This is a genomic window from Arthrobacter jiangjiafuii, assembly GCF_018622995.1.
GTDB classification, from domain to species: domain Bacteria; phylum Actinomycetota; class Actinomycetes; order Actinomycetales; family Micrococcaceae; genus Arthrobacter_B; species Arthrobacter_B jiangjiafuii.
In genome coordinates this window covers 2,953,913-3,067,374 of record NZ_CP076022.1, presented here as the reverse complement: position 1 = coordinate 3,067,374, position 113,462 = coordinate 2,953,913, and the positions used below count along the sequence as shown (strand labels likewise).

Sequence of the window (113,462 nt, the reverse complement as noted above, 5' to 3'; positions counted from 1 at the left end):
TGCGCAAGGAAACCGATCCGCTGCGCGTGGCCCGCGAGGACGCCGCCGATCTGATCGTGGTCAAGGTGGCGCCGCTGGGCGGGGTGCGCCGGGCACTGGAGATTGTGGCGGCGGCCGGGCTGCCCGCCGTCGTGAGTTCCGCGCTGGACACATCGGTGGGGATCCGCGCCGGTGTCGCCCTGGCTGCATCCCTGCCCGAACTGCCCTACGCCTGCGGGCTGGGCACGCTGTCGCTGATGAGCGGGGATGTCTCCGGGGAACTGATGCTGCCCGACGGCGGTGCCTTGGCGGTGCGCGACGTGCCGGTGTCCGGGGAGTTGCTGGAACGCTGGGCTGCCAGCCCGGAGGTCACCCAGTGGTGGCTGGACCGGCTGGGGCGGGTCTACGGGCAGCTGGCTGAGCGATAAGGGGCGATAGAGGTAGGCGCCGGGGCACTCGGTGACTCTTGCCCGCCATATCTGCACCCTCGAGACTTTCCGCCCTCCTTGTGACGACCGAGGGTGCAGCTCTGGTGGCTCCCGCGCTGTTGATCACACCGAGGGTGCAGCTCTGGTGGCTCCCGCGGCGGTTTGCTCAGCGTATGTGCGCACTCGATGACTCCTGCCCGCCATATCTGCACCCTCGGGACTTTCCACCGTCCTTGTGACCACCGAGGGTCCAGCTGTGGTGGCTTCTGCTGCCGGTTTTCCTAAACCGGCTCCCAACCGGCCCCAGCCGGTCGAGTGCGGAAAGCCCACCGTCTTTTCAGCCTCAAATACGATGAATCCAATGTGGGTGGGACAAGAAATGGACGATTTGGTGGTCAAAACCTGGTGGTTCCATTTGGTAAAAACCGATGGGTATTTCGGCTGGGTGAACGACGTCTTCGATCTAATTACACGCCCAAGGAATAAAGGAGAATGGCCCATCAGGCATGAGCGGTTTCCCCGGCGGTGGCCTCTGCCTTGGCTGAAATAGTCTATGCTTCCGACACAGAAGGTGCACCCGAGAGACCAGAGCCACATGGAAGTGCTTCAAGACGTGTTAGGAGAGGTAATGAAATGATTTCAGTACGATATGTTGCCGCAGTTTTGGTGCTGCTTCTAGGCCTCGCCGGGTGTGCGCGCGATTCCTCAGCGGTACCGGCACATACGAGTTCAACGGAAGGGGAGACGCCCGGGGCAAAAGAGTTGATGTGGCAGGAAGCCAAGGCGCGAACACAAGCTATGGAATTGGAAATCGTCAATTCGATTCCCGAAGGCAAAGTAGTCAAGGTCGATCTGAAGGCGACCGGCACTTTGCTCAATTGTGGCGGTCCTTTAGTTAACTGGAACGGGGGGACCATCGTTACTTTGAGTGCTGGGACAGAGCTAGAGCCTCTTGTCAGGGCGCTTGAAGCGAAGTACCAGGACAGTCGGTTCACCATTAAAACGCGTGACCCCTCTCCGGCGGGAAGCTATGAAGTCCAGTTGCGCTCTCCGGACACCGCGGAAATCTACATCATTGGCGCGGGATGGGATCCCGATACGATCCTTATTACCTCAAGTTCTGAATGCTTCACGTGGCCTGAGGGTGAGTATAAAGGCGGAAAGTTCTAGACATTTGCTTGACGTCGCACTCCGAGAGGTATTGGAATGATTCGGGCACGATACACGGCTGCGGTTTTGGTGCTGCTGCTCAGCCTCGCCGGGTGCGCACGCGATTCGTAAGGGTGGGGACTTCCAAGATCCCCTAGGTGGTGAGTGCTGGCTGGAGGCAGCCACATATTTGGGCTCGCCGTCGGCCGGTCCGGTGCAGGCGGGCGCCTGCGCTGCTAGTCCTGGGGTGCGTGGACCACGAGCACCGGGCAGGTGGCCTGGGCGATGAGGGAGGAACTGACCGAGCCCAGGAGCAGTCCGCCGAACCCGCCGCGTCCGCGCCGGCCGACAACGAGCATGTCGGCCGTTTTGCCGGCCTCGATCAGTGAGGACTTCGGCTCTCCCTTGATGAGCCGGGTCCGGACGTTATCCGGCGTCTGGGGTCCGAAGGCGCGTGAAACTGCCTCGTCGAGAGTCTTGCGGGCGTTCTCTTCAAAACCGTCGATTCCCATGATCACGTAGCCGTCGTACATCTGCGGAAATTCCCAGCAGGCAATCGCCTCAACTTCAGCATTCATCGGCCCTGCCAGCACTTGGGCCTGCCGCAGCGCTTCGACCGAGGCTTCAGAGCCGTCGACGCCAACAATGATTTTTGTGAATCCGTATTCGGCGGCCATGAAATCTCCAATAGTTAGGGGCTTCCTAACCTACGCGGAGTTCCGGGGAACCAGAATCCGGTGTCTTCGGGCATATCGAACATGACGAACAGCCAGCGGGCCTGTGCGGGTTCGCCGCGTCGGCGTAGCGTTAGGGTCCGTGAACGATGTGTCACTGCCGCAGCGCCTGACCCGGGCCGTGGGCGAAAGCCCCGTCTCCGAACGGGACGCTGCCGCACAGGAATTCCTTTACCGGCCGGTGCTCGACTGGGTTCGGCGGAGCCCCTTTTCACACAGCCGTCCTGGGACACTCGATCCATCCGCCGCTCACCGACCTGACACTCGGGCGCTGGGTCAGCGTCCATTCTGGACCTGGCCGGAGGAGCTCAGACGCGGCACGGTGCAACGCTCCTTCTCGGGACAGGGCGGGCGGCACCTGTACCCACCGCGTTCGCCGGTGCCAGTGACTGGGCGGGCATCTGGCGCTCAACCGTGGAACCGCCCGCCGGGCCACCGCTGCGGCCTGACGACGTCGGCAGCTACGCTGGGCAAACTTCAGACATCCAGCCCAGCTCCGAGGAGTCCCCATGCCCGACTATGGCCGCGACCTTTTGTTCGGCGCCTTCCTCACCCCGGATGCATCCCCGCCTCACCGGGCAGTCGAACTGGTGGTCGCAGCCGAGGCTGCGGGGCTGGACCTTGCCACGTTCCAGGACCATCCGTACCAGCCGCGGTTCCTGGACACCTGGACGCTGCTGTCCTATGCGGCGGCCTGCACGCAGCGGATCACGCTGGCCACCAATGTGCTGAACCTGCCCCTGCGGCAGCCGGTGGTCGTGGCGCGCAGCGCCGCCAGCCTGGATCTGCTCAGCGGCGGAAGATTCGAGCTCGGGCTCGGCGCCGGAGCGTTCTGGGATGCAATCGTGGCGATGGGCGGGCAGCGGCTTGATCCGGGAAAAGCGGTCACCGGCCTGGCCGAAGCCATCCGGATCATCCGCGGCGTCTGGGACGTGTCCGAACGGACCCCGCTGGTCGCGGACGGAACGATTCACTCCGTTCACGGGGCCAAGCGCGGCCCGGCGCCGGCGCACGACGTCGGCATCTGGCTTGGCGCCTACAAGCCCCGCATGCTCCGGCTCACCGGTGAAACCGCGGACGGCTGGGTGCCCACGCTGGGTTATCTGCCCGGCGGGCCGGGGGATTTGGCGGCTCTGAACGCCAGGATCGACGACGCTGCCGGCGCCGCGGGCCGCGATCCCGCCGTCGTGCGCCGGCTTTTGAACATCAGCGGAACCTTCACGGACGCAGGCGGCGGGCTGCTGCACGGACCGGCCGCCCAGTGGGCCGGGGAGCTGGCGGAGGTCGCCCTGGAGTACGGAACCTCCGGGTTCATCCTCGCCACCGACAGCGCGGCGGACCTGGCCCGCTTCGGCCAGGAGGTGGCCCCGGAAGTCAGGGCGCTGGTCGCTGCCGCCCGTCCGGGCGGCGTATAAACACAGACCCGAAACAATCCACAACATGATGGAAACAATGAACTGCGATTCTGATCCGCATGGAGGCGAACCAATGCCCTAAAGCCTCGCTGGACGGGAATCCGCCGAGCGGCCTCCGCAATCTTTCCGTTGTAGCGGAAATGAGCGTTCAGAACGGAGGAGTCGGTCCATGACGTTAGATCATGTGGATATTGCGATCATCAATGGGTACGTCTTGCCTATGAATAATAAGGCGCCGATAAGCCATGGCGTGGTGACCATCAGGAACGGGATGATCGCCGGGGTTGGCGAGGCGGGATCCGTTGATGTAAGCGGCGCCAAGCGGGTCATTGATGCCAAGGGCGGGGCCATTATGCCCGGCCTCATCAATTCCCACACGCACAATGCATCGAACATGCTCCTGCGCAGCTTGGACGAAGATGCTGAGCTGTGGTCCTGGCTGGAATCCATGTGGAAGCTTAAGCGGAATTTCGACCCTGAAACGCTTTACTGGGCGAGCCTTTGCGGGCTGATCGAAATGGTGCGATCCGGAATCACGTGCTTTAACGAGCACTTTGATGCGTATGCCGTGGAACCGGAGGCCGAAGCGCTGAAGGTGATTCCACTGCGCGCGACCCTCGGCTATGGATTTGCCGACCGCGGCATCTATGAGCCCATATCGCAGTGGTCATGGAATGCCCTGGAACATTTCGAGGAAAAGGTGGCCCGCCATCATCTCTCGGCCGAGGGGCGGATCCATGTGGCTCTGTCACCCCACGCACCGTATTCCGTGGGGGAGGAAATGTGGAAGCTGACACGGACCGTCGCCGATGACCACAGCGTCTCCATACACACCCACCTGGCTGAGGGCATGAACGAAGTCCGATACATGGAGCAGACCTACGGCACCACCAGTGTGCAGTGGCTGGAGTCCCTGGGCTTCCTGGGACCGGATGTCACCGCCGCACACTGCACCCGGCTGAATGACGTGGACCGCAGCATCATGGCGGAACGGGGCGTGAAGATCGCGCACTGTCCGGTCAGCAACGCGAAGCTGGTCTCCGGCACCCTGGACCTGGGGGCGGTAGTGGACGCCGGAATTACCGTGGGGCTGGCGACAGACGGCCCGGCCAGCCACAACACCATGGACATGTTCCAGGAAATGAAATTCGCCGGGCTGATCCACAAGGACCGGACGCAGGATCCGCTGTTCCTGCCCACGCGACAGCTCCTGAACCTGGCCACCACGGGTTCGGCCGCGGCGATGCACCGCCCGGACCTCGGACAGCTGGCAACGGGACACCCGGCCGATGTCATCGTCGTCGACTTCGACACGGCCCATACGCTCCCGGTGTACGACCCGGAATCGACCCTGGTCTATTCCAGCCGGGCTGACGATGTCCGGTTCACCATTGTGGGCGGCAATGTACTGCTTGATGACAAGCAGATCCCCGGCGTGGACGAGGGCGAGGTGCGGCGCCGCTTTGCTGAAAGCGCGCATGCCCTGAGAGCCCGCAGCCTGGCCTGACAGCGCCACCCCACTTCCCATCCTCCGTTTGAAAGGGGCCGGCATGGCTTCGGTATCCATCACCAAAACACCCTCGGCAGTGGATGAAAAACTCCCTCCGGTGAAGCTGGTCCTCGCCGGCGCCCAACACCTGCTGGCCATGTACGCGAGCATCGCGGCAGCCCCGCTCGTGCTGGCCGTCGCGCTGGGCCTGCCCCAGGAGCAGGTGATCTACCTTCTCGCCGTCACAGCGCTGACCAGTGGCGCGGCCACCATCCTGCAGTCCGTTGGCGTCTGGAACATCGGTGCGAGACTGCCCATCGTCCAAGGCACCACCTTCACGGCGGTGGCTCCGATGATCCTGATCGGCGGCCAGTGGGGTTTACCTGCCATCTTCGGCTCGGTGATGGCCGCGGGGCTGTTCACCTTCCTGGCTGCCAGGCACTTCAGCAAGGTCCTGTTCCTCTTTCCGCCCGTCGTCACGGGGACAACCATTACGGCCATCGGCATATCCCTCGTGCCTATTGCCGTGAACTGGATGAATGGCGGAGATCAGTCAGTTACGGCGATTTCTGTTCCGAACCTCCTGCTCTCGGTGGCAACGCTGGCGATCATCCTCGTGGTTGCCCGGGTCTTTGCGGGCTTCCTGGGGCGCATCGCGGTGTTGCTGGGCCTTGTCTTGGGGACGCTCCTGGCCCTGCCGTTTGGAATGGTGGACTTCTCCGGAGTCAGGGATGCTTCCGTCTTCGAGTTGCCCGCCCCGTTTGCCTTCGGCCTCCCGACATTTCACATTTCCGCGATCCTGGCCATGGTGCTGGTAATGCTCATCACCATGGTTGAAACCACCAGCGACGTCTTGGCGATCGGCGATATTACCGGTGAAAAGGTTGATGAAAAGCGTGTCGCTGCAACGCTTCGGGCAGACGGGCTCTCAACCCTGGTGGGAGGGATCTTCAACTCCTTCCCGTATACCGCCTATGCGCAGAACGTCGGCCTGATCCGGCTCTCGGGAGTGAAAAGCCGCTGGGCCATCGCTGCGGCGGGCGGACTGCTGATCCTCATGGGGTTGTTCCCCAAAATCTCGGCGGTAGTCGCGGCCATTCCCATGCCGGTTCTTGGCGGCGCCGCGATGGTGCTCTTCGGCGGGGTGGCCGCGGTGGGAATCGGGATCCTCGGCAAGGCAGACCTGAACAATCCCGGCAACCTGCTGATTGTCAGCGTGAGTCTCGGCCTGGCCATGATTCCGGTCAGCAAGCCCGGGATCTTCGGCAACTTTCCCGCTTCGCTGCAGATTGTCATGGATAACAGCATCGTGCTCGCCTGCCTGGGAGCGATCATCCTGAACCTCATCTTCAACGTCGTGGGCAAGAAGGGAACGGCTCCCGAAGCCCCGGTGCCTGAACGGATCCACTCAGGGGATCCGGTGAGGAGCTGAGCGGATCCGTTCAGGCCTGCCCCGGGCTGTCAGGGGTTCGGGGCGGGAACTGGAGTGGAGGCCAGCACCCGGCGCACCGGGCAGGCGGGAACGAGGAACCAGCAGATAACTGCAGCCACGGCGAGCACGACAGCGGTTATGCCGACGATGGTATTGGCGGGTGAGGGCAGTTCCTGCACCAGCACGAACACGCCCATGAGCAGCACGAAGATGCCGAAGCCCTTCCGCAGGGCAGCTTCCGGAATCCGGCCGGCCAGCCGGGCCCCGAGGAAGGAGCCGGCGACGGCGGCAGCGGTGACTCCGCCGACCAGAGCCCAGTCGAGGCTGACGCTGGTGAGGTAACCGCCGAGCCCGGCGAAGGACTTCATGGCGATGACGACCAGTGAGGTGCCCACTGCCACGGGCATGGACAGCCCGCCGAGCAGCGCCAGCGCGGGGACCACGAGGAACCCGCCGCCGGCGCCGACCAGCCCGGTGACCAGGCCGACGACGAGGCCTTCAACGACGACCTTGCCCACCGGCAGATCATTGTTGTGGGTTGCCGCAGAGACGTCCTTGCGGCCCCGGATCATCGCCATGGAGGTGGCCACCATCATGAGGGCGAAGGCGATCATGAGAATGGTTCCGGGGATATGCCCTCCCACGAGCCCGCCGCCGAAGGCCCCGGCCATGCCGGCGGCACCGAAGATCAGTCCGGTGCGCCACTTCACGCGCCCCTTGCGGGCGTGGGTGACAGCGCTGACGGCGGAGGTCACGCCGACGACGAAGAGTGACGCGGCGATGGCCTCCTTGGGGTTCATGCCCGCAACATAGGTCAGGATCGGTACGGTGAGGATCGACCCGCCCCCGCCGAGCAGGCCGAGAGACAGGCCGATCAGCACCGACAGCAGGAGGGTCGCGACGAGGGTGACGGTCATGGCGGGCGTTAGGCCTTCACAGCGGGCAGTGCAGCGATAACCGATTCACGCGTCGGCTCGTTGGCCGTCTTGTTCCACGGCATTGCGGACAGGGCCTTGCCCATGGCGCAGGTGTTGGTGGCCGCGGAGAAAGTGAGGCCGGCACCGACAACTCCGGCGACAGTGCGGATCCGGGGGGACAGGAACTTTCCGCCCGCCAGCCCCGCAATCACCAGTGAACCGGCCGCCATGCGCACCTGGCGTTCCAGGTCCCAGCGCTTGGCGCCTTCAACGGTCTCACCGCCGGCCTGCTGGAAGGCCGGAACGCCGCCGGCCAGGACATGGGCGTTGCCGAAGCCGACGCCGGCAAGGTTCTTCTTGGCTTCAGTGGCACGGACACCGGACTGGCAGACAAGCACAACCTTGGTATCGAGTTTGGCAGCGAGCTCGCGGGTGTGTTCTGCCAGCAACGGCAGCGGCACGTTGTAGGAGCCCAGGATGTGCAGGTTTTCGAATTCGGCGGCGGAGCGCACGTCGAGCACAACGACCTCCTCGCCGGAGGACATCCAGCCCTTGAGGTCTTCGGGGGTAACGGTCTGGGGAGTGTTGCTCATGGGGTTCTTTTCTCTCGAAGGTTTGGCGGGTTAGGCGTTTTGCGTCTGGCGCCAGGCGTTCCAGCCTGCGTAGCTGCCTTCGAGCTCGACGACGTCGAACCCGGCGCGGCGCAGGGCGGAGGCAGCCACCGAATTGCGGACACCGGACTGGCAGTAGGTCACGATGGTGCCCTCGGCCGGCAGCTGGTCGGTGTTCCAGAGCACGCGCCCGGCGCTGAGCTGGCCGGAGCCGGGCACATGGCCGGCAGCGTGCTCGGTCTTGTTGCGGACGTCCAGCACCAGTGCGGCGTTGAAGTCCTCCAGTTCCGCCGGGGAAATGGTCCGGGGTGTAGAGACCGGGAGCCCGTCCAGCGAGGTGATGTATCCGGCGACGGCATCGATGCCCACCCGGACCAAGTGGTCCCACATGTCCATGGCTGTTTCCTGGTTCCCGGCCAGCAGGAGAACCGGGCGGTCGTCACTTTCCGGGTCCAGGGCCCAGGCTCCGAAGCTGGCGAACTTCGTTCCGGCGGGGATATTCACTGCCCCCTGCACCGTGCCCTCATGGACCAGGCTGTGGGAACGGGTATCCACCAGTGAGATTTCGTCGGCAGCCAGACGGGCGGCAACCGTTTCCACCGGGATTTCAGTCAGTGCCGGGCGTTCGCCCATCACGGCCGGGCCCTGGCGGTTCTGGCGCTTCATCCGGCCAAAGTAGGCGTGCGCATCGGGCTGTCCGTCGAGCAGTGCGGCAACGAATCCTGCCTCGTCGTCGGCTTCCAGGAACGGGCCCCACCAAGCGAAGCTGCGCTCGTAGCCCACGGTGGAGGACGGGATGGCGCCGAGGGCCTTGCCGCAGGCGCTGCCCGAACCGTGGCCGGGGTAGACCTGGACGTAGTCAGGCAGGGTAAGGAATTTTTCCTTTAGGGAGACAAACAGGTCGTGCGCCCCGGCAAAGCGGGTGTCGACGCCGCCGGCGGCCTCGTCCAGCAGATCAGGGCGGCCCAGGTCGCCGGAGAACACGAAGTCTCCGGACAGCAGGAAGCCGGGGCTGTCGCTGAAGGCGCCGTCGGTGATCAGGAAGGACAGGTGCTCGGGGGTGTGACCGGGGGTATGCAGGGCCTTGACGGTGATGTTGCCCAGTTTGATGGCCGACTGGTCGAAGAGCCGCTCGCCCTCGAAGCCGTACTGCCAGTCTTGTCCGCCTTCGCCTGAAACGTAGATCTGTGCGCCGGTGGCGGCGGCGAGTTCGCGGGTGCCGGAGAGGTAGTCGGCGTGGATGTGGGTTTCGGTGACGGCAACGATCTTCATGCCGTTGGCGGCAGCAAGCCGGCGGTATACCTCGATGTCGCGGCGGGCGTCCACCACAATGGCTTCGCCCTTGGCCTGGCAGCCGATCAGGTAGCTGGCCTGGGCCAGGTCTTCATCATAAATACGTTCGAGAAGCATTTTTTCTCCTTGGATTCTTCCAGCAATTGATACCCGAGGGGTATCCGGGTCCAGGGGTGGTCCCGGTTGCGCCCCGGATCAGCGGGGCTGCAGCGGCCTAGCGGCTGAAGAGCCGGGCCAGCCAGCCCTTGGGGGCAGCTGAATTCCCGGCGGGCGGGTTTGCGGCGCAGGAACAGCGCTCGGCGCGGGGAATATGGGCCATGACCTGCTGGACATGCTGGCCGCATCCGGCCCAGGTCATTTTCCGGCAGTTGCGGCACGTAACGGCACGGCACATGGGTTTCTCCTTTGAGGCAGGTGGGTTGGGGGAAGAACCCCGTCTGCTTCGAGTCTGGCATATACCCCCAGGGGTATCCAAATCCCGCTTTTTCACCGATGACTAAAACCCCAGGGGGTATAAGCTGGTGGGACACGGACACGGAAAGGGGCAACCCATGCAGCTTGAGTCAGACGACATGAAACCAGCCATCAACAGGCTCAAGAGGGCCAGTGGGCAACTCAACGCTGTCATCCGCATGCTGGAAGAAGGCACCGACTGCAAAGCAGTGGTGACGCAGCTTGCCGCAGCTTCCAAGGCGATCGACCGGGCGGGGTTCTCCATCATCGCCACCGGCCTGGAACAGTGCCTGGCCAACGAGGATTCCACCGCCGACCGCGCCGATATGGAAAAACTCTTCCTCACACTGGCCTAGAACGGACAGAAAAAACCGGCGGCGTCGCAGGTGCGACGCCGCCGGTTGGATGTCTGGGCGGGAGTTGGGCCGGGCCTTGACGCTAGCTCGGCAGGGTGAGGATCTCGGCGCCGTCGTCGGTAATGGCGATCGTGTGCTCGCTGTGCGCGGTGCGGCAGCCGGTGGCGCTGCGGAGCGTCCATCCGTCGTCGTCGGTCACCAGCGTGGCGGTATCCGCCATGACCCACGGCTCCAGTGCCAGCAGCAGCCCTGGGCGCAGTTTGTAGCCGCGGCCGGGACGTCCGGTGTTTGTGATGTGCGGGTCCTGGTGCATGGTGGAGCCGACGCCGTGCCCGCCGAACTCGGTGTTCACCGGATAGCCGGCCGCGGTGAGGACGGAGCCGATGGCGTGCGAGATATCGCCGATCCGGGCGCCGGGGCCGGCGGCGGCGATGCCTGCGGCCAGCGCGCGTTCGGTGGCGCTGATCATGGCGGTATCCGCCGCTGAGACCGACTCACCCACGACAAAGCTGATGGCGGAGTCGGCAACCACTCCGGCCTTCGAGACCGCGAGGTCCAGGGAGACCAGATCGCCGTCGGCCAGCGTGTAGTTGTGCGGCAGGCCGTGGAGCACTGCGTCGTTGACGGAGGTGCAGATGTAGTGTCCAAACGGCCCGCGCCCGAAGGACGGGGCGTAGTCGACGTAGCAGGAGACGGCACCGGCTTCGAGGATCATGGCCTTGGCCCAGCGGTCGATGTCCAGGAGGTTGGTTCCGACGGTGCTGCGGGCCTTCATCGCCTGCAGGATGTCTGCGACCAGGGCACCCGTTACCTTTCCCCGCTCTATTTCGGCGGGGGTCATCAGCTCAATCATGTGGCGCCCTTCTCTTCTCCAATAACTATCCCGGCAATCGTATCGGCGCTTGGCGCAGGCGTCTCGCCTACCCCGTACGAATAGGCTGGGCGTCATGACAGCTTTGATCTCGCACACGTCCTTTGACAGCCTCAATGCCTTCGCCCAGTCGGTGTTCTGGAGCGGGGTGCTCGGATTCCGCGAGGACCCCGATGACCCGAACGGTCCGCAGGACGAGGAGTGCATGATCTTTTCCCCGGACGGCACCCAGCGGCTGCTGTTCATTGAAGTGCCGGACGCCAAGCAGGTCAAGAACCGCGTCCACCTGGACCTCCAGCCGGCCGAGGGCACCCGGGACCAGGAACTCGAGCGGCTGCTGGGACTGGGCGCCCGTGAAGTTGACGACCGGCGCCTGCCGGACGGAACCGGATGGGTGGTGCTTGCCGATCCGGAGGGCAACGAATTCTGCATCCTGCGCAGCGATGCCGAGCGGCGTGCTGCCGCGGGCAATCCCTAATGAAGGGTGTGGCCTGCCGCGTGCAGCAGGCCGCGGGCCGTTTCGTACTGCGCTGACGGAACCATGAGGATGTCGCCGTCAAAGGTCGAGACCACAAACACCGGACATCCGGCTGCGGAAAGCGGTGCGACCAGCGACGTCACCACGCCGGTCAGGCCGAAGGGAATGGGGCCGGAGGCATAAAGGGCAGCCCAGGTTCCGTCGATTTCGGCGGCGTCCGGGGCCAGCGCGGCGGGGCAGACAATCGAAAGTTCCTGCGGGGTACGGGTGACTGACACAAATCCGGCTGTTAGCCGAGCCGCCAAGAGGGCAGCGGGAGCCGCTGCCTCTGGCGGAAGCCGGGCGATCACGTAGTCCCCGGCAAGGACGTGCAGGTCTACGGAAGGAGTGGCCGGAAGGGGCATGGGTAGAGCTTACGGGTTGCTGGCCCGCGGCGCCCCGATGCCCGGGTCGATCTGGAACGGCCCGGACGCTGAGGGCCGCACATCGAAGTCGAAGATGGACGTCGGGATGTAGACCGTTGAGCACGAGTTGGGAATATCCACCACGCCCGAAAGCCGGCCCTCGATCGGCGCGGCCCCGAGCAGCAGATAGGCCTGCTCCGGGCTGTAGCCGAACTTGGTGAGGTAATCGATCGCGTGCAGGCAGGCCCGCTGATAGGACAGATGCGAGTCGAGGTAACGCTGCTCGCCGTCGAGCGTCACCGAGGTCCCGGAGAAGGCAATCCACTCGGTGAACTGCGGATCCACGTTCCCTGGCATGAAGATCGCGTTTTCGTGCACCCCGTAGGTGTCCATGCCGCCCTTGATGATGTCCACCCGCAGGTCGATGAAGCCGCCCATCTCGATCGCGCCGCAGAAGGTGATTTCGCCGTCGCCCTGGGAAAAGTGCAGGTCACCGACGGAGAGGTTCGCGCCGTCCACGAACACCGGATAGAAAATCCTGCTGCCCTTGGACAGGTTCTTGATGTCCTGGTTGCCGCCGTTCTCCCGCGGCGGCGCGGTGCGTGCGGCTTCGGCACCCACCCGCCCCCACTGATCCCGGGGCAGGCTGCCCAGCACGGCGTGTTCGGCCTCGGGCGGGAGGGCCAGCGGCGGCACCCGGTGCGGGTCGGTGGCGATCAGGTCGCCCTCGCGCTGGTTCCACTTCGCGAGCAGGGCCGCCGACGGCGCGGTGCCCATCAGCCCGGGATGGATCAGTCCGGTGAAGGAAACACCGGGTACGTGCCGGGAGGTTGCTCTCTGTCCGGTGAAATCCCAGATGGCTTTGTACGCGTCGGGGAACTGCTCGGTGAGGAACCCGCCGCCGTTCTCCCGCGCGAAGATCCCGGTGTAGCCCCAGCCCTGGCCGGCCAGCGGACCGCTGTCCTCCTGCGGAATGGGCCCGACGTCGAGGATATCCACCACCAGCAGGTCCCCCGGCTGCGCGCCCTCCACGGCAAACGGACCGCTGAGCTTGTGCACGGTCAGCAGCGGAGCGTTCAGGATGTCCTCGGCCGAGTCATCATTGACAATCGCGCCGTCGAACCATTCCCGGCAATCCACCCGGAAGGAATCGCCGGGCTTCAGTACGGCAACGGGCGGAATCTCCGGATGCCACCGGTTATGGCCCACCTTTTCCTGGTTTTCGAATTTCCTGGACGAATCAAGGGGAAAGACATTCTGGGGCATAACGGACTCCTTAGCTGGGTGCGGGCTTGTCTGTCCGGTTTAGTCGGGGCGGGGCAGCTTCCGGTGGAGCGGATTGGTGGTGATGTTTTGCGCGCCGGTTCGCGGGCCGGGTGCGGGGGAGCGGACGACGTCGGGCTCCGCCGCCGAACGCTGCGTCCTCTCGATCAGTTGATAAGCACTGGACGACGTGCGGGAAAGATTGGGGGCGGTGAAGCGCCGCGGCGAGGGTGCACCGCAGGCCGGGCAGGGGAGGGAACCGGGCGCGGAGCCCATGGGGCAGGAGAACTCGAAGTCTGAGCACTCCGGGCAGTGGTAGGCATAGAGCGGCATGGCCATCCCTTCAAGCAGCTGCGGGCGGCGATGGAGGAAAACGCGTGCCGCTCCGGCTTGCCCGCCAGCCTAGGGAGGGGGTTGTGGCGAGTCAACGCAGCGGCTGCAAGGGAACCGGGGCAGCCATCCAAGTAGTTTGCTCCTTAAACCACGGCTGGAATTGCAGCAATTGTCTCCGCTGGCATTTCGGGCGCATACCTTTTCACAAATCCGGGGATTGCTGCAGTCATATGACGGAGTTTGACGGCGGGTGATTCTGCTACGGTTCATCCGGTTGTCTCCAAAGAATCGGAGTTGTCATAACTCTTGAGATAATGTCATTGCTTATGAATTCCGACTCTTCACCTCCAGAGCACGTCTCAGGCAGTAATGACGGGTCAACCGTCACCGTTTCAGCAGCGGGCCATGCCGCCCCCGGCCGACCCGTTGGTCGGGTCAAGAAAGCCCTCCGACGCGTTGGCCATGTTGCCTCGCAGCCATCCTTCGGCATCCACCCCGGACTCGTTCCGGGCATCAGCGTCGAAGATACCGGTGCCAGCTTCCCGACCCGGCGCAGCGTGTTCATCTTCGCCATGGCCATTTCGCTCGCCGTGCTGGCCTGGGCAGCTGTTGCGCCGGAGAATCTCAATCTGGTGGGCACCACCATGCAGGGGTGGGTGGTCACTCGTTTCGGCTGGTTGTTCAACGCCACCGTGGTGGCCATCGTGGTGTTCATGCTGGTGGTGGGCTTCGGACCCACCGGCAAGATCCGCCTCGGTGCCGACGACAGCACACCTGAGTACTCCACCGCTTCCTGGATCTCCATGCTGTTTGCCGCGGGCCTCGGCATCGGACTGATTTTTTATGGACCGATGGAACCGCTCAGCCACTTCCTGAGCCCGCCGCCCTCTACGGATGCCGAGGCGGGCACCTCCGACGCCATCCTTCCGGCCATGACGGATGCCTTCCTGCACCAGGCCAGCATCGCCTGGTGCATCTACGCGCTGGTGGGCGGCGCCCTGGCCTACGCCTCATACCGGCGCGGGCGGCTGCCGCTGATTTCCTCCTTGTTTGAGCCGGTCTTCCCTGGCGGCAACAACCGCGTTCTGGGCAAGATCATTGATATTTTTGCCGTCCTGGTTACCCTCTTCGGAACTGCGACGTCGCTGGGCATTGGGGCGCTTCAGATCCGCACCGGAGTCTCAATCATTACCGGGGAGGAGTTGGGGAACGGGTTTGTCGTCGTCGCGATCACCATCCTGACCATTGTCTTCACGGTTTCCGCCGTGGCGGGCATCAAAAAGGGCATCCGGCTGATGTCCAATGCCAACATGGCCCTGGTTATCCTGCTTGCCGTTTTCGTCCTGCTGGCCGGGCCGACGTTCTTCGTGCTTGATCTGCTGCCCGTCGCACTGATCGCGTTTTTCGGGAACCTGCCGGACATGCTCACCGTCTTTGCCGGCCAAGGCGCCGGCGAAGAGGAATATCTGACTGCGTGGACCACTCTGTACTGGGCCTGGTGGATCTCCTGGTCCCCGTTTGTTGGGATGTTTATTGCGAAGATTTCCAAGGGCCGCACATTGCGCCAGTTCGTCACCGTTGTGGTCTTCGTTCCCTCTGCCATCTCCATTGGCTGGTTCACGGTCTTTGGCGGCAGCGCCATCTGGATGAACCAGAACGGAATGGACATGACGGTGAAGGGCGCGGGGGAGAACGTTATGTTCGACCTGCTCGGCAACCTTCCCTTCAGCTCCGTAATGTCGATTGTCTGCCTGCTTGCCATCCTGATCTTCTTCGTCACCGCTGCGGACTCCGCAGCCAATGTCATGGGTTCCATGTCCCAGTCCGGACGGCCCGTGCCCTCAAAGGCGGTCACAATTGTGTGGGCGGCTGCACTTGGGCTGATCTCCATGGCCCTGTTGCTGGCTGGCGGCCGCAACGCCCTCTCGGGACTGCAGTCCATCATGGTGACCTGCGCGCTGCCGTTCACGATCATTCTGATCGGGGTGATGGTTTCGTGGGCCAAGGAGCTCCGCAGCGATCCCTACATGATCCGGCGCCGGTATGCACTGGAGGCCATCAGCGGCGGCGTGCGCCGCGGCATTGACGAGCATGGCGATGACTTCGTGTTCGGCGCTGCGCACGTGCCGGAGGCCGAAGGCGCCGGCGCCGACTTCGAGAGCGGCGATCCCGCCCTCACGGACTGGTACACGGACAACGTGCAGGAGCCGGACGTCGTTGAGGGTCCTGAGGAGGAGCACTCGGAGGAGGATCAGCCGGACAAAGCGAAGGTTGGCGCCATCGACTAAGGCTCTGTCCGGGTAGAAACGGGAGCGGGAACCGTGTGGTTCCCGCTCCCGGTCTTTAATGAGCGGTGGGCTGGTCAGGCAATAACTTTCCGAGGTCTGGATTGCGCGGGATGGGTGCATGGGGACACGGAATCTTTGCCAACGATACGGCTGTTGATATTGCGCCTAAGAATGATTGGAATGATTAATGCAGGGAATTTCAATTGTTGGGACTTTGCGTATATCTGCCGGCTGTGCTGCCGGCAACTTCGATGCACTCTTCCGGGAGTCGGACCCGGGCGTGGAGCACGGTTCCGGCGGTTTGGAGTGGCCGCACTGTGACCAACCGGACCTTGGGTCCGTCGGTGAGATTCGTGCTGCCGCGGTATGATATGAGAGTGCTTGCCGCGCTTGCCTGGTGAATTGGAAGGTGCGGAGCAATTCACATGAATTAGAGTAATTTACGTCCTTGCACTAATGTTTAGCGTTATGAATTTCGACTCTTCACCCCCAGAGCATGTCTCCGGCAGTACCGACGGATCGAGCGTGTCCGGGTCTCCGGTGCGCAAGCCCGCCGGGCGTCCGGTTGAGCGTGTGAAAAAAGCGCTGCGTACTGCTGCTTCCGCCCCAGCGCTCAGCCTCCATCCCGGGCTGATCCCGGGCATCAGCGTTGAGGACACCGGGGTCAGCTATCCGACCCGGCGCAGCGTGTTCATTTTTGCCATGGCCATCTCTCTCACCGTTCTGGCGTGGTCGATCTTTGCGCCGGACAACCTCAGTTCCGTGGGCACCGGCATACAGGGCTGGGTGGTTGTGCATTTCGGCTGGCTGTTTAACGCCACCATGGTTGCCGCCGCGATCTTTATGCTGGTGGTCGGCTTCGGGCCGACCGGCAAGATCCGGCTGGGGGCCGACGACAGCACGCCGGAGTACTCCACGACGTCCTGGATCTCCATGCTGTTCGCAGCTGGTCTGGGCATCGCGTTGATCTTCTACGGGCCGATGGAGCCGCTCAGCCATTTCCTCTCCCCGCCGCCCTCGACTGATGCCGAGGCCGGCACCTCCGCCGCCATCCTGCCGGCCATGTCGATCACCTTCCTGCACCAGGCCAGTCTCGCCTGGGTCATCTACGCCTTGGTGGGTGGCGCCCTGGCCTACGCCTCGTTCCGGCGCGGCCGGCTGCCGCTGATTTCGTCGCTGTTCGAACCGGTCTTCCCCGACGGCAACAACCGGGTGCTCGGAAAGATCATCGACGTTTCCGCCGTGCTGGTGACACTGTTCGGCACCGCGACCTCGCTGGGCATCGGCGCGATCCAGATCCGCACCGGAGTCTCGATCATTACGGGCCAGGAGTTGGGCAACGGCTTCGTCGTCGTCGCCATCAGCCTCCTGACGGTTGTCTTCACCATCTCCGCGGTCGCCGGCATCAAGAGGGGCATCCGGCTGCTCTCCAACCTCAACATGACCCTGGTCATTCTGCTGATTCTCTTTGTCCTGCTGACCGGGCCGACGTTCTTCCTGCTCGATCTGCTGCCGGCCTCGCTCATCGCGTTTGCCGGCAACCTGCCGGACATGCTGACCGTCTTCGCCGGGCAGGGCGCCGAGCAGGAGGAGTTCCTGACCGGCTGGACCACCCTGTACTGGGCCTGGTGGATCTCCTGGTCGCCGTTCGTCGGCATGTTCATCGCCAAGATTTCCAAGGGCCGCACCCTGCGCCAGTTCGTCACCGTCGTCGTCTTCGTTCCCTTGACCATCTCCGTCTGCTGGTACACGGTCTTCGGCGGCACCGCCATCTGGATGAACCGGAACGGGCTGGACCTGACGGTGGAGGGCACCGGAGAGAACGTCATGTTCGATCTGCTGGCCAACCTGCCGCTCAGCTCCGTGACGCCCATCGTGTGCCTGCTCGCGATTCTGGTCTTCTTCGTCACCGCCGCGGACTCGGCCGCCAACGTCATGGGCTCGATGTCCCAGTCGGGCCGGCCCGTGCCCTCTAAATCGGTGACCATCATCTGGTCGGTGGCACTCGGGCTGATCGCCATGTTCCTGCTGCTGGCAGGCGGCCGCAACGCCCTCTCGGGACTGCAGTCCATCATGGTGACCTGCGCGCTGCCGTTCACCATCATCCTGGTCGGCGTGATGGTCTCCTGGGCCAAGGACCTGCGCAACGACCCGCTGATGATCCGGCGCCGGTACGCGCTGGAGGCCATCAGCGGCGGGGTGCGCCGCGGCATTGACGAGCACGGTGACGACTTCGTCTTCGGCACCGCGCACGTGCCGGAGGCCGAAGGCGCCGGCGCCGACTTCAAGAGCAACGATCCCGCCCTCACCGACTGGTACACGGACAACGTGCAGGATCAGGACGTCTTAGAGGGTCCGGAGGAGGAGCAGCCGGACAAAGCGAAAACCGGCGCCATCGACTAAGGCTCTGTCCGGGTAGAACAGGGAGCGGGAACCGTGTGGTTCCCGCTCCCGGTCTTTAACGAGCGGTGGGGCTGGTCAGGCAATAACCCTCCGGCGTCTCCGGGGTACCTTGCGGGTTCCCGGCAGACTAGGCTGTGGGCCGTGGACGGGAGCCAGCCATGACGCAAAGGACCTATCCGGCGGGCGTGCCGAGCTGGATCGACACCGAGCAGCCCGACGTCGACGCGGCCGCTGAGTTCTACGGCGGGCTCTTTGGTTGGACCTTCGAAGACGCCACGCCGCCGGGCGTCCCGGGCCGCTATCTGATAGCAAGGCTCGATGGCGGGGACATCGGCGGGCTGGCCGGCACCTCCGGGGCTGCCGCGTCATGGAACACCTATATAGCCGTAGACGACGCCGATGCCGCCGCCCGCCGGCTGGAATCCCTGGGCGCCTCCGTGACGTCCGCCCCTGTCGATGCGGGCGAGGGCGGCCGCGCCGCGGCGCTGGCCGATCCGGACGGCGCCGGGTTCCGCCTCTGGCAGGCCCGACGGCGGCCGGGGACGCAGGTGGTCAATTCACCGGGGGCGTGGAACTTCAGTGATCTCCATACGCCCGACGTCGGCGCGGCCACGGCGTTCTACCGTGAGGCGTTCAACTGGGAGGTCGACGACCTTGGCTACGGCTGGCTGGTCCGCAGGCCGGGCTACGGCGACCACCTGGCGGCGACGGTGGACCCCGACATCCGCGAGCGGCAGGCGGCAGTTTTTACGCCTTCCGGCTTCGAGGATGCCGTCGCCTGGATTGCGGCAGCCACCCCGAGAGAACGCCCGCACTGGCATGTGACGTTTGCCGTGGCCGACCGTGACCAGACGGCCGCGTTGGCCGGGCGGCTTGGCGCCACCATCCTGGACCAGGACGATGAGCAGTGGTCCCGCACAGCGCTGATCCGCGACCCGCAGGGCGCGGCATTCACGGCCAGCCAGTTCACGCCGCCGTCGGGCTGAACCGCCTGTATCCAGGGAACCTGGGCGGGAACGGTTAGGCATCCGTGGGGGCGGGCCGCCGGTCGCGGGATCTGTGTGCCCACCAGCAGCCGGCGGCGATGCAGGCGGTGAGGGCAACGGTGGACAGCAGCTGCGTCCGGGCGGCGCCGTCGAAGCAGCTCAGGATGAGGATGGTTGCCAGCAACCCGATTCCGGCCAGCGTCAGGTAAGGGAAGGCCCGCATCCGCAGCATGAGGTCCTGGCCGGTGCGGTCAGCCTTGCGGCGGAGCACAAACTGGGACAGCAGCACCGACGCCCACACCAGGAGAATGGTCGACCCCACAAGATTCAGCAGCGCCGGGAGGACGCGGTCCGGGAAGAAGAGTTCCAGCACGGTGGAGACGATGCCGACGGCTACCGACAGCAGCACGGCGAGAACGGGAGCCTTTGCCTTGTTCAGCTTCAGCACCGCCTTGGGGGCGTCCCCGCGCTCGGCCAGCGAGTAGAGCATCCGGGAGGCGCCGTACAGGTTGGCGTTCAGTGCCGACAGCAGGGCGACGGCGGCCACGAGGACGATGGCGGTCTCCGCTCCCGGAATCTGCGCGGTAGCCAGGACCGCGGCGAAGGGGGAGCTGAGCGCTTCGGATTCCCACGGAACGACCAGGACGATCACGGTCAGCGAGCCGATGTAGAAGACCAGGATCCGCCAGACAACCGTCCGGATGGCCTTGCCCACGCTCCGGACCGGATCGGCCGTTTCAGCCGCGGCGACGCTGACGATCTCCGTGCCGCCAAAGGCAAAGACCACCACGAGCAGGGCGGCCGCGATGCCGGGCCAGCCGGCCGGAGCAAAACCGCCGTGGTCAAAGAGGTTGCCCAGCCCGGGGGAGGCGACGTTGGGCAGCCAGCCGAAAACCAGAGCCGCGCCGATCGCCAGGAACACGATGATGGCGGCGACCTTGAGGATGGCGAACCAGAACTCGAACTCACCGTAGTTCTTCACTCCCGTCGCATTGATGAGGGTGAACACGGCGATGAAGGACAGGGCCATCAGCCAGACCGGGACAGTCGGCAGAACGGAGGAGAGAAGACCGGCAGCACCGATGGCTTCGGCGGCGATCACCACCACAAGCTGGAACCACCAAAGCCAGCCGACGGCGGAACCGGCAGTCTTGCCGAAGGCCTTTTGCGTGTAGACGGAAAACGCCCCGCTGCTGGGATTCGCTGCTGCCAGTTCACCCAGGGCCTGCATCACGATGATGACCAGGGCGCCGGCAACCAGATAGGAAATCAGGACGGCCGGTCCGGCTGCCTGCACGCCCACACCCGAGCCGAGAAAGAGTCCGGCACCGATGGCACTGCCCAGGCCCATCATGGTCAGTTGCCGGGAATTCATCGATCGTCCCAGTCCGGGCCGCGTCGCGCGCAGCGCACCGGTTGTTGTCGTATCAGCAGTCATGCAGATGCCTCACAAGCGTAGGGAGGCGGAGAAAACCCGCCTCGGAAAAACAAGGGGCTGCCCGCGGCACAACCGGTGAGTGGAAGAGGATCCGTCCGTGCCTGGCACCCGACGTGACGCTAGTCACAAAATATGGGGTGGGCAAATTGGCCGCTGAAAACTGTGCAATTTGTACATAAAAAGAGGCACTGCGGGTCGTTTTATGATGCACTCTGTCCGGCGATCGCTGTGCAGCTTGTTTATGTGAGCGAAATTACCCTAGCCTCGTCGGGAAGCGCTCCGGCGCTGCGACTATCTTTCACCTCCGGCTCACCAGGAGAACCCCCATGAACATTCCGCACCGTGCCGGACTCGAAAACTTTCCGCCCTACCGCCAGGGAAAAACACCCGGCGGCACCAACGGGCTCAAGGCATTCAAGCTTTCCTCCAATGAGAATCCGTACCCGCCGCTGCCCTCCGTGATCGAGGCCGTGACCGGAGCGGTTTCGAGCATCAACCTGTATCCGGAAATAGCGGCCGGGGAACTCACCGCTGCCATCGCCGGCCGGTGGGGCGTCTCCGCGGAGAACATTGCACTCGGCGCCGGGTCCGTTGAGGTCGCCAGCCAGATCATCCTCGCCGTCACGAACCCGGGCGACCAGGTGATGTTTGCCTGGCGGTCCTTCGAGGCCTACCCGCTGCTGGCCACCTCCGCGGGCGCCACACCGCAGCCCATTCCGCTGACGGCCGACGGCGGGCATGACCTCGCCGCGATGGCTGCCGCGGTCACCCCGAGGACGCGGCTGATTTTTGTCTGCAACCCGAACAACCCCACCGGCGCAGTGCTCAGCGCCGCGGCGGTGGAGGCGTTCATCCAGTCGGTGCCCGCTGACACGCTCGTCGTCCTCGATGAGGCCTACGTCCACTTCAACCGCGACGCGGACACCGCCGTCGGCATCGACATGTTCCGCAAGTACCCCAACGTTGCAGTGCTGCACACGTTCTCGAAGGCCTACGGCCTGGCCGGGCTGCGGCTGGGCTACGCCATCGCGGCACCGGAACTGGTCACCAACCTGCGCAAGGTCGCCGTTCCGTTTGGCGTGACGTCGCTGGCCCAGACCGCCGGCGTGGCCTCCCTGCAGGCCGAGAACGAACTGCAGGAGCGGATCGACATCCTTGTTCAGGAGCGCCGCCGCCTGCACGAAGGCCTGCTGGAGGCCGGCCTGCCCGTCCAGCCCTCGGAGGCGAACTTCCTCTGGCTCGACAGCGGAGACCACACCGCGGCACTGGCCGCACTGTTCGAGGAGAAAGCCCTCTCCGTGCGCGTCTTCGCCGACGAAGGCATCCGCATCACCGTTGGTTCTCCCGAGGCCAACGACCGGATCCTGGACGTGGCCCGGCACGCCGCCGCCCTGCTGGCACCCCTGCACTAACCTCAAGGAATACAGACATGACAGAGCACCCGAACGTTTCCGACGTCGTCGCCGAGGTATGCGCGCGGCACACCGAGGTTGTTTTTGGCCTGATGGGCAACGGCAACGCGTTTTTCACCTCCAACCTCACCGCCCGGGGCCTGCCGTATATCAGCGCCCGGCATGAGGCCGGAACAGTCGCCATGGCCGACGCCTATTACCGGGCCTCGGGCAAAGTTGCGGTGGCAACGGTGACCTACGGGGCAGGGTTCACCAACTCCCTGACCGCCCTCACCGAAGCGGCCAAGGCACGCACGCCCATGGTGGTTGTCGTGGGCGAAGCGCCGACCACCGGTCCCCGGCCGTGGGACATCGACCAGTTGATGGTCGCCCGGGGCCTGGGCGTCCTGACCCTCAGCGTCGGCACCGGAAACGCCGAGCGTCTCGCGGAAGAAGCCTGGTCCACCGCCCGCCGCGAACGGTGCCCCGTTGTCCTGTCCATTCCCTACGACCTCTCCAACGAACCCGCCGGGCCTCAGGAAACTTCAGCACAGCCGCTGCCGGTCGTTCGGACGGCACCGGAACCCGCCGTCGTCGAACACCTGGCTACCCTGCTGAACCGGGCCAAGCGCCCGCTTTTCCTGGCCGGCAACGGCGCCGTGATCTCCGGCGCGGGGACGGCCCTGGTGGAGCTGGGCGATAAGCTCGGCGCCCTGTTCGCCACCTCCGTCATGGCCCGCAACAGCCTCGATACCCCCTGGGACCTGGGCATCGCCGGCGGGTTCGCACGGATGGCGCCGCTGCAGCTGATGCGCTCCGCTGACCTGGTCCTCGTGGCCGGCGCCAGCCTCAATGCCTTCCAGACCAGGTACGGCTCGCTGTTCGCCGAGGATGCCGAGGTCATCCAGATCGATGAACTTGCCGCCCCGACCAACCCCCGGGTCTCCACCTTTGTGCAGGCCGATGTCCGGGAAACGGCCCTTGCGCTGACCGCCGCGGTCTCCGCCGTCGACGGCTGGCGGACCGAACACCCTGAGGTGACCACTTCCGCGTTCGCCCAGGACCAGCCGGCAGAGGAATTTGCGGCCGACGGCCGGCTGAACCCGCGCGCCGTCGCCCAGGCCCTCGATACCCTCCTGCCGACCGAGCGCACCATCGTCCAGGACGGCGGGCACTTCTGCGGCTGGATCCCGATGTACTGCGAGGCGCCCGATCCGCAGGGCCTCATGATGGTGGGCACCGCGTTCCAGTCCATCGGCCTGGGAATCCCTGCAGCGGTGGGTGCGGCGGTGGCCCGCCCGGACCGCACCACCGTGCTGATCGCCGGCGACGGCGGGGCCCTGATGGCCCTGGCCGACCTCGAATCAGCTGTCCGTGCCATTCCGAGCGGTGTGATGGTGGTCTTCAACGACGCCGCTTACGGCGCCGAAGTCCATCAGTACGCAGCCCGCGGCCTGGACGATACCGCCATGCAGATCCCGGAAGTCGACTTCAGCGCCCTCGGCATTGCCATGGGTGCGCAGGGCGTGAAAGTGCGTTCCCTGTCCGACCTTCAGATGCTCAAGGAATGGCTCTGCGCCGGTGCCGAGGGCCTCTTCGTGCTTGATGTGGCCGTCACCCAAACCGAGGTTGCCGATTACATGCGCGAAAGCATGGCGCCCATTCTCGCTGCGGATGCCGCCCGGCGCTGATCGGGCTGAGCGGGGCTGGGCACCACTGCCTGACCCGGGCTCGAGGCGCTGTGGCGCAGAGTTCGGCCTTCGTCACACTTCACCGGATTAGAACCCCGTGCGGTTACGATAATCCCACCTCAGAGCCGAGATGGGTGGCCCGCTGGGGGATTTCGAACGTCGTTGACAGTCTGGCGGCGCCTTTGATTCGAGCAACGAAAGTGACGAGATGACAACGATGTCAGAGCTGCCTCAGGCATGCACCTTTTCCGACGCCCCCGCCACCAAGTCGGCAGGCCATGTGATTGTTGATTCGCTGGCTGCCCACGGGGTGGAACGCACGTACGTGGTGCCCGGTGAGAGCTTCTTGGATGTGCTGGACGGGCTGCACCACTCACCGATCGAGACGATCGTGTGCCGGCACGAAGGCGGGGCCGCGTATATGGCCGAGGCTGCCGGCAAGATGCAGCAGCTGCCCGGGATCGCCATGGTCACGCGCGGGCCGGGCGCCGCCAACGCGCACGTTGGCCTGCACACTGCCTGGCAGGATTCCACGCCGATGGTGCTCTTTGTGGGCCTGATTCCGTTTGAGCACCGGGACCGTGAAGCTTTCCAGGAGTTCGATATCAAAGCCTGGTTCGACACGGGAGCCAAACGCGTCATGGTCCTGGACCACCCGGAGCGGGCCTCCGAGATTGTGGCCGAGGCGATCTTTGCCGCCATGAGCGGCCGTCCCGGCCCCGTCGTCGTCGGCCTTCCCGAAGACATCATCCGCAAGGAAATCAGCGCCGTCCTGCATCCGCCGATTCCTGTTGCTCCCGGCGGCATGACCGTGACGGATTGGAAAGCGCTGCAGGCTGCGCTGAAGGAAGCGGACAAGCCGCTGTTTGTCACCGGTGGCAATGACTGGACGCAGGAAGGCGCGGATGCCCTCACCCGGTGGCTGGAGGAACACCACCTCCCCGCCGCCGCCGAATGGCGCTGCGAAGGAACCGTACCCTTTGACTCACCCTCCTACGTCGGACCGATCGGGTACGGCCGGCCGAAGCCCACCTACGACCTGCTCGAAGAGACGGACCTGCTGGTCTTTGTCGGCACCGTGCCCGGTGACGTGCTCACCGATGGCTTTGTCGCCCGGCAGGACTGGGGCAAGAAGAACTTCCTCGTCACAATCGATCCCTCGCTGCGCGGCCGCTCCGGTCCGGTCTCCTACCAGATCGTCGCCAAGCCGGACGTCTTTGTCCGTGACCTGGTGCTGATGGATCTGCCGGTCAAGGACGAATGGAAAGCCTGGACCTCCCGCATGCGCGGTGAACAGGAATCATTCGCCGCCCTGCCGACGGCCGCCCCCGGCCAGGGGCCGGCGAAGATGGACACGCTGATGGCACATCTGGTGCCCACGCTGCCCGACGACGCCATGGTCACCCTGGGCGCGGGCGAGCACACCAACTGGGCCCACCGGTACTTCCCCACGAAGCGGTACGCCTCGATGGTCAGCGCCCGCAACGGTTCCATGGGGTACTCCGTGCCGTCGGCGGTCGCTGCGTCACTGACCTACCCGGGCCGGCGCGTGGTGACGATTGCCGGTGACGGCGAGTTCCTGATGAACGGCCAGGAGCTGGCCACGGCCGCCCAATACGGGGCCACTCCGCTGGTGATCGTGATGGACAACCAGGAGTACGGCACGATCCGCACCCACCAGGAGCGCCACTATCCGGACCGGGTCTCCGGAACCCAGCTGAAAAACCCCGAGTTTGCGGTGATGGCCCAGGCCTTTGGCGGTTTCGGCATCAAGGTGGAGCGCGACCCCGATGTGCCCGCCGCTGTCGAGGCAGCCCTTCGGGCCATTGATGTGGACAAGACCTTTGCGCTCATCCACCTGGTCGTGGAACAGCGGGTTCGGGCCTACTGATGAAGGGCCGCAGAGGGGAGGACGGCGGCTCTCAAGGTCATAACCCGCACCCGGAACCCTAGGATGGAGGGGTGACCGGAACCTCGAAGTCCCCCAGCCCGTCCTCCGCCGCAGACTCCGCTGACCCGGCGTCGGCCAGCAACCTCAGTTCCCTGCAGGCAGCCCGCTCAGCGGTGTCGGCACTGACTGCGGCAGGGGTGCGCGACGTCGTCATCGCCCCGGGCTCGCGCAGCGCCCCGCTGGCCTATGCCCTGGCGGAAGCCGAAGTGCAGGGCCGGGTGACGGTCCACGTGCGGATCGACGAACGGGTCGCGGGCTTCACCGCCCTGGGCCTGGCGCGCGGCGGACACCGGCCGGCCGCCGTCGTCACCACCTCGGGCACCGCGGTGGGCGAATTGATGCCGGCCGTGATGGAAGCCCATCACGCCGGTGTGCCGCTGGTGGTGCTCTCGGCCGACCGCCCCGCGGAACTGCACGGCACCGGGGCCAACCAGACGACCGTCCAGCCCGGCATCTTCGCCCAGTTCCCCGCCTCCACCGCAAACGTCCGTGCCGGCGATGACCCGGCAGGGGCGATCAGCGCGGCCTTCGACGAGGTCAGTGCCGGCAACCCGGTGGGACCGATCCACATCAACCTGCAGTTCCGCGACCCGCTGATCCCGCAGGACGGTGACACCGGCGAACTGGCAGCAGCCTACGCCGAACTCCCGGACGCGGATCTGCCCGCCGACCCCGTCGCCACCGGACGGGAAGCCGCAGTGCTGGCGAACCACGACGGCACGCACCGTGCCGTGGTCATTGCCGGCGACGGCGCAGGGGAGATCGCCGCCCTGTTTGCCCGCCGTGCCGGTCTGCCGCTGCTGGCAGAACCGTCCTCCAATGCGCGCTTCGGCCCCAACGCAATCAACGCGTACCGGCTGCTGCTCGAGGAGCTGGGCCCGGAGATCGAGCGGGTGGTGGTCTTCGGCCGTCCCACACTGTCCCGTCCGGTGGCCGGCCTGCTGGCCCGCCGCGATGTGGAAAAGGCGATCTACGTGCCGCGGCCGGTCAACTGGTTCACCCCCGGCCGCCGGCCCGAAACCATCATCACCGACCTGTCCGGCCTCTTCGACTTCGCCGGCCGAGGCACTCCCGGCTGGCTCGGGCGCTGGCAGAAAGCCTCCGCTGCAGCGACTGCAGCAATCGCCTCCCTGCTGGACGGGCAGAGTGAACTCAACGGCCTGCACGTCGCCGACCTGGTCTGGGACCACACCGACGGCAACCTGGTGCTCGGCTCCTCCAACCCGATCCGCGACCTGGACCTGATGGCCGCCCCGGACTGGCACCCGCTGGACGTCTACGCCAACCGCGGACTGGCCGGCATCGACGGCACCATCGCCACGGCGTCGGGCATCGCGCTGGCCAACGGCATCCCCACCCGCCTGCTGCTCGGCGACCTGACCTTCCTGCACGACGCCGGCGCCCTCCTGCTCGGCACCGGCGAACCCGAGCCCGACCTGCAGATCGTGGTGCTGAACGACGGCGGCGGCGGCATCTTCTCCACCCTGGAGCACGGCGCGCTGGGGGAGGAGCAGGCGGAATACACCGCCGTCGTCGAGCGCTTCTTCGGTACGCCGCACACCGCTGACCTGGCGGCGCTGGCCGCTGCCTACGGGGTGCAGTACCAAGTGGTCCGCAGCATTGAGGAGCTCGACGCCGCCCTGGACGCCCCTATTTCCGGCCGGTCCATCCTGGAGGTTCCGGTGCAGCGGGCCTCGCTGCGCGGGCTGCATGCGAAGGTCAAGGGCGCGGTCCAGGCGGTGCTGGCACCCCGCGCCAGGTAGCCCGGCATAACGGCCCGGAAACGGGAACAGCCCTCCCGCACGCAATGTGCGGAAGGGCTGTTGCCGTGCAAGCTGCAGCGGCTAGAGGACCTTGGAGAGGAACTCGCGGGTGCGCGGGTGCTGCGGGTTGTCCAGCACGTCCGTGGGGCGGCCCTGCTCGACGACGACGCCGCCGTCCATGAAGACCACGCGGTCGCCGACCTCGCGGGCGAAGCCGATCTCGTGGGTCACCACCATCATGGTCATGCCCTCTTCGGCCAGCTTGCGCATGACGGCGAGCACGTCGCCCACCAGTTCCGGGTCCAGGGCGGACGTGGGCTCGTCGAAGAGCATCATGTCCGGATCCATGGACAGCGCCCGGGCAATGGCCACACGCTGCTGCTGCCCGCCGGAGAGCTGGGCGGGGAAGGCTGCGCCGCGGTCGCCCAGGCCCACCTTGTCCAGGTTCTTGCGGGCGATCAGCTCGGCCTCGGCCTTGCCGCGCTTCTTGGCCCGGCGCTGGGCCAGGGTCAGGTTCTTCAGCACGTTCAGGTGCGGGAAGAGGTTGAACTGCTGGAACACAATGCCGATCCGGGTGCGGACCTTGTCCAGGTCCGTCTCGGGATCGGTGATGTCCACGCCCTCCACCATGATGGTGCCGCTGGTGGGCTCCTCCAGGCGGTTGACGCAGCGCAGCAGAGTGGACTTGCCGGACCCGGACGGGCCGATCACGCAGACCACTTCGCCCTGGGCCACATGGAAGTCGATGCCCTTGAGGACCTCGTTGGAGCCGAAGCTCTTGTGCAGGTTCCGCACTTCAATGGCGGGGACCGCGGTGTTGGCGGCGGCGGGGGAGCTGAATGCTGCAGTGCTCATGGCAGTCACCGGCCTCTCTGGTTGTGGCGTTCAAGCCTGGCCACCAGCTGCGTCAGCGGCAGCGTGATGATCAGGTACATCAGGGCTGCCAGCACCAGCGGAGTGGCGTTGGCGTTCTGCGAGACGGCGTCGCGGGCAAACGTGGTGAGCTCGCGGTCCGCCAGCGCCATGCCGGCAATGAACAGCAGCGAGGTGTCCTTGATCAGGATCACCAGCTCATTGGTCAGCGGCGGGGTAATGATGCGGAAAGCCTGCGGCAGGGTCACGGAGATCATGGTCCAGGCCGGACCCATGCCCAGGGAACGGGCGGCTTCGGTCTGCCCGGAAGGAACAGCCTGGATTCCGGCACGGATGGTCTCGGCGATGTACGCGGCGGACACCACGATCAGGGCCATCAGGCCGGCACCGGCGTTGCCGCCCGGTGGGCGCCACTGGAATGCGATCGGTACGGCGAAGGCAAAGGCGAAGATCACCAGAAGGGCCGGCAGGCCGCGGAAGATTTCGATGTAGGCGGTGGCGGCCCAGCGATAGGGCGCCACGGGGGAGAGCTTCATCAGTGCCAGGATCAGGCCCAGGAGCAGGCCGCCGGCAAAGGCGATGGCGGTGTAGATAACGGTGTTCTTCGCGGCCACCGTGATGATGGTGGGGAAGGCCTCCCGGGCAACCTCAGGGTCAAAGAAGTTCACCCCGATGGCTTTCCAGTCCGCGAGCAGGACTACGGCCACGACGACCAGGATAAAGATGGCATACAGGACGCCTCGGAAGAGGCGTCTGCGGGTGGACGGTTTCAAAATGGAGCCTTCCGCGGAAGATGTGTGGCGCCGTCCCGGATTGGATCACAACCCGGGACGGCGGAACGTTCAGTGCTGGTCAGTGCTTATTCGGCGAAGTACGCGTCGTAGATTTCCTGGTACTTGCCGTTGTCCCGCAGCTCGGTCAGCTGGGCGTTGATGTCTTCGATCAGGGCGGTGTTGCCCTTCTTTGCCGCGAAACCGTAGGACTCGCCGGTCTCGTACTCCTCGACAATCTCGAAGTCGCCCTCCTTCGTGTGATCGGTGTTGACGGCGATGTCCTGCAGGATGGCGTCGATGTTGCCGGCCTGGATGGCCTGGAACAGTTCGCCGTCACTGGGGAATTCGATGATCTCGGCATCCTTGACGTTTTCCTGCGCATAGGCGGCACCCGTGGTGGACTGCTGCACGCCAACGCTCTTGCCGGCCAGGTCGGCAATTGACTTGATGTCCGATCCGGCGGGTACCAGAAGGGTCTGCAGCGATTCATAGTACGGATCGCTGAATTCCAGGTTTGCCTGGCGTTCCGGCGTGATGGTGATGGCGCTGGCATTCAGGTCGCACATTCCGGCGCTTACCGCAGTACCGCCCTGGATGGCTTCGAAGCCCTGCTTCTGCACATCCAGTTCCAGGCCCATGCCGGTGGCAATCTCGCGGATCAGATCGATATCGAAACCGGTGTATTCCCCGTTTTCCTCGAATTCAAAGGGCGGGTACGGAATGTCGGAGCAGACCGTCAGGCTGCCTTCCGAGACCAGGCCAAGCCCGGAATCGGATGCCTCGGTGTCACCGCCGCCGCAGGCCGTCAGGGCCAGGGCGCTCAGGGCCATGGCGGCCAGGGCGGTCTTGCGTGCTTTGTTCAGCATGGATCTACAACCTTTTCGTGGACGGAGCCAGTGGCGATTGCCCCTTGGTAAACAATGGAGAGCAATCTAGATTCTACGCACCTCATATTTCGTAGAGGTATCGGGAATCGCGCAGATACGGCTCCGTGCCCGGCGGCAGGACCTTATTCGGCGAAGTACTTGTCGTAAATCTCGGTGTACTTTCCATTTTCCCGCATGGTCGACAGCTGGCTGTTAACCTCCTTGACCAGGTCCTCGCTGCCGGCCTTCCGCATGGCCAGTCCATAGGACTCGCCTGTGGCGTACTTGGCCGCAATGGTGAAGGCGTCGCCATCGGTGTGTGCCAGGTTGACCGGCAGGTCCTGCAGGACGGCGTCGATGTTGCCTGCCTGCAGTGCCTGGAAGAGTTCTGCGTCGGTCTGGTAGGCGATGACCTCGGCGTCGGCGGGCGCATTGTCGCGGGCATACGTTTCACCCGTGGTGCCCTGCTGGATGCCGATCTTCTTGCCGGCCATGTCCTCCAGGGATTTGGCCGCGGAATCGGCCGGAACCAGCAGCGACTGCAGCGAGTCATAGTACGGATCGGAGAACGCCATGTTCTTCTCGCGCTCCGGAGTGATGGTGACAGCTGCGGCGATCATGTCGCACTGGTTGGCGGCGAGGACGGTGCCGCTCTGCAGGCCGTCGAAGCTGGCGTTCTGCACTTCCAGCTCCAGGCCCATCCCGGCGGCAATCTCCCGGGAGAGGTCCATGTCAAAGCCGGTGTATTCGCCGTCGTCGCCCACGTATTCAAAGGGCTCAAACGGAACGTTGGAGCAGACCGTGAGGGAACCTTCGTTTACCAGGGGAATCCCTGATGCCGTCTGCGCTGTACCGCCACCGCTGCATGCGGTTGTGGTCAGGGCGCCGAGCGCCAGGATAGCCGCCAGGGCGGTACGTGCTTTGTGCAGCATGGGAATGTCTACCTCGGATCGGGAAAATGAGGGGATGGGTTCCAGGGGGCCGGAACGCGTCAAGCATGCATAATTATGCAGGCTCACTCAATTATACGCACTTTTGGAGGGCGCGCTGACACGGGCGGCGGCAGACGGCGGGTGCTGCCGCAGGTTCCAGTTTAAGAGTTTAGGAGCCCTGCACGGCGCCGACGGCGCGGTCCAGGTCCAGTGCCTCCAGCATCGGCCGGAGCTTGCTCCAGCTTTCGGCCAGCTCGGAGGCGGGATTGGAGCCGGCGACGATGCCGCAGCCTGCAAACAGGCGCACGGTGTGCGGATCTTCAATGACGGCCCCGCGCAGTGCGATGCCCCATTCCCCGTTTCCGGCGGCGTCCATCCAGCCCACCGGACCCGCGTACGGTCCGCGGTCCATGTGCTCAAGTTCACTGATCAGTTCCCCGGCAACGCTCGTGGGGAAACCGCACACTGCCGCGGTGGGATGCAGTGCCTCCACCAGCGCCAGCGAGGTGGGAATCCCGCCGTCGTGACCCGGCGCCAGCTCGGCGGAAACATCGGAGGCCAGATGCCAGACGTTGGGCAGCTCCAGGACAAAGGGTTCGCTGTGCGAGGTCATCGAGGAGGTGAAGGGTTCCAGGTGGCGGGTCAGGGAATCGATGGCGATCTGGTGCTCATGCCGCTGCTTGTCGGAGCCGGCGAGCACGCGCTGGGGGTAGTCCGGATCATCGGCCGGTGCGGTGGCGCGGTCCAGGGTGCCGGCCAGGACGCGGGCACGGGCGACGCCGTTTTCCACCTTGATCAGCATTTCCGGTGTGGAGCCGACCAGTCCGTCCACGGAGTAGGTCCAGCAGCTGCGGTAGCGCAGCGCCAGTTCGCGCAGCACCTGCGCGGCGGAGACCGGCGATCCGAGCGAGGCCACGATGTCGCGGGCCAGGACGATTTTGCTCAGCTCTCCGGCCTTGATGTGCGCCACGGAGCGGGCAACGGCGTTCTTCCACTCGGCCTCGCTGAGGATGCCCGGAAGGATGCGGTCGGCCGGATCCGCTTCCCGGGCGACCGGAATCACGTCCAGGTAATGGGCCAGGGCCGTCTGGGCGGAAGCCAGGGACAGCTCGGCGTCGGGGTCTGCCGTGGTCTGCGTGATCCAGGCAATCCCGTCACGGGACCCGACAATGATCTCCGGAACGATGAGCCGGGATTCAAAGGGGGAGCGCTTGGAGAACCCGAACGAGCCGAAGGCGGCCAGCCCGCTGCCGGGAACCGTCAACGGATTCTGTACCTCGGCGTCGCCGGACAGTTTCAGCCACCACTGCTGGGCGTCGGCAAAGCGCTCGGGGCCGCTGGCGGTGAAGCGGGCGGTTTCGCCGAACCCCACCAGTCCTTCACCGCTGCGGATCCAGGCCAGCTGGTCATTGAGGACCAGATACTCCAGCAGCCCGATTGTGGCAGAGAGCTCACCAATGGGCACGGTCAGGGAACGCAGGGTGGTCATAGTGTCTCCAGCCTACTCCCCGCTAAGGATGTGCCGTGTGTTACCGTCCCCGGCGCCGCCCCGCCAGCCCGCCGCCGTCGTCGTTCCCGTGCCTGCCGAATGGGGCGCACGACACTGCCGCGCTGCGTTCGGTCCCGTGCACATTCTTTGAGACAATGATCGAGTGAATCGCGCATCGTTGGATAAACGCCCGGATGAAGTCGCCGCCATGTTTGATGACGTGGCACCGAATTACGACGTCGTAAACGACGTGCTGTCCCTGGGGCAGACACGCCGTTGGCGCCGCATCGTGGTGGACGCCGTCGGCGCCGTCCCCGGCCAGCGGGTCCTGGATCTCGCCGCCGGAACCGGCACCTCCAGCGAGCCCTACGCCGACGCCGGCATCAACGTGGTGGCCTGCGACTTCTCCCTCGGCATGCTCAAGGTGGGCAAGCGCCGCCGCCCGGACATCGACTTTGTCGCCGGCGACGCCACCAACCTGCCGTTCGAGGACAACTCCTTCGACGCCTCCACCATCTCCTTTGGCCTGCGCAACGTGAACGAGCCCAAAAAGGCGCTCTCCGAGATGCTGCGCGTCACCAAGCCCGGCGGCCGCCTGGTCATCGCCGAGTTCTCCTCGCCCACCGTGCCGGTGTGGCGGACCATGTACACCGAATACCTGATGCGCGCCCTTCCGCCCATCGCCCGCAAGGTCGCGTCCAACCCGGACGCCTACGTCTACCTGGCCGAGTCCATCCGTGCCTGGCCGAACCAGGACGAACTGGCTGCCTGGATCACGGAAACGGGCTGGGACAACGTGGCCTACCGCAACCTCACCGGCGGCATCGTGGCTGTCCACCGCGCTGTGAAGCCGGGGAGGACAGCCATCTAAGTGGGCGTCCTCATTGTCGGAGCCGGCCCCGCCGGTTCCACCGCGGCCTACTACCTTGCCCGGGCGGGCGTGGACGTCACCGTCCTGGAAAAGACCTCCTTCCCGCGGGAAAAGGTCTGTGGCGACGGGCTGACGCCCCGGGCCGTGCGCGAGATCCAGCTTTTGGGCCTGCCCCATGACGAGGCCGAGGGCTGGCGCCGGAACAAGGGGCTGCGCCTGATCGCCGCCGGCCGCACGGTCGAACTGCCCTGGCCGGTGCTCTCGGATTTCCCCGCCTACGGGCTGATCCGCACCCGGCTGGGCTTTGACGAAGCCTTGGCCCGCCATGCGCAGGCCGCGGGCGCCCGCATCCTGGAGCGCCACTCGGTCACCGCTGCGCTGCGCGACGACGCCGGCCGGGTCACCGGGGTGGTGGCCAACGTGCTCGACGACGACGGCCGGCGGACCGGGGAAACCCGCGAGTTCTTCGCCGACGTCGTCCTGGCCGCCGACGGCAACTCCAGCCGCACCGCGCTGAGCCTGGGCCTGGAAAAACGCGACGACCGGCCGCTGGGCGTGGCCGTGCGCACCTACTTCCAGAGCCCGCGCACCAACGACGACTGGATGGAAGGCTGGCTGGAACTTCCCGACGCCGCCGGCAATCCGCTGCCCGGCTACGGCTGGGTCTTCGGCGTGGGGGACGGCACCTCCAACGTGGGCCTGGGCATCCTGAACTCCTCGAAGGAATTCGGCAAGCTGGACTACCGCAAGGTGCTGCGCGACTGGACCGAAGGAATGCCCGCCGAGTGGGGATTCACTCCGGAGAACCAGGTGGGGGAGATCCGCGGGGCGGCGCTGCCCATGGGCTTCAACCGCACCCCGCACTACTCACCGGGGCTGCTGCTGCTCGGCGACGCCGGCGGCATGGTGTCCCCGTTCAACGGCGAGGGCATCTCCTACGCGATGGAATCCGCCCGGTTCGCGGCAGACTTCATCGTGGCCGCCGAGAGCGAGGCCCGCACCCCGGGACTTTTCTCATCCTCCGCCGCCTACGACCACAGACTGTCCGGCTACGCGGACCACATCCGCGCAGAATGGGGCAGCCACTTCACCCTGGGCCGCATTTTTGCCTCAATGATCGGCAAACCCGCCATCATGAAGCTGGCGCTGCGCACCGGAATGCCGGTTCCCGTGCTGATGCGCTTTGTGGTGCGGATGCTGGCCAACCTCACGGACCGCAGCACCAAGGGTTTGGAGGATAGAGTTATTTCCGTGCTGGAAGCCCTGGTCCCGGCCGCCTCGAACCAAGATGCAGGCCCCGGCCCGCAGTCCACTCCGCTCCGACGAAAAGTTAGTCTAAAACCGTGACTGAATCCTCGAACACCAGCCCGGACACTGCCGTTGACGACGCCGTGCGCGCACTGCCGGCCGGATTCGCACTGATCGCCGAAGACCCGCAGCTGGGTCCGTCGATCGCTGCGTCCCTGGAAAAGGTGGAAACCCAGCTGCTGGAAGCCATCGCCAACTCCGACCCGTTCGCTAACGCCACCTCGCGCCATCTCGCGCAGGCCGGCGGCAAGCGCATCCGGCCGCTGCTGGCCTTGCTCGCCTCGCACCTGGGCCCGGATCCGGACAACGCCAAGGTAATCCAGGCCGCGGTCGTCGTCGAACTGACCCACCTGGCCACGCTCTACCATGACGACGTTATGGACTCCGCGCCGCTGCGCCGCGGTGCCCCCACGGCGCATGAGGTGTGGGGCAACTCGGTGGCAGTGCTTACCGGCGACCTGATTTTCGCCCGCGCCTCGTCGCTGGTTTCCGAACTGGGCGGCGAAGCGCTGGGCATCCAGGCGCGCACCTTCGAGCGGCTCTGCCTGGGCCAGCTGCATGAAACCGTGGGCCCGCACGACGGCCAGGGGCCGCTGGAGCACTACCTCGCCGTCATCTCCGGCAAGACCGCGTCGCTGATCGCGGCCTCCGGGCAGCTGGGTGCGCTGTTTGCCGGGGCGGACCGCGAGGCCGTGGACATCATGGTCGAATACGGCGAGAAGGTGGGCACCGCCTTCCAGCTGGCCGACGACGTCATTGACGTCACCGGCCGCAAGGCCAAGTCCGGCAAGACCCCGGGCACCGACCTGCGCGAAGGCATCCCCACCCTGCCGGTGCTGCTGCTGCGCGACAACGCCGCCGCGGGCGACGCCGAAGCCGCCGCCGTGCTGGAGCTGGTGGACGGAGACCTGAGCTCGGATGCCGCGCTGGCCGCCGCCGTCGAGGCGCTGCGGGAAAACCCGGCCACGGCGCAGGCCTGGGCCGTGGCACGGCAGTGGTCCGACGACGCCGTGGCCGCTCTGGAGCCGCTTCCGGATTCCGTGGTGAAGCAGGCGCTGGCCGGCTTTGCCCGGGCCGTGGTGGAGCGGGACGTCTAGGGCCGGATATCTGGTTCCGGTAGCCCGGGACCTGGCCGGGACGGCGAGACCGTCAGGACCTGGCTAGGGCCGGGACGGCGAGACCGTCAGGACAGCGCGTAGTTCCGCGGCCTTCCGGGCGCGGATGGCGGGGTCCACGATGGGGCGCTTGGGCGTGAAGTAGAGCCCGTCATCGGTCCACCGCGGCAGCACATGCTGGTGGTAGTGCCACACATGCTGGCTGCCGGCCGGCTCGTTGTGCTGCCGGGTGGTGACGCCGTCGGGCCGCCAGGCCCTCTTGATGGCCACCGCAATATCTCGGGTAACGATCATGAGCCGGGCGGCGACGTCGTCGGGCAGCTCATACAGCAGCTCAAAGTGCTCGCGCGGAGTCACCAGGACATGACCGGGCTCCGGGTCGAAGCCGTGCGAGGCGATGAAGGCCAGCACCAGGTCATCGGCATAGACCAGGTCACCGGGCTCGCAGAGGTTGCCAGGGGCTGTGAACTCCCCGGAGGCCATGTCGCAGAACGGGCACTGGTAGTTTTCCGGTGCGTGGCTGCGCCAGGGGGCCTCGCTCAGGGGTTCACCGTTCGCTGCTTCGCCGTTCAGGGCGTCACTGCTTGGTGCTTCGCCGTTGAGGGCGCCACCGACCGTGCCGGGCTGCTGCATCCAGGATTCCTTCCGCTGCTTAGTTCGGATCTTCCTCGAAGACCCACTCGAACATGTCGAAAACGTACTCGCTGAAGGTGCCCTCTTCGCTCTGCCAGTCGCCGCGGGAATTGTTCCGCCGCCAGACGATGGGGTCCGGGACCTCCAGCTGGTCCACGCGGAAGCCCCAGGCAAACTTCTCGTCCTCGTCTTCGAGGAAGAGCAGGTAGCCGTCTTCGATCTCCAGCTCGTCCGGATCCCAGAAGAAGTGGAAGGCCTCCATGAGGTCTTCGCAGTTGCCCAGCGCCAGGTAGAACTCCCGCAGCACCAGGGGAATGCTGAAATCGTGGGCGTCCAGCATCTGGTTCAGGATGTCGGCCGGGATGCCGTCTTCCTCTTCGCGCCAGTCATCCTCAAGGTACTTGGGGACCAGGGCTTTGAATTTGTCCAGGAACATTTGACTCAATGGGGGTCTCCAAAATTGCGGGTGGTGTACTTCAATCGTAGCCCGGTGGGGAGGGCGTTCAGCGCACGCGGACGGCCAGCCCGGGATAGTCGATCACGGCGCCGTGGGCATCCACGGCCAGCTCGGTGGTGAACCCGTGGCTCGCGGAACTGAAGAGCACGACGGCACTGCCGCGGTCGTCGTCGTACGCGGAAACCTGGGAGTAGACCTGGGTGCTGGGCAACACCCGCAGGCTGGGCATCTCGACCCAGGCCATGGTGAGGGCGGTGTCATCGTCCGGGGCGGCATTGTTGAGCAGGTCCAGGCGCATGATCGGCATGGTGTTGGTCAGCGGGCACAGCCCCAGGTCAACGTCCTGTGCGTTTTCCAGCGCCCGGTGGTCGGTGATGCCTGGGTCGGGCAGCCCGGGGTCGCCGGTGGTCTGCGTTTCGGCGGTCCACTGGCCCTCACAGGAGCGGCTGAGCACCAGGGAGCGGGACCAGGCGGGCGCTTCAACCCGGATGCTGAACCGGCGGGTCACCCAGCCGGTTGACGTGGACAGCGACCAGGTGGCGGTGTAGTCCCCGGTGACCGAAGTGCCCGATGCGGCCAGCTCACGGGGCCGGAAAGACACCACTGCGGTGTCGTGGCGCGCCGGATCGTCCACACCCTGCCAGCGGAGGGTTTGGGCGGGCTGCACGCTGATGTCCATCCCTACACATTATGGTTACCGGGCGGTAGGGAGCAACGACGGGTTTCCGGCGGCTGTGGGTGTGCCGGTGCCGGTGCTGGCACGGGGCGGTCGGCGAGTGTTGACGTCGTGCCCTTTGGATCCATCCAGTGTCGGGCCTATGCCGTTTCCAGCGCCGAATTCCGGCGTTATCCCGACACTCGGCGGGAGCAAGGGGCGTTATCCCGACACTCGGCGCCGACCAGCGCAAGGAGACCCCGAGAGCGCACTTATGGCGGCATTCGACCGGGACTCGCTCGCCGAGAGTGCAGGTCTGGCGGCCAAATGGCGACGAAAGCCGCCAGAGCTGCACTCTCGGGCTACCTCGCCCGGGGGAAACCACCAGAGGTGCACTCTCGTGCTACCTCGCCCGGGGGAAACCACCAGAGCTGCACTCTCGTGCTACCTCGCCCGGGGGAAACCGCCAGAGCTGCACTCTCGCGCTCCCTCGCGCGGAGGGAACCGCCAGAGCTGCACTCTCGCGCTCCCTCGCGCGGAGGGAACCGCCAGAGCTGCACTCTCGCGCTCCCTCGCGCGGAGGGAACCGCCAGAGCTGCACTCTCGGGGCAAGCCGCCAGAACGTGGCGGGCCAGGTTGCCAGGATTGCAGGCACGCCAGCCAAGCCCTGCACCAACGCGAGACAGGCCTCAGGCCCGGCCGACACCCAGCCGGCGCACATGCAGCGCCAGGAACAGGTGCACCCGGTCCGCGGTGACGGCCGGATCGTAGCCGGTGAGCTCGGTGATCTGGCCCAGCCGGTAGCGGACGGTGTTCCGGTGCAGCCCCAGGGCGTCGGCCACGGCGGCCACCGACCCGTTCAGCCCCAGATACTGCTCCAGGGTCTCCATCAGGTTTGCGTCGTGCAGCTCATCGAATCCGGTCAGGGGATCCAGTGCCTCGGCGGCCAGATCGGCCAGCGGAACATCCGTGCCGGACATCAGCAGCGAGGTCAGGCTCAGCCGGTCGGGCTCGTTGACGGCCTGCCCGCGCTGCAGGGATTCCTTGGCCTCGAAGTAGCTCCAGCGCAGACCGGCGGGTTCGGCATAGGACCCGCCGTAGCCGACCTTCGCGGTCAGCCCGGTGCCGTAGAGGTAGGTGCTGAGGACCGGAGCCAGCGCGGCGCCGTCGCCGTCGGCCACCACCACCGCCAGCCGGCCGTCGACAACGGCGGTGACGGCGCCGTCGAACGCTGGCGGCAGCGGCAGAGTGGGCAGCGAGCGCACCTGCCCGGAGGCCACCTCGACCAGGAAGGTCAGCTGCCGGCGGGCCGCGGAAATCCCGGCCGCCTGCAGCCGCAGCGACGCGTCGCTGCCGGCCAGCCGTCCCGCCACCACATCGGTCAGCAGCTGCCCGGTCACCGCGCGGTCCCGGGCCCGGCGCCGGGCCTGGTTGCTCAGTTCAACGCTCACCAGGCTCTGCGCGTACGCCACAATATCCGGGCGCTGGAAGGGCTCGGTGACGGCCAGGGTGCAGCGGTCGCGGAGGCCGGTGGCAATGGGAACGCGGTGCTGCCGGGCGCCCTGGGGCCCGGACCCGGTCGCGAGTACCCGCGAGCCGTACTGGTACAGCGCCACATGGTTGCCCAGCAGCGAGGCCAGTTCCTGCAGCAGTCCGGAGAGCCCCTTGCCGCCCAGCAGTGCCCCGGCCAGGGACTGGTGCGCGGCGAGCAGCTCACGCAGCTGGGTGACGTGGTCCGCGGAGAGCGCGTCCGCCACCATCTTGCCCAGCGCCACGAACGGGGTGTCGTAGGGGACCTCGAACACCGGAAGGTGGTGCGCATTGGCCGCCTCGATCAGCGCTGCAGGCACCTTCGCGTGGCTCAGCCCGGTACCGAAGCCGACGGCGAGTGCCCCGGCCCGGTGCGCGCTGTCCACGAAGGCGCGCTGGGCGGCGCCGGTGCGCTGCCGCAGCCCGGTGGTCAGCACCACCTCGCCGCCGCCGAGGAACGGAAACGGATCCTCGAGCTCGGTGACGGCGACCCACTGCAGGGGAGTCCGGGTGACCGGCGCCGTCCCGCAGGGACGAAGATCCAGTGCCGGAGCGTCCAGCAGGTCGGAAAGGTAAATCGGCATGGGGCAACTATAGGGCCGTGTTTTGGTCGGCTGCACAGTTGGACACATTAAGTCTTGTCCGGTCGCCCCTATGTGACGTGCGCTTCAGCCCTTAGTTTGGAGTACAGCCCCGGGCACGCGTCCGGGCATCCTCCTCCTGAAAGGACAGTGCGAGCCATGGCCCAGACGCTGCAGAACTTTATCAACGGAGAGTTTGTCCCGGCACGGGGAACCGACCAGCTGGAAATCATCAACCCGGTCAACGGCGAGGTGGTGGCCACCTCGCCGGTGTCGGTGCAGGCCGACGTCGACGCCGCCATGGACGCAGCAGCGGCCGCCTTCAAGACCTGGAAGCGGAGCACGCCGTCCGAGCGGCAGCTGATGCTGCTCAAGCTCGCAGATGCCCTGGAAGCCAACTCCGACGAACTGGTCGAAGCCCAGCACCGCAACACCGGGCAGGTCCGCTCCGTCATCGCAGCGGAAGAAGTGGCCGTCGGTGCCGACCAGCTCCGCTTCTTCGCCGGTGCCGCCCGACTGCTGGAAGGCAAGTCCGCCGGGGAATACATGGAGGGACACACCTCCTTCATCCGCCGCGAGCCGATCGGCGTCGTCGCGCAGGTTGCCCCCTGGAACTACCCGCTGCTGATGGCCATCTGGAAGATCGGCCCCGCGCTGGCCGCCGGCAATACCGTGGTGCTCAAGCCCTCCGACACCACGCCCGAATCCACCCTGGTCCTGGCCCGGCTCGCCGGGGAAATCTTCCCGGCCGGCGTCCTGAACATCGTCCTGGGCACCGGCGAAACCGGCGCCACGATGGTGGAGCACCCCACCCCGGGCCTGGTCTCGATCACCGGCTCCGTCCGCGCCGGCATCGCCGTGGCCTCCGGTGCCGCCAAGACGCTGAAGCGCGCGCACCTGGAGCTCGGCGGCAAGGCGCCCGCCGTGGTCTTCGCCGATGCTGATCTGCAGAAAACCGCCGAAGCCGTGGCCGAGTTCTCCTTCTTCAACGCCGGCCAGGACTGCACGGCCATCACCCGCGTGCTGGTCGAAGAATCCGCGCAGGATGACTTCGTCGCAGCCCTGGTGGCCCACACCAAGACACTGGAAACCGGCCACGAGGACGACGAAGCCAACTACTTCGGTCCGCTGAACAACATCAACCACTTCAACGCGGTCAACTCCGTGATCGACTCGCTGCCCGAGCACTGCACCATTGCAACCGGCGGCAAGCGGGCCGGCGCCAAGGGCTTCTTCTTCGAGCCCACTGTGATCACCGGAGCCCGCCAGGACGACGACGTGGTGCAGAAGGAAACCTTCGGCCCGGTCATCACGGTCCAGACCTTCACCACCGAGGCAGAAGCCGTGGAAATGGCCAACGACGTCGAATACGCCCTGGCGTCCAGCGTCTGGACCTCCAACCACGGCCGCGCCATGCGCCTGGCCCGGGACCTGGACTTCGGCGCCGTCTGGATCAACACGCACATCATGCTCACGGCCGAGATGCCCCACGGCGGCTTCAAGAGCTCCGGCTACGGCAAGGACCTCTCCATGTACGGCGTGGAGGACTACACGCGGATCAAGCACGTCATGACGGCCCTGGACGCCTGAGCAACCACTCACCAGCCAGCACAGCGCCGGCACCCGCGCCGGCACCGGCACGCCCCAACACCCCACCGCAGCACACGCAGCACCGTTCGAAAGGCACACCCCTATGAGCACCCAGACCGTTTCGCCGTCCTACCGGCTGGAACAAAAGCGCAACATCAACGGCGTATTTCCGGGCCCGAAGTCCGTTGCGCTGAACACCCGCCGGGCGGCCGTGGTGGCCAAGGGCGTGGCCTCCTCGGTTCCGGTCTACGTCTCAGACGCCGACGGCGGCATTGTGCTCGACGTCGACGGCAACTCCTTCATCGACCTGGGCGCCGGCATTGCCGTGACGTCAGTGGGCGCCTCGGACCCCGCCGTCGTCGAGGCGGTCAAGAACCAGGTGGAGCACTTCACCCACACCTGCTTCATGGTCACCCCGTATGAGGGCTACATTGCGCTGGCCGAAAAGCTCCACGAGGTCACCCCCGGCGACCACGAAAAGCGCACCGTGCTCTTCAACTCCGGCGCCGAGGCCGTGGAAAACGCGATCAAGATTGCCCGCTCCGCCACCGGCCGCGACGCCGTCGTCGCCTTTGACCACGCCTACCACGGCCGCACCAACCTCACCATGGGCCTGACCGCCAAGGCGATGCCGTACAAGACCGGCTTCGGCCCGTTTGCCTCCGAGATCTACCGGATGCCGATGAGCTACCCCTACCGTGAGGAAAACCCGGAGATCACCGGCACCGAAGCGGCCGAGCGCGTCATCCTGGCCATCGAAAAGCAGATCGGCGCCGACCAGACTGCCGCCATCCTGATCGAACCGATCCAGGGCGAGGGCGGCTTCATTGTCCCGGCCGAGGGCTTCCTGCCGCGGCTGGCCGAGTGGGCCAAGGCCAAGGGCATTGTCTTCATCGCCGACGAGGTCCAGTCCGGTTTCTGCCGCACCGGCGAATGGTTCGCCGTGCAGCACGAGGGCGTGGTTCCGGACATCCTGACCATGGCCAAGGGCATTGCCGGCGGCCTGCCGCTCTCCGCCGTCACCGGCCGCGCCGAACTGCTCGACGCCGTTCACCCGGGCGGCCTGGGCGGGACCTACGGCGGCAACCCGGTGGCCTGTGCCGCAGCGCTGGCCGCGATTTCCACCATGGAAACCCAGGACCTGTCCGGCCGTGCCCGCCGGATCGAGGAAACCACCGTTCCGCGCCTGCAGCGCCTGGCCGAGGACACCGGCGTGATCGGCGAGGTCCGCGGCCGCGGCGCCATGCTGGCGCTGGAATTCGTCAAGCCCGGAACCAAAACCCCGGATGCCGACATCACCAAGGCCGTCGCCGCGGCCTGCCTGGCCGAGGGAGTCATCATCCTGACCTGCGGCACCTACGGCAACGTGGTGCGGCTGCTGCCGCCGCTGGTCATCAGCGACGAACTGCTCTCCGACGCCCTGGACGTGCTGGAAGCGGCCGTCCGCGCGCAGCTCTGACGGAGCTTCGGGCGACCCTGACGGGGCTTTTGAGCGAGACCCGTTAGCGGGCTCAGGCGGGGCCGGATTCCAACGGGAGTCCGGCCCCGCCGGCCAAACCGGTGACCAGTGCCGACAGCCCGGCCTCGAAGGCGGCGTCGGCGGCCCGGCCGTCCGCACGCCCGGTCTGCAGTTCCACGGCCGCCGTGAAGCGCGGGCTGTCGGCGGCCAGGGCACCGGTGTCGAAAATGTCCTGCGGGGCCACGGCGTCGTACGCCGAGCCGTAAATGAAGGACTCCAGCGCCACGATGGCGGGCACAATCTGCGGCGTCGGCCAGCCCGCCCGCTGCAGGCCCTGCGTGACCGCTTCATACATGGCCAGGGTGCGCGGCGCCCCGCTCACCTGCAGTACGGCAATCACGGGAATCAGCGGTGTGTGCCGGGCAAATACGTCGCGGTAGGAGCGCGCCCACGCCCGCAACGCCTGGTCCCACGGCAGGTCAGCGAAACACGAGGTGTCCACGGAGGACATCACGAAGTCCTGCAGCCAGCGCAGCACCTCCTGTTTGGACTCCACATGGTTGTAGAGCGCCGACGGCGCCACCTCCAGCCGGCGGGCCAGGGCAGACATGGTCAGCGCGCCGTAGCCGCCGGCCTGGATGACTTCCAGGGCCGCGGCCACAATGCGTGCCTGCGACAGCACACGCTTCACCGGCCGTCCGGCGCCCCTGCGGCGCGGTTCGTCGCTGCTCATCTGCCGAGTTTCCTTCCGCGGTACCGGCCTTCATGGTGTCACACCGCCGTCATTTTCCGCCGACCGCTTCCACGCGGGAGTGACCCACGCTACAGTTCCTTCTAATAAATGAACACCATTCATTTAATGACTGGTGGCGGCCTTCCCGGCCGCAAGGAAAGGACACTGTGAAGACGCTGGAACGTGACGTTGTGATCATCGGAGCCGGACCTTCGGGGCTGAGCGCGGCCCGGAGGCTGAAGGCGGCAGGGCTGAGTGTTGCAGTCCTGGAGGCCCGCGACCGCGTGGGTGGACGGACCTGGACCGACACCATTGACGGCGCCATGCTGGAAATCGGCGGCCAGTGGATTTCCCCGGACCAGACCGTGCTGGAGTCCCTCGTCGAGGAGCTCGGCCTGGAGACCTTCGAGCGCTACCGCACCGGAGAGTCCGTATACATTGGCGCCGACGGCACCCGCCGCACCTACACCGGCGACATGTTCCCGGTCGGCGGGCAGACCGAAAAGGAAATGCTCCGGCTGATCGGCATCCTGGACACCCTGGCCGCTGAAACGGACCCGGCCGCGCCCTGGAAACACCCGCAGGCCCGCGAGCTGGACACCATCTCCTTCGCCCACTGGCTCCACGAACAGTCCAGCGATGAAGAGGCCTGCAACAACATCGGCCTGTTTGTCGCCGGCGGCATGCTTACCAAGCCGGCGCATGCATTCTCCACCCTGCAGGCAGTGCTGATGGCGGCGTCGGCCGGCTCCTTCTCGCATCTGGTGGATGAGGACTTCATCCTGGACCGGCGCGTGGCGGGCGGTATGCAGCAGGTCTCCGAGCGGATGGCCGCCGACCTGGGCGACGACGTCGTGCTCTCCAGCCCGGTGCGCTTCCTGCGCTGGCCGGGCGAGGACGGCACGGCGCACGACGGCGTCACCGCCGTTTCGGACTCCGTCACCGTCCGTGCCCGCTTTGCTGTCATGGCCGTGCCGCCGAACCTGTACTCGCGGGTGTCCTTCGACCCGCCGCTGCCGCGCCGCCAGCACCAGATGCACCAGCACCAGTCGCTCGGGCTCGTGATCAAGGTCCATGCCGTCTACGCCACCCCGTTCTGGCGGGACAAGGGCCTGTCCGGCACCTGCTTCGGCGCCGGGGAACTGGTGCAGGAGGTCTACGACAACACCAACCACGAGGACCCCCGCGGCACCCTCGTCGGTTTCGTCTCCGATGAAAAGGCGGACGCCATGTTCAAACTCTCCGCCGAAGACCGCAAGCAGGCCATTCTCGGCTCGGTCGCTGCTTTCCTGGGCGAGGAGGCGCTCACGCCGGAGGTCTACTACGAATCCGACTGGGGCTCCGAGGAATGGACCCGCGGTGCCTATGCCGCCAGCTACGACCTCGGTGGCCTGCACCGCTACGGGCCGGACCAGCTGGCTCCCGTGGGACCCATCTACTGGTCCTGCTCAGACCTGGCCGCCGAGGGGTACCAGCATGTGGACGGAGCAGTCCGGATCGGACTGCTCACCGCGGACCGCATCCTCGAGGTTGCCACCGCAGGCCCCGCAGGCGTTTCCGCCGCAGGCCTTTCCACCGTGCCCGGCCAGGGCTGAAGGGAGATCCCCATGCGCTACGTCGTCGGGTACACCGCCACTGAACGGGGCCGGGATGCGGTGAACCTGGCTGCGGTCATTGCCCGCACCCAGGGCGCCGAGCTGGACCTGGTCATGGTTGACCCGGAGCATTCGCCCTACACCGTTGTGTATCCGCCCGAAAGCGGTTACCGCGACCTGCTCGAAGAACAGCTGGAAACCTGGCTCCGGGAGGGCCTGGATCTGGTGCCCGGCAGCGTGCCTGCGGCCGGGCACATCCGGAACGCCGACTCCGATGCGCATGGGCTGATCGATGCAGCCGAAGAGCTGGGTGCCGGCCTGATTGTGGTCGGGGCGGCCAGCAACGGGATTTTCAAGCGCTTCACCATCGGCAGCGTTGCCAACGCGCTGCTGCACGCCGCGCCGGTGCCCGTGGCCCTGGCTCCGCACGGCTACAGCCGCACCGCCCCGCTGACGCGGATCACCTGCGCGGTGGGCAACCGGCGCGGCGCCAACGACGTGCTGGAAGCGGCCGTGGATACCGCCGCGCGCAGCGGACTGCCGCTGCGGCTGGTGTCGCTGGTCGCGCTGGACGCACCCTCACGGGATGAGAATGCGGTCACGGAGGCCCGCATGCACGCGGACGACCGCCTGGCCCGCGCCCAGCAGCTGGCGGCCGGACGCTGTCCGGTCACCGCCGTCGTCGTACAGGGCCGGACGATCGAAAACGCCATCGATGAGCTGGAGTTCGACGACGGCGAAGTCATGCTCATCGGCTCCAGCCGGCTCGCCGGGAACAACCGGCTCTTCCTGGGCGCCACCGCCAGCAAGATCCTGCGCAGCCTGCCCGTCCCCATGGTGGTGGTGCCCCGGAACTTCCGCGGCAGTACTACCGGCACCGCACCCAGCCAGAGCGAGGTAACCGAATGAGTTCCAACGAAGTGACGGCCTCCCGGGAAGGGGAGTCCGGCGGAATCACCCGCAAGGGACTGAAATCCGGCAGTGTCGGCCTGCTGGGCGCCGTCGTCATCGGTGTTTCCTGCATCGCGCCGGCCTATACGCTCACCGCCGGGCTGGGCCCCACCGTCTCGGAGGTGGGCGTACAGCTGCCAGCGATCTTCCTGGTCGGGTTCATTCCGATGATCCTGGTGGCGCTGGGCTACCGGGAACTGAACAACGCCATGCCGGACTCCGGGACCTCCTTCACCTGGGCCACCCGGGCCTTCGGGCCGTGGGTGGGCTGGATGGGAGGCTGGGGGTTGATCGCGGCCACCATCATTGTGCTCTCGAACCTGGCGGCGGTGGCGGTGGATTTCTTCTACCTGATGCTGGCCCAGGTCACCGGCAATGACGCCCTGGCCGAGCTGACCACCAACCTGCCGCTGAACATCCTCACCACGTGCGTGTTCATCGCCGGTGCCTGCTGGATTTCCTACCGCGGCCTGGAAACCACCAAGGTCTTCCAGTACGTCCTGGTCGGTTTCCAGCTGCTGGTGCTGGGCTGGTTCTCCGTGGCCGCCTTCATCCATGTCGGAGCCGGAACCGCCTTTGATGCCACCCCGATCACCGCGGAATGGTTCAACCCCTTCGCCGTGGAGTCCTTCTCCAGCTTCGCCGCCGGCGTCTCGCTCTCGATCTTTGTGTACTGGGGCTGGGACGTCACCCTGACCATGAACGAGGAAACCAGGAACCCGGACAAGACCCCGGGCCGGGCCGCCACGCTCACGGTGTTCGTGATCGTTGCCGTCTACATGGTGGTGGCGCTCGCGGTGCTCTCCTATGCCGGTGTGGGGGAGGGCGAACTCGGGGCCGGAAACCCTGACAACCAGGAGAGCATCTTCGCCGTCCTGGCCGGGCCGGTCATGGGGCCGTTCGCAATCCTGATGTCACTGTCCATCCTCAGCAGCTCGGCCGCCTCGCTGCAGTCCACCTTCGTCTCGCCCGCGCGCACCCTGCTGGCCATGGGCCACTACCGGGCGCTGCCCCGGCGCTTTGGCAGCATCAGCCCGGTGCACAAGTCGCCGGGCTACGCCACCGTGGCCTCGGCCATTGCCGCGGCAGGCTTCTATACCGTCACGCGGCTGCTGTCCGAGAACGCCCTCTGGGACACCATCACCGCCTTGGGCCTGATGATCTGCTTCTACTACGGCATCACCGCCCTGGCCTGCGTCTGGTTCTTCCGGGCCGAGGCTTTCAGCTCCGCCCGCAACTTCGCGCTCAAGTTCCTGGCACCGCTGCTGGGGGCCGTGATCCTGCTGGTCATGTTCCTCAAGACCGCCGTGGACTCGATGGACCCCGACTACGGCTCGGGATCATCGATTGGCGGAGTGGGGCTGGTCTTCATTCTCGGCACCGGCGTGATCCTGCTCGGGGCCGTCTTGATGCTGCTGATGTACCGCAGGAACCCGGGCTATTTCCGGGGTGAAACCCTGCGCCGCGGGGTGGCGGCAGGGGGCGGCGGGGAGTAACCGTCGAGAAATTGGTTGAGTAGTTGTCGATCAGGCGAAGGGCGGGCTCCCGGGGGTCCCGAAGTTCCTGCCCAGGGGGCGCGAGGACGTCCGGGGGCGGGTGCGGTTGTGGAAAATGCGGCCGCGCCCGCGTGTCTCGTTTGTGATTTATGTTACTGATGTTATTAGAGGGGCTGTTGTTCATTTACGTGTCCTGAGGTAAGTTCTCCTCGTTGCCCCGTGACTTTCTCGTTGGGCACCGCGGTTCTGTGGGGGAGCTGCGCATGGTCTGGCTTCGGTGTGTCTGCGCACTGGGTCTCGAGGCAAAAGGATTAAACATGCGGGTAAAAAAACTGGTGGGGGTCTTCGTTGCCCTGGCCATCACGCTTATGACGGCGGTGATAGCGGTTCCCTCCGCTGCAGCAAGCGCCGCCGACGAACAGTTCGCCAACCGGCTGTACGTGCTGATCAATGACTACCGGCAGCAGCATGGCCTGGCGCCGCTGCGGCTGGATCCCCAGATGAGCGCCGACTCGCAAAGCTGGACCCAGCAGTCGGCGGACATCGCCAACACCGCCGGCGCCGGCGAGTTCCAGCACAGCCCGGGCTCCTACGCGTTCCACGAGAACATCGTCTGGAACATGAGTGCCGACTCGGCGTTCCAGTCCTGGGTTAATTCGGCTCCTCACCGGGCCAATATGCTCATTACAGGAGCCACCGATGTCGGTATCGGCGCCGTCGAGCTGACCGCGGGACCGAACCGCGGCACCTTCCTCGCCACGGCGCAGTTCGGCTGGTCGAAGGCTCCGGCTGACGCAGCGGCACAGGCCGCCACCCTTGAAGCACAGCGTGTTGCTGCTGAGAAGGCTGCTGCCGAGCAGAAGGCTGCTGCCGATAAGGCTGCTGCTGACAAGGCCATCGCTGACAAGGCTGCCGCTGACAAGGCTGCGGCCGAGAAGGCTGCTGCGGACAAGGCTGCGGCCGAGAAGGCCGCTGCGGACAAGGCTGCGGCCGAGAAGGCCGCTGTGGATAAGGCTGCTGCCGACGCCGCAAACGTTGCCGCCCCCGCAGCCGAGGAACCTGCCGCCCCCGAGCCGGTCCAGAACGAAACGGAGCAGGACAAGGCAGCAAAGGATCAGGCAGCCCAGGAGGCGGCACTGAAAGCTGCCAACGAAGCTGCCGCCGTCAAGGCAACCGAAGACGAAGCAGCACGGCAGGCCGAATTGAAGGTGGCTGCGGATGCTGCTGTCGCCGAGCAGCTTGCCGCGGAGCAGGCAGCAGCTGAAGCTGCGGCAGCCGAGACCGCCGCAGTTGAAGCCGCAGCAGCGCAGGCCGCGGAAGCCGAAGCCGTGGAAGCCGAAGCCGCTGCCCAGGCTGCAGCCAGCAAGCCTGCTGCTTCACGAGGGATCAGCCGGGGGCTGCAAAACCCGGTATCCGTCCTCTCATCGCTGGATCAGGTGGTGCTCGGGGACGAGTCGCTGCTCACCAGTGCGGCACGAGGAACCGTCATGGCCACAGCTGCCGGCAGCCAGTTGCGCATCTCCGGGGCCAAGCCGGGTTCCGCCGTCGACGCCGTCATTCCGTCCGCGGGGGTAAACCTCGGAACGGTGAGCGCGGATGCCAAGGGCGAACTCAAGCTTTCGGTTCCGCCGGTGCTTGCTGCCGGTGAGCACAAAGTCGCGCTGTTTACCGACGGCGGGCTGACCGGCTGGGCGTCCTTCACTGTGGAGCCGGCGGTTACCGTCCTGGCGGCGCAGTCGGTGCAGGCAGGATCCGGTGCCGAACTGGCAGTTACCGGTCTCAACCCGGCTCAGATCGCCATCGGCGGCATCGGTGCGCTCATGGCCCTGATCGGCGCTGTGGCGTTGATCGCCGTCCAGCGCCAGCGCACCATCTCGGCCCGCTAGAGAGCCGGTAAGCCCTCCTGTACCGGAGGACCTGTACCAACGAAGCCCCGCCCTCCCAATCCGGGAGAGCGGGGCTTTGTTGTGGTCTGTTCATGCCAGCGCCGAGTGTTGGGATCACGCCCGTTGCCCGCATCCATTGTCGAGATATTGCCAGTTCCCGGCGCTGATAACGGCGTCATCCCGACACTGGGCGAAGGAAAGCGGCGTCTTCCCCACACTCGGTGTCTTTGAGGTCTTTGAGCATGATCACCGCAATCATCGGCCCGACCACCGGCCCTAAATGCCCGACCAGCAACAAGGCCCGACCAGCAGCGCCAGGCTCCGGGCCCGACGCCCCGCCTTAGCCCGCAGCGGCCGCCGCGCGGAGGATCCGGTTCCGGCGCGGACCGCCCATCATGTCGATCGTCAGGATGACCAGCGCGAGCCACACCAGCCCGAAGCCGGCCCAGCGCTCCGGCGGCATGGTCTCGTTGAAGATGGTCAAGGCCACGACAAACTGCAGCGTGGGAGCCAGATACTGCAGCATGCCCACCGTGGAAAGCGGCAACCGCCGGGCAGCGGCACCGAAGAAGATCAGCGGAATGGCGGTGGCGATGCCGGAGAAGGCCAGCAGCCAGAAATGCGCGGGTCCGTTGGAGAGGATCGTCGCCGACCCCGTCAGGACGAGCCACACCAGCACGCCCACGGCAACCGGGGTCAGGACCGCCGTCTCGATGGTGAGGCTGGAAATGGCATCGACCCTGCCGCCCACCCCCTTCTTGACGAGCCCGTAGAGACCGAAGGAAAACGCCAGGATCAGCGCCACCCATGGCACGGTTCCGTACGCCAGACCCAGGACCAGGACGGCAACAAATCCCACGCCCATGGCCACCCACTGCAGCGGCCGCAGCTTCTCCTTCAGCACGATCACGCCAAGCAGCACGGACACCAGCGGATTGATGAAGTAACCCAGCGCCGCCTCCACGGCATGCCCGTTCAGCACGGCCCAGGAAAAGGTCAGCCAGTTGGCCGCGATCAGGACCGCGGCAAGGGCCAGGGTGCCGACCAGCCTGCGGTCACGCGCGGCAGTGGCCGTGGCCTCCCAGGACTTCATCACCGTCAGCAGCACACCGCAAAAGACAAGCGAGAAGACGATCCGCGCGGCGACAATCTCCACCGGTCCGGCGGGCACCAGGACCAGGAAGTACAGGGGCAGCAGTCCCCAGATGGCGTAGGCGCCGATGCCGAACAAGATGCCGGGCGTATTCGAGGCCGGGCCGGGTGCAGCCGGGGACGACGACGGCGTGGGCCGTCCCGGTGACGACGTCGCCGAGGACGCGGGCGGGAGTGGGGGTGCGGAGCGCTGAGCGCCTATTCCGTCGGATGCAGACACGTGAGCGACAACATACGGGCCGCGCCGGGTATTCCCAAAGAGGGCTGCGGGCACCGTCCGCTAACAGCGGAGACCGCCGCCGGGCCCGAGGGGACGGGGCGGCAGCCGGCAGCACGGCCCCGTCGGGGAACATGACTGCGGAACCGTTTAGACGCCGTCGTGCCCGGCATTTAGAATAGGAAACTGTGCGTTATTCCGCACGAGGTTTTCCCCGAGACGAAGGACTATCAGTGTCTAATTCAGCCGCGGACCGGTCGCAGCGCCCCATGCGAGTCGCCATTATCGGCGCTGGCCCTGCCGGTGTTTATGCCGCAGATATCCTTACCAAAGCTGAACGGGATTTCGAGGTCAGCATCGACCTCTTCGACAAGTACCCGGCGCCGTACGGCCTGATCCGCTACGGCGTGGCTCCTGACCACCCGCGGATCAAGGGCATCGTCAACGCCCTGCACAAGGTCATGGACCGCGGCGACATCCGTTTCCTGGGGAACGTCCACTACGGCAAGGACCTGACCCTCACCGATTTCCGGCATTTCTACGATGCCATCATCTTCGCCACCGGGGCCATCAAGGATGCGGACATGAGCATTCCCGGTGTGGAGCTTGAAGGCTCCTTCGGCGGCGCTGACTTTGTCTCCTGGTACGACGGACACCCCGATGTGCCGCGCGAGTGGCCGCTGGATGCCAAGGAAGTTGCCGTGATCGGCAACGGCAACGTGGCCCTGGACGTGGCCCGCATCCTCTCCAAGCACGCCGACGACCTGCTGACCACCGAGATTCCGGACAACGTTTACGAGGGACTGAAGAAGTCGCCCGTCACCGACGTGCATATCTTCGGCCGCCGCGGCCCGGCGCAGGTGAAGTTCACTCCGCTGGAACTGCGCGAGCTCTCGCACTCGCGCGACGTGGACATTGTGCTCTACCCCGAGGACTTTGAATTCGACGAGGGCTCCGACGAGCAGATCCGCTCCAACAACCAGACCAAGACCATGGTCAACACCCTGACCAACTGGCTGGTCGAGGAGCAGGACACCGGCGCCTCCCGCCGCCTGCACCTGCACTTCCTGCACAGCCCGGTGGAGATCTACGAGGACCCGGCCAATCCCGGCAAGGTCGGCGGCATGAAGTTTGAGCGCAACGAGCTTGACGGCACCGGCAACGCCCGCGGCACCGGCGAAATCGTCGACTACCCGGTCCAGGCCGTGTACCGCGCCATCGGCTACTTCGGCTCCGAGCTTCCGGAAGTGGGCTTCGACTCCCGCCGCGGCGTGATCCCGAACGACGGCGGCCGCGTCATCGACGAGTCCGGGACCCCGGTTCCGGGCATCTACACCACCGGCTGGATCAAGCGCGGACCCGTGGGCCTGATCGGCCACACCAAGGGCGACGCGCTGGAGACCATCGGCTTCCTGCTCGAGGACCGGCTGGGCCTGCCGGCCGCCGAGGAGCCGGATGAGGATGCCATCATCAAGCTGCTCGAGGACCGCGGCGTCGAATACACCACGTGGGAGGGCTGGCTGAAGCTGGACGCCTACGAAAAGAGCCTGGGCGCCTCCTACGTGCACCCGGATCCGGCGACCGGTGAACTCGTGCGCGAGCGCGTGAAGGTTGTCGACCGCGAGGAAATGATCCGGGTCGCCCGCGGCCAGTAAAGCCTGGCGACCCGTCTCAGCCGACGCCCGACGCCGGGCCGTTAGGGCCCGGCGCTAAGCGCTCTCCCTCAACAGCTCCGCAAGGTGGCTGGCCACAGCGCTCCGGAACCCCGGATGACCGGCCACGGCGGGCGGGAACACCGTGTCCAGCCCGAACATCCGGTCGGCGAGCCCGCCCGCCGGTCCGCGTGCGGTGTCGGTGAGCACCCCGGCGATCGGATCATCCAGCGGCAGCTCGTGTCCGTAGCTGTCCCGGCCCAGGAACACGTAGGCCATCCAGCCGGCAACAAGCCGGGCGACGGCGTCGGGAACCACCCCTTGTTCCAGCAGATCCGCAGCAGTTCCCAGCGCCCGGATGGGTAGTTTTTCGGAACCGTCCATGGCGACCTGCACGGTGGTGTGTCCCAGCGCCGGGTTCCTGAAGCGGGCCAGGATGGACTCGGCATACTCGGCCAGATCCAGTCCGGCGGGTGGAACCAGGGTCCGCATCGCTTCGCCCTGCAGCGCCGCGGCGGCATCGGCCAGCTCCGGATCCGCGGCGGCCTCCGCGATGGTCCGGTGGCCCTTCAGCGCACCCAGGTACGCCAGCAGGGAATGCGTACCGTTGAGCAGCCGCAGTTTGGCGGTTTCAAAGGGCGCAACATCGGCCGTGATGGTGGCCCCGGCCTGCTCCCAGGCGGGGCGGGCAGCGGTGAACGCATCCTCCAGGACCCATTGCCCGAAGGGCTCAGCGACCACCAGCCCTTCGTCCCACAGGCCCAGCAGCTCCGCGGCCCGGCGCCGGTCCGCATCGGTAGTTGCCGGAACAATGCGGTCCACCATGGTGGAGGGGAAGCCGACGGCGTCACCCACCCAGTCAGCGAAGCCCCCGCCGGCAGCGGCGGCGAACTCCGTGACCAGCGTGCGGGTCAGGGCCCCGTTCTTGCTCAGGTTGTCACACGACATTACGGACAGTGGCGCCCCGTGGGCCCGGTAACGGGCAAACAATCCGCGCGTCAGCAGGCCCAGCGGTGTCCGGGCCGGTTCAGCAGGGGCCCCTGCCCCGGAACGTGCCTCCGTTTTCAGGGCTGCCAGGTCAGCCGCGACATCCGGATCGCTTCGGTGCAGGTGTCCGGCGGCGTCGCGCCGGTATCCCTTTTCCGTGATGGTCAGCGACGCCACCGACGTTCCGGCGGCGGCCAGCGTGCGGATCACCAGCGGGGTATCCCGCCCCGGTGACACCGCCGACCGGATCGATCCGATAACCCGCAGCGACGATGCCCGGCCCTTGGTGAGAACGGAATACAGCCCGTCCTGCGGAGCCAGCGCATCGGCGACCCGGGCCGACCGCCCGGTCACCCCCAGGATGCCCCACCCTGTATCGCCGGTGAGCGAGGACGCGTCCTCGGTGAACACCGCCTGGTGCGCACGGTGGAACGCCCCCAGTCCGAAGTGCACGACGCCGATCTCCAGTCCGCGTGGATCCACGCCCGGAGCCGAGGCGGCCCCCGGCCCCAGCTTCTCCAGCGCTGCCAGGCTGAGCCGCTCCAGGGTCCGGAGCCCCGCAGCCGCCTCCGTCTCCCCGCCCGGCAGCGACGGATCAGTCGACATCTTCACGGACCTGCGACACCAGCTGGGTGGGATTGACGAACCGCAGCGCAATGACCAGCATCACCATCATCATCAGCATGTAGATCACAGCCATGGCATCCACCGACTGCTGGGCGCGGATCCCGGCCCCGGTCATCGCGGTGAACAGTGCCACCACGAGGGTGTCGGACCGCGAATCGGAGGTCAGGAAGGTGAGCTCAAACATGCCCACGGTCCGGACCAGCACCAGCACGGCTGCGGCGAGGATCCCGGGAACCAGCAGGGGAGCCAGGATCCTGGTGAACAGCCGCGTCATGTTCGCCCCGCACATCCGGGCAGCCGACTCGATGGACGGGTTGATCTGCTCGATGAAGGGGGTCATGGTCAGGATGACAAAGGGCACCGACGGCACCAGGTTGGCCAGGATGACGCCGGTCAGGCCCGGTGCCAGGTGGTAATAGGTCAGCAGGGTGGCCAGCGGGATGCCGTAGGTGATGGGCGGCATCATGATCGGCAGCAGGAACACGAGCATCACCAGCGGTTTGCCGGGGAAGTTGCGCCGGGCCAGGACGTAGGAGGCCGGCGCACCGATGAGGACGGAGATGCCGACGACGGCGACCGCCACGATCAGCGTGGTGCTGACCACCTGGCTGAGGTCGTACTCGCGCCAGGCTTCGCCGTACCAGGAGGTGGTGTAACTGGACGGCAGCCAGGTATCGAACCACTGCCCGGCAAAGGAATTGACCAGCACCGAGGAGACCACGCCCAGCAGCAGGATCAGGAACAGCGCCATGCCGCCCCAGACCAGGAACGTTCCCGGAGTGGCTTTCAGTGCCCGGCGCGGAGGACGGCCGGGCGCCGTCGTCGCATCCCTGGTCTTGAGAGTTGCAGTGCTCATCAGCCCTTACCTCCGGTAGTTCCCTTGTACATCCGGGACCGCCACAGCAGCACCAGGATGATGACTAGCAGCTCCACGGCACCCATGACAATGGCTGCGGCAGAGGCCAGGGGATAGTCGAACTGCTGTCCCCAGGCGTTGTACGCGACGTAGGCGATAACCCGGGTGGAACCCGAGGGATCACCGACCAGGATGGCCGATGGAAAGACGCTGAACGCGAGCACGAAGGTCAGGCAGAACGTGATCGCCAGCCCCGGGGCCAGCAGCGGCAGGGTGATCTTCCGGAACCGCTGCTTCCAGTCGGCGCCCAGGGTCTGCGCCGCTGCCTCCAGCGACGGATCGATCCCGGAGAGATAGGAGAGGATGAGCAGGAACGCGAAGGGGAACCCCGAAATGATCAGCGACCAGAGCACGCCCCAGTAGTTCTGGACCAGATCCAGCGGACCGACGCCGAGTACCTCCAGGAACCGGTTGAGCCAGCCCCGCTGTCCGAAGAAGTTGAGCAGGCCTTCGGCGGTCAGCACGGTGCCCAGGGTGATCGGCACCACGAGCACCGTGGTCAGTGCCCGTTTCCCGCGGAACTTGCCCCGCATCTTGTAGGCGATGGGGATGGACGCGGCCACATTGAACACCGCGGCCGGAACGGCAAGCTTGAGCGTGATCCAGATGGATTCCAGTCCGCGCATCGACGGATCGGTGAAGAACTTGATGTACGCACCGAACAGTCCGCCTTCCTTCGGCTGGAAGGACAGGCCAAGCCCGTACATGAACGGATACACGAACAGCACCAGCGCGAACAGCAGCGCCGGTACCAGCAGCAGGAGCAGGCGGTCGATGCCGCGCTCGGCGAGCCGGTGGGACAGGGCAGGCCGTGACGTCGGTTCCCGCCGCCTGGGTTTTGCCGCCTTCCCCGTGCCCACGGTCACGGCGCCACGCCCTGCAGCTGGCGGTCCGGGGCGGGGCTCTCCAACGACTCGGGGAACACCAGGACCCGCTGGTGCGGGGCGGACACGGTGATCCGCTCTCCGGGCGCCGGTGCCAGCGGCGAGCGGATATGCAGCGCCTGCCCGCCGTCGGTGCGCACTTCCACCGCGAACTCGCGGCCCTGGTATTCCACCACCTCCACTGTTGCCTCCAGCGCGGTGCTGCCCGCGGCGGGTGTGCCGGGTTCGGCAATGCTGAAGTCCTCCGGCCGCAGTCCCACCTTGACCTTGTCGCCGGCGGCCATTGGCTGCTTCGCGGATCCGGTCATGGTGGTTCCCGCCACCGAGACCGTCACCGAGGTCCCGCTGACGCGTTCGACGACGCCGTCGAGCAGGTTCCGGTAGCCCATGAAGTCCGCCACATGCCAGTTCACCGGCTGCTCGTGCAGGTCCTGCGGGGTCCCCACCTGCTGCACCTCGCCCTGCCGCAGGACCACGAGCCGGTCCGCCAGGGACAGGGCTTCCTCCTGGTCGTGCGTGACGTAGATGGTGGTCAGCCCCAGGGACTGGTGCAGCCGCCGGATCTCGGTCCGCATTTCCAGCCGCAGCTTGGCGTCCAGGTTGGACAGCGGCTCGTCCATCAGCACCAGCGGCGGGCGCAGGACCACGGCGCGCGCAATGGCGACGCGCTGCTGCTGGCCGCCGGACATCTGGCCGGGCAGCTTCTTGGCATGCGGTCCCAGCTGGACCAGTTCAATGGCTTCGGCCACGCGCGCCTTCAGCTCGGTCCGGGGAACATTGCGCATTTCCAGGCCGAAGGCAATGTTCTTCTCCACCGACAGATGCGGAAAGAGCGCGTAGTTCTGGAAGACCATGCCGAAGCCGCGCTTTTCCGGCGGCAGGCCGTCAATCTGCCGGCCGTCCATCAGGATCCGCCCTCCGGTGAGGGGGAGGAGCCCGGCCAGGCAGTTCAGTGCCGTGGACTTGCCGCAGCCCGACGGCCCCAGCAGGGCAATGAACTCCCCGCTGCGGATGGTCAGGTTCAGGTCGGTCAGGGCTGCCTGGCCGCCGAAATTGCGGGCCACATGGTCCAGCGCCAGTTCATCGAAGCGGGTTGCCTGAATGCTCATTTCTTTTCTTCAATCTTTCCGCTCGCCACTTCGGTGTCCCAGGTGTTGAACGCGGTGACGAGGTCCTCTGCACTGATGGGGGTTGCCTTGGGATTGTCCTCGATCAAGGCGTCGTATTCGGGCCGGCCGAACTTGGTGATGATGTCCTGGCTGGACTGCGGGGCCATGTCCAGCGTGACGTCCTCAACTGCGGGGCCGGGGTAGAAGTAGCCGGAGTCGTAGGTCTTGGCCTGCTGCTCCGGGCTCAGCGCGTACTGCAGAACCGCCAGGATCGCCGACATGGTGTCCTCGGAGACGCCCTTGGGTACGACGGCGTACTGGGCATCGGTGACCCAGGTGAACCCCTCCAGGGCCTGGACCTTGAAATTGGCGGGAACCTGTTCCAGGGCGCGGGGGTTGATGTCCCAGCCGGTGGTGGTCATGGCCATGTCCCAGGTGCCGTTCTTGAGGTTGTTCATGGTGACGCCGGTTCCCGTGGGATACGAGGAGATGTTCTGGTTCAGCTGCTTGAGGTAGTCCCAGGTCTTGGCCCAGCCGGCCTCGGGATCCTTCGGGTCGGAGTCGCCGAGAATGTACGGCAGGCCCATCAGGAAGGTGCGGCCCGGCCCGGAGTTGGCCGGTCGGGCGTAGCCGAACTTGCCGGGGTTCTCCTGCGTCCAGGCCAGCAGTTCCTCGGCCGTGGTGGGCGGGTTGGGCACCTTGTCTGGGTTGTATTCCAGCAGCGGACCCGAGGGGTAGTAGGTCAGGGCGACGCCCTTGTCCTGGGCGAGCTTCTGCATTTCCGCTGCCGGCTCCTGATAGTTCTCCATATTGGAGAGCCGGTCTGAGAAGTCAGCGGCAATGGGAACGAAGAGGTCCTCGCTGATCCCGGCGGACAGTCCATCGGTGCCGGTGAGCACCAGGTCGATCTGGAGGTTTCCTGCCTGCTGCTGGGCCTTGAGCTTGCCGGCCATGTCCGGTGCCCCCGCCGTCTCCCAGGTGACCTCGGAAATGATGTCCGGGTTTTCCTTGGCGAAGGAGTCGAAAATGTCACCGGTCAGCTGTTTGTTGCCGGCCACGTCGAGAATGTTGAGGGTGACGGCTTCCGAGGGCTTGTCCGGCACGTCGCCGGTGGCCAGCGGCGTGCTGGCAGCATCGCTTCCCGGAGCCCCGCAACCGGCGGCGAGCACCGCGGCCGCCGCGAAGACTGAAACCATCTGCATTTTCTTAGTGATGCGCATTGCTTGACCTTTCATTGGGTCCGGCTTCTTCGCGGGACGTGAGGGGCACTGCTGAACGCGGAACGGAAGTGGAGGAGCGGACAATCAGCTGCACCGGAAGGGCTTCGGGTTCAAGCCGGGGGTTCTCCGGGCGGATGCCGTCGATCAGTGCATTGACGGCGGCCGTCCCCACTTTTCGCAGCGGGGCACGGACGGTGGTGAGCGCGGGTGAAACGAGGGTGGCGGCATTGACGTCGTCGATCCCGACCACGCTCATATCCCGGGGAACCTGGATTCCCCTGGCCTGGAGCCGGGAGAGGATGCCCAGGGCCATGAGGTCGTTGTAGGCCAGCACGGCGCTGGCACCGGTGGCGACGGCGAGGTCCGCCGCTGACTGTCCGCCTCCGAAGACCGGGGTGAAGGAACCGATTTCGATGACTTCCAGTCCGGGCAGGTCGGTCAGGGCCGTATGGATGCCGTGCCGGCGCTGCCCGTCGGACCAGGAAGTGGCCGGGCCGCCTGCGTACGCGACGCAGCGGTGGCCCAGCGCGTACAGATGGCCCAGTGCCTGGCGGACAATTTCGGCGTCATCCACCGTGATGCTCTCAACCTCCGGCAGCCGGCGGTTGATCAGCACGGTGGTGGTGCCTTCGGTGATGTCTGCCAGTTCCTCGTCGGACATGCGGGGGGAACAGAGAATCAACCCGTCCACCTGGCTGGCGAGCTTCCGGACCAGTTCGATTTCCGAGCGGACGTCTTCGTCGGAGTCCGCGACGAACACTGCATATCCCTCGCGCAGTGCCCGGCCCTGCACTCCCTTGGTCACCGAGGCGAAGTACGGGTTCTCCAGGTCCGGCACCACCAGACCGAAATTGTTGGTTCGTCCGGTAATGAGGCCGCGGGCCGAATTGTTGGGGGTGTAACCCAGCTGCTGTGCGGCGTCGAGGATCCTCTGGCGGGTCACGGGAGCCACCAGGTCGGAGGCCGAAAGGGCCCGGGACACGGTGGACGCCGAGACGCTCGCGAGCCTTGCCACGTCCCGCACAGTAACCGCACCAGCCATCGGGTAACCCGCCTAACTTCATTGTCAGTGACACCTGGGGTGTGGCGTCCATCACAGAGTGCAATCGTTTGCAGGACGTGTCAAGAGCGTTTCGTACTTCATTTTTACTTCGCCAGAAAACCAGTTAAAGCCCCTTGTTTTATTCAGATCTGGGGCACATATTGGACGGCAGACCCTTTTGCAGGACTAGGCATTTCTGTTTCAACGAAAGAGGCAAGCTGTGACCGAAGACGCAAACAGCTGGACACTGGACCCCGACCGGGCGCTGCCAGCCGAACCCACGGCCCGCGCCGTGGCGCGGGAAATCTACGCCGCCAGCGGGGCGCTGCCGATCGTGTCCATGCACGGCCACGTGGACGTGGATCTGTTCCTGGACAACCAGCCCTTTGCCAACGCCAGCGAGCTGCTGGTGATCCCCGATCACTACTTGGTCCGGATGCTGGTATCCCAGGGCATGACGCCGGCGGATCTGGGCGTCCAGACCCGCGACGGCACGCCGTTCGAGACCGATCCGCGGGAGATCTGGCGCCGCTTCTGCCAGAACTGGAAGCTGTTTCGGGGTACCCCCACCCGCTACTGGCTGGAACATGAATTCGCCGTCGTGTTCGGCGCCCCGGCTCCGCCGTCGGCGCAGAACGCCGATGAACTCTACGACTTCTTCCTCGAAACCCTGGCCCGGGACGAGTTCCGGCCCAGGGCGCTCCTGGACCGCTTCAACGTTGAAGTGCTGGCCACCACTGACTCCGCCCTGTCGGACCTGGCCGCCCACCGCAAACTGGCAGAGCTCGATGGCGGGCAGCGGATTGTCCCCACCTTCCGGCCTGACAGCCTGCTGCAGATCAACCACCGGTCCTGGGCGGACGACGTCGCCAGGCTCTCGGAGGTCTCTGGCATCGACGCCGGGGACTTCGATTCCTTCCTGCAGGCACTGCGGCAGCGCCGCGACGTGTTTATCGCCGCCGGGGCACGCGCAACCGACCACGGCCACCTGAGCGCCGACACCACGGAGCTGGAACCGTCACAGGCCCGGCGGATCTACGCGGCCGCGCTTCGCGGCGAAGCCGACGACGCCGACGCAGCGGCCTTTGCCGGCGGAATGCTCTTCGAGATGGCGCGGATGTCTGCCGAGGACGGCCTGGTGATGCAGCTGCATCCGGGGGTGCTGCGCAACCACAACTCCGCCGTCCGGCAGCGGTACGGCGCCGACGCAGGCTTCGACATCCCCGTCCAGATCGAGTTCACCCGTGCGCTGCAGCCGCTGCTGAACAGTTTCGGCATGAATCCGGACTTCCGCATGATTGCCTTCACCACCGACGAAACGGTGTACTCCCGCGAACTTGCTCCGCTGGCCGGCGCCTACCCGGCGCTGCGCCTTGGTGCGCCCTGGTGGTTCCTGGACAGCCCGGAACAGATGCGCCGGTTCCGGGAATCGGCGGTGGAGACCGCCGGCTTCTACAACACCAGCGGCTTCGTCGATGACACCCGCGCCCTGGCCTCCATCCCGGCCCGCCACGACCTCTCCCGCCGGGTCGACGCCGGCTTCCTGGCACGGCTGGTTACCGAAGGCAGGCTGGATCTGGCCGAAGCCGTGGAAACCGCCGTCGACCTCGCCTACAACCTTCCGCTGCTCGCCTACGCACAGCGCGCCTGACCCCACTGAACCGAAAGCCCGCTGAACCCAAGCCCCCACTGCATCCAAGACCGCACCGCACCCAAGGAGAAACCATGGCCATCCGATCGGCGGAGGTACTGGTCACCAGTCCCGGCCGCAACTTTGTCACGCTGAGGCTGACCACCGACACCGGCGTCGTCGGGCTCGGGGACGCCACGGTCAACGGCCGTGAGCTCGCCGTGGCCGCCTATCTGCGCGAACACGTGGTTCCGCTGCTGATCGGCCGGGACGAGGGACGGATCGAAGACACCTGGCAGTACCTTTACCGCGGTGCCTACTGGCGCCGGGGGCCGATCACCATGGCGGCCATCGCCGCCGTCGACATGGCGCTGTGGGACATCCTGGCCAAGAACGCCGGACTGCCCTTGTACCGGCTGCTCGGCGGGGCGTCGCGGGTTGGCTGCCTGGCCTACGGACATGCTTCCGGCAGCGACTTCGACTCCCTGTTCACCTCCATCCGGAACCACCTGGACCAGGGCTTCAAGGCGATCCGCGTCCAGACCGGCGTTCCGGGCCTGGGCCAGGTCTACGGGGTGGCCACCGACCAGCGTCCAGGCCAGCGCTATGACTACGAACCGGCCATCCGGGCGCCGCTGCCGGCCGAGGAAGCCTGGGACACCCGCGCCTACCTGCGGCATGTACCGGAGGTCTTCGCCGCGGTGCGCCGCGAATTCGGCCCGGAACTGGTCCTCCTGCACGACGGGCACCACCGGATGACACCGAACCAGGCCGCTTCCCTGGGCAAGGCGCTGGAACCCTATGACCTGTTCTGGCTGGAGGACTGCACCCCGGGCGAAAACCAGGAGGGGCTGCGGCGGGTGCGGTCCCAGACCACTGTGCCGCTGGCCATCGGCGAGGTCTTCAACAGTGTCTACGACTACCAGACCCTGATCACCGAGCAGCTGATCGACTATGTCCGCAGCGCAGTGACCCACACGGGCGGCATCACGGCGCTGCGGAAACTCATGGACTTCGCCGCCATCTACTCGATCAAGTCCGGATTCCACGGCCCCACCGACATTTCCCCGGTCGGGCAGGCCGCGCAGCTGCACCTGGGCCTGGCCATCCACAATTTCGGGATCCAGGAGTACATGAAGCACTCCGAGGACACCCTGAAGGTGTTCCAGACCAGCTACACCTTCTCCGAGGGCCTGCTGCATCCCGGCGAGCTGCCGGGCCTGGGAGTGGAGTACGACGACGAGAGGGCCAAGGCCTTCGAATACTCACCGGCGTACCTGCCGGTGAACCGGTTGCTGGACGGGACGGTGCATGACTGGTGATGGCCCTGGCCGAAGCGGTGCTGCGCCTCGCCCCCGGTGACGAGGTCGGTGTTGCGCTGCGCGACCTGCCGGCCGGCACCGTCCTGGCCGGAGCCCACGGGGAGATCACCATCGGCTCGCACATTCCGCAGGGACACAAGGTAGCGCTGGCGGACTGCGGTGTCGGCGCCCCGGTGCACAAGTACGGCCAGGCGATCGGGGAGGCCACGGCGAGGATCGCCCCGGGAGACCACGTCCACACCCACAACCTGGGCATGGGCGCCCTGAGCCGGAACTACGAGTTCGGCACCGCACGGATTTCTCCGGCTGCACCGGCCGGACCGAGGCCGGTGTTCCAGGGCTACCGGCGGGCCAACGGGCGCGCCGGGACCCGGAATTACATCGGCATCGTGACCTCGGTGAACTGCTCGGCAAGCACTGCCCGGATGATCGCCGACCAGTTCCGCGGGCCGGTGCTCGATGCCTTCCCCAATGTGGACGGCGTGATGGCGCTGACCCACGGCAGCGGCTGCGGCATGGTGCTGGGCAGCGAAGGCGCCGAAGTGCTGGTCCGCACGCTGCACGGCTACGCGCACCATCCCAACTTTGCCGCGCTCCTGGTGGTGGGCCTGGGCTGCGAAATGCTGCAGACCGAACGGTTCCTGGACGATGCGGTGTCCGCGGTGGCGGTGGAACGGCTCACCATCCAGGAATCCGGCGGGATCCGGGCTTCGGTGCGGGCGGGGGTGGAGCTGATCGGCAAGATGCTGCCGCTGGTGGACGGCCTGCAGCGTGAGCCGATCGATGTCTCCGAACTGGTGCTCGGCATGAACTGCGGCGGGTCCGACGGTTTCTCCGGCATTACGGCGAACCCCGCGCTGGGCGTCGCCTCCGACCTGCTGGTCGCCTACGGCGGCACCTCGGTGCTGGCGGAAACGCCGGAGGTTTTCGGCGCCGAGCATTTGCTTACCCGCCGGGCCGTCTCGCCCGCGGTGGGGGAGCACCTGCTGCGGCGGCTGGCGTGGTGGCAGGACTATGCCCGGCAGGGCGGCGGCACCCTAGACAACAATCCCTCTCCGGGGAACAAGGCCGGCGGGTTGACCACCATCCTGGAGAAGTCCCTGGGCGCAGTGGCCAAGGCCGGGAAGGCGGAGCTGTCCCGGGTGGTGGAGTACGCCGCCCCCGTCACCGGTCCCGGCCTGGTGTTCATGGACACCCCCGGCTATGACCCGGTGTCCGTGACCGGGATTGTTGCCGGCGGGGCCAACGTGGTCTGTTTCACCACAGGACGCGGCTCCGTCCTGGGCTGCCGCCCGGCGCCGAGCATCAAGCTCGGCACCAACACCGAGCTGTACCGGCGGATGCCGGAGGACATCGACATCAACTGCGGCGTGGTGATCGACGGCGGCATGGGGCTCGAGGAACTGGGCGGGGCGATCTTTGCCCGCATCCTGGAGACTGCCTCCGGCCGGCAGACCGTCAGCGAAGAACTGGAACTGGGACAGGACGAGTTTGTGCCATGGCAATTGGGGACAGTCACATGAGCGTCAATCCGCTGCAAACAGCGGCCACCGGGCCGGAAGCCCTCGGGTCAGCAGCCGCCCGGGTACGTCAGGCCCCGGCACCAGAGGATCCGGTGCAGGCCTGGTTGTCGGCGCTGGCCGCCAGCCCCGTCATCGCCGTGCTGCGTGCCCGGCACGCCTCCGAATACGGTCCGGTCCTCGAGGCACTCATCGAGGGCGGCGTGCTCAACATCGAGCTCACGCTGAGCACCGCAGGAGTACTGGATGCCCTGCCGGAGCTGGTCAGCCGCTACGGGACGCGGGCGCGGATCGGCGTCGGAACCGTCACCGACACCGCGGAGGTCGCACCCCTGGCCGCTGCCGGAGCGGCCTTCCTGGTGACGCCGGTGACCGATACCGCGATCGTGCGCGCAGCCGTCGACGCCGGAATCCCGATCGTTCCCGGCGGACTGACGCCGTCGGAACTCTTCGCCGGCGTCAAAGCCGGAGCACCCGCCGTCAAGGTCTTTCCCGCCTCCGTGGTGGGCCCGGGCTACCTTTCGCAGCTGCGGGGTCCGTTTCCGGATATCCAGGTGATTCCCTCCGGCGGAATCGGAGTGGACGACGCCGGTGCCTGGCTGCGGGCCGGGGCGCTCGCCGTGAGCGTGGGCGGGCCGCTGCTGCAGGACGCGTTCTCCGGCGGCAGCCTGACCGCGCTGTCCAAACGGGCACGCAGGCTGAGTTCGGAAGCCGCAGCAGCTCTCGAGACCAGGGGCCTCGCGTGAGCCGGGAAGAGGTGGGGGCCGCCGACGTCGTGACCCTGGGCGAAACCATGGTGCTGATGCGCTCCTCGCGGCCCGGCCCGCTGGCCACCTCCGCGACCCTGGACCTGGGCATCGGCGGTGCCGAAAGCAACGTGGCCATCGGCCTGAGCCGGCTCGGAATTGACGTGGCCTGGATCGGCCGGGTGGGCGCGGACAGCATGGGCGAGAAGGTGCTGCGCGAGTTGCGTGCGGAGGGCATCCGGGTGCACGGCATCCGGGATGCCGCCGCTCCCACGGGACTCATGATCAAGGAGCGGCGCACTCCCGACACGGCGAAGGTCTGGTACTACCGGTCCGGAAGTGCCGGCTCCCGGCTGGCTCCCGCCGATGTGCCGGGGGATGCCGTTGCAGCCGCGAAGCTGCTGCACATCACCGGCATTACGCCGGCCCTGTCCGAGTCCGCTGCCGCTGCGGTGGCGTACGCGGTGGACTGTGCGCGCGACGGCGGTACCCTGGTGTCGCTGGACCTGAACTACCGCTCGGCCTTGTGGGACAGGGACGCAGCGGGGCCGGTGCTGCGCAAATTGATAGCCGGCGCGGACATCGTTTTTGCCGGCGACGACGAAGCCGGGATTGCGCTCGGTGCCACGGGAGCACCGTCCATCCTGGCGGCGGGGCGGGCAGGGCTGGGGCCGTCCCAGGTCGTCATCAAGCTGGGTGCGGCAGGATGCCTGGCGCTCATCGACGGGGTGGAATCCGTGCAGGCCGCTATCCCGGTGCGGGTGGTGGACACCGTTGGTGCCGGGGACGCCTTCGTCGCCGGTTACCTGGCGGAACTGCTGCAGGGGGAGGGGCCACGGGTCCGGCTGGAAACGGCGGTACGGGCGGGTGCCTTTTCCTGCCTTTCGGACGGTGACTGGGAAGGCCTGCCCACGCGCAGTGACCTGGGCCCGTTGGAGCACGCCGATCCGGTTCAGCGCTAGCGGCGCAACGCTGGAGGGGAACGGTTCCGGCATGTAGGGTGTCGTGCAACGCGCTTCGCGCGGGACAACGACTCCTTATCAGTGCGGATAGGTCGGACGAGTGCAAAACCAAGAAACCGGTGTTGAGGCACCGTATTCCCTGGATGCGCTTCACCGTGCCGCACACCGCGCACACGAGAGCCTGGGCAGCTATCTTCCCGCCGAACTTGAGGCGCTGCGGGCACCGGTTCGGGAATCCTGGCAGCGGTCCCTGCGCCACCATGCCGACCCCGACACCTCCGTTCCGCAGCTGGTCTTCACCGGGTCCGAACTGGACGACTACCGCCGCTCCCACCCGCTGGCCGGCATCATGCCCGTCATCCGGCAACTGCTGGTGCTGCCGGGAACAGACAGCGGCCTGCTCGTGGCGGTGGGGGATGAGCTGGGCCGGCTGCTGTGGGTGGATGGCGATGCCGAGCTGCGCCGCCGGGCGGAGGGGATGCTCTTTATTCCGGGCACCGACTGGTCAGAACAATCGGTCGGTACCAGCGCACCCGGAACGGCGCTGGCCTCTGGGCGCAGCGTCCAGATAACCGGGGCCGAGCACTTCAGCCGGCAGGTCCATTCCTGGAGCTGCACTGCGGTTCCGGTCCGGGATCCGGACACGGGTTCGGTGCTGGGCGTCGTGGACATCACCGGCCGGGACCAGGCGGTGGCCGAACACACCCTGGCCCTGGTCGAGGCCGCCGTCGCTGCCGCCGAGATGCAGCTGCGGGTGCAGCGGCTTCAAGAGGCCGGCAATGCGCGCCGCCGCCCGCCTGCCACCTCCTCCATGCCCGGCCCGGTGTCCGGCGCCGCGCTGCGGCAGGACAGCCTGCAGATCCTGGGCCGGGACCAGGCCGTGCTGAGCGTGGGTGGGCAGGCAATTTCCCTGAGCATCCGGCATTCCGAACTCCTGACCCTCCTGGCCCTTCACCCCGAAGGCCTGACCGCTGATCAGCTCTCGGTCATGGTGTATCCGGAGAGCGCCCCGGTGAGCACCGTCCGGGCGGAAATGCTGCGGTTGCGCAACCTGCTTGGCAAACACAGCGAGGGGCTGCCCGGCCCGCACCTGGTGCCGCAGTCCCGTCCCTACCGGCTGCCGCACGAGCTGGTGATCGACGCCCGGCAGGTCCTGGGCTACCTGGAGCGCGGCGCCTACCGGCTGGCCCTGGGCCTGTACCCCGGCCCGGTGCTGCCGCGTTCGGATGCTCCCGCCATCGCTTCGCTGCGCGGCGAGCTGAGCCGGGTGCTGCGCGAAGCCATGCTCTCCGATGCCGGGGTGGAGACCCTGCTGGCCTACCTCACGCTGCCGGAGGCGCGGTACGACGTCGATGCCTGGTCCCTTGCCCTGCGGCTGCTGCCGCTGCGCTCACCCCGCCGGGCACCGGTGGTGGCACACCTGGTGGAGCTGGAACGCGATCTGGGCTAGGCGCTCTCCGGACGTTCACCGGCGCCGGCGTCCCCGCCGGGTTTGGCGCCGGAAACAGGGCGGATCCGCAGGCTGGTGAGCAGCCCGATCAACAGGGCGCCGGCGGCAATCCAGGCGGCCAGGGACGCACCGTCCGTCATCGCGGCGCGGGCTGCGTCGGCGATATAGGCGGTCTGCGGGTCGGCGCCGAGCGCGGCGATGCTCCCGCCGGAACTGGCATTGACCGAATCCACCAGCGGCCCCAGCAGCGGATTGGCGGCAACATCGTCGGAGAGCCGGGAGGCCGTTCCTTCCTTCAGCGTCGTGAAGAACGCGGTGCCCAGGACCGCGATGCCCAAGGCGGAACCCGTCTGGCGGGCAGTGCTCTGCGTGGCCGAGGCCTGTCCGCTGCGCGCCACCGGGACCTCGGCCAGGACCACCGAGGTCAGCTGGGCGGTGGCCAGTCCAACACCCATGCCGTAGACCAGCAGGATGGGGGAGGTCAGCCAGGCCGTGCTGTCCGGGCGGATCAGCAGGGCCAGCGCGGCGATGGCCAGGATCTCCAGGCACAACCCGAGACGGACCACCAGGATGGGGGAGAACCGGCGGGAGAGCCCCGCAACGGCACCGCTGGCCAGGAAGGACCCGGCCGCCAGCGGCACCAAGGCCAGGCCGGCCTGGAACGCCGAGTACCCCAGCACATTCTGGAACCACAGCGGCAGCGAGAGAATCAGCCCGAACTCGCCGAAGCTGACAATCAGGGCGGTGACGTTTCCGTTCGCGAAGGACGGGATCCGGAACAGGGACAGGTCCAGGATCACGCCCTTGCCGGCATCGGTCCGTTTGCGTTCCAGCAGCACAAATCCGGTCAGGGCCAGCACGGCAAGCGCAAAGGCCAGCGGGACGGGGGAGAGGCTGCCCACGCTGAAGAGGGCGTCGTCGGTGGCATTCCACCAGCCGTAGCTGCGGCCCTCGATCAGGCCAAACACCAGGGCGCCGAAGCCCAGGATCGAGAGCAGCGCCCCAGCGATGTCCACACCCTGCCGGGGACCGGTCCGCGGCTCGGACGACTCCGCCACGAACAACAGCAGCCCGGCCGCGATCAGCACTCCGATGGGAACGTTGATGCCGAAGGCCCACCGCCAGCTGGCATTTTCCGTGAGCCAGCCGCCAAGCAGCGGCCCCACGGCGGCCATGCCGCCAATCGTGGACCCCCAGATGGCAAACGCGATGCCGCGCTCGCGGCCCTGGAAGTTCGCGTTCAGCAGCGCCAGCGTGGTGGGCAGGATCATCGAACCACCCAGGCCCTGCAGCGCGCGGCCGGCGATCAGCAGCCCTCCGCTGCCGGCAAAGGCGCACAGGACGCTGGCAACCACAAAGATCACGACGCCGGTGAGCATGATCCGCCGCCGGCCCACCCGGTCCGCGATCCGGCCCCAGGTAAGCAGCAGCGCGGCAAAGAGCAGGGTATAGATCTCCTGCACCCACTGGATTTCGGTGCTGGAAATGCCCAGGTCATCCACTATCGAGGGAATGGCGACGGACACGATCGTGGCGTCCATGATGATCATGGCAACCCCGAGGCTGATGGCCACCAGGCCCCACCACCGGTACCGCACGTAGCGGCTGGCGCGGCCGGTGCCGGCCGTACCGGCGTTCAGGGGCTGATCCATGGGGGTTCCTCCAAGCAAAAGTGATTCTCTGAGGCAACCATAATCCTGGCACCGGCTCTTTGGCACGTGCGCCCCTGCGCGGCCTCACCAGCCCGTTTCCCGGATGCAACCTTGGTGCAACGTTGCCTTCCGTAGCTTGTGAGTGTCAGACACCGACGTCGTCATCTTCAAGGAGCGCAACATGACCGTTTACGCACAGCCCGGCACCGAGGGTTCCAAATATTCCTTCAAGCCGCGGTACGAGAACTGGATCGGCGGAGAGTGGGTGCCTCCGGTCAAGGGCGGCTACTTCGAGAACGTTTCCCCGGTCACCGGACAGGTTTTCTGCGAAGTTGCCCGCGGCACCTCCGAGGACATCGACCTGGCCCTGGATGCAGCCCACAAGGCCGCGCCCTCCTGGGGCAAGAGTTCCGTCGCGGAGCGGGCGCTGATCCTGAATCGGATTGCCGACCGGATCGAAGAGAACCTCGAACTGCTTGCGGTGGCCGAGGTCTGGGACAACGGCAAGCCCATCCGCGAGGTCCTTGCCGCGGACCTGCCGCTGGCCGTTGACCACTTCCGCTACTTCGCCGGGGCCATCCGGGCGCAGGAAGGCACACTGTCCCAGCTCGATGACAACACCACGGCCTATCACTTCCATGAGCCGCTCGGCGTCGTGGGCCAGATCATTCCGTGGAACTTCCCCATCCTGATGGCCGTCTGGAAGCTGGCGCCGGCGCTCGCCGCAGGCAACGCCGTCGTCCTCAAGCCGGCCGAACAGACGCCGGCCTCGATCATGGTGCTGATGGAACTGATCAGCGACCTGCTGCCCGCGGGCGTGCTGAACGTGGTCAACGGCTTCGGTGTGGAGGCCGGCAAGCCGCTGGCATCCTCGCCGCGCATCCGCAAGATCGCCTTCACCGGGGAAACCACCACCGGGCGCCTGATCATGCAGTACGCCTCGCAGAACCTGATCCCGGTCAGCCTGGAACTGGGCGGAAAGAGCCCGAACATCTTCTTCGCCGACGTCGCGCAGGAAAACGACGCGTTCTACGACAAGGCGCTGGAAGGCTTCAACATGTTCGCGCTGAACCAGGGCGAAGTCTGCACCTGCCCCTCGCGCGCGCTGGTCCAGGACTCCTTCTACGACAGCTTCATGTCCGATGCGCTGGCCCGCACCGCGCAGATCATCCAGGGCAACCCCCTGGATACCAACACCATGGTGGGCGCGCAGGCCTCCAACGACCAGCTGGAGAAGATCCTCTCCTACATGGACATCGCGAACCAGGAAGGCGCCAAGGTCCTCACCGGCGGCGAGCGGCTGATGCTCGACGGCGATCTCGCCGGCGGCTTCTACGTGAAGCCCACGGTCTTTGAAGGCACAAACAACATGCGCATCTTCCAGGAGGAGATCTTCGGTCCGGTGGTTTCCGTGGCCCGGTTCTCCGACTACGGCGAAGCCATGACCCTGGCCAACGACACCCTTTACGGCCTCGGCGCCGGCGTCTGGTCCCGGAACGGCAACATCGCCTACCGGGCCGGCCGGGACATCCAGGCCGGCCGGGTCTGGGTGAACAACTACCACGCCTATCCGGCGCACTCCGCCTTTGGCGGCTACAAGTCCTCCGGCATCGGACGCGAAAACCACGCCATGATGCTGGACCACTACCAGCAGACCAAGAACCTGCTGGTCAGCTACGCCGAGAACAAGCAGGGCTTCTTCTAAACCGCGTGGTGGGCCCGCTTGTGATCCCACTTCTGAGCCCACGCACCTGTTCCGCCTAGTCCCGCCCCACCCCCCACGCACAGAAACGAGAACACCATGACAAGCATGCAGGCAGCAGTAGTCAACAAGCTCGGTGAAAAACTCAGTGTGGAAGAGGTGGAAATACCGAAGCCCGGGCCGGGAGAGGTGCTGGTCAAGCTCGTGGCCACCGGGGTCTGCCACACAGACCTGCATGCGGCCGAGGGGGACTGGCCGGTGCAGCCCTCTCCGCCGTTCATCCCAGGGCACGAGGGGGTCGGCGAGATAGTGGCAGTGGGCGACGGCGTGACCGACCTGCAGGTGGGGGACATGGTGGGCAATGCCTGGCTGGCCTCCGCCTGCGGGGTCTGCGAGTACTGCCGCACCGGCTGGGAAACCCTGTGCGAACAGCAGCAGAACGGCGGTTACTCCGTGGACGGCTCCTTCGGCCAGTACATGCTGGTGGATGCGCGCTTCGCCGCGCGCATCCCCGAGGGAGCCGACCCGGCCGACATTGCACCGATCCTCTGCGCCGGCGTCACCGTCTACAAGGGCCTGAAGATGAGCGAGGCCCGGCCGGGCCAATGGGTGGTGATCTCCGGGATCGGCGGGCTGGGGCACATTGCCGTTCAGTACGCCAAGGCGATGGGCCTGCGGGTCGCAGCAGTGGACATTGCGGACGAAAAACTGGAACTGGCCAGGAAATACGGCGCCGAGGTTCTGGTCAACGCCCGCAACGAGGATCCGGTAGAGGCCATCCAGGCCAAGATCGGCGGCTCCCACGCCGTGCTCGTCACGGCAGTGCACCCCGACGCTTTCGGGCAGGCCATCGGCATGGTCCGACGCGGCGGGACCATCGTCTTCAACGGCCTGCCGCCGGGCAATTTCCCGGCGCCGATCTTCGACATTGTGCTCAAGGGGCTGACCATCCGGGGGTCGATCGTCGGCACCCGGCAGGATATGGCCGAAGCGATCGACTTCTATGACCGCGGTTTGATCCATCCGAACGTCACGACCCGCAGCCTGGAAGAGATCAACGACGTATTGGACGAACTCAAGCAGGGCCGTATCGACGGCCGTGTGGTTATCGGGTACTGATGGATTCCCCATCGGAACCGGGTGCTGCCCGGGAGTCCCTGCTGGATGCCGGCGTCACGCAGCCCGGGGAAGCCTTTTCCCGGGTGGCGCTGACGCCGCAGGCGCAGGAGCTGCTGCTGCGCCTGCGTGAGACCCACGGCCCGTTGATGTTCCATCAGTCCGGCGGCTGCTGCGACGGCTCCTCGCCCATGTGCTATCCGGCGGGGGATTTCATCACCTCGGAAGCGGACGTACTGCTGGGGACCTTCGAACTGACAGCGGGGGAGTCCCTGGACTTCTGGATGTCCCGCGAGCAATTCGAGTACTGGAAGCACACCCATCTCACCGTGGATGTCGTGGACGGCAGGGGCAGCGGCTTCTCCGTTGAAGCTCCTGAGGGCAAGCGTTTCCTGATCCGTTCGCGGCTGCTGGAGGTCTGACGTACCTCGCCAGGGCCAAAAAGCGGGAGTGAATCACAACACCCCCGCAGACATAGTAAGGTTGCTGTTTATTCTTCCGCTTCCGGCGGTAGTGTGCATCTCAACGGTATCGAACGGTATTCGCTATGCCCCCTCACCGGGGGGCAGGAATGAGGAAAGCCATGGTTAAGAAGTTCGTATTTCTCGCCGGCATGGGCGTTGGCTACTTGGTTGGATCCAAGGGTGGCCGGGAAAAGCTGATGGAACTGTGGAAGGACCCCAAGGTCCAGGAGACGGTTTCCCACGGCACCGAGTGGGCCAAGGAAAAGGCTCCGGGCCTGCAGGAGAAGGTGTCCGAGGTTGCCTCCACTGCCAAGGACAAGGTGTCGCACTCCTCCGATTCGGGCAAGCCCGCCTCGGGGTCCGGCGGGTCCACCACCGGCGGGTCCACGGGAATGCCCGGGTCATCGGCGGCGTCCACCGGCGGTTCCAGCAGCGGCGCTTCCACCTCCACGAGCAATGGTTCCTTCACTACCGGCGGCCAGCACATTCAGTCCCCGGCCGAGGCCCAGCCCGAATCCAATAAGTAACAGCCACACGTAGCCGCACCGGCTACAGCACAGTATTCCCGGAAGGGGCGTTCCGTCGAACGCCCCTTCCGGCGTTCCTGGACTTTTCCCGTCCGGAGCCAGTCTGGATTCCGGCCGGATTCCGACGCCGCCTCGACCGGGCCCTCCCGTCTCCGTCTCCGTCCCCGTCCGAGGTCTCCGCGGTAGCCGGAACCCTTGCCGCCTCAATCCTTAGTGCAGATGAGTGGCACCTGTGGAATCCACCGTGCAGATCAGGGGCTTTCAAGCTCGTGAAGGGGCCTTTTGGGCCCGCGATCTGCACTAAAGAATCCGCGAAGGCCCGCGATGTGCACTAGGGATCCCCACCGGTACCTTCCAACTCCTCTCCGCCTAGTGAATGTCGGGATCGTGTCCGTCAGCCCCGCCGAGTGTCGGGATCGTGCCGAAACCTGCCGCCCAGTGTCGGGCTGATGCCCATATCGCGGCCCGGAAGCGGCGTGATCCCGACAGTGGGCCGGTGCAAGGGGCGTGATCTCGACAGTGGACCGAGCCGGCACGCGCGGCACAAGCTCAACACTGCATTCCGGGCAATATTGCCTTCCGTGCAAGTTTGCACTTAGTGTAGGGGGCGTGAATCCAGAACCGGCCCCGCCCTCGCGGCGGGAACTCAACAAATCAGCGACCCGGCTGGGCATTGCCCGAGCCACGCTTGAGCTCGTGCGCAGCAACGGTCCGGGAAACTTCACCGCAGACGACGTCGCCGCCCGTGCCGAAGTCTCGCGCCGGACTTTCTTCAACTACTTTCCCAGCATCGAGGCGGCCCTGACCGTTGCCATGGAAGAGTTCCTGGACGGCGTGCTGGGCCACTTTGAATCCCGGCCGGCCGGCGAACCGATTGTGGAGTCGATGCTGCAGGCCCTGAGCCAGCCCGCCGACCCGGACCGGCTGGCCGTCATGGCCGAGCTCTACGGACTGGCAGAGTCGACGCCGGAAATGATGCGCTTCCACCTGGAGGCCTGGGACCGGGCGGAGCGGCAGATCGTCGGGTCCATCATGGCCCGCACCGGAGAACCCGCCGATTCCCTGTACGTCACCTCCCTGGTCGGGTCGGTGCTCTCCTGCGGCCGCAGCGCCCTGGCCGAATGGCTGCGCCGGACCGGCGGCACCATCAACCCCGAAACCCTCCAGCAGCTCGAGGAGCTTTTCGCCGAAGTCATCGGCTACCTCAGGAACGGCTTCAACAACTGACCTGCTTCCCCCTCTGCCCGTAGAAAGAAATCCTCATGGCTTCCCTGCTTTACCGGCTCGGCAAATTCAGCTTCCGCCACCGCTGGTGGTTCCTCAGCTCCTGGCTGGTGGTCCTGCTCGCCGTGGGCGGTGCCTTCGCCGCATTCAGCGCGCCGACCACCAACAACTTCACCATTCCCGGCTCGGAAAGCCAGCGGGTGCTGGATGACCTCCGGGAGAAGAACCCCGATGCCTCCGGTGGATCCGGCACCATCGTTTTTGAAAGTGCCGACGGCGGTGAGTTCACCGCAGCTGAGCGTGAAGCCATTTCGCAGACCGTCGCGGATCTGGGTGCCCTGGACTTCCTGAAATCCGCCACCGATCCCTTCCAATCCCAGCAGCAGCTCGACGGCGCAGCCGGGCAGGCAGAGCAGGGCAAGGCTGAAATTGAGGCCAGCCGGGCGCAGCTGGACGCCGCAAAGGCCCAGCTCGACGGCGCAGCGGCCCAGCTTGAGGCCAGCCGGCAGCAGTCGGCCCTGGCCGAATACCAGGCCGAGCAGCTGGAAGCGACGGGCCAGACTGAGTCCGCGAACGCCATCCGGGCCCAGCTGGCCCAGCTCGACGCCGCGGAAGAGCAGCTGGCCCAGCAGCGCCAGGCCTACGACGACGGCGTCGCCAAGCTGGCCGACGGCGAGAAGCAGCTCGAGCAGGGACAGCGCCTGGCCGAGGCCACCTCGGGGCTGCGCTTTGTCTCCGAAGACGGCAGCGCCGCGTTCACCCGGCTGCAGTTCTCCGAATCCTCGCACGCGGTGACCCCGGAGCAGCGCCAGGAAGTGCAGGACGTCGGCAACGAAGCCGCCGATGCCGGAGTCAACGTCAGCTTCAGCAAGGAGATCGTCGAAGATGTCTCCTCGCTCTTTGGTCCCTCCGAGGTGATTGGCGTGGCGATGGCCGCCGTCGTGCTGATGCTGATGCTCGGCACCCTGGTGGCCGCCGGACTGCCGCTGCTGATGGCCATCGTCGGCGTGGGTGCCGGCGTCGGCATCACCATGGCCCTGACCGGGGTCGTGGAGATGTCCTCGATCTCGCCCATGCTGGCGCTGATGCTCGGCCTGGCCGTGGGCATCGACTATTCACTGTTCATCATCAACCGCCACCGCACGCAGCTGCTGCAGGGCATGGACCTGGAGGAATCGGCCGGCCGCGCCACCGGAACCAGCGGCAACGCCGTGCTGTTCGCCGGGCTGACCGTGGTGATCGCCCTGGCCGCGCTGGCCGTTCCCGGGCTGCCGTTCCTGACGGTCATGGGCCTGGCAGCCGCCGGCACCGTGGCCGTCGCCATCCTGGTGGCCCTCACCCTCACCCCCGCCTTCCTGGGGTTCATTGGCAACCGGATTCTCTCCAAACGCGCCTGGGCCCGGGCCGCCGACGCCGATGCCCGCGCCCTGGCGGCCGCGGCACCGGGAACCGCAGCGAAAGCCGGCCAGGAGAAGTCCCGGCGCTGGGGCCGCCTGGTCACCCGGCACCCGGTCGTGATGCTGGTACTCAGCGTCCTTCTTCTGGGCACCATGGCCGTTCCGGCCATGGACCTGCGGGTGGGGCTGCCCGACGGCGGTTCCGAACCGGTGGACTCCACCGCGTTCCAGGCCTATGACACGCTGGGCGAAAAGTTCGGCGAGGGCATCAACGGGCCGGTCATCGTGGTGGGCTACCTGCCCGAGGGGCTGACCGAAACCGAATCCACCGACCTGCAGCTGGACGTCGTGGATTCCCTGACCGCCATCGAGGACGTCCGCACCGCGGTACCGGCTTCCACCAGTGAAGACGGGACCCTGGTGGTCTTCCAAGTCATCCCCGAGGAAGGACCTGCCGCTGAAAGCACCGAGGAACTGGTCCACACCATCCGGGCCGACGCCGACGAGATCAAGGCGTCCACCGGCGTCGAGGTGGCCATTACCGGCCAGACCGGAATCAACATTGACGTCTCCGACAAGCTGATGGAGGCCATGCCCGTCTACCTGCTGATCGTTGTCGGGCTGTCCCTGATCCTGCTGCTGCTGGTCTTCCGGTCCATCCTCGTGCCGCTGCTGGCGACCGGCGGATTCCTGCTGTCCCTGGCCGCGAGCTTCGGCGCCGTGGTGGCCGTCTACCAGTGGGGCTGGCTGGGCAACATCTTCGACGTCCAGAATCCGGCCGCCGTGCTCAGCTTCCTGCCGATCATCCTGATCGGCGTGCTGTTTGGCCTGGCCATGGATTACCAGATGTTCCTGGTCTCCGGCATGCGCGAGGCGTACGTGCACGGTGAGGATGCCCGGACGGCGGTGCGGACCGGATTCGACCATGCTTCCCGCGTGGTGACCGCAGCAGCCATCATCATGGTCTCGGTGTTCGCAGGGTTCATCTTCTCGCACCTGACCATGGTCCGGCCCATCGGCTTCGCCCTGGCAATCGGCGTGCTGCTGGATGCCTTCGTGATCCGGATGACCTTCATTCCGGCGGCCATGCACCTGCTGGGCAAGTCCGCCTGGTGGATCCCGGCCTGGCTGGAACGCATCCTGCCGGACGTTGATGTGGAAGGCGCCAAGCTGCAGGCTCCCGAGCCGCCGAAGCAGCCGCAGGCCGACGGCGAACTGGCGGAAGCGGTGCGCTAAGGCCCCCAGGCCACGGGGCTCGGCCCGGGCCGGACATCAGCGGATGTTCGGCCCGCGGCGAATATGTCACCGATTTGGGCATAGGAAGCAGGCGGCCCGCCGTCCATCCGTTACGATCGAGGCCGGATCCCGGAAACTAGCTGAAAATTGGAGTGTGAGCTAAGGAAGATGGCAACAGACTACGACGCACCGCGCAAGACCGAAGACGATGGGGCATCCACCGCTTCCCTTGAGGAACTGCAGGCCCAGCGCAGTGTGACCCCGTCCGCCACGGCTGTGGATGTGGACGAAACCGACGCAGCCGAGAACTTCGAGCTTCCCGGCGCAGACCTCTCCGGCGAAGAACTCCTCGTCCGGGTCATCCCGGCCCAAGAAGACGAATTCACCTGCGGATCCTGCTTCCTGGTCCGCCACCGCTCCCAGGTGGCCCTGGAAAAGAACGGCCTGAAGTACTGCTCGGACTGCGAGGGCTGACCCCCGTGCCCGCTCCGGTGACCGGCGTCGTGCTGGCTGCCGGGGCGGGCACCCGCCTGGGCCGAGGGCCCAAGGCCCTTCTGCCCTTTCATGGGCGGCCCCTGATTGAACACATCCTGGCCCAAATGCACGACGGCGGCTGCCGGACGGCCGCTGTGGTGCTCGGCGCCGACGCGGAGCGGGTCAGGCGCAGCGCCGCACTGGGCGGCGCCGTCGTCGTCGTGAACCCGGACTGGGAGTCAGGGATGGCTTCCTCCTTCCGGGCCGGAGTAAATGCGGCAGCGGTCGCGGCGCCCGACGCCGGCTACCTGCTGGTCGCTCTGGGGGACCAACCCGGCATCAGCGCCGCCGTCGTCGCCCGCCTCCTCGACGCCCGGACGCCCGGCCGCGTCACTGCCGCCGGCTACCGCAACCCCGGCTCGGTGCTGGACGCAGGCCCCGGCCCGCTGCGCCGCGGCCATCCGATGCTCTTTGACCTGGAACTGGCCCGGCAGGCTGCCGCCACTGCCCTCGGCGACCAGGGCGCACGGTCCTTCCTCGCCGCGAACGGCCACCTCGTGGACGTTGTCGACTGCTCCGATGCGGGCGACGGCCTCGACGTGGACACGCCGGCCGATCTTCCGCTGCTGGAGCGGCCCTCTTAAGTGATTGGCCGGACAGCCGTTCTTACCGTTAGACTCGGGTATTCGTAGGGGAGTATCCCAAGACTTTGATTTCCGTCAACACGCCGGGCACCGACGCCCTGCCGGATTCAGAGGGCAAGCCGCTTGATTCGCTTGCCGGGAGAGACTTATGTTCCTTTGACGTACCCTACGAAAGCGGACCGCCATGACTGTTTCCCCCTTGATCTGGGGAGTGACGATTGCCGTCATTCTGGCCTTGCTGGCCTTTGATTACTTCTTCCACATCCGCAAGGCCCACATCCCCACCCTGAAGGAAGCGGCCGTCTGGTCCTCCATCTACGTTGGCCTGGCCGTCATATTCGGCGTTATTGTCTTCCTCTTCAGCGGCCCCACCGATGGTGCGGAATACTTCGCGGGCTACATCACGGAGAAAGCCCTCTCCGTCGACAACCTCTTTGTCTTCCTGATCATCATGGCCAGCTTCCGGGTGCCCCGCGAAGACCAGCAGAAGGTGCTGCTGTTCGGCATCGTCTTCGCCCTGATTGCCCGCACCGGGTTCATCTTCCTGGGCGCCGCGCTGATCAACTCCTTCTCCTGGGTCTTCTACATCTTCGGCCTGATCCTGCTCATCACCGCCGGCAACCTGCTCAAGCCCGAAGGCGAGGGCGACGACGATGAGGCCAACAACTTCATCATCCGCCTGGCCAAGAAGGTCCTGCCCACCACGGACCACTACGACGGCGACAAGCTCTTCACCCTGGAAAACGGCAAGAAGGTCCTCACCCCGATGCTGCTGGTCATGGTGGCGATCGGCGGAACAGACCTCCTGTTCGCCCTGGACTCCATTCCGGCCATCTTCGGCCTGACCCAGAGCACCTTCATCGTCTTCACCGCTACCGCGTTCTCCCTGATGGGCCTGCGCCAGCTCTACTTCCTCATCGACGGACTGCTGGACCGCCTCATCTACCTCTCCTACGGCCTGGCCGCGATCCTGGCCTTCATCGGCGTCAAGCTGGTCCTGCACGCGCTGCACGAGAACACCCTCCCGTTCATCAACGGCGGCGAGCACGTTCCGGTGGTGGAGATCAGCACCGGGTTGTCGCTGAGTGTCATCCTCGGCGTCCTGGTGATCACCGTCATCGCCTCCCTGGTCAGCCCTGCCGGCAAGGCAACGGCTGCGGTGAACAACGCACGCCGCCACGCGGCTGCATACCAGGACCTGACCTACACGTCGGACCCGGCGGAACGCGAGCGCGTCTACACCGCCCTCTGCGAGGAGGAGAAGGTCATCTTCACGATGGACAAGAAGTACCGCGACAAGGTCAAGGACATTGAGGCCATCCGTGCCGAGGTGGCCCACGCCCACGAAATGCACGCGAAGTACATCAACTCCTAGTAAGTGCCGGGGCGGAGATCCGCCCGGTGACCACGGCCGGCTGCAGCGCAACGCTGCGGCCGGCCGTGGCGTTTTCCGGAATGTAATGCGCGTTCACCGTCCTGTAACAGGGGCGGGATGCTGCGGAAACAGTGGATTCCTAGGCTCGGTCTGACACGTCGGACCTAAGAGAAGCGCCGGTACCCATGAATCCCTTCCGCCTGAAAAACCGCTCCACCACTGCACGGACCCTGATCGGGACGCTGGCTCTGTCCGCCGTGCTGATGGCCACGGCATGCGGCGGATCCACCGAGCCGGCCGCAGAAGCCGCCGGCGCCGACTACGGAACGCTGGAGCTCAACCTCTCCTGGATCAAGAATGCGGAATTCGCCGGCGAGTACTTTGCCGATGCCAACGGCTACTACACCGAAGCGGGTTTCTCCGAGGTGAACCTGATCGCCGGCGGACCCGGCGGCACCTCGACGGAGAGCATGGTTCTCTCCGGCGGCGCGCTGGTGGGCACGTCCAGCCCGATGGGCGTGGCTCCGGTGATCGCGGAGGAAGACGGCCCGCTGAAGATCATCGGCACGACCTACCAGAAGAACCCCTTTGTCATCATCTCCCTGGCCGGCAATCCGATCACCACCCCGAAGGATCTTTCCGGCAAGCGGATCGGTGTGCAGGCCGGCGTCAACGAGACCCTGTTCGACGCCCTGCTCCAGGTCAACGGCATCGATCCCGGCTCACTGGAGAAGGTGCCCGTCCAATACGACCCGCAGCCGCTGGTCAACGGCGATGTGGACGGCTTCTTCGGCTACCTCACCAACGAGGCCCTCACACTGGAACTGGCGGGACATCAAACAGCCGCGCTGTCCTTCGCCGACAACGGGCTGCCCTTCATTGCCGAGAGCTTCGTGACCTCCGACGAGAACATTGAAACCCGCCGCGAGGAACTCAAGGCCTTCCTGAAAGCCACTCTGCGCGGCTGGAAGGACGCCGTCGGTGACGCGGAAGAGTCAGCCCGGCTCGCCGTCGAGGTCTACGGTGCGGACCTGAACCTGGACCCGGCCAAGGAAATCCGGCAGGCCGAGGAACAGAACTCCAAGCTGGTGGTGTCGGCGGAGACCGAGGCCAACGGACTGCTGAGCATCAGTGACCCGCTGATCAAGGAGAACCTGTCGATCCTGAAGCTGGCCGGCTACGACCTGGCCGCCGAGGACATCTTTGACATGAGCCTGCTGACCGAGGTCTACGAGGAAAACCCGGAGCTGAAGTAGTGCAGGCCCAACGAACCGGCACGGGCATCAGCCTGCAGAACCTGGGCAAGACCTTTGCCTCGGGACGGCAGAAGGTCACGGCGCTGGCGGAAACGAATCTGGAGACAGACCGCGGATCGTTCCTGTCGCTGCTGGGTCCGTCAGGGTGCGGCAAATCGACCGTCCTGCGCATCCTCGCCGGGCTGGAGGAACCCAGCACCGGAGAGGTCCTGGTCGACGGCAAATCCCCCGCGGAGCTGCGGCGCGGCCACGAGCTGGGCATCGCCTTCCAGGACTCGGCGTTGCTCCCCTGGCGGAGTGTGTACACCAACATCCGGCTCCCGCTGGAGGTATCCGGGCTCCCCGTCGATGATGCGTTCATCCGCGAACTCATAACCCTGGTGGGACTGGACGGGTTTGAGAAGGCCCGGCCGGCGCAGCTCTCCGGAGGCATGCGGCAGCGGGTCTCCATTGCGCGGGCGCTGGTGGTCAAGCCCTCTGTGCTGCTGCTGGACGAACCTTTCGGGGCGCTCGACGACATGACCCGCCAGCGGCTCAACCTTGAACTGCTGCGGATCTGGACCGAAAAGCCGGCCACCACGCTGATGGTGACCCATGGGATCTCCGAAGCGGTGTTCCTGTCCGACACGGTGGCCGTCATGAGCCCCCGGCCGGGCCGGATCATCGAAACCATCACGGTGGACCTGCCGCGCCCGCGTACCCCGGACATGATGCGCAGCCCCGAGTTCCATGCCCTGCACGACCACGCTTCGGAACTGCTCTTCGGCGGTTCCGTGCCGGCGGAAGCCCGATGAGGCGGGCGCCGCTCCCGCCCTGGGCAGCAGGCATAATCGGCACCGCGGCGCTGCTGGGCCTGTGGTGGCTGGGTGCCGCGACCTTCCTGCGCGGCATCGGGGCTCCGGCCGACGGCGGTCCCGGCGCCATTCCCACGCCCTGGCAGGTGCTGGTACAGCTGCAGGCCGACGGGTGGGGCTTCTACTGGCGCAACGCTTCGGTGACCCTGGCCGAGGCCGGCGCCGGCTATCTCTGGGGCAACGCCCTGGCCCTGGTCCTTGCTTTCGGCGTGCTGCTGGTTCCCCGGCTGGAACGGCTGGCGACCCAGCTCGCCGTCGTCAGTTATTGCCTGCCCGTCGTGGCGGTGGGGCCGGTGATCTTTATCGTCCTCGGACCGCCGCGATCCGGGGAGCCGTCCGGCACCGCCGTCGCGCTGGCCGCCCTGTCGGTGTTCTTCACGACCATGGTCAGTGCCCTCGCCGGGCTGAAGGCCGCGGACTCATCCAGCCTGGACATCGTTACTGTCTTCGGCGGGCGCCGGATCCACCAGCTACAGAAGGTACGTATCATCGCCGCGCTGCCCGCCATCCTCGCCGCCCTGAAAATCGCTGCCCCCGCCGCCCTGCTCGGAGCGATCCTCGGTGAATACGTGGGGGGAGTGGACCGCGGCCTGGGACCGGCGATGGTCAACGCCCAGCAAACGCTCGAAGTGGCCCGGGTGTGGGGGACGGCCTTTGCCTGCACCGCCCTGGCCGGCGCCGCCTATGCCGTGCTGGGCCTGGTCTCCCGGGTTGCCGCTCCGTGGGCAACCGGTTCCTCCGCTGCCCGGACGGGTGGGCTCTGATGCGCGCCGTGGCCCTGTCCACCGGCAGGCAGCTGTTGTCCCTGGTGGTGTCATTTGCTGTCGTCGGGGTGCTGTGGATCGGGCTGCTGCGGGCCTTCGATGTCTCCTCCTACATCGGCAAGGGCCCCTTTGATGTCTGGACCTATCTGGTGCTGGAGCCAGAGGCGGCGGCCAACCGGGCGCTGGTGCTGGGCCAGCTTGGGCAGACGCTGCTGGACGCAGGGATGGGCTTCTCCGCCGGGATGGCGGCCGCCGTTGCCGCCGCGGGCGTTTTCACGCTTTTCCGCGGCGTGGAACAGGCGCTGATGCCGGTGGCCCTGATCCTGCGGTCCGTTCCCCTGGTGGCGCTGGCTCCAATGATCATCCTGGTCTTCGGACGGCAGGAGGCAGCGGTCGCGGCCATGGGCGGGATCGTGGTGCTGTTTCCGGCGCTGGTCACCATCATCTTCGGGCTCCGGTCGGCGTCACCGGCCATGCTCGACGTCGTCCGGGTCTACGGCGGCAGCCGGTTCGATGCGTTCCGGAAGGTCGCCATGCCGTCCTCGGCGCCGGCGTTCTTCACCGCGCTGCGGGTTTCCATTCCCGGGGCGTTGACCGGTGCCCTGCTGGCCGAGTGGCTGGCCACGGGGCAGGGGCTCGGCTACGGCATCGTCTCGGCGGTGTCCCGTGCCCGCTACGACCAGGTGTGGGCCGGCGTCGTCGTCGTGACGCTCGCCTCGATCCTGCTGTACGCCGTGGTGTCAGCGCTGGAGGCGGCGCTGCAGCGGCGCAACGGGTCCTAGCTCCGCCCCGCGGTCCCCTCCGGCGCAGCACTAAAAGAAGCGGCTCGTACTCGGCATAGCCCCTACAGGTTCTTGCTCAGCTGGCGGCGAAGCCAAGAAGTCCTGGCATCGACGGTCGAGAGAGCCAGGGCGCTGTCCGGCGCGAGGCTGTCAAATCGATGAAACCCCCCGGCCCACATGTGCAGCTCGGCATCGTTGCCGGATTCCCACAGCCTGCCGGCATAGGAGACCGTCTCATCACGGAACACCTCGGCTGTACCGCATTCCAGGAACGTGGGTGGAAGGTTTGACAGGTCCTGCACCCATGCCGGTGATGCGTGTGCGGGAACGCTGCGCACTGCGTGCCCATGACCGAGCAACGCTTCCCAGCCAAAAGCGTTTGCTGCCCGGTCCCACCCGCCGGTTCCATCGAACTGCCTGGCCGAAACCGATGTGTTCCGGTGATCGAGCATGGGGCTGAGCAACAGTTGTCCGTGGATCAGCGGGCCACCGCGATCCCTTGCCATCAAGGCCAAGCTGGCCGTAATCCCGCCCCCGGCGCTCTGCCCGGCCACGAAGATTCTCCTGCTTTCCCCTACCTCATCTTCACTAATCCAGGTCAGTGCAGCGTAGGCGTCTTCCCGGGGGAAGGGATCGGGAAACTCAGGTGCCAGACGGTAGTCAACCGTGACGAGCACGGCGTCAAAGCGATCAACCCAGTCGAGGAACGGCGTTATTCCCGTCCAGCGGTCACCCGCAACCATGCCGCCACCGTGCGTGTGGAAGATGACCGGCCCCGCAGGGCTGGGACTCCCTTGAACGACGGTGAGCGGCACCAGCGCTCCGTCGCCAGCGGGAACAAGCTCCTCACGCGTGCGGTACGGGGCCAGCTCCTCACGGGCAGCGTCTCCTGAGGAGGCAGCCAGTCGCAGGGACTCCAATGAGTCGCGGGTTGGGGTGGAACCGCCGGAATACCTGGACCTAAACAGTGCTGCAATCTCAGCGTCGTAGGGCGGCGGGTACAGGTTCGTTGTCATGGCTTCCTCTGTCTGTGGGCGTGGATGACCGCAGCCGCATGTTCTCGGGCCTGGGCCTGTTGCCGGTCGGCTCCGAAGCGAAGGACTTTCCAGACACCCCTAGCCAAATGTGATTGAACTCACTAGAATCCTAATTCTAGACGATGCAGTCAAGAACTCCCTGCTCGCATACCCCACACATTTAGAGGCCCTGGCAGGCCCGAAGGGAAACAACACAATGACTCTTGCAGTGGTCGCAATGTCCCACGCCCCCTCCTTCGGAAACGTGGACCCCGGCGGAACAGTGTTTGCCGAGATCAACTCGGCCATTGACGATGTCCGGGGCTTCGTGGAGGATTTCGCTCCCGATATCACCATCGCCTTGGGTCCGGACCATTTCAACGGCGTGATGTACGAGATGATGCCTCCGTTCTGCGTCGGCGCCCAGGCCACCGGTGTTGGCGACTGGGGCACTGCCGCAGGGCCGCTGCCGGTCGACGGAGACGCGGCGAGGGAACTGCACAGGCTGATCCTCGAGGACGGCATCGATATTGCCCGCTCTGAGCGCCTGCAGGTTGATCACGGCGTGCTCCAGCCGCTGGAATTTGTCTACGGTCACGGCTTCACGAACCCCTTTGTCCCCATTTTTGTGAACTCGGTGGGCCTGCCCCTGACACCGATGAACCGGGTCCGGCTGTTCGGAGAAGCGGTGGGTCGCGCTGCGGCGAAGCTCGACCGTAAGGTTTTGATCTTTGCCTCAGGCGGGCTGTCCCACAATCCGCCCATCCCGGTATGGGACGGAGCCACGGAAGAGGTCCAGGAGAGGCTGATTCATTCCGAAATGACGCCGGCTCAGCGTGAAGTCCGGGAATCGACCATGCTCGCGAACATCCGCAAGTTCGCAGAGGGCAAGGCAACCACCCAGCCGTTGAACGCTGAATGGGACAACAAGGTTCTTGACGCTTTCCGCAGCGGGGACCTTAGCGTGGTCGATTCCTGGACCAACGAATGGTTCCACTCTGAAGGTGGCAGCGGCGCCCACGAAGTCCGGACGTGGATTGCGGCTTTCAGCGCCCTCGCAACGGCGGGTAGCTACAGCTTTGCAGTGGACGGCTACTGGCCGGTCGAAACCTGGGGCGCCGGTTTCGGCGTGGTGGCAGCCAAGACGGACAGCGCTGCATGAGCCGGGATTTGCCGACACTCTGGCAGGAGATTGGTGACCTGCCGCATCAACTGAGCTACGTCGACGTCGGGTCCTGCCGCACCCGCGTGCTCCGCGTCGGAGAGGGAACGGACACCATCGTTCTGATGGCTGGGACAAGCGGGCACCTGGAAGCGTTCACGCAGAACATCCGCGCGCTGGCCCGGAACTATACCGTTCTCGCCTACGACTATCCCGGACACGGGTTTTCGACGCTGGCTGAGGCTGACCTGGAAATCCCGGACTACGAACAGCACCTGTTGGGACTGCTGGACGCCCTCGGCCTGGACGATGTGCACCTGTGCGGGGAATCGCTGGGTGGGTGGATCGCGCTGAAGTTTGCCCAGAAGCACAGCGAGAGGGTCAAAACCCTGATCCTGAGTGCACCGGGAGGGCAGATCGTTGCCCAATCCGCCATGGGTAAAGCCCGTTCGGTCAGCCGGAATGCCGTGGAAGATCCCACCTTCGCAAACGTGAAAACCAGATTGCAGGTGGTCATCCACGACCCCGAGCTCATCACCGATGAGTTGGTGCACATGCGCCGGGCGGTCTACAGCCGGGAAGGCTTCGCCACCTCCATGGGTCACATCCTGGCCCTGCAGAACCCGGAAATACGGTTCCGCAATCGCGTCACGGTACAGGACTACGCGGCTCTGACCGTACCCACGCTGCTGGTTTGGACGGACCACGAGCCGTCCGGCGGTGTGGAGACCGGCGAGCAGTTTGCTGCAGCGATTCCCGACGGCGAGCTGCTGCTCATCCGCAATGCCGCGCACTGGCCGCAGTGGGAGGACCCGCAGGCCTTCAATGAACGTGCCCTCGATTTCCTCGCCCGAAAGGGGTGACCAGAATGTCCCACACCACAGCTGAGCCCGGCACTATCCAGGCGCTGGCAGATGGACTCTACAAGGCCCGCCGGGGGCTCCGCCCCATCGACTTCATCCGGAACCACCTGGAAGACGGCGACCTCGACGCCGCGTACGCAATTTCCGAACTCAATACCCAGCGCCGCGTACAACAGGACAACGTCCGCCGCGTCGGCCGCAAGGTAGGGCTGACCAACCCCATGGTTCAGGCAAAGGCAGGGGTGGATCAGCCCGATTACGGCATCATCCTGGAGGATATGGTCTTCCAGAGCGGAGTAATTCGTCCACGATCTGTGTTTATCAAGCCCAAGATCGAAGCGGAAATCGCGTTCGTCCTGAAAGAGGACCTGCTCAGTTCCGATCTGGCCACCGTTAAGGCCGCCATCGACTACGTCACCCCGGCCATGGAACTGGTCGACTGCCGCTACCACAACTACGGCATGAGCATCCTTGACACCGTTGCAGACAACGCCGCCTGCGAAGGGGTAGTGCTAGGCAACGTCCGGAAAGGCTACGACGACGTTGATCTGGACGAGGTGGAGATGGTCCTGTACCGCGGTGATGAGGAAGTCACCCGGGGCGTGGGGCGGAACGTACTGAAGGGACCCATCAACGCGATCGCGTGGCTGGCCGAGACCTCCCTGCGGGTAGGCAAGCCCCTCCAGGCCGGCGAGATCCTGCTGTCCGGATCCATCGGCATGATCGTGGACTGGGACACCGACGTGGCCTACAGGGCCGAATACTCCCACGGCTTCGGATCCGTCTCCGCCACCCTCAGCACGAAGGAATCAGCACATGCGTAGAGTCACCCCTGAAATCCGGGCGGAAATCGAACAGCTTGTAACCGAGCACCACTGGTTGCTTGACCACGGCCAGGCAGACCAGCTGCACACCCTGTACGCCGAGGACGCGGTTTCCAGCGGTCCGCTGGGAATTATGGAGGGCCGCGACGCCATCAAGGCGTGGGGTGAGCGCCGCATCACGGTGGATGCCGGGCTGGTGCGCCACTTCTCCGGCGGCACCCGGTTGGCCTTTGTTGACGGCGTGCTGTGCGGCACCACGTACTACATGACCTTCCGGGACAGCCAGCCGGACCCGCTGCATCCGGCCAGCGTGGGCGAGTTCCGGGAGCAGTACGTTCAGGCAGACGGCCGCTGGCTGATTCACCGCCGCGAAATTGCACCCATTTTTGGCGGCGCCAACGCTGCCGCCCATGCACAGCGCCTGGCTGCGGGAGAACGTTCATGAGTTCCACCCGCGTCCCGGCCATCATGCACGTGGCGACGCCTGCGCTTTCCGTCGTGGAAGCAGCACTGGCCGCCGGCTACGACGGCGTCATGATCGATCTGCAGCACGGCGAGATCGGACTGGACCAGGCCTGCACCATGCTTCGTGCCATTCCCCGCGGTAATTCCTATGCCTTCGCGCGTGCCGCCGGACTGGAGCCGGGAGCGATCGGACGGCTCCTGGACAGCGGTGCCCGCGGAATCATTGCACCAACCATTGAAACCGCCCAGCAGGCAGAGCAGCTCGTGGCTGCAACGAAGTATCCACCGCTGGGCCGGCGCAGCCTCGGCCCCAGCAGGCCCGCCCTCTACGACGGTCCTGACTACTGTGTGGCCGGCAACGCCATGGTGGCAACCATAGTGCAGATTGAAACGGCTGCAGGAGTGGAAGCAGCCGCGCAAATCCTTGCTGTTGACGGGGTGGATGCCGTCTATGTCGGCCCCGCCGACCTCGCCGTTTCCTACGGGCTGACCGGACGGGCTGACTGGGCCGAAGGGCCGGTTGCCGACGGAATTCTCCGGGTGGCTGCGGCAGCCCGGGAAGCCGGCGTCCGGTTTGGGCTCTACTGCAGCGACCCCGCTTTTGCAGCGGCGGAAATCCGCCGCGCCGAACTCGACTTTGTGGGGATCGGAATCGACCTGATGTTTGTGGGCAGGCAGGCCCGGGCAACCGTTGCGGCCCTGGCTGCCGCTTTGGAGGAGAAATCATGACGGAACAGGCCGACATCCTGATTATCGGCGCCGGGCCCACCGGGCTCACCCTCGCGAACCTGCTGGGGCAAAACGGCGTTTCAACCCTCCTCATCGAGGCCAGGGACGAACTGATCGACTACCCTCGCGCCGTCGGCATCGACGACGAATCACTGCGGGCTATGCAGGGCCTGGGGCTGGTGGACAAGGTGCTTGAGCACACTGTTCCGGACCAGCAGATCCGGATCGTCAACGGTTCCGGCAAGGTGATTGCCGGCATCAATCCCACCACCCGGGAGTTCGGCTGGCCGCGGCGCAACGGGTTTGTGCAGCCTCTGGTCGATAAGGTGCTGCTCGAAGGGACGCAGCGCTTTGACAGCGTAGACGTTCGGTTCGGAACCGAAGCGGTGGACCTCGTTCAGGACGAAACCGGGGTCACGGTCACCGTCCGGTCACAGGGACGCGAATCCACTATTCGCGCCGCGTACGTCGTCGGCTGCGAGGGTGGACGCTCCTTCACCCGCCAGAAGCTTGGCATCCCCTTCGCCGGTGAAACCCGGCAGCAGCGCGGACTGGTAATCGACGTAGCCAATGATCCTCTGGGGACCCCGCATGCCGTCTTCGGCGGCGATCCCAACCGCGGCTATGCGACCCTGAGCCTGCCCCACGGCATCCGGCGGTGGGAGTTCATGCTCCTGGAGGGTGAAGACGACGCGCTGGTTGAAAGCGATGAATTCCTGCACATGCTTTTGCGGGACCACGTTGCTGATCCGTCCAAGCTGGACATCATCCGCCGGCGGGTCTACGAGCACCATGCACGCGTCGCTGAGCGTTTCCGCGACGGGCGGGTGCTGCTGGCCGGAGACGCCGCCCACGTAATGCCGGTTGTGGCCGGCCAAGGGTGGAACTCCTGTATCCGCGACGCACTCAACCTCGGGTGGAAGCTGACTTCCGTGGTCCGGGGCCATGCGGGTGAACAGCTGCTGGATACGTATGCAGAAGAGCGGAGGGACCACGTCAAAGCCATGGTTGACCTCTCCGTCGGCATGTCGAAAGTTGTGACGAACCGGAGCAAGGTCACCTCAGCAGCCCGGGACGCCGCTGCTGCCGTAGTCGACAGGCTGCCCAAGCTCAAGGCCTACATCTCGGGCCAAGGGTTCAAGCCGATGCCGAAGTACACCAGAGGCGTGGTCCTGACCTCGCCTTGGGCGGTGTCGAAATCCGTGCCCGTAGAGGACGGTGCGGTTCCCGGAGCAGGAATCCTGTTCCCGCAGCCGCGCGTCGACGGTCCCAGCGGAACCGGCATCCTGCTGGATGACGCAGTCCAGGCCGGGTGGAGGGTGTTCGTCTGGAACAACGATCCGGCACAGTTCCTGAGCCAAGATACCCAGGCACATTTGGCGGAGCTGGACGCTTCCCTCGTCCAGCTCGTGCCTTCTGTCCAGCTGAACTGGGCCGCTGCGAACACTTCTCCGGGGGTGAACGTACTGGGAGACCCAAACGGGGTCCTCAAATCATGGTTCCATGCACGTCCGGTCTCCGCCGTCGTGGTCCGGCCCGACCACGTAATCGCCGCCGAATGCCTGGCACAAGACCTGGACCGCACCCTGCAGGCCATCTTCCTCAAGGGGCATTTCCGTACTGTCCGCCAGCCGGTGGCGGTCAGCTAGCCAATACGGCGGCCTAGTGCCCTGAACGAAAACCAATCCCTCAATGAAGAAGGACCACGATGAAAACCAAAACCATGCGGTTGCTTGGAGCAGGCGCGCTTCTCACAATGGCCCTCTCCGGCTGCGCTTCCGGATCCATCTCCGGAGGTGCTGACGACACCGCAGCCGCCGCGTCTTCCGGCAATTCTGAACTCCGCGACGTAACCATCGGGCTGTTCCCGTCTTCAGCAGTGGGAGCAATGCAGCTGGGTATCAACAAGGGGTACTTCGAAGCCGAAGGCATCAATCTGGAGCTTCTGCTGGGCCAGGGCAGCGCAGCCCAGCTGCCCTCGCTGAGCTCCGGCAGCCTCGACTTTATGCTGGCCAGCCCGACAACTCCCCTCATTGCCACGGCTCAGGGCCTGGACCTGAAGATCGTCTCCGGCTACGCGCACAACCGCACCGAGATGGTTGAGGATTCTGTAGCAGTGATGGTGGGCCCGGACTCCGGCATCAAGTCAGCCCGGGACCTGGAAGGCAAAACCGTCTCCATCAACGCGCTCGGCAGCATCGGCGAGATCGGCATCAAGGAAGCGGTAGAGCTCGACGGCGGTGATTCCAGCGCGGTGACCTTCGTGCAGCTGGGCTTCAACGAGGTAGGCGCCCAACTTGAGAGCGGGCAGATCGACGCCGGCATGGCCGGTCCTCCATTCCTGCAGCAGATTGTCGCTGACGGCGGCAGCGTTATCAGCGACTTCATACAGGAAGCCGAACTCGGCGGGGCCGAGCTGGTCATCGCGTCCAGCGGAGCACTCACCCGCGATGATCCGGAGCTGATCGCCAGCTTCGTGGCCGCGCTGGAACAGACCCTCACCTACGCCGAAGAGCACCAGGACGAGGTCCGGGCCCTGCTCCCCGAAGTCCTTGGCACCTCCCCGGAGGCCGCGGAGAAGACTGACTTCATTGCCTGGGATGCAGAACTGGATGTGGATGCTCTCGAACAGTTCGCGATCCTCATGGAGAAGCACGGCGTCGTGGAGAACCTGCCCGATGTTGAATCCACGGTTTGGAGCAAATAGCGCCGAGCTCCTGCTTCTGGCGGAGAAGGTCTGACCTTCTCCGCCAGGCCAATCCTGAAATCCGAAAGGGGGCTGGTTGTCATGACCAACCCAGCTATATCAATTGCCGCGCGCAGGTCCGCACGCTGGCTCCGCTTTGGACCGGTGCTGCTAGGGACCTGCGGCATCCTCGGGTTCCTGCTCGTCTGGCAGGTGGCAGCCGTGTCCGGACTGGTGGATTCCCGACACCTGCCTCCTGCCACGGAAGTCCTGGAGCGGTTCGTTGCAAACCTGGCCTACTCCCAGTTCTGGGTTGCCACCGGTCACACCCTCCGCGCCTGGCTTCTGGGCCTGCTGATCTCTGCAGCAGCAGGACTCGTACTGGGCGTGGCAATTGGTTCAAACGGGTTCCTGGTGAAGGCCACCCATTCGACAATCGAGTTCCTGCGCCCCATCCCCGCCGTGGCGCTAATCCCGATTGCAGCGCTGTTGTTCGGGCCGAGGCTCGGTTCGGAACTCATGATCATCATTTACGCCTGCTTGTGGATCGTGCTGATTCAGGTCTTTTACGGCATAGCTGACCTGGACCAGGTTGCCATGGATACCGCTAATACCCTCGGCCTGACATTTACCGAACGGGTCCGCTACCTCATCTTCCCGACACTGCTGCCGTTCTTCATGACCGGGCTGCGGCTGGCAGCCACGGTGGCCCTTGTGCTGGCCATCAGCGTGGAACTCATTGTGGGAACGCCCGGCCTGGGCCAAGAAGTCGCTCTGGCACAGATTAACGGATCAGCGCCGGCAATCTTCTCGCTGATCATTACCAGCGGCCTGCTGGGAATCATCATCAATACCCTGATGCGGTTCGTGGAGCGAAAGACCCTGTTCTGGCACGAATCGGTACGCGGAGGAAAAACGGCATGATCAACGTCCTGAAAAAGACCGGCTATTTACTCGGGCTGCCACTGATCCTCATTGCTTTCTGGGTCATCTACACCTCCGTAACCACGAACTTCTTCATTCCGGAACCGGCAACCCTCGTTGAGCGGTTCTTCAGTATCTGGTTCGCGGAACGTTTCCTTTCAGACGTCGTGCCCAGTGTGGTCCGGCTGCTGGCCGGGCTGGTGCTCTCCATCGTGATCGGCGTGAGCGTCGGTGTGGTGATCGGGTACGTTCGGTGGATCCGCTGGCTCTTCGAGCCGTTGTTCGAATTCATCCGGGCGGTCCCGTCCACCATCCTGATCCCGGTGCTGCTGCTGCTCATCGGTATCAACGACGCCATGAAGATCACCCTGATCGTCTTCAGCTGTGTCTGGCCGATCCTGCTCAACACGGTCGCTGGAGTCACTTCCATCGACGAGGTGCAGCAAAACACCGCCAGGGTGATCGGGCTGAAGGGATTCGAACGGATGCGCTACCTGGTCCTGCCTGCGGCCTCGCCACAGATCATGGCCGGCATCCGCCAGAGCCTGGCTGTCGCGCTCATCCTGATGGTCGTATCCGAAATGTTCGCCTCAACGGACGGCATCGGACACTGGACCATTAACTTCCAAAACCGCGTAGCCATCCCGGAAATGTGGAGCGGCGTACTCCTCCTGGGCATCATCGGCGTCGCGCTGTCTGCAGTCTTCCAAATGATCCAGAAGCGGACACTCGCCTGGTACGAAGGATTGAAGGAGAACCAAAATGACTAACGCAACCAAAAAGGTCCGCCTCGAAGTTGACCAGCTGCAAAAAATCTACCAAACCAACGCCACGGAGTTCGAGGCGGTGCGGTCCCTGACCTTCAACCTGCACGACGGTGAATTTGCTTGTCTCGTCGGTCCATCCGGCAGCGGCAAGACCACGCTGCTGAAGTGCATTGCCGGCCTGATGCGGGCCACCGCCGGCCGTGTTGTCCTGGACGGGCAGTCCGTCAACGGTCCGGCCAAAGGCATGGCGGTGGTGTTCCAAGAGTATGGCCGAAGCCTGTTCCCGTGGATGACTGTTGAAGCAAACGTGAATCTGCCACTGAAGAGCGCCGGGGTCCCGAAGGCTGAACGCAGCCGCCGTGTGGCCGAGGCGCTGGAATCGGTTGGACTTGAGGCTGCCGGCGCCAAGTACCCGTGGCAGCTCTCCGGAGGTATGCAGCAGCGCGTTGCCATTGCCCGCGCGGTAGCCTCCCGGCCGAGCGTGCTGCTCATGGACGAACCGTTTGCCGCCGTTGATGCCCAGACCCGTGCAGACCTCGAAGACCTGGTGCGGCGGATCTGGAAGGAACACAACATGACCATCCTGTTCGTCACCCACGACATCGATGAGTCTGTGTACTTGGCTGAGCGCGTGCTGGTGCTTTCAAGCTCGCCGACGGTCATCCAGAACGACATCACCATCGATCTGCCCCAGGTACGCGACCAGCTTGTGACCCGGTCCGACGCCCGTTTCGGGGAACTGCGCGCCGAGGTCTACGAACGTGTGCAGTTCGCGAAGACCAATGTGACCGGTCAAAGTGAACCGGCGCGGCTGGAAGAGGCTTCGGCATGACGGCCGCAAGCACCGGAGACCTGCTCACCACGCCTGACGATCTGTTTTGGCAGGAACATTCGGAATCCATCACTGAGTCTGACGAAGAGCTGCTCCGAATCGTCGGCAGCGCCGACCTCCCAGCGCTGCTCGCAGCACTGGCCGCGGCAACCGCCGACACCTCCTTCCTCAGCGGTGACCTGCGTCCCCCGCTGACACCGGTTGACACCGTCGGCCACCCGCACGGAGGCATGACCCCCCTGCAGCAGGAACGCGGGAGGAAAGTCGCCTTCGCCGCACTGAAGAGGCTTCGCGACGAGGGAATCACCCGTGCCCGGATGCTCAGCGAAGCCGAAACAGACACCATCCTGGAGTATCTGGGCAATGGGCACACTGAGTGGGCAGGGATGCTCCGCCACGAACTGGATCTGGCGCCGGACAAGAACGGTGCGCCCGACTGGAGATTCGAAGATGTTGCTGCGGGCCGGGACTTTACTGCGCTGATTGTCGGGTCCGGAGTCGCCGGGCTGGCCGCCGCGCACCGCTTCCGGCAAGCCGGGGTCCCGTTCGCCATTATTGAGGCAACGGACCGGCTCGGGGGCACCTGGCAGAAGAACCGTTATCCCGGTGTCCGGCTTGATACACCGACTTTCGGCTACACATACTCCTTCGCCCAGCGCACGGACTGGCCTCAGCAGTTTGCCGAGGGGCACGAGATCAGGGAATACCTGGAAACCGTAGCCGAGCGGTCCGGTGTAGCCTCACTTATCGAGTACGGCAGCGCCCTGATCAGCGCTGAGTGGGACGGCGACGCCGGCGCCTGGTCGGTAACCACGGAAACCGCCGCCGGAACGCGGCAGGTTCGCCAATTCAACGCCGTCATCACCGCCACCGGTCAGCTGGATATCCCCAACATCCCGGACTTTCCCGGGCAGGCCTCCTTCACGGGGACGGCAGTACACTCCCAGGAGTGGGACGAAAGAACCGACTGGCAGGGAAAGCGTGTGGCTGTCATCGGCACCGGCGCCAGTGCCTACCAGATTGTTCCTGCGATCTGCGCCGGTGTTGAGAGGATGGTTGTCTTCCAGCGCAGTGCACCGTGGATGCTGCCCGCCCCCGCCTACCACAAGCCGATGACCGAGGTCTTCTCGTGGCTCAGCAGGAAAGTGCCGCACTACGCACAGTGGTACCGGCTATGGGTGACAGTCCTTGGCATCCCCGGACGTTTCCACACAGTCAGGGCGGAGAAGGACTGGCCGGGGGCTCCTCTGAGCGTCTCACCCAGGAACCAGCAAGTGCGGGATGAACTGACGCGCATCCTCGGCGAGCAGTTCAGTGGACATCCCGAACTGCTCAAGCATGCCGTACCCGACTATCCGCCGGGTGCCAAAAGGATGCTGCGTGACAACGGCGTGTGGGCCAAGGCCCTCACCTCGAAAAACGTCACGCTGGAAACCTCCCCGATCCGGGAAATCACTCCCACCGGAATCGTGACCGCAGACGGAACCCACCACGAGGTGGACGTCATTGTTTATGCAACCGGTTTCCGTCCCTCCGAATACCTCGAAGGAATCGAGATCAAGGGGAAGGAAGGCATTGAAATCCATGATGCCTGGGACGGTGACGCCCGCGCCTACAACGGCGTGACGGTACCAGGCTTTCCGAACTTCTTCATGGTTTACGGCCCCAACGTTGGCGGCGTCGTGGCGGGAAGCCTCCACTTCATGCTCGAACGCGCGGGAGAATACGCCCTCAAGGCCATACGGGAAGTCCTGGAACGGGGCATCAAGGCAGTGGACGTCCGGCCGGAGGCCCTGGATAGGTTCGTCGAATGGGTGGACACAGAAAACCGGCAGATGGCGTGGGGGCAGCCTTACGTGCGCACCTGGTACCAGAACAGCCGCGGCCGGGTCTCGCAGATTTGGCCCTTCACCAACGTGGAGTACTGGGAGGCGACCGAGTCGCTTGACCCGGAAGACTATGATTTCCTCGCTTAGGCATCACCGCTGGACGCGTCGGAGGAAGTCCGCCCTGGCCCCGTCCAACCGACCGAAGGCAGAAGACTCAGTGGGAAGGGATAACGGTGACACGTAGGAGCCACGCCCATCAAAGCACCCCGGGCAACGAGAAAGCGATCCTTGACGCGGCCCTGACCCTTGCGGTCACAGCCGGATATGAAGGCACAACCATGGCCGAAGTGGCTCGGCTTTCCGGCCTGCCCGTTGGATCGGTTTACTGGCACTTCAACAACAAGGAGCAGCTGTTCTCCGAGCTTATTGAGTATTGCTTTAAGCAGTGGAAAGTGGACCATACGGGTCCGACGAACCGGGACCTCCTGAGGCGGAGTATTGCAGGTTCCGCCGGAGGATCGGTCGATCCCGAGAACAGGGCTGAAGCGTTTTGGGTCCTGGCCCTGCTGTTTGCGCTGGAAAAGAGGCTTGCCGGAAACCTGGCGCGGGAAAAGTACCTTCAGGTCCGCAAGCAGATGTTTGAGCTGATGGTTGAACGGGTGGAACCGCAGGTACCGGCCTCGGTCCTGAAGGAGGACCCGTCGTTTGGACGAAAGATGGTGGTACTCGGACGTGCACTGACGGATGGGTTCTACATCGCTGCCTCGTCGGGTGACGAGATCGATTTCCACGAGTTTGCCGACCTGTCAGCATCAGCCGTCGAGGCACTTATCCAGCGGCGTGCTGCTGAAATAGAAAGGAAGATCGGTGGATCCGAACAGTAAGGTAGCGGTCGTCATCGCCGGCGGTTCAGGCATCGGCGCCGCCGTGGTCCGCGAACTCTCGGACCACGGATACCGGATAGCGGCGCTGTCGCCGTCAGGCAGTGCCAAAGCCCTGGCGGAGAGTCTCGGCGGCGTCGGAATGGCGGGCTCCAACCGCTCGGAGGAGGACCTGCGGTCCATTGTGAACCTGGCACTGGCGCAATACGGCCGTATCGACACCGTCATTAACGGATCCGGACACGGAGCCTCAGGCCCCGTGCTGGAACTGACGGATGCTGACTGGGAAGACGGCATGAATGCGTTCCTGATGAATGTGGTCAGGATGGCCCGGATCATCACGCCGCACTTCGAAGCCGCCGGCAGCGGGTCAATTGTGAACATCTCCACGAGTTCGCCGCTGGAACCCAATCCGCGTTACCCGGTCTCGGCAACGTTCCGCGCCGCACTGGCAGCCTTCACCAAGCTCTACACCGATGAGTACGGTCCCCTCGGTATCCGCATGAATAACGTGCTTCCCGGGTTCACCAAGGAGAACCCGGAAACAGTGGCGCCGGAGTGGACCCAGCGCATCCCGCTTCGCCGGGCAGCCGCAACCAGCGAGGTGGCCCGGGTGGTCAGGTTCCTGGCCGGGGAGGACGCCAGCTACATGACCGGTCAAAACATCCGGGTCGACGGCGGATCAGCGCGGTCGGTCTAAGGCTGCCGGCCTCCTGCCGGGCAGCTCATCAGCCTGCCGGACGCGGCACGGCTATGCCCGAATCCAGCACGACGCGGACTGTCGCTTCGTAATGTGAGCGCAGGAGTCGCGTCAGCTCCTCAGCGTCCCGCGCCAGCGCCGCCGCCAGGATATCCCGGTGCTCTTTCTCAACATCCCGTCTGCCCGGTTCCACATGGGGGGCGGCCCAGCAGCGGTAGAGCTCGGTGGCGTCGGAAAGGTCAGAGGCCAGTTTCAGCATCGGCTGGCAGGCGCAGGCTTCGAGCAACTTGAGATGGAAGGCTTTGTGGGCCTTCTGCCACGCCGGATCAACATGGGAAGGGTCCTCGGCCGCACGCCGGGGAATGCGTGCCAGCTGGTGGTGGACCGCCATCACCTCCGATTCCCACACCACGTCTCCGCGGGCCACGGCCAGCCGTGCGGCGAGCGCCTCAGTCACGCAGCGCAGTTCGGTCAGGTCCTCCAACTCCTGGATGTCCAGTTCACGGACGAAGAACCCCCGGTTCGGCAGGGATGTCACCAAACCGTCACCGGCCAGCCTGGCCAGGGCCTCCCGGACCACGGTGCTGCTCGCGCCCAGCCGTTCGGCCAGCGCCGCCGGCTGCAGCCTCGTGCCCGGACCCCACTCACCCCTCAGGATTTCTTCCCGTATCCATTCGATTGCCTGGGGTCCTGCTTGTGCCATGACTTCCTCCCTCTTTCCAAACGATTCTGCCCCATACTGAGGGCTTTGTCGGATTATTAGACAGATAATATATTTTTCTTGACGAGTAGGTTATTTGCTGCCTAGTGTGGTTGTGATCAGTCCCACACGGCACCTGTAGGGCCCGCCCGATACAGGGCCCTGCTCCAGCCCCCCAAGCCAAAGGATGGCCATGCACTACGCAAGTTTCGTTTCGCCGGAAGGAACCCCTTCCTGGGGCATCGTCGAGGATGCCAAGGTCTACGACCTGGGCCCCGGCGGCCTGGACCTCGCCCCGACGCTTTCCGACGCGGTACGGGAAGGCATTTTCGGAACTGTCTCACGCGACCAGTTCGCTGCCGCCCCCGCTGTCGACGAGGCGGATGTCCGGTTCCTCCCACCGGTTACGAAACCGGAAAAGATCATCTGCATCGGTGTGAACTACCGCAGTCATCAGGAAGAAACCGGCAAGGTGGAACAGAAGGCACCCACAGTCTTCACGCGTTTCGCCGATACACAGATGGGCCACCTTGCTCCGGCCCTCATGCCTGCCTCCACTACCCAGTTCGACTACGAGGGTGAAATGGCCCTGGTCATTTCCCATGACGCCTGGCAGGTGCCCAAGGAAGAGGCATTCGACTACGTCGCCGGTTACGGTGCCTACAACGACTTCTCCGTGCGGGACTGGCAGCGCAACGCCTCACAGTGGATTCCGGGCAAGAACTTCCCGGGGACCGGAGCATTCGGACCCTATCTGGTTCCCGCCTCCGATATCGAAGACCTCGACTCCATGGTCCTGCAGACCCGGGTCAACGGTGAGGTCCGACAGCAAGCTGCTCTCGGTGATCTCTACTTCTCCATCCCCGAACTCATCGAATACGTCACGGGCTTCACCAAGCTCTCGGCCGGCGACGTCATTGTGACTGGAACCCCCGGAGGAGTCGGTCTCTTTATGGAGCCTCAGGGCCTGCTCAGCGAGGGCGACGTCGTGGAGGTTGAAATCACCGGACTAGGTGTCCTCCGCAACACGGTCCAGCGCAGCGAATAACCGGCAGGCATAAGGGAGGAGCGACATGGATCAGCACAGCGAAACAGATGTCCTGGTAGTCGGGGCCGGTCCGATCGGCATGACGGTGGCTGCCCTGCTGGCTGACTACGGCGTGAACGTGGTGCTGGCCGAGAAGCAGGCCACCACCAGTGACGCGCCACGGGCCATCAGTGCGACGGACGAGACACTGCGCGTCTTGGCGGAGATCGGTGTGCTGGACCAGCTTCTTCCCGAAATGCTGACGGACACCGGGGCGCGGTATTTCGGCCGCAAAGGGCAGCTCCTGGCCGAGGTGCGCCCCGGCCGGCCGCGCCTCGGACAACCGGGCAAATCCCAGTTCGATCAGCCGGTCATGGAATCCCTCCTTCTGGAAGCCGTCAGAGGCCGCGATCGGATTGACCTGCGCTTTGAATCCGAGGTTCTCGAGGTGAGGGACCGTGGGAGCTACGCCGAATCGGTCATCAAGGATGCCTCCGGAGTCAGAACGGTTCGATCTCAGTGGGTTCTAGCCTGCGACGGCGGCAAGAGCCCCGTCCGCACCCAGCTGGGAATCCCGCTGCAGGGCAGTACCCAGGCACAGCAGTGGATTGTGGTCGACATTGCCGGCTCGAAAGTGAAGACCGAGAAATTTGCCGAGTTCCACTGCAACGGCAAGCGCCCGGTTGTTCAGGTCCCCGGAGCGAAAAGCCGGCGGCGGTACGAATTTATGCTCCTGCCCGGCGAGAGTGCCGAGGAAGTTACTGCCCCGGCCTTTATTGCGGGGCTGGTGGCACCCTTCGAAGCCGTCGAACCGCAGAATATTCGCCGGGCCGCCGTATATGTGGCCCACCAGCGCATTGCCGGCGCGTACCGCAAAGGGCGGGTGATCCTCGCCGGCGACGCGGCGCACCTCATGCCGCCGTTTGCCGGGCAGGCGCTCAATGCAGGCATCCGGGACGCGGCCAATCTGGCCTGGAAAATCGCTGCGAGCGTAGTAGACGGTGCGCCGGAGGCTCTGCTCGACAGTTACGCCCAGGAACGCAGGCCGCACACCGCGGAGATGGTCAGGCTTTCCCATCTCATCGGCAGGGTGGTGATGGCAACAAACCCGGCGGCCGCCGCGCTCCGGGATCAGCTGATTGCTGCCACCTCGTTGCTGCCGCCGCTGAACCGCTGGATCACTCAGATGCGGTTCCTCAAGCAACCGCATTACAGCACGGGGTGCCTCGTCCCGCCGGGAACAGAAGTTCCTAAAGCGGCGGCAGCCACCGTGGGCACAGCACTTGCTCAGCCACTGGTCCGGGATGAGAACGGCGAGGAAAACCTTCTTGACGCGGTGCTCGGACGAGGCTGGACGCGGCTGGACTTTTACGGCGGGAACCGGATCGGCATTGCGCCCATCGGAACCGGCGATGCAGGGCGCCGTCCGGGACAGGTCACCGACGTCGGAGGCGCTTTCAGCACGCTGCCTGCGGGTACATCACTTATTGTCCGCCCCGACCGCTACGTGGCAGCGGCCTGCAGGTCCGGCAGTGAGCACACAGCACTGGAAAAGCTGGCCGTGCTGGTCCCGGGGCTGCGCAGGGCGACCCATGGAGCCGACAGGAATGTTTAGCGCAATCAACGGGCGTATCAACCTATCTAAGGAGCTACACACATGTCATGGGGCTTGATCAGGGAAATGGGCCATGTGTCCATCCAGACCACTGATGTTGACGCAGCGGTGTCCGACGCGACCGGGCTGCTTGGCCTGCGGGTCACCGAGGTAGCAGGACGTGAGACGTACCTGGCGGCATCGGCAGTTCACCATGAACTGGTGTACGTCGAATCGGATACCAACGGCATACACTCGCTGGGCCTGGTGGCCCGGGACGGTGACGCCCTGCGGGAAATCCGACGCCGGGTGGAAGCTGAGAACCTGCCCATCATCAGCGAAAAACCTGTGTCCGCCGGCGTGCAGGACGGTTTCAGTTTTGTCGGCCCGGAAGACTGGGTATTCGACATCTACACCGATTTGCAGGCCAATGAGGTTGGAGCGCTGTCCTTCGGGCCGGACCGCTACGGCCACATCAACTTCCACCCCCGCAACGTCCGGGCCATGATGGAGTTCCTGGCGCGAGTGCTGGATTTCCGCCTCTCCGACGTCATCGGAGACGATTACGCGTACTTTATGCGGTGTAATCCGGACCATCATGGCATCGCGCTCATCCAAGGGAAGGGAACTTTCCATCACCATGCCTGGCAGACCCAGTCCATCGCGGACCTCGGGAAGTTGGGGGACCGGCTCAACAGGGTTGGGCGGGAGCTGATCTGGGGCCCCGTGCGTCACGGCGCAGGACACAATATTGCCGCCTATTACGTAGAGTCTTCGGGTGCGGTCGTGGAACTCTACACGGATCTGGAACAAATCTACGATGACGCCCGTCCACCCGTTAAGTGGGGGGCTCAGGATAACTGGTGGAACATGTGGGGCTCTTACCGCCCTGAAGAGTTCCGCTCCTTTGGGATCCCACCGGTCTCCGGACGGCGCTGAACAGGCACGCGGGTTAGGGCAGAGGCCGGGCCGGCCCGCCCGCCTAGCGCAGGTTGTGCCGCGTCGGCGGGCCGGATTGCGTCGGCCTCCCGGGCGGACCGGCGGGCCGCCCGGCCCAGCCAGGCCCCGGCGGACAGTGCACCGAGCCCGCCGGCGGCCAGGTCGCCCATCGTGTCCTGATAACCCACGTTGATGCTCTGGTCCACGAAGGTGTAACCCCACCACTCGCCCAGCTCCCACAGAACGCTCACGGCCAGCCCCAGGCAGAACACCAGGACAGGAATGGCCCCGGCCGGCGGCGCAGCCCGGCGGGCCGGCATCGGAACCGCGCCAAGCCGGGACAGCAGAAGGTAGACCATGGCGGCAATGACAGCTGTGGCAGTGAAGTGCACCGGAAGGTCCCACCAGCCCACCCTCGCGTAGAGGTCCAGGACACTGCTCCAGGCCGCACCGAGCAGCGTCAGCCCGTACAGCCCGTCAAAGACCCGGGGGATCTCCAGGGACCGGGACACCAGGGTGCCCATCAGGACCAGCAGGAACAGGGCCACATCCACGGGACCGTGCCAGAGGGCGGCTGCCGTGAGGCTGAGCAGGCAGGCAGCCCGCACGGCGTCGGCAAAGTACTCTCCGGCACCGGCGGGCCGGCGGAGGAGTGTGTCGATCATGCAATCACGGTATCGCAGCCCGGGCTACACTTCCTCCATGCCTGCCCTCCTGCCCGCTGTCAGCGTGGTGATTCCCTGCCTCAACGACGCCCCGGCGCTGGCCGCCTGTCTGGCCTCCCTCGCTGGACAGACGGTGCAGCCCTTCGAGATCGTGGTGGTGGACAACAACAGCACCGATGACAGTGCCGCCGTGGCCCGCCGGCGCGGAGCCCGCGTGGTGTTTGAGCCGGTGCCCGGCATCCCGGCCGCCGCAGCCGCCGGATACGACGCCGCCCGCGGCCAGATCATTGCGCGCTGCGACGCCGACTGCGTGCTGCCCGCGGATTGGATTGCGAGAATAGCTGAAACCTTCGCCGCCGATCCGTCCCTGGCTGCGCTCTCCGGGCCGGGCCGGTTTTACGGTTTTCCCCGTCCGCTGGGAGGGCTGCTCAGCGTGCTCTACCTCGGGTCCTACTACCTGGCCATGGGCCTGGCCCTGGGCCACCTGCCGCTGTTCGGCTCGAACCTCGCGCTGCGTACCTCGGTGTGGCACAAAATCCGCGGGAAGGTGCACCGGGAGGATCCCGAGCAGCACGACGACGTGTGCCTGAGCCTGCATCTGGGCCAGGAGTACCGCTGTCGCTTCGAGCCGACGCTGGTGGTCGGAATGGCGCCACGGGCAGTGATCGGCGGCGCCAACCTGGTCCGCCGTTTCCGCCGCGCCTTCCACACCCTGTGGGCGCATTGGCCCGGGGAGGCTCCGTGGGTGCGCTGGCCCCGCCGCTTCACCGGGCACGGGGAGACCGGGCACGGGAAGAACAGGCCTGCTGAACCTACCGCTCCGGGGGATACAGCAGGGGCAGCTGCAGCACCAGCCACGGACTGAAGGCCCACGGTGCCAGGCGCACGGATTCGGCCAGCTGGAGCGGATCGACCCAGTTCCAGTCCATCACCTCATCGGCTGCCGGCACCGGATCGGCGTCGGTGACGGCGGTGTACACCGGACAGATTTCATTTTCCACAATGCCCGAGGCATCCACGGCACGGTAGCGGAATTCCGGAACCCGCAGGGTCAGGTCCTCAACGCGCAGGGCCAGACCCAGCTCCCGGTCCGCCCGGCGCAGGACGGCGTCGGCGGTGGCTTCGCCGGGGCCGGGATGCCCGCAGAAGGAATTGGTCCACACTCCGGGCCAGGTCAGCTTGCCCAGGGCGCGCCGCGTGACCAGCAGCTGGCCGGCCCGGTTGAACACATGAGTGGAAAACGCCAGATGCAGGGGGGTATCAGTGGTGTGCACCGTGGATTTTTGCTGCGTTCCGACGGGCTGCCCGTCCGGATCCACAAGTACCACCAGTTCCCCGCGTTGCGCCATTTCTCCTCCTCATAGTCACCGTGTTTACTTGACCCTATGGAGACTGAACCCCTGCTCGACCCAGCCATCGGACACGAGCAGGTCGAGAGTGTCCTGCAGGCATATTTTGGCCAGGCGAAGCTTCGCGCAGCCAAAGTCAGTCCCAGCTACCTTAGCCTCTGGGAAACACTGGAGGCGTCTACGGCCGGCGGCAAGCGGGTCCGGCCCGGAATCCTGATGACCGCCTACCAGCATCTGGGCGGCACCAGCCTCGAGGCCGCCGCCCGGGCGGGCGCGGCCTTTGAGCTGCTGCACACGGCGCTGATCATCCACGACGACGTGATTGACCTGGACTTTGTGCGCCGCGGCCATGACAACGTGTCCGGGGTGTACCGGGCCCGTGCCGAGGAGGCCGGACAGACGCCCGAGGCAGCCCGGCACCGCGGCATGTCGGCCGGAATCATTGCCGGTGACCTGGTGCTCTCCGGCGCCTTCCGGATGCTGGACACCGTTGACACGGATCCCGCCACCCGGCTCCGGCTGGCGGAGATCCTGGACGAGGCAGTATTCGCCTCCGCTGCCGGCGAGCTGATCGACGTCGACTTCTCCGTCTCCCCGGGGGCGCCGCCGGTGGCCGAAATCCTGGACATGGAACGGCTCAAAACAGCCGTGTACTCCTTCGAAGCGCCGCTGCGCGCCGGGGCGGTGCTCGCCGGAGCGGACGACGACGTCGCCGCCGCCCTGGGGCGCTTTGGCCGGGACACCGGAATCGCCTACCAGCTGGTGGATGACCTGCTGGGAGTCTTTGGGCAGGAGAGCGCCACCGGAAAATCGAACCTGAGCGACCTGCGCGAGGGTAAACGGACGGTCCTGATTTCCCATGCCGCCCAAGGCCCGCACTGGGACGAGCTGTCACACTTGATTGGGTGCCCGGAGCTGACGCCGGCCGAGGCCGACCGTGCCCGCGAACTGCTGGTCCTCTCCGGTGCCCGCGACTTCGCCCGAACCCTGGCCGACGAGCACGCGGCCCGGGCCCGGACCCACCTTGACTGTCCGGCGGTTCCCCCGGCGCTGCGCCAGGTCCTGGAGCACATTCTCGACGGCGCCGTGAACCGGGGACGGTAGGCGATGGCCCGGGAAGCAGGCCTGGCGCTCTACAACAAGGTCGCGGTCCAAACGTCCTCCGTGGTGATCCGCTCCTATTCCACATCCTTCGGGCTGGCGTCCCGCCTGCTGCAGCCGCGCACCAGGCTGCAGATCGAGACCATTTATGCGCTGGTGCGGCTGGCCGATGAAATAGTCGATGGGGTGGCCGCCGAGGCAGGGCTGGCCCCGGCCGAGGTCGCGCGCCACCTCGATGCGCTGGAGGCAGACACCGCGCAGGCCCTGCGCACCGGGTACAGCGTGAATTTGGTGGTCCACGCCTTCGCCCTGACGGCCCGCAGCACCGGCATCACCGAGGACCTGACGACCCCCTTCTTCCGGTCCATGCGCGCAGACCTGGAACGGACCGAACACACGCCGGAATCCTTCAACGACTACGTCTACGGGTCAGCCGAGGTGATCGGGCTGATGTGCCTGCTCTGCTTCCTGCAGGGCAGCGAGATCGACGACGACCGCGCCAAGCGCCTGAGGGAAGGTGCGCAACGGCTGGGAGCGGCCTTCCAAAAGGTCAATTTCCTCCGCGACCTGGCCGATGATTTCGACACCCTGGGCCGCAGCTACTTCCCCGGCATCACCGTCGCGGCGTTTTCCGAGGCGGACAAGCACCGGCTGCTGGATGACATCGACACAGACCTGCAGGTCTCCGGCGCCTCCATCACCGAGCTGCCGCCGCATGCCCGGCCGGCTGTCGCCCTGGCACAGGAACTGTTCTCCGAGCTGTCCCGCCGGCTGCGTGCCACCGGGGCCGAGCAGCTGCGCAGCACCCGCATCCGCGTGCCTAACCCGGTGAAGCTGCGCATCGCCGCCGGAACCCTCTATACCCACCGCTTCCGCCGTCCGGCGCCGGGAAGCCCCACCGCCGGAAGGCAGCAATGACCCGCAGGAGAGCATCCGCACCACCGCGCACCGCCGTCGTCATTGGCGGCGGGATCACCGGCCTGGCCACTGCAGCCCTGCTGGCACGGGAGGGCCTCGAGGTGACGGTCCTGGAAAAGCAGCCGGTGGCCGGCGGCCGGACCGGGTCCTGGCAGAGCGCGGGGTTCAGCTTCGACACCGGACCGTCCTGGTACCTCATGCCGGAGGTGTTTGATCATTTCTTCCGGCTGCTGGGCACCTCCGCGGCCGAGCAGCTGGACCTGGTGAAGCTGGATCCGGGGTACCGGGTACTGTTCGAAGGCTCCCCGGATCCAGTAGACATCGCGGCCACCCGCAGCGAAAACGTGGCACTGTTCGAGTCCCTCGAACCCGGCGCCGGAGCCAGGCTCGAGAAGTATCTGGACTCCGCCGTCGACGTTTACGACATGGCCAAGAAACGCTTCCTCTACTCCACCTTCGCATCCTTCCTGCCGCTGCTGCGCCCCGACGTGCTCAAGCGCGGCCCGCGGCTGGCCCAGCTGCTGCTCCAGCCGCTGAGCTCGTTTGTGGCAGGGAAGTTCACCGATCCGAGGATCCGCCAGATCCTGGGCTACCCGGCCGTGTTCCTCGGGTCCTCCCCGTTCACCACGCCCAGCATGTACCACCTGATGAGCCGGCTCGACCTGGCTGACGGGGTGCTTTATCCGATGGGCGGCTTCACCCGGATCATCAGCGTCATCGCCTCGCTGGCGGAGGACGACGGCGTGAAGATCCTCACCGGCTCCACCGTCACCAGGATCCGCACCACCGCTTCCCCATCCCGCACCGGCTCGTCGTCCCGACGGCGCCCGCGGGCCACCGGCGTGGACTACACCGATGCGTCCGGGCATCCGCTGTCTCTGGACGCCGACCTGGTGGTCTCCGCCGCCGACCTGCACCACACCGAAACGGCGCTGCTGCCCCGCGAACTGCAGACCTATCCCGAGCGTTACTGGAAGCACCGCGTCCCCGGCCCCGGCGGCCTGCTGCTGCATCTGGGCGTCCGCGGCGAGCTGCCGTCCCTGGCACACCACACGCTGCTGTTCACCCGGGACTGGAAAGAGAACTTCGAGAAGATCTTCGGCAAGCACCCCTCGGTGCCGGATCCGGCGTCGCTCTATGTCTGCCGGCCCAGCGCCACCGACCCCGAAGCCGCGCCCGCCGGTCACGAGAACATCTTTGTCCTGGTCCCGGTGCCCTCGGATCCCACGCTGGGCTCCGGCGGAGTCGACGGCGGTGGAGACCCTCGCATCGAGGCCATGGCTGACGCCGTGATCGCGCAGATTTCCGCGTGGGCGGATATCCCCGACCTGGCCGAGCGGATCACTGTCCGGAAAACGGTGGGACCGCAGGACTTCGTGCAGGATCTCAACTCCTGGCGCGGGACCCTCCTGGGCCCGGCCCACGTGCTCAAGCAGAGCGCGTTCTTCCGCGGCTCCAACGCCAGCCGCAAAGTGGACGGGCTGCTCTACGCCGGGGGCTCCACACTGCCCGGCATCGGCCTGCCGATGTGCCTGATCAGCGCCGAACTGGTACTCAAACGGCTCCGCGGCGACACCAGCACCGAAGAGCTGCCGGTTCCGGGGAACGCGGTTCCGGGCCGCGGGAGCGGAGCCTAGTGGGTTTCCTCTACCTGTCCCTGCTCCTGGCGTCGATCGGCTGCATGGCGCTGCTGGATCACCGGTTCAAGCTCTTCTTCTTCGCCGACGCCCGCCGTGCCACCCTGGTGAGCATCATCGGCCTGGTCTTTTTCCTGCTCTGGGACCTGGGCGGGATAGGCCTGGATATTTTCTACCGCGGCGAAACCCCGATCATGCTCGGCCTGGTCCTTGCCCCGCACCTGCCCGTCGAGGAGGTCTTCTTCCTGGCCTTCCTCTGCTACCTGACCATGGTGCTCTTCGGCCTGGTGTCGCTGGTGCTGCGGCGTGCCACGGGGCAGAAGACGGCACGACAGGAGACGAACCGGTGACGTACTGGGCGCTCAACGCCGTGTTCCTCGTGCCCGCAGCCGCCGTGCTGGCCCTGGCCCTGCTGCGCCACCGCGCCAAGGGTGCGCCGGCCGCCCTGGCGGTCACCGCCGTCGTGCTCCTGGTCCTGACCGCCGTGTTCGACAACGTGATGATCGCGGCGGGACTGTTCAGCTACAACCCGGACCGGATTTCCGGTGCCTTCATCGGCAGCGCTCCGCTGGAGGACTTCGCCTACGCCCTGGCGGCCGTACTGCTGCTGCCAGGGCTGTGGATGCTGCTGGGCAAGCCGGCCGGAACCGGCCGGGCCGAGCAGCCGGACCCGGCCCGGCACGATCACCACCCCGCAGAACCCGAGGAGAAGCCATGAGCACGTCCACCCGCACCCCGGCCTCCACCCTGCGGATGCTGCTGGTCTCGTCCCGGCCGTTGTCGTGGGTGAACACGGCGTATCCGTTTGCGGCGGCGTATCTGATCTCCACCGGCGGGATCGACCTGGCCTGGGTGCTGGGCACGCTGTACTTCCTGATCCCGTACAACCTGGCGATGTACGGCATCAACGACGTGTTCGACTACGAATCCGACCTGCACAACCCGCGCAAGGGCGGGATGGAGGGTGCCGTCCTGGACCGCGGCTTCCACCGGGTCACGCTGTGGGCCGCCGCCGCCACCAATGTTCCCTTCCTGATCGCGCTGGTCCTGCTGGGCAGCCCGTTGTCCTGGCTGGTGCTGGCGGTCAGCGTGTTTGCGGTGATTGCCTACAGCGCGCCCGGACTGCGGTTCAAGGAACGGCCCTTCCTGGACTCGATCACCTCCAGCACGCACTTTGTTTCCCCGGCGGTGTACGGGCTGGTGCTGGCCGGCGCCGTCTTCACTCCGGGGCTGTGGGCGGTGCTCGGCGCGTTCTTCCTCTGGGGCATGGCCAGCCAGGCCTTCGGGGCGGTGCAGGATGTGGTCCCGGACCGGGAGGGCGGCATTTCCTCCATTGCCACAGTGCTCGGGGCGCGGGCAGTGGTGCGGATTGCTGCCGCCGCGTATTTGGCCGGCGGCCTGCTGATGCTCTTCACGCCGTGGCCGGCCACCCTCGGGTGCCTGCTGGCGGTGCCGTACATCCTGAACCTGCTGCCCTTCCTGAACATTTCCGACGCCGATTCGGAACAGGCCAACGCCGGTTGGAAGCGGTTCCTCAAGCTGAACTTCCTCACCGGTTTCCTCGTGACCATGCTGATCATCTGGTACTGGCCCTCGCGCTGACCCGTTTCCCTGCTGCCCCTCGACGGTTTCGCTCCGGTTTGTGCAAATTCGACCGGTTTGGGAAATCCCTCCGCTGCGCAGCGGAGGGATTTGCACAAACCGGAGGGATTTCCCAAAACGCCGGGATTCAACGCAGCAGAACCCCTCCGCAAACACAACAACGGCCGGCCCCCGAAGGGACCGGCCGCTGGTGCTTATTTCAGAACTGCAGGGGAACCGAAATTACTCGGAAACGCCTACGAATTCGGCCTTCTCGATCGGCGTGGTGTTGCCGGTCGCAAGGTTCAGGCGCAGCTTCTCGCCCAGGGTCGCGTCAACGTTGGTCCAGTACTGGATCGCAGCTTCGCGGATGTGCGGGCGCTGGACGCCGGAGACGGCACCGGTGATCGTTTCGAGGAAACGCTCCTTGGCGGCGTCGTCGAACACCTCGCGGTACAGCGTTCCGGCCTGGCCGAAGTCACTGTCCTCGGAGTGCAGGGTAGCGGCGGCGCGGACCAGCGAGCCGTCGCTTTCCCAGGAGCCCTCGCCGGCACGTGCGGCATCGGCTACGGGGCCGCCCAGGGTGTTGGGCGCGTAGACCGGGGTCTCGGGGGAGTTGAAGAAGTGGCGCTGGGCGCCATCCTGCGAGTAGTTGTTCACCGGTGCCTTGGGTGCGTTCACCGGCAGCTGGTTGTAGTTGGCGCCGATGCGGTACCGCTGTGCATCCGGGTAGGAGAAGATGCGGGCCATCAGCATCTTGTCCGGGCTGGCGTCGATGCCGGGGACCAGGTTCGCGGGAGACAGGGCAACCTGCTCGATCTGCGCGAAGAAGTTCTCCGGGTTGCGGTTCAGGGTGTGGGTACCCACCTTGATCAGCGGGTAGTCCGCGTGCGGCCAGACCTTGGTCAGGTCGAACGGGTTGAACCGGTACGTCTTGGCATCTTCGTACGGCATGACCTGAACGTGCAGGTCCCAGGACGGGAAGTTGCCTTCGGCGATGGCCTCGTACAGGTCGCGGCGGTAGAAGTCGGCGTCGGCGCCGGCAATCTTCTCTGCCTCGGCACCGTTGATCTCGTGGTTGCCCTGGTTGGACGTGAAGTGGTACTTCACCCAGAAACGCTCGCCGGCGGCGTTGATCCACTGGTAGGTGTGCGAGCCGAAGCCGGGCATTTCGCGCCACGACGTCGGGATGCCGCGGTCACCCATCAGGTACGTGACCTGGTGTGCGGACTCGGGGGAGTTGGTCCAGAAGTCCCACTGCATGTCTGCATCGCGCAGGCCGGAGCCCGGGAGGCGCTTCTGCGAGTGGATGAAGTCCGGGAACTTGATGCCGTCGCGGATGAAGAACACCGGGGTGTTGTTGCCGACGATGTCGTAGTTGCCCTCGGATGTGTAGAACCGCAGCGCGAAGCCGCGGACGTCGCGCCAGGTGTCGGGGGAGCCCTGCTCGCCGGCCACCGAGGAGAAGCGCTGCACGGTCTCCGTCACGGTGCCCGGCTGGAAGACAGCCGCACGCGTGTACTTGGAGACGTCTTCGGTGACAACGAACTCGCCGAACGCGCCGCCGCCCTTGGCGTGCACGATGCGCTCCGGGATGCGCTCCCGGTTGAACTGGGCCAGCTTCTCGACCAGGTACCGGTCGTGCAGCGCAATCGCGCCGTTGGCTCCGGCGCTCAGCGACTGGTCGTCGCTGCCAACCGGAGTACCGGTCTGGGTGGTGGTGAAATTCGACATACTCTCTCTTTCTTAAGGGTGGTGAAGTCAGGAAGCTTGTGCGGCGCAGTCGGCGCAGGTTCCCCGGTAGAGCACATCGGCAATCTCGATGGTCATGCCGTGGGTGTTTTCCGGCGTCAGGCAGGGTGCGTGCCCTACGGCGCAGTCGACATCCTCAATCCGTCCGCAGGATGTGCAGATCGCGTGGTGATGGTTGTCGTCCACGCGGGTCTCGTAGCGGGCGGGGGAGTGCGGCGGCTCGATCTTCCGCAGCAGCCCGATTTCGGTCAGGTCCGCCAGGACCACGTAGACCGACTGGAGGCTGATGTCGGGAAGGTCGCCGCGTACTGCGGCGGCGACGTCGTCGGCCACAGCGTGCGGCAGGTGTTCGACGGCGGTGAGGACCGCCAGCCGCTGCTTGGTGACCCGACGGCCGTTGGCGCGCAGCTGCCCGGACCACTTTTCGGTGGCCTCGGTGGTGGCTGCTGTCGATGTCATGCCCACCAGCTAACCACTAGTTATGAATAATTCATAATAAGACCCCTGGATGGCACACTAGGCTGGGCGGAGCCGCCATACGACAAGGGAGATCCATTGAGCAGCAGGGCAGAGCCGGTTCACCAGCGCGTGAAGGTGCGGGAGTACGACGTCGATATCCGCACCTACGGATCCGGATCCCGGCAGGTGGTTTTGGTGCACGGCATCGGGGCCTCCGGGCGCTATTTCTCCCGGCTGGTGGAGGTCCTGGCGCAGACCGCCACCGTCCACACGCTGGAGATGCCGGGCTTCGCCTCCGTGCCGAAGCCCTCCCAAAGCCTGGAGATGGACGACTTTGCCGCCATCAACATCGCCGCCCTGCGCGCTGCAGGCATCGGTCCGGCGCAGTGGGTCGGCCATTCCATGGGCTGCCAGGTGGTGACCGAAATGGCCGTGCAGGCACCGGAGCTGGCCACCTCGGTGGTGCTGCTGGGGCCCACCATCAACCGCGGCGAGCGCCATGCAGCGCTGCAGGGACTGCGCCTGGCGCAGGACTGCCTGCGGGAACCGCCGGTTGTGAACTGGATGCTCCTTACCGACTACCTGCGCGCCGGTCCGCGCTGGTATCTGCGTACCATGCCCAAGATGGTCGGGCACCGGCTGGAGGAGCGCATCGGGCGGGTCACGCCACCGGTAACCCTGGTGCGCGGCGGCCGGGATCCGATTGTGCCTGCCCGCTGGGTGCAGGAACTGGCCGCCGCCCGGCCCGGCGCGGTGGCGGTTGAACTGCCGGGGCAGCCGCATGTCTGCATGTTCACCCGGCCGGTGGAGACAGCTGCCCTGCTGGAGGAAGCAGCATCCGGGAGGTGAAGCTTCTGCGCACACGGCAGTCCACGCCGGGGCGGCTGTCCGGCCGAGGGCGACGGTGGCTGACCCAGGCCCGCGCGTGGGCCGCCGACTATGCGTATGTGGGCTACTGGCAGGTGCACGGTTTCCTCTTCCGCAAGGATCCCTCCGCTTACCTGGCTCCGTCCGGCGGTGCGTCAACCGGAGATGGGTCGACCGGAGATGGGTCCTCCGGCGATGCCGGCCGCGCGCCGGTGATCCTGATCCCCGGTGTCTACGAGAACTGGCAGTTCCTGCGCCCGCTGGCCGAGGCGCTCTCGGCCCGCGGCCATCCCGTGCACACGGTGGCGCCGCTGGGCTACAACCGCGGCCGGATCGAGAAGATGGCAGCGCTGGTGGAGCAGTACCTGATGCAGCAGGACCTGGCCGGTGCCGTGGTGGTGGCGCACAGCAAGGGCGGGCTGATCGGCAAGCAGCTTATGCTCCTGCCCGAAGGCAGCCGCCGGGTGGAGAAGATGGTGGCGGTCAATACGCCCTTTTCCGGCTCCGTCTATGCGAACTTCTTTGTGCTGCCCTCCATCCGCGCTTTTGCGCCGCGAAACAGGTTCCTGCGCCGGCTGCAGCGCAGCAGCGACGTCAACGCCCGCATCACCTCGGTGTACAGCCGCTTCGATCCGCACATTCCGGGCGGCAGCTATCTGCCCGGTGCCCGGAATATCCAGCTGGAAACCATGGGCCACTTCCGCCCGATCGGCGACCGCCGGCTGCTGGCGGTGGTGGAGCAGGAGCTGGACGGGCCCTAGGATGCGCCGCGGGCCAGGGCCTGTTCGACGGCGGCGCCGGCTCCGCCGGTCCACGGCTCGCCGTGGCCGGTCAACAGCAGCGGAGCGTTCGTCGCGGCCAGCCGGCCCAGGGAGGCCAGCGCCTCCGCGCTGTTGGCCGTGGCGGCTCCGGACACGATCTGTGGCCCCTTGGAACCGGTGTAGGGATTGAGGGTGACGAGGGAATCTCCGCAGATCAGCACGTCCCGCTCCGGATAGTGCAGGGCCACGTGCCCGGCGGTGTGCCCGGGAGTGAAGATGACCTGCGGCCGGCCGGGCAGGACGGCGCCGCTGTCCCCGCCCAGGCTGTGCACATCGGTGACACCGCGGACGTTCAGGGCACCGGCCAATGTCATCGCGCCCAGGTACGGGATGGACTTGGGATACCGGACCGGATACAGGAACCGATTGTTTTCGTGCCCGTACCGGTCGGGGTGCGCGGCGATGTACCGGTCGCCGTCGTGCACCAGGATGGGGGCCCGGAACTCCCGGCGGATCCGGGCCGCGGTACCCACGTGGTCAAAGTGGGCGTGGGTCAGCACCAGGGCCTTCACCGACCCCGGCCCGTACCCCAGCTCCCGCACCACCCGCGACAGCTGCGGCCACATACCCGGCAGCCCGGCGTCGATGATGGCCAGGCCGTCGTCGTCCTCCACCAGGTAGGTGTTGACGTAGGCATGTTCGATCCGGTGGATTCCGTCAGCGACGTTTCGAGTGAACATCTTTCCTCCCAGGCTGGCTGCGGCAACTCGCCTCCATCGTAAGCATGCTGTCGATTACCGTGTGACGGGCCGGGAGCCCCGGGAACGAGAGCCGCTGATATCCCGCTTAGACTGCTCGAATGCCCAGACTCCTCGCCGACCTCTCTCCGCTGCGCGAAAGCCCCGAATTCCGCCGCCTGTGGACCGGAACGGCGCTCTCCGCCGTCGGCACCCAGCTCACCCTGGTGGCGGTCAGCCTGGAGGTCTATTCCCTGACGCAGTCCAGCTTTTACGTCGGGCTGCTGGGCCTGGTCGGGCTGGTGCCACTGGTCCTGGCCGGGCTGTACGGCGGCTCCATCGTGGACGCATACGACCGGCGCAAGGTCGCCCTCTTCTCCTCGGTGCTGCTGTGGGTCTCCACCATCGGGATCGCCGCCCAGGCGTGGGCGGGCGTGGGCAACGTATGGCTGCTCTACGCCCTGGTCGCCGTGAACGCCGGCGCCGGCGGGCTGAACCATCCGGCGCGCAGCGCGATCATTCCCCGGCTGGTCCGGCCGGAACTGTTGCCGGCGGCCAACGCGCTGAGCATGATCACGTTCGGCCTGGCGATGACCATCGGGCCGCTGCTGGCCGGGGTGCTGGTCGCCCGGGTGGGCTACGGCTGGACCTACACGATCGACGTCGTCACTTTCACCGCCGCCATGTGGGCGGTCTACCGGCTGAAGCCGATGCCGCCGGTGGGTGAAGTGCAGAAGGCAGGCCTGAAATCGGTGTTGGAGGGCTTCCGGTTCCTGGCCACCCGCCCGAATATCCGCATGACCTTCCTGGTGGACCTGGCCGCGATGGTCATGGCCCAGCCCCGGGCCCTGCTCCCGGCGATCGGAGCGGTGCTGCTGGGCGGGGGAGCCACAACCGTCGGGGTGCTGCTGGCGGCCACCGCGGTGGGCGCGTTCCTGGCCGGCCTGTTCTCCGGCCCGCTTGGCGCCGTGCGCCGGCAGGGCCTGGCCGTGCTCTGGTCGGTGGTGGCCTGGGGGCTGTCCGTTTCGGCGTTCGGAGTGGTGGTGGTGATGGCCGGAAGGAACGACGGCGCCGAGCCCACCGCCTGGCTGATCCCGGCGGCCATTGCCATGGGCTGTGCGGGGATCGCCGATTCGGTCAGCGGCGTCTTCCGCTCCACCATCCTGCAGGCCGCGACTCCCGATGCCATGCGCGGGCGGCTGCAGGGTGTCTTTGTAGTGGTGGTGGCCGGCGGGCCGCGGCTGGGAGACCTGGTGGCAGGCGTTGACGCCTCCTTCCTGGGCGAAGGCTGGGCCGCGGTCATCGGGGGCCTGGTCTGCGTGGCGCTGGTGGCCGTCCTGGCGAAGCGGCAGCCCCGCTTCGCCCAATACGACGCCCGCCACCCGGAGCCGTAGCCCCGGGACGGCGCGGAACAAGCGGACTCTATGGAGCGTTGATATCGGTGGATAGACTGACGTTTCGCGGATCCGGTCATCTCCGGGAACC

The 113,462-nt window shown here is 66.0% G+C and carries 105 protein-coding genes (1 of these 105 cut by a window edge); 70 read left to right on the top strand and 35 right to left on the bottom strand.

All coding sequences use genetic code 11. The features are described from left to right. Together KKR91_RS14380 and KKR91_RS14375 are read left to right on the top strand one after the other, a co-directional pair. On the top strand, positions 1–407 hold the 3' portion of the coding sequence (locus tag KKR91_RS14380; protein ID WP_273544900.1) for an o-succinylbenzoate synthase. It extends 613 nt beyond the left edge of the window; the window shows 407 of its 1,020 coding nt (coding positions 614–1,020); its start codon lies off the left edge, out of view; its stop codon occupies positions 405–407. Positions 408–1,040: 633 nt separating this feature from the next. Next, positions 1,041–1,577 (top strand): hypothetical protein, encoded by a 537-nt coding sequence (locus tag KKR91_RS14375; RefSeq protein WP_210227769.1) that lies wholly within the window; start codon positions 1,041–1,043, stop codon positions 1,575–1,577. A 215-nt stretch (positions 1,578–1,792) separates the two neighbouring features. Here the strand turns inward: KKR91_RS14375 and KKR91_RS14370 are convergent, their stop codons facing one another. After that, positions 1,793–2,233 carry a universal stress protein gene (locus tag KKR91_RS14370; protein ID WP_210227770.1) on the bottom strand — a complete coding sequence of 147 codons (441 nt, stop codon included), beginning with the start codon at positions 2,231–2,233 and terminating at the stop codon, positions 1,793–1,795. 566 nt (positions 2,234–2,799) lie between these two features. Here KKR91_RS14370 and KKR91_RS14365 point away from each other — a divergent pair. From KKR91_RS14365 to KKR91_RS14355, 3 genes are all read left to right on the top strand, one after another. Further along, complete coding sequence (locus tag KKR91_RS14365; RefSeq protein ID WP_210227771.1) at positions 2,800–3,705, top strand: LLM class flavin-dependent oxidoreductase; 906 nt, start codon at positions 2,800–2,802, stop codon at positions 3,703–3,705. 169 nt (positions 3,706–3,874) lie between these two features. Continuing rightward, positions 3,875–5,212: an amidohydrolase family protein gene (locus tag KKR91_RS14360; protein ID WP_210227772.1), complete on the top strand. Its 1,338-nt coding sequence runs from the start codon at positions 3,875–3,877 to the stop codon at positions 5,210–5,212. 43 nt (positions 5,213–5,255) lie between these two features. Continuing rightward, positions 5,256–6,626, top strand: coding sequence for a nucleobase:cation symporter-2 family protein (locus KKR91_RS14355; RefSeq protein WP_210227773.1), 1,371 nt, complete (start codon positions 5,256–5,258; stop codon positions 6,624–6,626). Between the two features lie 29 nt (positions 6,627–6,655). Here the strand turns inward: KKR91_RS14355 and KKR91_RS14350 are convergent, their stop codons facing one another. From KKR91_RS14350 to KKR91_RS14335, 4 genes are all read right to left on the bottom strand, one after another. Beyond that, positions 6,656–7,543: a sulfite exporter TauE/SafE family protein gene (locus KKR91_RS14350; RefSeq protein WP_210227774.1), complete on the bottom strand. Its 888-nt coding sequence runs from the start codon at positions 7,541–7,543 to the stop codon at positions 6,656–6,658. A gap of 8 nt (positions 7,544–7,551) precedes the next feature. Beyond that, positions 7,552–8,136, bottom strand: a complete 585-nt coding sequence (locus KKR91_RS14345; RefSeq protein WP_210227775.1) for a rhodanese-like domain-containing protein — start codon at positions 8,134–8,136, stop codon at positions 7,552–7,554. Between the two features lie 30 nt (positions 8,137–8,166). Beyond that, positions 8,167–9,564: an MBL fold metallo-hydrolase gene (locus tag KKR91_RS14340; RefSeq protein WP_210227777.1), complete on the bottom strand. Its 1,398-nt coding sequence runs from the start codon at positions 9,562–9,564 to the stop codon at positions 8,167–8,169. A 97-nt stretch (positions 9,565–9,661) separates the two neighbouring features. Further along, on the bottom strand, positions 9,662–9,841 hold the full coding sequence (locus KKR91_RS14335; protein WP_210227778.1) for a hypothetical protein: 180 nt from the start codon (positions 9,839–9,841) through the stop codon (positions 9,662–9,664). Positions 9,842–9,998: 157 nt separating this feature from the next. Between KKR91_RS14335 and KKR91_RS14330 the strand changes: the two genes are divergently transcribed. Continuing rightward, positions 9,999–10,256 (top strand): metal-sensitive transcriptional regulator, encoded by a 258-nt coding sequence (locus KKR91_RS14330; protein ID WP_210227779.1) that lies wholly within the window; start codon positions 9,999–10,001, stop codon positions 10,254–10,256. Between the two features lie 82 nt (positions 10,257–10,338). Here the strand turns inward: KKR91_RS14330 and map are convergent, their stop codons facing one another. Further along, on the bottom strand, positions 10,339–11,109 hold the full coding sequence (gene map / locus KKR91_RS14325; protein WP_210227780.1) for a type I methionyl aminopeptidase: 771 nt from the start codon (positions 11,107–11,109) through the stop codon (positions 10,339–10,341). Positions 11,110–11,203: 94 nt separating this feature from the next. On the opposite strand from map, the gene KKR91_RS14320 reads away from it, so the two are divergent. Then, positions 11,204–11,605, top strand: a complete 402-nt coding sequence (locus KKR91_RS14320) for a VOC family protein (RefSeq protein WP_210227782.1) — start codon at positions 11,204–11,206, stop codon at positions 11,603–11,605. Here the strand turns inward: KKR91_RS14320 and KKR91_RS14315 are convergent. From KKR91_RS14315 to KKR91_RS14305, 3 genes are read right to left on the bottom strand one after another with little or no spacing between them, the layout of a single operon-like run. Continuing rightward, on the bottom strand, positions 11,602–12,009 hold the full coding sequence (locus tag KKR91_RS14315) for an ACT domain-containing protein (protein WP_210227784.1): 408 nt from the start codon (positions 12,007–12,009) through the stop codon (positions 11,602–11,604). The two genes, KKR91_RS14320 and KKR91_RS14315, sit on opposite strands and share 4 nt — an antisense overlap. Positions 12,010–12,018: 9 nt before the next feature. Further along, positions 12,019–13,275 (bottom strand): formamidase, encoded by a 1,257-nt coding sequence (gene fmdA / locus KKR91_RS14310; RefSeq protein WP_210227785.1) that lies wholly within the window; start codon positions 13,273–13,275, stop codon positions 12,019–12,021. A gap of 39 nt (positions 13,276–13,314) precedes the next feature. Further along, on the bottom strand, positions 13,315–13,605 hold the full coding sequence (locus KKR91_RS14305) for an FmdB family zinc ribbon protein (protein WP_210227787.1): 291 nt from the start codon (positions 13,603–13,605) through the stop codon (positions 13,315–13,317). Between the two features lie 326 nt (positions 13,606–13,931). On the opposite strand from KKR91_RS14305, the gene KKR91_RS14300 reads away from it, so the two are divergent. The 3 genes from KKR91_RS14300 to KKR91_RS14290 all read left to right on the top strand — a co-directional run bounded on the left by KKR91_RS14300 (position 13,932) and on the right by KKR91_RS14290 (position 19,282). Next, positions 13,932–15,893, top strand: a complete 1,962-nt coding sequence (locus KKR91_RS14300) for a BCCT family transporter (RefSeq protein WP_210227789.1) — start codon at positions 13,932–13,934, stop codon at positions 15,891–15,893. Positions 15,894–16,361: 468 nt separating this feature from the next. Beyond that, complete coding sequence (locus KKR91_RS14295) at positions 16,362–18,296, top strand: BCCT family transporter (protein WP_210227791.1); 1,935 nt, start codon at positions 16,362–16,364, stop codon at positions 18,294–18,296. Positions 18,297–18,454: 158 nt separating this feature from the next. Further along, positions 18,455–19,282: a VOC family protein gene (locus tag KKR91_RS14290; RefSeq protein WP_210227793.1), complete on the top strand. Its 828-nt coding sequence runs from the start codon at positions 18,455–18,457 to the stop codon at positions 19,280–19,282. A gap of 34 nt (positions 19,283–19,316) precedes the next feature. Here the strand turns inward: KKR91_RS14290 and KKR91_RS14285 are convergent, their stop codons facing one another. Further along, a complete protein-coding gene (locus tag KKR91_RS14285) occupies positions 19,317–20,720 on the bottom strand; it encodes an amino acid permease (RefSeq protein ID WP_210227794.1) in 1,404 nt (467 codons plus the stop codon). 326 nt (positions 20,721–21,046) lie between these two features. On the opposite strand from KKR91_RS14285, the gene hisC reads away from it, so the two are divergent. The 4 genes from hisC (at position 21,047) to menD (ending at position 27,516) form a co-directional block, all read left to right on the top strand. Next, the gene (gene hisC / locus KKR91_RS14280) at positions 21,047–22,132 is read left to right on the top strand and encodes a histidinol-phosphate transaminase (RefSeq protein WP_210227795.1); all 1,086 of its coding nucleotides are present in this window, start codon (positions 21,047–21,049) and stop codon (positions 22,130–22,132) included. Between the two features lie 17 nt (positions 22,133–22,149). Next, complete coding sequence (locus KKR91_RS14275) at positions 22,150–23,802, top strand: thiamine pyrophosphate-binding protein (protein WP_210227796.1); 1,653 nt, start codon at positions 22,150–22,152, stop codon at positions 23,800–23,802. A gap of 208 nt (positions 23,803–24,010) precedes the next feature. Then, positions 24,011–25,693, top strand: coding sequence for a thiamine pyrophosphate-dependent enzyme (locus KKR91_RS14270; RefSeq protein ID WP_237687391.1), 1,683 nt, complete (start codon positions 24,011–24,013; stop codon positions 25,691–25,693). A gap of 71 nt (positions 25,694–25,764) precedes the next feature. After that, the gene (gene menD, locus KKR91_RS14265) at positions 25,765–27,516 is read left to right on the top strand and encodes a 2-succinyl-5-enolpyruvyl-6-hydroxy-3-cyclohexene-1-carboxylic-acid synthase (RefSeq protein WP_210227798.1); all 1,752 of its coding nucleotides are present in this window, start codon (positions 25,765–25,767) and stop codon (positions 27,514–27,516) included. 81 nt (positions 27,517–27,597) lie between these two features. Here menD and KKR91_RS14260 read toward each other — a convergent pair whose 3' ends face one another. From KKR91_RS14260 to KKR91_RS14240, 5 genes are all read right to left on the bottom strand, one after another. Further along, entirely contained in the window at positions 27,598–28,371 is a 774-nt protein-coding gene (locus KKR91_RS14260; RefSeq protein ID WP_210227800.1) for an amino acid ABC transporter ATP-binding protein, read from the bottom strand. Positions 28,372–28,376: 5 nt separating this feature from the next. After that, entirely contained in the window at positions 28,377–29,162 is a 786-nt protein-coding gene (locus KKR91_RS14255; protein ID WP_210227801.1) for an amino acid ABC transporter permease, read from the bottom strand. 86 nt (positions 29,163–29,248) lie between these two features. Then, on the bottom strand, positions 29,249–30,028 hold the full coding sequence (locus tag KKR91_RS14250) for a transporter substrate-binding domain-containing protein (RefSeq protein WP_210227802.1): 780 nt from the start codon (positions 30,026–30,028) through the stop codon (positions 29,249–29,251). A gap of 143 nt (positions 30,029–30,171) precedes the next feature. Then, a complete protein-coding gene (locus KKR91_RS14245; protein WP_210227803.1) occupies positions 30,172–30,960 on the bottom strand; it encodes a basic amino acid ABC transporter substrate-binding protein in 789 nt (262 codons plus the stop codon). A 169-nt stretch (positions 30,961–31,129) separates the two neighbouring features. Next, a complete protein-coding gene (locus KKR91_RS14240) occupies positions 31,130–32,449 on the bottom strand; it encodes an isochorismate synthase (protein ID WP_210227804.1) in 1,320 nt (439 codons plus the stop codon). Positions 32,450–32,612: 163 nt separating this feature from the next. Between KKR91_RS14240 and KKR91_RS14235 the strand changes: the two genes are divergently transcribed. From KKR91_RS14235 to KKR91_RS14225, 3 genes are read left to right on the top strand one after another with little or no spacing between them, the layout of a single operon-like run. After that, entirely contained in the window at positions 32,613–33,320 is a 708-nt protein-coding gene (locus tag KKR91_RS14235) for a demethylmenaquinone methyltransferase (protein ID WP_210227805.1), read from the top strand. Beyond that, positions 33,321–34,667: a geranylgeranyl reductase family protein gene (locus KKR91_RS14230; protein WP_210227806.1), complete on the top strand. Its 1,347-nt coding sequence runs from the start codon at positions 33,321–33,323 to the stop codon at positions 34,665–34,667. It begins immediately after the preceding gene. Beyond that, a complete protein-coding gene (locus tag KKR91_RS14225) occupies positions 34,664–35,725 on the top strand; it encodes a polyprenyl synthetase family protein (RefSeq protein ID WP_210227807.1) in 1,062 nt (353 codons plus the stop codon). The genes KKR91_RS14230 and KKR91_RS14225 overlap by 4 nt, the downstream gene beginning before the upstream one ends. A 63-nt stretch (positions 35,726–35,788) precedes the next feature. On the opposite strand, the gene KKR91_RS14220 is transcribed toward KKR91_RS14225, so the two are convergent. The 4 genes from KKR91_RS14220 to KKR91_RS14205 all read right to left on the bottom strand — a co-directional run bounded on the left by KKR91_RS14220 (position 35,789) and on the right by KKR91_RS14205 (position 39,602). Then, positions 35,789–36,376, bottom strand: a complete 588-nt coding sequence (locus KKR91_RS14220; protein ID WP_210227808.1) for an HIT family protein — start codon at positions 36,374–36,376, stop codon at positions 35,789–35,791. A 19-nt stretch (positions 36,377–36,395) separates the two neighbouring features. After that, complete coding sequence (locus KKR91_RS14215) at positions 36,396–36,821, bottom strand: hypothetical protein (RefSeq protein ID WP_210227810.1); 426 nt, start codon at positions 36,819–36,821, stop codon at positions 36,396–36,398. A gap of 58 nt (positions 36,822–36,879) precedes the next feature. After that, positions 36,880–37,512: a putative glycolipid-binding domain-containing protein gene (locus KKR91_RS14210; protein WP_210227811.1), complete on the bottom strand. Its 633-nt coding sequence runs from the start codon at positions 37,510–37,512 to the stop codon at positions 36,880–36,882. A 665-nt stretch (positions 37,513–38,177) separates the two neighbouring features. Then, positions 38,178–39,602 (bottom strand): PucR family transcriptional regulator, encoded by a 1,425-nt coding sequence (locus KKR91_RS14205; RefSeq protein WP_210227812.1) that lies wholly within the window; start codon positions 39,600–39,602, stop codon positions 38,178–38,180. Positions 39,603–39,758: 156 nt separating this feature from the next. Between KKR91_RS14205 and KKR91_RS14200 the strand changes: the two genes are divergently transcribed. Both KKR91_RS14200 and gabT read left to right on the top strand, forming a co-directional pair. Then, complete coding sequence (locus KKR91_RS14200) at positions 39,759–41,189, top strand: gamma-aminobutyraldehyde dehydrogenase (protein ID WP_210227813.1); 1,431 nt, start codon at positions 39,759–39,761, stop codon at positions 41,187–41,189. Positions 41,190–41,292: 103 nt separating this feature from the next. After that, entirely contained in the window at positions 41,293–42,648 is a 1,356-nt protein-coding gene (gabT, locus tag KKR91_RS14195; protein WP_210227814.1) for a 4-aminobutyrate--2-oxoglutarate transaminase, read from the top strand. Between the two features lie 52 nt (positions 42,649–42,700). Here the strand turns inward: gabT and KKR91_RS14190 are convergent, their stop codons facing one another. After that, positions 42,701–43,381 (bottom strand): TetR/AcrR family transcriptional regulator, encoded by a 681-nt coding sequence (locus tag KKR91_RS14190; RefSeq protein ID WP_210227816.1) that lies wholly within the window; start codon positions 43,379–43,381, stop codon positions 42,701–42,703. Between the two features lie 167 nt (positions 43,382–43,548). Here KKR91_RS14190 and KKR91_RS14185 point away from each other — a divergent pair, with 167 nt between their 5' ends. The 4 genes from KKR91_RS14185 (at position 43,549) to KKR91_RS14170 (ending at position 49,309) form a co-directional block, all read left to right on the top strand. Further along, complete coding sequence (locus KKR91_RS14185) at positions 43,549–44,976, top strand: flavin monoamine oxidase family protein (protein ID WP_210227818.1); 1,428 nt, start codon at positions 43,549–43,551, stop codon at positions 44,974–44,976. Between the two features lie 12 nt (positions 44,977–44,988). Beyond that, a complete protein-coding gene (locus KKR91_RS14180; protein WP_210227820.1) occupies positions 44,989–45,885 on the top strand; it encodes a universal stress protein in 897 nt (298 codons plus the stop codon). Beyond that, on the top strand, positions 45,882–47,423 hold the full coding sequence (locus KKR91_RS14175; RefSeq protein ID WP_210227821.1) for an APC family permease: 1,542 nt from the start codon (positions 45,882–45,884) through the stop codon (positions 47,421–47,423). Before KKR91_RS14180 ends, KKR91_RS14175 begins: the two co-directional genes overlap by 4 nt. A 317-nt stretch (positions 47,424–47,740) precedes the next feature. Next, positions 47,741–49,309: a CAP domain-containing protein gene (locus KKR91_RS14170; RefSeq protein WP_210227822.1), complete on the top strand. Its 1,569-nt coding sequence runs from the start codon at positions 47,741–47,743 to the stop codon at positions 49,307–49,309. A 340-nt stretch (positions 49,310–49,649) separates the two neighbouring features. On the opposite strand, the gene rarD is transcribed toward KKR91_RS14170, so the two are convergent. Continuing rightward, positions 49,650–50,540, bottom strand: a complete 891-nt coding sequence (rarD, locus tag KKR91_RS14165; protein WP_237688225.1) for an EamA family transporter RarD — start codon at positions 50,538–50,540, stop codon at positions 49,650–49,652. Between rarD and KKR91_RS17135 the strand changes: the two genes are divergently transcribed. Beyond that, a complete protein-coding gene (locus tag KKR91_RS17135; RefSeq protein WP_273544676.1) occupies positions 50,530–50,655 on the top strand; it encodes a hypothetical protein in 126 nt (41 codons plus the stop codon). The genes rarD and KKR91_RS17135 overlap by 11 nt on opposite strands. A gap of 256 nt (positions 50,656–50,911) precedes the next feature. Beyond that, complete coding sequence (locus KKR91_RS14160; protein ID WP_210227823.1) at positions 50,912–52,333, top strand: FAD-dependent oxidoreductase; 1,422 nt, start codon at positions 50,912–50,914, stop codon at positions 52,331–52,333. A 54-nt stretch (positions 52,334–52,387) separates the two neighbouring features. On the opposite strand, the gene KKR91_RS14155 is transcribed toward KKR91_RS14160, so the two are convergent. From KKR91_RS14155 to KKR91_RS14130, 6 genes are read right to left on the bottom strand one after another with little or no spacing between them, the layout of a single operon-like run. Continuing rightward, the gene (locus KKR91_RS14155; RefSeq protein WP_210227824.1) at positions 52,388–53,923 is read right to left on the bottom strand and encodes a mannitol dehydrogenase family protein; all 1,536 of its coding nucleotides are present in this window, start codon (positions 53,921–53,923) and stop codon (positions 52,388–52,390) included. Beyond that, a complete protein-coding gene (locus KKR91_RS14150; protein WP_210227825.1) occupies positions 53,913–54,800 on the bottom strand; it encodes an ABC transporter permease in 888 nt (295 codons plus the stop codon). The genes KKR91_RS14155 and KKR91_RS14150 overlap by 11 nt, the downstream gene beginning before the upstream one ends. Next, on the bottom strand, positions 54,800–55,726 hold the full coding sequence (locus KKR91_RS14145) for an ABC transporter permease (protein ID WP_237687390.1): 927 nt from the start codon (positions 55,724–55,726) through the stop codon (positions 54,800–54,802). The genes KKR91_RS14150 and KKR91_RS14145 overlap by 1 nt, the downstream gene beginning before the upstream one ends. Further along, complete coding sequence (locus KKR91_RS14140) at positions 55,723–56,853, bottom strand: ABC transporter ATP-binding protein (protein ID WP_210227826.1); 1,131 nt, start codon at positions 56,851–56,853, stop codon at positions 55,723–55,725. The genes KKR91_RS14145 and KKR91_RS14140 overlap by 4 nt, the downstream gene beginning before the upstream one ends. Beyond that, positions 56,850–58,073 (bottom strand): extracellular solute-binding protein, encoded by a 1,224-nt coding sequence (locus KKR91_RS14135; RefSeq protein WP_210227827.1) that lies wholly within the window; start codon positions 58,071–58,073, stop codon positions 56,850–56,852. The genes KKR91_RS14140 and KKR91_RS14135 overlap by 4 nt, the downstream gene beginning before the upstream one ends. Continuing rightward, positions 58,060–59,088: a LacI family DNA-binding transcriptional regulator gene (locus tag KKR91_RS14130; protein WP_237687389.1), complete on the bottom strand. Its 1,029-nt coding sequence runs from the start codon at positions 59,086–59,088 to the stop codon at positions 58,060–58,062. The genes KKR91_RS14135 and KKR91_RS14130 overlap by 14 nt, the downstream gene beginning before the upstream one ends. Before the next feature lie 247 nt (positions 59,089–59,335). On the opposite strand from KKR91_RS14130, the gene uxaC reads away from it, so the two are divergent. From uxaC to KKR91_RS14100, 6 genes are all read left to right on the top strand, one after another. Beyond that, complete coding sequence (gene uxaC / locus KKR91_RS14125) at positions 59,336–60,766, top strand: glucuronate isomerase (protein ID WP_210227832.1); 1,431 nt, start codon at positions 59,336–59,338, stop codon at positions 60,764–60,766. Positions 60,767–60,840: 74 nt separating this feature from the next. Beyond that, entirely contained in the window at positions 60,841–62,067 is a 1,227-nt protein-coding gene (gene manD / locus KKR91_RS14120; protein ID WP_210227834.1) for a D-mannonate dehydratase ManD, read from the top strand. Next, on the top strand, positions 62,067–63,590 hold the full coding sequence (locus tag KKR91_RS14115; RefSeq protein WP_210227836.1) for a UxaA family hydrolase: 1,524 nt from the start codon (positions 62,067–62,069) through the stop codon (positions 63,588–63,590). The genes manD and KKR91_RS14115 overlap by 1 nt, the downstream gene beginning before the upstream one ends. Then, positions 63,587–64,333 (top strand): bifunctional 4-hydroxy-2-oxoglutarate aldolase/2-dehydro-3-deoxy-phosphogluconate aldolase, encoded by a 747-nt coding sequence (locus KKR91_RS14110; protein ID WP_210227839.1) that lies wholly within the window; start codon positions 63,587–63,589, stop codon positions 64,331–64,333. Before KKR91_RS14115 ends, KKR91_RS14110 begins: the two co-directional genes overlap by 4 nt. Continuing rightward, a complete protein-coding gene (locus KKR91_RS14105; protein ID WP_237687388.1) occupies positions 64,330–65,295 on the top strand; it encodes a sugar kinase in 966 nt (321 codons plus the stop codon). The genes KKR91_RS14110 and KKR91_RS14105 overlap by 4 nt, the downstream gene beginning before the upstream one ends. Positions 65,296–65,395: 100 nt before the next feature. Further along, complete coding sequence (locus KKR91_RS14100) at positions 65,396–66,745, top strand: helix-turn-helix domain-containing protein (protein WP_210227841.1); 1,350 nt, start codon at positions 65,396–65,398, stop codon at positions 66,743–66,745. Here the strand turns inward: KKR91_RS14100 and KKR91_RS14095 are convergent. Further along, a complete protein-coding gene (locus tag KKR91_RS14095; RefSeq protein ID WP_210227843.1) occupies positions 66,742–68,397 on the bottom strand; it encodes a DHA2 family efflux MFS transporter permease subunit in 1,656 nt (551 codons plus the stop codon). The genes KKR91_RS14100 and KKR91_RS14095 overlap by 4 nt on opposite strands. Positions 68,398–68,578: 181 nt before the next feature. Here KKR91_RS14095 and exaC point away from each other — a divergent pair, with 181 nt between their 5' ends. The 13 genes from exaC (at position 68,579) to KKR91_RS14030 (ending at position 82,212) form a co-directional block, all read left to right on the top strand. Beyond that, complete coding sequence (exaC, locus tag KKR91_RS14090) at positions 68,579–70,102, top strand: acetaldehyde dehydrogenase ExaC (RefSeq protein ID WP_210227845.1); 1,524 nt, start codon at positions 68,579–68,581, stop codon at positions 70,100–70,102. Between the two features lie 96 nt (positions 70,103–70,198). Then, entirely contained in the window at positions 70,199–71,218 is a 1,020-nt protein-coding gene (gene adhP, locus KKR91_RS14085; protein ID WP_210227847.1) for an alcohol dehydrogenase AdhP, read from the top strand. Beyond that, a complete protein-coding gene (locus tag KKR91_RS14080; protein ID WP_210227848.1) occupies positions 71,218–71,637 on the top strand; it encodes a DUF779 domain-containing protein in 420 nt (139 codons plus the stop codon). The genes adhP and KKR91_RS14080 overlap by 1 nt, the downstream gene beginning before the upstream one ends. Positions 71,638–71,798: 161 nt before the next feature. Continuing rightward, positions 71,799–72,206, top strand: coding sequence for a hypothetical protein (locus KKR91_RS14075; RefSeq protein WP_210227850.1), 408 nt, complete (start codon positions 71,799–71,801; stop codon positions 72,204–72,206). A gap of 609 nt (positions 72,207–72,815) precedes the next feature. Further along, complete coding sequence (locus tag KKR91_RS14070) at positions 72,816–73,433, top strand: TetR family transcriptional regulator (protein WP_210227852.1); 618 nt, start codon at positions 72,816–72,818, stop codon at positions 73,431–73,433. Positions 73,434–73,468: 35 nt separating this feature from the next. Next, entirely contained in the window at positions 73,469–76,063 is a 2,595-nt protein-coding gene (locus KKR91_RS14065) for an MMPL family transporter (protein WP_210227854.1), read from the top strand. A gap of 168 nt (positions 76,064–76,231) precedes the next feature. Then, positions 76,232–76,537, top strand: coding sequence for a DUF4193 domain-containing protein (locus KKR91_RS14060; RefSeq protein WP_210227856.1), 306 nt, complete (start codon positions 76,232–76,234; stop codon positions 76,535–76,537). 5 nt (positions 76,538–76,542) lie between these two features. Next, positions 76,543–77,181, top strand: coding sequence for a nucleotidyltransferase family protein (locus KKR91_RS14055; RefSeq protein ID WP_237687387.1), 639 nt, complete (start codon positions 76,543–76,545; stop codon positions 77,179–77,181). 184 nt (positions 77,182–77,365) lie between these two features. Next, positions 77,366–78,556 carry a TerC family protein gene (locus tag KKR91_RS14050; protein ID WP_210227858.1) on the top strand — a complete coding sequence of 397 codons (1,191 nt, stop codon included), beginning with the start codon at positions 77,366–77,368 and terminating at the stop codon, positions 78,554–78,556. A 185-nt stretch (positions 78,557–78,741) separates the two neighbouring features. Continuing rightward, positions 78,742–79,812 carry an ABC transporter substrate-binding protein gene (locus KKR91_RS14045; protein ID WP_210227860.1) on the top strand — a complete coding sequence of 357 codons (1,071 nt, stop codon included), beginning with the start codon at positions 78,742–78,744 and terminating at the stop codon, positions 79,810–79,812. Then, on the top strand, positions 79,812–80,606 hold the full coding sequence (locus KKR91_RS14040) for an ABC transporter ATP-binding protein (protein ID WP_210227862.1): 795 nt from the start codon (positions 79,812–79,814) through the stop codon (positions 80,604–80,606). Before KKR91_RS14045 ends, KKR91_RS14040 begins: the two co-directional genes overlap by 1 nt. Next, entirely contained in the window at positions 80,603–81,430 is an 828-nt protein-coding gene (locus KKR91_RS14035) for an ABC transporter permease (protein WP_210227864.1), read from the top strand. The genes KKR91_RS14040 and KKR91_RS14035 overlap by 4 nt, the downstream gene beginning before the upstream one ends. Next, positions 81,430–82,212: an ABC transporter permease gene (locus tag KKR91_RS14030; protein ID WP_210227866.1), complete on the top strand. Its 783-nt coding sequence runs from the start codon at positions 81,430–81,432 to the stop codon at positions 82,210–82,212. The genes KKR91_RS14035 and KKR91_RS14030 overlap by 1 nt, the downstream gene beginning before the upstream one ends. Positions 82,213–82,274: 62 nt before the next feature. On the opposite strand, the gene KKR91_RS14025 is transcribed toward KKR91_RS14030, so the two are convergent. Then, on the bottom strand, positions 82,275–83,027 hold the full coding sequence (locus KKR91_RS14025) for an alpha/beta hydrolase (RefSeq protein WP_237687386.1): 753 nt from the start codon (positions 83,025–83,027) through the stop codon (positions 82,275–82,277). Between the two features lie 418 nt (positions 83,028–83,445). Between KKR91_RS14025 and KKR91_RS14020 the strand changes: the two genes are divergently transcribed. From KKR91_RS14020 to KKR91_RS13960, 13 genes are all read left to right on the top strand, one after another. After that, positions 83,446–84,390 carry a 3-carboxyethylcatechol 2,3-dioxygenase gene (locus tag KKR91_RS14020; RefSeq protein WP_210227870.1) on the top strand — a complete coding sequence of 315 codons (945 nt, stop codon included), beginning with the start codon at positions 83,446–83,448 and terminating at the stop codon, positions 84,388–84,390. Then, complete coding sequence (locus tag KKR91_RS14015) at positions 84,387–85,253, top strand: alpha/beta fold hydrolase (RefSeq protein WP_210227872.1); 867 nt, start codon at positions 84,387–84,389, stop codon at positions 85,251–85,253. The genes KKR91_RS14020 and KKR91_RS14015 overlap by 4 nt, the downstream gene beginning before the upstream one ends. Positions 85,254–85,258: 5 nt before the next feature. Beyond that, positions 85,259–86,077: a 2-keto-4-pentenoate hydratase gene (locus KKR91_RS14010; RefSeq protein ID WP_210227874.1), complete on the top strand. Its 819-nt coding sequence runs from the start codon at positions 85,259–85,261 to the stop codon at positions 86,075–86,077. Continuing rightward, positions 86,070–86,522, top strand: a complete 453-nt coding sequence (locus KKR91_RS14005; protein WP_210227876.1) for a nuclear transport factor 2 family protein — start codon at positions 86,070–86,072, stop codon at positions 86,520–86,522. Before KKR91_RS14010 ends, KKR91_RS14005 begins: the two co-directional genes overlap by 8 nt. Further along, complete coding sequence (locus KKR91_RS14000; RefSeq protein ID WP_210227878.1) at positions 86,519–87,271, top strand: HpcH/HpaI aldolase family protein; 753 nt, start codon at positions 86,519–86,521, stop codon at positions 87,269–87,271. The genes KKR91_RS14005 and KKR91_RS14000 overlap by 4 nt, the downstream gene beginning before the upstream one ends. Then, positions 87,268–88,920, top strand: coding sequence for a bifunctional 3-(3-hydroxy-phenyl)propionate/3-hydroxycinnamic acid hydroxylase (locus tag KKR91_RS13995; RefSeq protein WP_210227880.1), 1,653 nt, complete (start codon positions 87,268–87,270; stop codon positions 88,918–88,920). The genes KKR91_RS14000 and KKR91_RS13995 overlap by 4 nt, the downstream gene beginning before the upstream one ends. Positions 88,921–88,979: 59 nt before the next feature. Beyond that, positions 88,980–89,978, top strand: a complete 999-nt coding sequence (locus tag KKR91_RS13990) for an ABC transporter substrate-binding protein (protein ID WP_210227881.1) — start codon at positions 88,980–88,982, stop codon at positions 89,976–89,978. Between the two features lie 81 nt (positions 89,979–90,059). Next, positions 90,060–90,881, top strand: coding sequence for an ABC transporter permease (locus tag KKR91_RS13985; RefSeq protein ID WP_210227883.1), 822 nt, complete (start codon positions 90,060–90,062; stop codon positions 90,879–90,881). Beyond that, entirely contained in the window at positions 90,878–91,651 is a 774-nt protein-coding gene (locus tag KKR91_RS13980) for an ABC transporter permease (RefSeq protein WP_237688226.1), read from the top strand. The genes KKR91_RS13985 and KKR91_RS13980 overlap by 4 nt, the downstream gene beginning before the upstream one ends. Further along, entirely contained in the window at positions 91,644–92,480 is an 837-nt protein-coding gene (locus KKR91_RS13975) for an ABC transporter ATP-binding protein (protein WP_210227885.1), read from the top strand. The genes KKR91_RS13980 and KKR91_RS13975 overlap by 8 nt, the downstream gene beginning before the upstream one ends. Next, entirely contained in the window at positions 92,477–94,456 is a 1,980-nt protein-coding gene (locus KKR91_RS13970) for a flavin-containing monooxygenase (RefSeq protein WP_210227887.1), read from the top strand. Before KKR91_RS13975 ends, KKR91_RS13970 begins: the two co-directional genes overlap by 4 nt. An 86-nt stretch (positions 94,457–94,542) precedes the next feature. Further along, a complete protein-coding gene (locus KKR91_RS13965; protein ID WP_210227890.1) occupies positions 94,543–95,193 on the top strand; it encodes a TetR/AcrR family transcriptional regulator in 651 nt (216 codons plus the stop codon). Beyond that, positions 95,177–95,890 carry an SDR family oxidoreductase gene (locus KKR91_RS13960; protein ID WP_210227892.1) on the top strand — a complete coding sequence of 238 codons (714 nt, stop codon included), beginning with the start codon at positions 95,177–95,179 and terminating at the stop codon, positions 95,888–95,890. Before KKR91_RS13965 ends, KKR91_RS13960 begins: the two co-directional genes overlap by 17 nt. 28 nt (positions 95,891–95,918) lie before the next feature. On the opposite strand, the gene KKR91_RS13955 is transcribed toward KKR91_RS13960, so the two are convergent. Beyond that, complete coding sequence (locus KKR91_RS13955; protein ID WP_210227893.1) at positions 95,919–96,593, bottom strand: GntR family transcriptional regulator; 675 nt, start codon at positions 96,591–96,593, stop codon at positions 95,919–95,921. Positions 96,594–96,783: 190 nt separating this feature from the next. Here KKR91_RS13955 and KKR91_RS13950 point away from each other — a divergent pair, with 190 nt between their 5' ends. Genes KKR91_RS13950 through KKR91_RS13940 form a run of 3 tightly spaced genes read left to right on the top strand, consistent with a single transcriptional unit; the run spans position 96,784 to position 100,150 of the window. Beyond that, the gene (locus tag KKR91_RS13950; RefSeq protein WP_210227895.1) at positions 96,784–97,638 is read left to right on the top strand and encodes a fumarylacetoacetate hydrolase family protein; all 855 of its coding nucleotides are present in this window, start codon (positions 96,784–96,786) and stop codon (positions 97,636–97,638) included. 25 nt (positions 97,639–97,663) lie between these two features. Further along, positions 97,664–99,232 carry an FAD-dependent monooxygenase gene (locus tag KKR91_RS13945; RefSeq protein WP_210227897.1) on the top strand — a complete coding sequence of 523 codons (1,569 nt, stop codon included), beginning with the start codon at positions 97,664–97,666 and terminating at the stop codon, positions 99,230–99,232. A gap of 42 nt (positions 99,233–99,274) precedes the next feature. Then, on the top strand, positions 99,275–100,150 hold the full coding sequence (locus tag KKR91_RS13940; RefSeq protein ID WP_210227899.1) for a VOC family protein: 876 nt from the start codon (positions 99,275–99,277) through the stop codon (positions 100,148–100,150). On the opposite strand, the gene KKR91_RS13935 is transcribed toward KKR91_RS13940, so the two are convergent. Then, on the bottom strand, positions 100,093–100,815 hold the full coding sequence (locus tag KKR91_RS13935; RefSeq protein ID WP_210227901.1) for a DUF2238 domain-containing protein: 723 nt from the start codon (positions 100,813–100,815) through the stop codon (positions 100,093–100,095). The genes KKR91_RS13940 and KKR91_RS13935 overlap by 58 nt on opposite strands. A 37-nt stretch (positions 100,816–100,852) precedes the next feature. Here KKR91_RS13935 and KKR91_RS13930 point away from each other — a divergent pair, with 37 nt between their 5' ends. Then, positions 100,853–101,680 (top strand): glycosyltransferase family 2 protein, encoded by an 828-nt coding sequence (locus KKR91_RS13930; RefSeq protein ID WP_210227903.1) that lies wholly within the window; start codon positions 100,853–100,855, stop codon positions 101,678–101,680. Here the strand turns inward: KKR91_RS13930 and idi are convergent. Next, positions 101,628–102,164, bottom strand: coding sequence for an isopentenyl-diphosphate Delta-isomerase (gene idi / locus KKR91_RS13925; RefSeq protein WP_210227905.1), 537 nt, complete (start codon positions 102,162–102,164; stop codon positions 101,628–101,630). The two genes, KKR91_RS13930 and idi, sit on opposite strands and share 53 nt — an antisense overlap. A gap of 36 nt (positions 102,165–102,200) precedes the next feature. Here idi and KKR91_RS13920 point away from each other — a divergent pair, with 36 nt between their 5' ends. From KKR91_RS13920 to KKR91_RS13895, 6 genes are read left to right on the top strand one after another with little or no spacing between them, the layout of a single operon-like run. Continuing rightward, positions 102,201–103,268, top strand: coding sequence for a polyprenyl synthetase family protein (locus KKR91_RS13920; protein ID WP_210227907.1), 1,068 nt, complete (start codon positions 102,201–102,203; stop codon positions 103,266–103,268). A 3-nt stretch (positions 103,269–103,271) separates the two neighbouring features. After that, the gene (locus tag KKR91_RS13915) at positions 103,272–104,183 is read left to right on the top strand and encodes a phytoene/squalene synthase family protein (RefSeq protein ID WP_210227909.1); all 912 of its coding nucleotides are present in this window, start codon (positions 103,272–103,274) and stop codon (positions 104,181–104,183) included. Next, complete coding sequence (gene crtI / locus KKR91_RS13910; protein ID WP_210227911.1) at positions 104,180–105,820, top strand: phytoene desaturase family protein; 1,641 nt, start codon at positions 104,180–104,182, stop codon at positions 105,818–105,820. The genes KKR91_RS13915 and crtI overlap by 4 nt, the downstream gene beginning before the upstream one ends. After that, positions 105,820–106,170: a lycopene cyclase domain-containing protein gene (locus KKR91_RS13905; protein WP_210227913.1), complete on the top strand. Its 351-nt coding sequence runs from the start codon at positions 105,820–105,822 to the stop codon at positions 106,168–106,170. The genes crtI and KKR91_RS13905 overlap by 1 nt, the downstream gene beginning before the upstream one ends. Then, a complete protein-coding gene (locus tag KKR91_RS13900; protein ID WP_210227915.1) occupies positions 106,167–106,538 on the top strand; it encodes a lycopene cyclase domain-containing protein in 372 nt (123 codons plus the stop codon). Before KKR91_RS13905 ends, KKR91_RS13900 begins: the two co-directional genes overlap by 4 nt. Continuing rightward, positions 106,535–107,422, top strand: coding sequence for a prenyltransferase (locus tag KKR91_RS13895; protein ID WP_210227917.1), 888 nt, complete (start codon positions 106,535–106,537; stop codon positions 107,420–107,422). The genes KKR91_RS13900 and KKR91_RS13895 overlap by 4 nt, the downstream gene beginning before the upstream one ends. 222 nt (positions 107,423–107,644) lie before the next feature. On the opposite strand, the gene KKR91_RS13890 is transcribed toward KKR91_RS13895, so the two are convergent. Further along, a complete protein-coding gene (locus KKR91_RS13890; RefSeq protein WP_210227920.1) occupies positions 107,645–109,135 on the bottom strand; it encodes a catalase in 1,491 nt (496 codons plus the stop codon). 27 nt (positions 109,136–109,162) lie between these two features. Further along, positions 109,163–109,612, bottom strand: a complete 450-nt coding sequence (locus KKR91_RS13885; protein WP_210227922.1) for a Fur family transcriptional regulator — start codon at positions 109,610–109,612, stop codon at positions 109,163–109,165. Between the two features lie 96 nt (positions 109,613–109,708). Here KKR91_RS13885 and KKR91_RS13880 point away from each other — a divergent pair, with 96 nt between their 5' ends. Together KKR91_RS13880 and KKR91_RS13875 are read left to right on the top strand one after the other, a co-directional pair. Beyond that, on the top strand, positions 109,709–110,461 hold the full coding sequence (locus KKR91_RS13880) for an alpha/beta fold hydrolase (RefSeq protein ID WP_210227924.1): 753 nt from the start codon (positions 109,709–109,711) through the stop codon (positions 110,459–110,461). After that, positions 110,458–111,240 (top strand): esterase/lipase family protein, encoded by a 783-nt coding sequence (locus KKR91_RS13875; RefSeq protein ID WP_337925339.1) that lies wholly within the window; start codon positions 110,458–110,460, stop codon positions 111,238–111,240. Before KKR91_RS13880 ends, KKR91_RS13875 begins: the two co-directional genes overlap by 4 nt. Here KKR91_RS13875 and KKR91_RS13870 read toward each other — a convergent pair. Beyond that, the gene (locus KKR91_RS13870) at positions 111,237–111,980 is read right to left on the bottom strand and encodes an MBL fold metallo-hydrolase (protein WP_210227925.1); all 744 of its coding nucleotides are present in this window, start codon (positions 111,978–111,980) and stop codon (positions 111,237–111,239) included. The genes KKR91_RS13875 and KKR91_RS13870 overlap by 4 nt on opposite strands. Before the next feature lie 119 nt (positions 111,981–112,099). Here KKR91_RS13870 and KKR91_RS13865 point away from each other — a divergent pair, with 119 nt between their 5' ends. Beyond that, positions 112,100–113,371 (top strand): MFS transporter, encoded by a 1,272-nt coding sequence (locus KKR91_RS13865; RefSeq protein WP_210227927.1) that lies wholly within the window; start codon positions 112,100–112,102, stop codon positions 113,369–113,371. Positions 113,372–113,462 lie beyond the last annotated feature (91 nt).

Excerpts from the sequence above, each read along its gene's own strand:
- KKR91_RS14010 (WP_210227874.1), top strand. The coding sequence starts at position 85,259 with ATGTCCCACACCACAGCTGAGCCCGGCACTATCCAGGCGCTGGCAGAT.
- KKR91_RS13865 (WP_210227927.1), top strand. The coding sequence starts at position 112,100 with ATGCCCAGACTCCTCGCCGACCTCTCTCCGCTGCGCGAAAGCCCCGAA.
- KKR91_RS13895 (WP_210227917.1), top strand. The coding sequence starts at position 106,535 with ATGAGCACGTCCACCCGCACCCCGGCCTCCACCCTGCGGATGCTGCTG.
- KKR91_RS14220 (WP_210227808.1), bottom strand. The coding sequence starts at position 36,376 with ATGCAGCAGCCCGGCACGGTCGGTGGCGCCCTCAACGGCGAAGCACCA.
- KKR91_RS13940 (WP_210227899.1), top strand. The coding sequence starts at position 99,275 with ATGTCATGGGGCTTGATCAGGGAAATGGGCCATGTGTCCATCCAGACC.
- KKR91_RS14190 (WP_210227816.1), bottom strand. The coding sequence starts at position 43,381 with ATGAGCAGCGACGAACCGCGCCGCAGGGGCGCCGGACGGCCGGTGAAG.
- KKR91_RS13890 (WP_210227920.1), bottom strand. The coding sequence starts at position 109,135 with ATGTCGAATTTCACCACCACCCAGACCGGTACTCCGGTTGGCAGCGAC.
- KKR91_RS14205 (WP_210227812.1), bottom strand. The coding sequence starts at position 39,602 with ATGCCGATTTACCTTTCCGACCTGCTGGACGCTCCGGCACTGGATCTT.
- KKR91_RS14315 (WP_210227784.1), bottom strand. The coding sequence starts at position 12,009 with ATGCCCCTTCCGGCCACTCCTTCCGTAGACCTGCACGTCCTTGCCGGG.
- KKR91_RS13975 (WP_210227885.1), top strand. The coding sequence starts at position 91,644 with ATGACTAACGCAACCAAAAAGGTCCGCCTCGAAGTTGACCAGCTGCAA.
- KKR91_RS14370 (WP_210227770.1), bottom strand. The coding sequence starts at position 2,233 with ATGGCCGCCGAATACGGATTCACAAAAATCATTGTTGGCGTCGACGGC.
- KKR91_RS13885 (WP_210227922.1), bottom strand. The coding sequence starts at position 109,612 with ATGACATCGACAGCAGCCACCACCGAGGCCACCGAAAAGTGGTCCGGG.
- crtI (WP_210227911.1), top strand. The coding sequence starts at position 104,180 with ATGACCCGCAGGAGAGCATCCGCACCACCGCGCACCGCCGTCGTCATT.
- KKR91_RS14335 (WP_210227778.1), bottom strand. The coding sequence starts at position 9,841 with ATGTGCCGTGCCGTTACGTGCCGCAACTGCCGGAAAATGACCTGGGCC.
- KKR91_RS13935 (WP_210227901.1), bottom strand. The coding sequence starts at position 100,815 with ATGATCGACACACTCCTCCGCCGGCCCGCCGGTGCCGGAGAGTACTTT.
- KKR91_RS14005 (WP_210227876.1), top strand. The coding sequence starts at position 86,070 with ATGCGTAGAGTCACCCCTGAAATCCGGGCGGAAATCGAACAGCTTGTA.
- KKR91_RS14020 (WP_210227870.1), top strand. The coding sequence starts at position 83,446 with ATGACTCTTGCAGTGGTCGCAATGTCCCACGCCCCCTCCTTCGGAAAC.
- KKR91_RS14245 (WP_210227803.1), bottom strand. The coding sequence starts at position 30,960 with ATGCTGCACAAAGCACGTACCGCCCTGGCGGCTATCCTGGCGCTCGGC.
- KKR91_RS14015 (WP_210227872.1), top strand. The coding sequence starts at position 84,387 with ATGAGCCGGGATTTGCCGACACTCTGGCAGGAGATTGGTGACCTGCCG.
- KKR91_RS13995 (WP_210227880.1), top strand. The coding sequence starts at position 87,268 with ATGACGGAACAGGCCGACATCCTGATTATCGGCGCCGGGCCCACCGGG.
- KKR91_RS14095 (WP_210227843.1), bottom strand. The coding sequence starts at position 68,397 with ATGGATCAGCCCCTGAACGCCGGTACGGCCGGCACCGGCCGCGCCAGC.
- KKR91_RS13945 (WP_210227897.1), top strand. The coding sequence starts at position 97,664 with ATGGATCAGCACAGCGAAACAGATGTCCTGGTAGTCGGGGCCGGTCCG.
- KKR91_RS14075 (WP_210227850.1), top strand. The coding sequence starts at position 71,799 with ATGGTTAAGAAGTTCGTATTTCTCGCCGGCATGGGCGTTGGCTACTTG.
- KKR91_RS14170 (WP_210227822.1), top strand. The coding sequence starts at position 47,741 with ATGCGGGTAAAAAAACTGGTGGGGGTCTTCGTTGCCCTGGCCATCACG.
- KKR91_RS14060 (WP_210227856.1), top strand. The coding sequence starts at position 76,232 with ATGGCAACAGACTACGACGCACCGCGCAAGACCGAAGACGATGGGGCA.
- KKR91_RS14290 (WP_210227793.1), top strand. The coding sequence starts at position 18,455 with ATGACGCAAAGGACCTATCCGGCGGGCGTGCCGAGCTGGATCGACACC.
- KKR91_RS14035 (WP_210227864.1), top strand. The coding sequence starts at position 80,603 with ATGAGGCGGGCGCCGCTCCCGCCCTGGGCAGCAGGCATAATCGGCACC.
- KKR91_RS14295 (WP_210227791.1), top strand. The coding sequence starts at position 16,362 with ATGAATTTCGACTCTTCACCCCCAGAGCATGTCTCCGGCAGTACCGAC.
- idi (WP_210227905.1), bottom strand. The coding sequence starts at position 102,164 with ATGGCGCAACGCGGGGAACTGGTGGTACTTGTGGATCCGGACGGGCAG.
- KKR91_RS13990 (WP_210227881.1), top strand. The coding sequence starts at position 88,980 with ATGAAAACCAAAACCATGCGGTTGCTTGGAGCAGGCGCGCTTCTCACA.
- KKR91_RS14340 (WP_210227777.1), bottom strand. The coding sequence starts at position 9,564 with ATGCTTCTCGAACGTATTTATGATGAAGACCTGGCCCAGGCCAGCTAC.
- adhP (WP_210227847.1), top strand. The coding sequence starts at position 70,199 with ATGACAAGCATGCAGGCAGCAGTAGTCAACAAGCTCGGTGAAAAACTC.
- KKR91_RS14030 (WP_210227866.1), top strand. The coding sequence starts at position 81,430 with ATGCGCGCCGTGGCCCTGTCCACCGGCAGGCAGCTGTTGTCCCTGGTG.
- KKR91_RS14140 (WP_210227826.1), bottom strand. The coding sequence starts at position 56,853 with ATGAGCATTCAGGCAACCCGCTTCGATGAACTGGCGCTGGACCATGTG.
- KKR91_RS14285 (WP_210227794.1), bottom strand. The coding sequence starts at position 20,720 with ATGACTGCTGATACGACAACAACCGGTGCGCTGCGCGCGACGCGGCCC.
- KKR91_RS13950 (WP_210227895.1), top strand. The coding sequence starts at position 96,784 with ATGCACTACGCAAGTTTCGTTTCGCCGGAAGGAACCCCTTCCTGGGGC.
- fmdA (WP_210227785.1), bottom strand. The coding sequence starts at position 13,275 with ATGCCCCAGAATGTCTTTCCCCTTGATTCGTCCAGGAAATTCGAAAAC.
- KKR91_RS14180 (WP_210227820.1), top strand. The coding sequence starts at position 44,989 with ATGCGCTACGTCGTCGGGTACACCGCCACTGAACGGGGCCGGGATGCG.
- KKR91_RS14320 (WP_210227782.1), top strand. The coding sequence starts at position 11,204 with ATGACAGCTTTGATCTCGCACACGTCCTTTGACAGCCTCAATGCCTTC.
- KKR91_RS14250 (WP_210227802.1), bottom strand. The coding sequence starts at position 30,028 with ATGCTGAACAAAGCACGCAAGACCGCCCTGGCCGCCATGGCCCTGAGC.
- KKR91_RS14155 (WP_210227824.1), bottom strand. The coding sequence starts at position 53,923 with ATGTCGACTGATCCGTCGCTGCCGGGCGGGGAGACGGAGGCGGCTGCG.
- KKR91_RS13930 (WP_210227903.1), top strand. The coding sequence starts at position 100,853 with ATGCCTGCCCTCCTGCCCGCTGTCAGCGTGGTGATTCCCTGCCTCAAC.
- KKR91_RS13920 (WP_210227907.1), top strand. The coding sequence starts at position 102,201 with ATGGAGACTGAACCCCTGCTCGACCCAGCCATCGGACACGAGCAGGTC.
- KKR91_RS14210 (WP_210227811.1), bottom strand. The coding sequence starts at position 37,512 with ATGGACATCAGCGTGCAGCCCGCCCAAACCCTCCGCTGGCAGGGTGTG.
- exaC (WP_210227845.1), top strand. The coding sequence starts at position 68,579 with ATGACCGTTTACGCACAGCCCGGCACCGAGGGTTCCAAATATTCCTTC.
- KKR91_RS14305 (WP_210227787.1), bottom strand. The coding sequence starts at position 13,605 with ATGCCGCTCTATGCCTACCACTGCCCGGAGTGCTCAGACTTCGAGTTC.
- KKR91_RS14360 (WP_210227772.1), top strand. The coding sequence starts at position 3,875 with ATGACGTTAGATCATGTGGATATTGCGATCATCAATGGGTACGTCTTG.
- KKR91_RS13915 (WP_210227909.1), top strand. The coding sequence starts at position 103,272 with ATGGCCCGGGAAGCAGGCCTGGCGCTCTACAACAAGGTCGCGGTCCAA.
- KKR91_RS14115 (WP_210227836.1), top strand. The coding sequence starts at position 62,067 with ATGGCCCTGGCCGAAGCGGTGCTGCGCCTCGCCCCCGGTGACGAGGTC.
- KKR91_RS14000 (WP_210227878.1), top strand. The coding sequence starts at position 86,519 with ATGAGTTCCACCCGCGTCCCGGCCATCATGCACGTGGCGACGCCTGCG.
- KKR91_RS14355 (WP_210227773.1), top strand. The coding sequence starts at position 5,256 with ATGGCTTCGGTATCCATCACCAAAACACCCTCGGCAGTGGATGAAAAA.
- KKR91_RS14345 (WP_210227775.1), bottom strand. The coding sequence starts at position 8,136 with ATGAGCAACACTCCCCAGACCGTTACCCCCGAAGACCTCAAGGGCTGG.
- hisC (WP_210227795.1), top strand. The coding sequence starts at position 21,047 with ATGAACATTCCGCACCGTGCCGGACTCGAAAACTTTCCGCCCTACCGC.
- gabT (WP_210227814.1), top strand. The coding sequence starts at position 41,293 with ATGAGCACCCAGACCGTTTCGCCGTCCTACCGGCTGGAACAAAAGCGC.
- KKR91_RS14050 (WP_210227858.1), top strand. The coding sequence starts at position 77,366 with ATGACTGTTTCCCCCTTGATCTGGGGAGTGACGATTGCCGTCATTCTG.
- KKR91_RS14110 (WP_210227839.1), top strand. The coding sequence starts at position 63,587 with ATGAGCGTCAATCCGCTGCAAACAGCGGCCACCGGGCCGGAAGCCCTC.
- KKR91_RS14275 (WP_210227796.1), top strand. The coding sequence starts at position 22,150 with ATGACAGAGCACCCGAACGTTTCCGACGTCGTCGCCGAGGTATGCGCG.
- KKR91_RS14175 (WP_210227821.1), top strand. The coding sequence starts at position 45,882 with ATGAGTTCCAACGAAGTGACGGCCTCCCGGGAAGGGGAGTCCGGCGGA.
- KKR91_RS13955 (WP_210227893.1), bottom strand. The coding sequence starts at position 96,593 with ATGGCACAAGCAGGACCCCAGGCAATCGAATGGATACGGGAAGAAATC.
- KKR91_RS14330 (WP_210227779.1), top strand. The coding sequence starts at position 9,999 with ATGCAGCTTGAGTCAGACGACATGAAACCAGCCATCAACAGGCTCAAG.
- KKR91_RS14080 (WP_210227848.1), top strand. The coding sequence starts at position 71,218 with ATGGATTCCCCATCGGAACCGGGTGCTGCCCGGGAGTCCCTGCTGGAT.
- KKR91_RS14045 (WP_210227860.1), top strand. The coding sequence starts at position 78,742 with ATGAATCCCTTCCGCCTGAAAAACCGCTCCACCACTGCACGGACCCTG.
- KKR91_RS17135 (WP_273544676.1), top strand. The coding sequence starts at position 50,530 with ATGCCGAACAAGATGCCGGGCGTATTCGAGGCCGGGCCGGGTGCAGCC.
- KKR91_RS14065 (WP_210227854.1), top strand. The coding sequence starts at position 73,469 with ATGGCTTCCCTGCTTTACCGGCTCGGCAAATTCAGCTTCCGCCACCGC.
- KKR91_RS14260 (WP_210227800.1), bottom strand. The coding sequence starts at position 28,371 with ATGAGCACTGCAGCATTCAGCTCCCCCGCCGCCGCCAACACCGCGGTC.
- KKR91_RS14135 (WP_210227827.1), bottom strand. The coding sequence starts at position 58,073 with ATGCGCATCACTAAGAAAATGCAGATGGTTTCAGTCTTCGCGGCGGCC.
- KKR91_RS14365 (WP_210227771.1), top strand. The coding sequence starts at position 2,800 with ATGCCCGACTATGGCCGCGACCTTTTGTTCGGCGCCTTCCTCACCCCG.
- KKR91_RS14270 (WP_237687391.1), top strand. The coding sequence starts at position 24,011 with ATGACAACGATGTCAGAGCTGCCTCAGGCATGCACCTTTTCCGACGCC.
- map (WP_210227780.1), bottom strand. The coding sequence starts at position 11,109 with ATGATTGAGCTGATGACCCCCGCCGAAATAGAGCGGGGAAAGGTAACG.
- KKR91_RS14200 (WP_210227813.1), top strand. The coding sequence starts at position 39,759 with ATGGCCCAGACGCTGCAGAACTTTATCAACGGAGAGTTTGTCCCGGCA.
- KKR91_RS14150 (WP_210227825.1), bottom strand. The coding sequence starts at position 54,800 with ATGAGCACTGCAACTCTCAAGACCAGGGATGCGACGACGGCGCCCGGC.
- KKR91_RS13870 (WP_210227925.1), bottom strand. The coding sequence starts at position 111,980 with ATGTTCACTCGAAACGTCGCTGACGGAATCCACCGGATCGAACATGCC.
- KKR91_RS14350 (WP_210227774.1), bottom strand. The coding sequence starts at position 7,543 with ATGACCGTCACCCTCGTCGCGACCCTCCTGCTGTCGGTGCTGATCGGC.
- KKR91_RS14300 (WP_210227789.1), top strand. The coding sequence starts at position 13,932 with ATGAATTCCGACTCTTCACCTCCAGAGCACGTCTCAGGCAGTAATGAC.
- KKR91_RS13985 (WP_210227883.1), top strand. The coding sequence starts at position 90,060 with ATGACCAACCCAGCTATATCAATTGCCGCGCGCAGGTCCGCACGCTGG.
- KKR91_RS13980 (WP_237688226.1), top strand. The coding sequence starts at position 90,878 with ATGATCAACGTCCTGAAAAAGACCGGCTATTTACTCGGGCTGCCACTG.
- KKR91_RS14240 (WP_210227804.1), bottom strand. The coding sequence starts at position 32,449 with ATGACCACCCTGCGTTCCCTGACCGTGCCCATTGGTGAGCTCTCTGCC.
- manD (WP_210227834.1), top strand. The coding sequence starts at position 60,841 with ATGGCCATCCGATCGGCGGAGGTACTGGTCACCAGTCCCGGCCGCAAC.
- KKR91_RS14375 (WP_210227769.1), top strand. The coding sequence starts at position 1,041 with ATGATTTCAGTACGATATGTTGCCGCAGTTTTGGTGCTGCTTCTAGGC.
- KKR91_RS13970 (WP_210227887.1), top strand. The coding sequence starts at position 92,477 with ATGACGGCCGCAAGCACCGGAGACCTGCTCACCACGCCTGACGATCTG.